General features: G+C 42.2%; 91 protein-coding genes and 1 pseudogene (2 of these 92 only partly in view). 43 read left to right on the forward strand and 49 right to left on the reverse strand.

What is annotated here, in order from left to right; genetic code table 11:
* A protein-coding gene (locus AC2VOY_RS15165; protein WP_491833415.1) for a GTPase family protein crosses the window boundary here: on the forward strand, positions 1–234 show its final stretch. Its footprint begins 1,305 nt before the window's first position; only the last 234 of its 1,539 coding nucleotides appear in the window; its start codon lies beyond the left edge, outside the window; it ends in the stop codon at positions 232–234.
* Between the two features lie 310 nt (positions 235–544).
* Here AC2VOY_RS15165 and clcA read toward each other — a convergent pair.
* The 12 genes and pseudogenes from clcA to napF all read right to left on the reverse strand — a co-directional run.
* Positions 545–2,074: pseudogene (gene clcA / locus AC2VOY_RS15170) on the reverse strand (H(+)/Cl(-) exchange transporter ClcA); the annotation flags it as partial.
* Between the two features lie 837 nt (positions 2,075–2,911).
* A complete protein-coding gene (locus AC2VOY_RS15175) occupies positions 2,912–4,057 on the reverse strand; it encodes a S1 family peptidase (protein WP_491833417.1) in 1,146 nt (381 codons plus the stop codon).
* Positions 4,058–4,149: 92 nt separating this feature from the next.
* Positions 4,150–4,905 carry a uroporphyrinogen-III C-methyltransferase gene (cobA, locus tag AC2VOY_RS15180; RefSeq protein ID WP_491833418.1) on the reverse strand — a complete coding sequence of 252 codons (756 nt, stop codon included), beginning with the start codon at positions 4,903–4,905 and terminating at the stop codon, positions 4,150–4,152.
* A gap of 162 nt (positions 4,906–5,067) precedes the next feature.
* Positions 5,068–5,874, reverse strand: coding sequence for a nitrite transporter NirC (gene nirC / locus AC2VOY_RS15185; RefSeq protein WP_491833420.1), 807 nt, complete (start codon positions 5,872–5,874; stop codon positions 5,068–5,070).
* A 262-nt stretch (positions 5,875–6,136) separates the two neighbouring features.
* Positions 6,137–6,463: a nitrite reductase small subunit NirD gene (gene nirD, locus AC2VOY_RS15190; RefSeq protein WP_491833422.1), complete on the reverse strand. Its 327-nt coding sequence runs from the start codon at positions 6,461–6,463 to the stop codon at positions 6,137–6,139.
* Positions 6,463–9,036 (reverse strand): nitrite reductase large subunit NirB, encoded by a 2,574-nt coding sequence (nirB, locus tag AC2VOY_RS15195; protein ID WP_491834156.1) that lies wholly within the window; start codon positions 9,034–9,036, stop codon positions 6,463–6,465. Before nirB (AC2VOY_RS15195) ends, nirD (AC2VOY_RS15190) begins: the two co-directional genes overlap by 1 nt.
* Positions 9,037–9,483: 447 nt before the next feature.
* Positions 9,484–9,615, reverse strand: a complete 132-nt coding sequence (locus AC2VOY_RS15200) for a TIGR02808 family protein (RefSeq protein ID WP_491833424.1) — start codon at positions 9,613–9,615, stop codon at positions 9,484–9,486.
* Positions 9,616–9,641: 26 nt separating this feature from the next.
* Positions 9,642–10,217: a NapC/NirT family cytochrome c gene (locus tag AC2VOY_RS15205; RefSeq protein WP_491833426.1), complete on the reverse strand. Its 576-nt coding sequence runs from the start codon at positions 10,215–10,217 to the stop codon at positions 9,642–9,644.
* A gap of 58 nt (positions 10,218–10,275) precedes the next feature.
* Positions 10,276–10,791: a nitrate reductase cytochrome c-type subunit gene (locus AC2VOY_RS15210; RefSeq protein WP_491834157.1), complete on the reverse strand. Its 516-nt coding sequence runs from the start codon at positions 10,789–10,791 to the stop codon at positions 10,276–10,278.
* Between the two features lie 61 nt (positions 10,792–10,852).
* Entirely contained in the window at positions 10,853–13,342 is a 2,490-nt protein-coding gene (gene napA, locus AC2VOY_RS15215) for a periplasmic nitrate reductase subunit alpha (RefSeq protein ID WP_491833428.1), read from the reverse strand.
* 72 nt (positions 13,343–13,414) lie between these two features.
* On the reverse strand, positions 13,415–13,672 hold the full coding sequence (locus AC2VOY_RS15220) for a chaperone NapD (protein WP_491833430.1): 258 nt from the start codon (positions 13,670–13,672) through the stop codon (positions 13,415–13,417).
* A 39-nt stretch (positions 13,673–13,711) separates the two neighbouring features.
* Positions 13,712–14,317: a ferredoxin-type protein NapF gene (gene napF, locus AC2VOY_RS15225; RefSeq protein WP_491833433.1), complete on the reverse strand. Its 606-nt coding sequence runs from the start codon at positions 14,315–14,317 to the stop codon at positions 13,712–13,714.
* Positions 14,318–14,639: 322 nt separating this feature from the next.
* On the opposite strand from napF, the gene narQ reads away from it, so the two are divergent.
* The 4 genes from narQ (at position 14,640) to AC2VOY_RS15245 (ending at position 21,453) form a co-directional block, all read left to right on the forward strand.
* Positions 14,640–16,367, forward strand: coding sequence for a nitrate/nitrite two-component system sensor histidine kinase NarQ (narQ, locus tag AC2VOY_RS15230; protein ID WP_491833435.1), 1,728 nt, complete (start codon positions 14,640–14,642; stop codon positions 16,365–16,367).
* Entirely contained in the window at positions 16,358–16,984 is a 627-nt protein-coding gene (locus tag AC2VOY_RS15235) for a response regulator (RefSeq protein WP_491833437.1), read from the forward strand. The genes narQ and AC2VOY_RS15235 overlap by 10 nt, the downstream gene beginning before the upstream one ends.
* 297 nt (positions 16,985–17,281) lie before the next feature.
* Positions 17,282–19,306: a GGDEF domain-containing protein gene (locus tag AC2VOY_RS15240; protein WP_491833439.1), complete on the forward strand. Its 2,025-nt coding sequence runs from the start codon at positions 17,282–17,284 to the stop codon at positions 19,304–19,306.
* Positions 19,307–19,476: 170 nt separating this feature from the next.
* Positions 19,477–21,453: a GGDEF domain-containing protein gene (locus tag AC2VOY_RS15245; protein ID WP_491833441.1), complete on the forward strand. Its 1,977-nt coding sequence runs from the start codon at positions 19,477–19,479 to the stop codon at positions 21,451–21,453.
* 94 nt (positions 21,454–21,547) lie between these two features.
* Here the strand turns inward: AC2VOY_RS15245 and AC2VOY_RS15250 are convergent, their stop codons facing one another.
* The 3 genes from AC2VOY_RS15250 to aceB all read right to left on the reverse strand — a co-directional run bounded on the left by AC2VOY_RS15250 (position 21,548) and on the right by aceB (position 24,387).
* Positions 21,548–21,874 (reverse strand): hypothetical protein, encoded by a 327-nt coding sequence (locus tag AC2VOY_RS15250; RefSeq protein WP_491833443.1) that lies wholly within the window; start codon positions 21,872–21,874, stop codon positions 21,548–21,550.
* Positions 21,875–21,975: 101 nt separating this feature from the next.
* Positions 21,976–22,680: a GntR family transcriptional regulator gene (locus AC2VOY_RS15255; RefSeq protein WP_491833445.1), complete on the reverse strand. Its 705-nt coding sequence runs from the start codon at positions 22,678–22,680 to the stop codon at positions 21,976–21,978.
* 108 nt (positions 22,681–22,788) lie between these two features.
* Positions 22,789–24,387, reverse strand: a complete 1,599-nt coding sequence (aceB, locus tag AC2VOY_RS15260) for a malate synthase A (RefSeq protein WP_491833447.1) — start codon at positions 24,385–24,387, stop codon at positions 22,789–22,791.
* A 165-nt stretch (positions 24,388–24,552) separates the two neighbouring features.
* Here aceB and xdhA point away from each other — a divergent pair, with 165 nt between their 5' ends.
* From xdhA to guaD, 3 genes are read left to right on the forward strand one after another with little or no spacing between them, the layout of a single operon-like run.
* On the forward strand, positions 24,553–26,022 hold the full coding sequence (gene xdhA / locus AC2VOY_RS15265; protein ID WP_491833449.1) for a xanthine dehydrogenase small subunit: 1,470 nt from the start codon (positions 24,553–24,555) through the stop codon (positions 26,020–26,022).
* Positions 26,015–28,414 carry a xanthine dehydrogenase molybdopterin binding subunit gene (xdhB, locus tag AC2VOY_RS15270; RefSeq protein ID WP_491833451.1) on the forward strand — a complete coding sequence of 800 codons (2,400 nt, stop codon included), beginning with the start codon at positions 26,015–26,017 and terminating at the stop codon, positions 28,412–28,414. Before xdhA ends, xdhB begins: the two co-directional genes overlap by 8 nt.
* A gap of 13 nt (positions 28,415–28,427) precedes the next feature.
* Positions 28,428–29,732: a guanine deaminase gene (gene guaD, locus AC2VOY_RS15275; RefSeq protein WP_491833453.1), complete on the forward strand. Its 1,305-nt coding sequence runs from the start codon at positions 28,428–28,430 to the stop codon at positions 29,730–29,732.
* Positions 29,733–29,799: 67 nt separating this feature from the next.
* Here the strand turns inward: guaD and AC2VOY_RS15280 are convergent, their stop codons facing one another.
* The 3 genes from AC2VOY_RS15280 to msrP form a co-directional block, all read right to left on the reverse strand.
* Positions 29,800–31,680 (reverse strand): choice-of-anchor I family protein, encoded by a 1,881-nt coding sequence (locus AC2VOY_RS15280; protein ID WP_491833455.1) that lies wholly within the window; start codon positions 31,678–31,680, stop codon positions 29,800–29,802.
* 216 nt (positions 31,681–31,896) lie between these two features.
* Positions 31,897–32,595: a protein-methionine-sulfoxide reductase heme-binding subunit MsrQ gene (gene msrQ / locus AC2VOY_RS15285; protein WP_491833457.1), complete on the reverse strand. Its 699-nt coding sequence runs from the start codon at positions 32,593–32,595 to the stop codon at positions 31,897–31,899.
* Positions 32,595–33,614: a protein-methionine-sulfoxide reductase catalytic subunit MsrP gene (gene msrP / locus AC2VOY_RS15290; RefSeq protein ID WP_491833459.1), complete on the reverse strand. Its 1,020-nt coding sequence runs from the start codon at positions 33,612–33,614 to the stop codon at positions 32,595–32,597. Before msrP ends, msrQ begins: the two co-directional genes overlap by 1 nt.
* 409 nt (positions 33,615–34,023) lie before the next feature.
* Between msrP and AC2VOY_RS15295 the strand changes: the two genes are divergently transcribed.
* Positions 34,024–34,569, forward strand: a complete 546-nt coding sequence (locus tag AC2VOY_RS15295; RefSeq protein WP_491833461.1) for a cytochrome b — start codon at positions 34,024–34,026, stop codon at positions 34,567–34,569.
* Entirely contained in the window at positions 34,566–35,135 is a 570-nt protein-coding gene (locus AC2VOY_RS15300) for a YceI family protein (protein ID WP_491833463.1), read from the forward strand. The genes AC2VOY_RS15295 and AC2VOY_RS15300 overlap by 4 nt, the downstream gene beginning before the upstream one ends.
* Positions 35,136–35,266: 131 nt before the next feature.
* Here the strand turns inward: AC2VOY_RS15300 and nadE are convergent, their stop codons facing one another.
* Positions 35,267–36,100 (reverse strand): NAD(+) synthase, encoded by an 834-nt coding sequence (gene nadE, locus AC2VOY_RS15305; protein WP_491834158.1) that lies wholly within the window; start codon positions 36,098–36,100, stop codon positions 35,267–35,269.
* Between the two features lie 122 nt (positions 36,101–36,222).
* Here nadE and AC2VOY_RS15310 point away from each other — a divergent pair, with 122 nt between their 5' ends.
* Positions 36,223–36,780, forward strand: a complete 558-nt coding sequence (locus AC2VOY_RS15310; RefSeq protein ID WP_491833465.1) for a nicotinate-nicotinamide nucleotide adenylyltransferase — start codon at positions 36,223–36,225, stop codon at positions 36,778–36,780.
* Between the two features lie 14 nt (positions 36,781–36,794).
* Here AC2VOY_RS15310 and AC2VOY_RS15315 read toward each other — a convergent pair whose 3' ends face one another.
* Positions 36,795–37,406, reverse strand: coding sequence for a hypothetical protein (locus AC2VOY_RS15315; protein ID WP_491833467.1), 612 nt, complete (start codon positions 37,404–37,406; stop codon positions 36,795–36,797).
* Positions 37,407–37,772: 366 nt separating this feature from the next.
* Here AC2VOY_RS15315 and AC2VOY_RS15320 point away from each other — a divergent pair, with 366 nt between their 5' ends.
* Entirely contained in the window at positions 37,773–38,894 is a 1,122-nt protein-coding gene (locus tag AC2VOY_RS15320) for a 1-acyl-sn-glycerol-3-phosphate acyltransferase (RefSeq protein ID WP_491833469.1), read from the forward strand.
* Between the two features lie 76 nt (positions 38,895–38,970).
* Here AC2VOY_RS15320 and AC2VOY_RS15325 read toward each other — a convergent pair whose 3' ends face one another.
* The 4 genes from AC2VOY_RS15325 to nirB (AC2VOY_RS15340) all read right to left on the reverse strand — a co-directional run bounded on the left by AC2VOY_RS15325 (position 38,971) and on the right by nirB (AC2VOY_RS15340) (position 45,317).
* Positions 38,971–40,710, reverse strand: coding sequence for a bifunctional protein-serine/threonine kinase/phosphatase (locus AC2VOY_RS15325; protein WP_491833471.1), 1,740 nt, complete (start codon positions 40,708–40,710; stop codon positions 38,971–38,973).
* A gap of 164 nt (positions 40,711–40,874) precedes the next feature.
* Positions 40,875–42,347, reverse strand: coding sequence for a NarK family nitrate/nitrite MFS transporter (locus AC2VOY_RS15330; protein WP_491833473.1), 1,473 nt, complete (start codon positions 42,345–42,347; stop codon positions 40,875–40,877).
* A gap of 4 nt (positions 42,348–42,351) precedes the next feature.
* Positions 42,352–42,762 (reverse strand): nitrite reductase small subunit NirD, encoded by a 411-nt coding sequence (gene nirD, locus AC2VOY_RS15335; protein WP_491833475.1) that lies wholly within the window; start codon positions 42,760–42,762, stop codon positions 42,352–42,354.
* Positions 42,762–45,317, reverse strand: a complete 2,556-nt coding sequence (nirB, locus tag AC2VOY_RS15340) for a nitrite reductase large subunit NirB (protein WP_491833477.1) — start codon at positions 45,315–45,317, stop codon at positions 42,762–42,764. The genes nirD (AC2VOY_RS15335) and nirB (AC2VOY_RS15340) overlap by 1 nt, the downstream gene beginning before the upstream one ends.
* Positions 45,318–45,713: 396 nt before the next feature.
* Between nirB (AC2VOY_RS15340) and AC2VOY_RS15345 the strand changes: the two genes are divergently transcribed.
* From AC2VOY_RS15345 to AC2VOY_RS15370, 6 genes are all read left to right on the forward strand, one after another.
* Positions 45,714–48,242 (forward strand): molybdopterin oxidoreductase family protein, encoded by a 2,529-nt coding sequence (locus AC2VOY_RS15345; RefSeq protein WP_491833479.1) that lies wholly within the window; start codon positions 45,714–45,716, stop codon positions 48,240–48,242.
* 229 nt (positions 48,243–48,471) lie between these two features.
* Positions 48,472–49,293, forward strand: a complete 822-nt coding sequence (locus tag AC2VOY_RS15350) for a MaoC family dehydratase (protein ID WP_491833481.1) — start codon at positions 48,472–48,474, stop codon at positions 49,291–49,293.
* Positions 49,294–49,569: 276 nt separating this feature from the next.
* Entirely contained in the window at positions 49,570–50,538 is a 969-nt protein-coding gene (locus AC2VOY_RS15355; protein ID WP_491833483.1) for a TAXI family TRAP transporter solute-binding subunit, read from the forward strand.
* A gap of 155 nt (positions 50,539–50,693) precedes the next feature.
* Positions 50,694–53,339: a TRAP transporter permease gene (locus AC2VOY_RS15360; RefSeq protein ID WP_491833485.1), complete on the forward strand. Its 2,646-nt coding sequence runs from the start codon at positions 50,694–50,696 to the stop codon at positions 53,337–53,339.
* A 165-nt stretch (positions 53,340–53,504) separates the two neighbouring features.
* Positions 53,505–53,783, forward strand: coding sequence for a peptidylprolyl isomerase PpiC (ppiC, locus tag AC2VOY_RS15365; protein ID WP_491833487.1), 279 nt, complete (start codon positions 53,505–53,507; stop codon positions 53,781–53,783).
* A 230-nt stretch (positions 53,784–54,013) separates the two neighbouring features.
* A complete protein-coding gene (locus AC2VOY_RS15370) occupies positions 54,014–58,774 on the forward strand; it encodes a DUF3320 domain-containing protein (RefSeq protein ID WP_491833489.1) in 4,761 nt (1,586 codons plus the stop codon).
* A 68-nt stretch (positions 58,775–58,842) separates the two neighbouring features.
* Here the strand turns inward: AC2VOY_RS15370 and AC2VOY_RS15375 are convergent, their stop codons facing one another.
* Positions 58,843–60,855: an alkyl/aryl-sulfatase gene (locus AC2VOY_RS15375; RefSeq protein ID WP_491833491.1), complete on the reverse strand. Its 2,013-nt coding sequence runs from the start codon at positions 60,853–60,855 to the stop codon at positions 58,843–58,845.
* 163 nt (positions 60,856–61,018) lie between these two features.
* On the opposite strand from AC2VOY_RS15375, the gene AC2VOY_RS15380 reads away from it, so the two are divergent.
* Positions 61,019–61,927: a LysR family transcriptional regulator gene (locus AC2VOY_RS15380; protein ID WP_491833493.1), complete on the forward strand. Its 909-nt coding sequence runs from the start codon at positions 61,019–61,021 to the stop codon at positions 61,925–61,927.
* Here the strand turns inward: AC2VOY_RS15380 and AC2VOY_RS15385 are convergent.
* Positions 61,902–62,243, reverse strand: a complete 342-nt coding sequence (locus AC2VOY_RS15385; protein WP_491833494.1) for a hypothetical protein — start codon at positions 62,241–62,243, stop codon at positions 61,902–61,904. The two genes, AC2VOY_RS15380 and AC2VOY_RS15385, sit on opposite strands and share 26 nt — an antisense overlap.
* Positions 62,244–62,455: 212 nt before the next feature.
* Between AC2VOY_RS15385 and AC2VOY_RS15390 the strand changes: the two genes are divergently transcribed.
* Together AC2VOY_RS15390 and AC2VOY_RS15395 are read left to right on the forward strand one after the other, a co-directional pair.
* Positions 62,456–64,417 carry a bifunctional 2',3'-cyclic-nucleotide 2'-phosphodiesterase/3'-nucleotidase gene (locus AC2VOY_RS15390; protein WP_491833495.1) on the forward strand — a complete coding sequence of 654 codons (1,962 nt, stop codon included), beginning with the start codon at positions 62,456–62,458 and terminating at the stop codon, positions 64,415–64,417.
* A 77-nt stretch (positions 64,418–64,494) separates the two neighbouring features.
* Complete coding sequence (locus tag AC2VOY_RS15395) at positions 64,495–65,043, forward strand: sugar O-acetyltransferase (protein WP_491833496.1); 549 nt, start codon at positions 64,495–64,497, stop codon at positions 65,041–65,043.
* A gap of 136 nt (positions 65,044–65,179) precedes the next feature.
* Here the strand turns inward: AC2VOY_RS15395 and AC2VOY_RS15400 are convergent, their stop codons facing one another.
* A complete protein-coding gene (locus AC2VOY_RS15400) occupies positions 65,180–65,473 on the reverse strand; it encodes a DUF406 family protein (RefSeq protein ID WP_491833497.1) in 294 nt (97 codons plus the stop codon).
* Positions 65,474–65,623: 150 nt separating this feature from the next.
* Positions 65,624–66,406 carry a M48 family metallopeptidase gene (locus AC2VOY_RS15405; protein WP_491834159.1) on the reverse strand — a complete coding sequence of 261 codons (783 nt, stop codon included), beginning with the start codon at positions 66,404–66,406 and terminating at the stop codon, positions 65,624–65,626.
* Between the two features lie 280 nt (positions 66,407–66,686).
* Here AC2VOY_RS15405 and AC2VOY_RS15410 point away from each other — a divergent pair, with 280 nt between their 5' ends.
* The 4 genes from AC2VOY_RS15410 (at position 66,687) to AC2VOY_RS15425 (ending at position 69,334) form a co-directional block, all read left to right on the forward strand.
* Positions 66,687–67,136, forward strand: a complete 450-nt coding sequence (locus AC2VOY_RS15410) for a hotdog fold thioesterase (protein WP_491833498.1) — start codon at positions 66,687–66,689, stop codon at positions 67,134–67,136.
* Between the two features lie 121 nt (positions 67,137–67,257).
* Positions 67,258–68,382, forward strand: coding sequence for a ketoacyl-ACP synthase III (locus AC2VOY_RS15415; RefSeq protein WP_491833499.1), 1,125 nt, complete (start codon positions 67,258–67,260; stop codon positions 68,380–68,382).
* Between the two features lie 69 nt (positions 68,383–68,451).
* Positions 68,452–68,892, forward strand: a complete 441-nt coding sequence (locus AC2VOY_RS15420; protein ID WP_491833501.1) for a YeeE/YedE family protein — start codon at positions 68,452–68,454, stop codon at positions 68,890–68,892.
* A 1-nt stretch (position 68,893) separates the two neighbouring features.
* Positions 68,894–69,334 (forward strand): DUF6691 family protein, encoded by a 441-nt coding sequence (locus AC2VOY_RS15425; RefSeq protein WP_491833502.1) that lies wholly within the window; start codon positions 68,894–68,896, stop codon positions 69,332–69,334.
* On the opposite strand, the gene pxpA is transcribed toward AC2VOY_RS15425, so the two are convergent.
* Positions 69,331–70,080 carry a 5-oxoprolinase subunit PxpA gene (gene pxpA / locus AC2VOY_RS15430; protein ID WP_491833504.1) on the reverse strand — a complete coding sequence of 250 codons (750 nt, stop codon included), beginning with the start codon at positions 70,078–70,080 and terminating at the stop codon, positions 69,331–69,333. The two genes, AC2VOY_RS15425 and pxpA, sit on opposite strands and share 4 nt — an antisense overlap.
* 317 nt (positions 70,081–70,397) lie before the next feature.
* Here pxpA and galE point away from each other — a divergent pair, with 317 nt between their 5' ends.
* Positions 70,398–71,414, forward strand: a complete 1,017-nt coding sequence (gene galE, locus AC2VOY_RS15435) for a UDP-glucose 4-epimerase GalE (RefSeq protein ID WP_491833506.1) — start codon at positions 70,398–70,400, stop codon at positions 71,412–71,414.
* A gap of 561 nt (positions 71,415–71,975) precedes the next feature.
* Complete coding sequence (locus tag AC2VOY_RS15440; protein ID WP_491833508.1) at positions 71,976–72,878, forward strand: LysR family transcriptional regulator; 903 nt, start codon at positions 71,976–71,978, stop codon at positions 72,876–72,878.
* On the opposite strand, the gene AC2VOY_RS15445 is transcribed toward AC2VOY_RS15440, so the two are convergent.
* A complete protein-coding gene (locus tag AC2VOY_RS15445; protein ID WP_491833510.1) occupies positions 72,875–75,382 on the reverse strand; it encodes a bifunctional acetate--CoA ligase family protein/GNAT family N-acetyltransferase in 2,508 nt (835 codons plus the stop codon). The two genes, AC2VOY_RS15440 and AC2VOY_RS15445, sit on opposite strands and share 4 nt — an antisense overlap.
* A gap of 98 nt (positions 75,383–75,480) precedes the next feature.
* Between AC2VOY_RS15445 and AC2VOY_RS15450 the strand changes: the two genes are divergently transcribed.
* Together AC2VOY_RS15450 and AC2VOY_RS15455 are read left to right on the forward strand one after the other, a co-directional pair.
* A complete protein-coding gene (locus AC2VOY_RS15450) occupies positions 75,481–75,996 on the forward strand; it encodes an SPOR domain-containing protein (protein WP_491833512.1) in 516 nt (171 codons plus the stop codon).
* 14 nt (positions 75,997–76,010) lie between these two features.
* On the forward strand, positions 76,011–77,012 hold the full coding sequence (locus tag AC2VOY_RS15455; protein ID WP_491833514.1) for a D-alanine--D-alanine ligase: 1,002 nt from the start codon (positions 76,011–76,013) through the stop codon (positions 77,010–77,012).
* A gap of 28 nt (positions 77,013–77,040) precedes the next feature.
* Here the strand turns inward: AC2VOY_RS15455 and AC2VOY_RS15460 are convergent, their stop codons facing one another.
* Positions 77,041–78,003, reverse strand: coding sequence for a tyrosine-type recombinase/integrase (locus tag AC2VOY_RS15460; RefSeq protein ID WP_491833515.1), 963 nt, complete (start codon positions 78,001–78,003; stop codon positions 77,041–77,043).
* A 255-nt stretch (positions 78,004–78,258) separates the two neighbouring features.
* Here AC2VOY_RS15460 and yciH point away from each other — a divergent pair, with 255 nt between their 5' ends.
* Positions 78,259–78,570 (forward strand): stress response translation initiation inhibitor YciH, encoded by a 312-nt coding sequence (gene yciH / locus AC2VOY_RS15465; protein ID WP_491833517.1) that lies wholly within the window; start codon positions 78,259–78,261, stop codon positions 78,568–78,570.
* A gap of 28 nt (positions 78,571–78,598) precedes the next feature.
* Positions 78,599–79,624, forward strand: coding sequence for a CobW family GTP-binding protein (locus AC2VOY_RS15470; protein ID WP_491834160.1), 1,026 nt, complete (start codon positions 78,599–78,601; stop codon positions 79,622–79,624).
* Between the two features lie 60 nt (positions 79,625–79,684).
* Here AC2VOY_RS15470 and AC2VOY_RS15475 read toward each other — a convergent pair whose 3' ends face one another.
* Positions 79,685–80,737 (reverse strand): tyrosine-type recombinase/integrase, encoded by a 1,053-nt coding sequence (locus AC2VOY_RS15475; protein WP_491833519.1) that lies wholly within the window; start codon positions 80,735–80,737, stop codon positions 79,685–79,687.
* Between the two features lie 398 nt (positions 80,738–81,135).
* Here AC2VOY_RS15475 and AC2VOY_RS15480 point away from each other — a divergent pair, with 398 nt between their 5' ends.
* Positions 81,136–81,879 (forward strand): DsbA family protein, encoded by a 744-nt coding sequence (locus tag AC2VOY_RS15480; RefSeq protein ID WP_491833521.1) that lies wholly within the window; start codon positions 81,136–81,138, stop codon positions 81,877–81,879.
* Positions 81,880–81,978: 99 nt separating this feature from the next.
* Here AC2VOY_RS15480 and AC2VOY_RS15485 read toward each other — a convergent pair whose 3' ends face one another.
* Positions 81,979–82,332, reverse strand: a complete 354-nt coding sequence (locus AC2VOY_RS15485; protein ID WP_491833523.1) for a MaoP family protein — start codon at positions 82,330–82,332, stop codon at positions 81,979–81,981.
* 289 nt (positions 82,333–82,621) lie between these two features.
* Here AC2VOY_RS15485 and hdfR point away from each other — a divergent pair, with 289 nt between their 5' ends.
* Positions 82,622–83,482 carry an HTH-type transcriptional regulator HdfR gene (gene hdfR, locus AC2VOY_RS15490; RefSeq protein ID WP_491833525.1) on the forward strand — a complete coding sequence of 287 codons (861 nt, stop codon included), beginning with the start codon at positions 82,622–82,624 and terminating at the stop codon, positions 83,480–83,482.
* 211 nt (positions 83,483–83,693) lie between these two features.
* Entirely contained in the window at positions 83,694–83,870 is a 177-nt protein-coding gene (locus AC2VOY_RS15495; RefSeq protein ID WP_491833527.1) for a hypothetical protein, read from the forward strand.
* A 125-nt stretch (positions 83,871–83,995) separates the two neighbouring features.
* Here the strand turns inward: AC2VOY_RS15495 and AC2VOY_RS15500 are convergent, their stop codons facing one another.
* The 6 genes from AC2VOY_RS15500 to AC2VOY_RS15525 all read right to left on the reverse strand — a co-directional run bounded on the left by AC2VOY_RS15500 (position 83,996) and on the right by AC2VOY_RS15525 (position 90,950).
* The gene (locus AC2VOY_RS15500; protein WP_491833529.1) at positions 83,996–85,093 is read right to left on the reverse strand and encodes a YoaH family protein; all 1,098 of its coding nucleotides are present in this window, start codon (positions 85,091–85,093) and stop codon (positions 83,996–83,998) included.
* A 26-nt stretch (positions 85,094–85,119) separates the two neighbouring features.
* On the reverse strand, positions 85,120–85,773 hold the full coding sequence (gene vxrB, locus AC2VOY_RS15505) for a response regulator transcription factor VxrB (RefSeq protein ID WP_491833531.1): 654 nt from the start codon (positions 85,771–85,773) through the stop codon (positions 85,120–85,122).
* Entirely contained in the window at positions 85,748–87,157 is a 1,410-nt protein-coding gene (locus AC2VOY_RS15510) for an ATP-binding protein (RefSeq protein ID WP_491834161.1), read from the reverse strand. The genes vxrB and AC2VOY_RS15510 overlap by 26 nt, the downstream gene beginning before the upstream one ends.
* A gap of 370 nt (positions 87,158–87,527) precedes the next feature.
* The gene (pntB, locus tag AC2VOY_RS15515; RefSeq protein ID WP_491833533.1) at positions 87,528–88,901 is read right to left on the reverse strand and encodes a Re/Si-specific NAD(P)(+) transhydrogenase subunit beta; all 1,374 of its coding nucleotides are present in this window, start codon (positions 88,899–88,901) and stop codon (positions 87,528–87,530) included.
* Between the two features lie 10 nt (positions 88,902–88,911).
* Positions 88,912–90,444, reverse strand: a complete 1,533-nt coding sequence (pntA, locus tag AC2VOY_RS15520) for a Re/Si-specific NAD(P)(+) transhydrogenase subunit alpha (protein WP_491833535.1) — start codon at positions 90,442–90,444, stop codon at positions 88,912–88,914.
* A gap of 215 nt (positions 90,445–90,659) precedes the next feature.
* Positions 90,660–90,950: an HlyU family transcriptional regulator gene (locus AC2VOY_RS15525; RefSeq protein WP_491833537.1), complete on the reverse strand. Its 291-nt coding sequence runs from the start codon at positions 90,948–90,950 to the stop codon at positions 90,660–90,662.
* 134 nt (positions 90,951–91,084) lie between these two features.
* Between AC2VOY_RS15525 and AC2VOY_RS15530 the strand changes: the two genes are divergently transcribed.
* Positions 91,085–91,537, forward strand: a complete 453-nt coding sequence (locus AC2VOY_RS15530) for a DUF3069 domain-containing protein (protein ID WP_491833539.1) — start codon at positions 91,085–91,087, stop codon at positions 91,535–91,537.
* Between the two features lie 247 nt (positions 91,538–91,784).
* Here the strand turns inward: AC2VOY_RS15530 and modC are convergent, their stop codons facing one another.
* The 9 genes from modC to AC2VOY_RS15575 form a co-directional block, all read right to left on the reverse strand.
* Positions 91,785–92,888 carry a molybdenum ABC transporter ATP-binding protein ModC gene (gene modC, locus AC2VOY_RS15535; RefSeq protein WP_491833541.1) on the reverse strand — a complete coding sequence of 368 codons (1,104 nt, stop codon included), beginning with the start codon at positions 92,886–92,888 and terminating at the stop codon, positions 91,785–91,787.
* Entirely contained in the window at positions 92,885–93,586 is a 702-nt protein-coding gene (gene modB / locus AC2VOY_RS15540; protein WP_491834162.1) for a molybdate ABC transporter permease subunit, read from the reverse strand. Before modB ends, modC begins: the two co-directional genes overlap by 4 nt.
* Before the next feature lie 71 nt (positions 93,587–93,657).
* Positions 93,658–94,446 carry a molybdate ABC transporter substrate-binding protein gene (gene modA, locus AC2VOY_RS15545; RefSeq protein ID WP_491833543.1) on the reverse strand — a complete coding sequence of 263 codons (789 nt, stop codon included), beginning with the start codon at positions 94,444–94,446 and terminating at the stop codon, positions 93,658–93,660.
* 107 nt (positions 94,447–94,553) lie between these two features.
* Positions 94,554–95,270 carry an ATP-dependent zinc protease family protein gene (locus AC2VOY_RS15550; RefSeq protein ID WP_491833545.1) on the reverse strand — a complete coding sequence of 239 codons (717 nt, stop codon included), beginning with the start codon at positions 95,268–95,270 and terminating at the stop codon, positions 94,554–94,556.
* A 160-nt stretch (positions 95,271–95,430) separates the two neighbouring features.
* On the reverse strand, positions 95,431–96,615 hold the full coding sequence (locus tag AC2VOY_RS15555) for an amino acid aminotransferase (protein ID WP_491833546.1): 1,185 nt from the start codon (positions 96,613–96,615) through the stop codon (positions 95,431–95,433).
* A 110-nt stretch (positions 96,616–96,725) separates the two neighbouring features.
* Positions 96,726–97,223 (reverse strand): anaerobic ribonucleoside-triphosphate reductase-activating protein, encoded by a 498-nt coding sequence (gene nrdG / locus AC2VOY_RS15560; RefSeq protein WP_491833548.1) that lies wholly within the window; start codon positions 97,221–97,223, stop codon positions 96,726–96,728.
* Positions 97,224–97,268: 45 nt separating this feature from the next.
* Positions 97,269–99,416: an anaerobic ribonucleoside-triphosphate reductase gene (gene nrdD / locus AC2VOY_RS15565; RefSeq protein WP_491833550.1), complete on the reverse strand. Its 2,148-nt coding sequence runs from the start codon at positions 99,414–99,416 to the stop codon at positions 97,269–97,271.
* 388 nt (positions 99,417–99,804) lie between these two features.
* Positions 99,805–102,240: an ABC transporter permease gene (locus AC2VOY_RS15570; RefSeq protein WP_491833552.1), complete on the reverse strand. Its 2,436-nt coding sequence runs from the start codon at positions 102,238–102,240 to the stop codon at positions 99,805–99,807.
* 10 nt (positions 102,241–102,250) lie between these two features.
* The gene (locus tag AC2VOY_RS15575) at positions 102,251–103,039 is read right to left on the reverse strand and encodes an ABC transporter ATP-binding protein (protein ID WP_491833554.1); all 789 of its coding nucleotides are present in this window, start codon (positions 103,037–103,039) and stop codon (positions 102,251–102,253) included.
* Here AC2VOY_RS15575 and AC2VOY_RS15580 point away from each other — a divergent pair.
* The 7 genes from AC2VOY_RS15580 to AC2VOY_RS15610 all read left to right on the forward strand — a co-directional run bounded on the left by AC2VOY_RS15580 (position 103,038) and on the right by AC2VOY_RS15610 (position 113,792).
* Positions 103,038–103,736 carry an arylesterase gene (locus tag AC2VOY_RS15580; RefSeq protein WP_491833556.1) on the forward strand — a complete coding sequence of 233 codons (699 nt, stop codon included), beginning with the start codon at positions 103,038–103,040 and terminating at the stop codon, positions 103,734–103,736. The genes AC2VOY_RS15575 and AC2VOY_RS15580 overlap by 2 nt on opposite strands.
* A gap of 247 nt (positions 103,737–103,983) precedes the next feature.
* The gene (gene fabV / locus AC2VOY_RS15585; RefSeq protein ID WP_491833558.1) at positions 103,984–105,204 is read left to right on the forward strand and encodes an enoyl-ACP reductase FabV; all 1,221 of its coding nucleotides are present in this window, start codon (positions 103,984–103,986) and stop codon (positions 105,202–105,204) included.
* Positions 105,205–105,481: 277 nt separating this feature from the next.
* Positions 105,482–106,876 carry an HlyD family type I secretion periplasmic adaptor subunit gene (locus tag AC2VOY_RS15590; protein ID WP_491833559.1) on the forward strand — a complete coding sequence of 465 codons (1,395 nt, stop codon included), beginning with the start codon at positions 105,482–105,484 and terminating at the stop codon, positions 106,874–106,876.
* Between the two features lie 6 nt (positions 106,877–106,882).
* Positions 106,883–107,590, forward strand: coding sequence for a transglutaminase-like cysteine peptidase (locus tag AC2VOY_RS15595; protein ID WP_491833560.1), 708 nt, complete (start codon positions 106,883–106,885; stop codon positions 107,588–107,590).
* A 4-nt stretch (positions 107,591–107,594) separates the two neighbouring features.
* Positions 107,595–109,541, forward strand: coding sequence for a bifunctional diguanylate cyclase/phosphodiesterase (locus AC2VOY_RS15600; protein WP_491833561.1), 1,947 nt, complete (start codon positions 107,595–107,597; stop codon positions 109,539–109,541).
* Positions 109,538–111,820: a type I secretion system permease/ATPase gene (locus tag AC2VOY_RS15605; RefSeq protein ID WP_491833562.1), complete on the forward strand. Its 2,283-nt coding sequence runs from the start codon at positions 109,538–109,540 to the stop codon at positions 111,818–111,820. Before AC2VOY_RS15600 ends, AC2VOY_RS15605 begins: the two co-directional genes overlap by 4 nt.
* Positions 111,821–112,154: 334 nt before the next feature.
* On the forward strand, positions 112,155–113,792 hold the full coding sequence (locus AC2VOY_RS15610) for a BCCT family transporter (protein WP_491833564.1): 1,638 nt from the start codon (positions 112,155–112,157) through the stop codon (positions 113,790–113,792).
* A 150-nt stretch (positions 113,793–113,942) separates the two neighbouring features.
* Here the strand turns inward: AC2VOY_RS15610 and cscK are convergent, their stop codons facing one another.
* Positions 113,943–114,872 carry a fructokinase gene (cscK, locus tag AC2VOY_RS15615; protein WP_491833566.1) on the reverse strand — a complete coding sequence of 310 codons (930 nt, stop codon included), beginning with the start codon at positions 114,870–114,872 and terminating at the stop codon, positions 113,943–113,945.
* 250 nt (positions 114,873–115,122) lie between these two features.
* Here cscK and AC2VOY_RS15620 point away from each other — a divergent pair, with 250 nt between their 5' ends.
* Positions 115,123–115,343 carry the 5' end (the start) of an MFS transporter gene (locus tag AC2VOY_RS15620; RefSeq protein WP_491833568.1) on the forward strand. It continues 1,081 nt past the right edge of the window, so the window shows 221 of its 1,302 coding nt (coding positions 1–221); its start codon is at positions 115,123–115,125; its stop codon lies off the right edge, out of view.

Genomic DNA, 115,343 nt, shown 5'->3' on the forward strand with positions numbered 1-115,343 from the left:
TTGCTTGGTATTGATGTGATTATCTCAATGTCGTTAACCGAAAAAGATAAAGTTGATTTAGACAAGCTAGAAAGTCTGATTGGTAAGCATTTAGATGCGGCGAAACAAGTCCAATTAAACCGCCAACAGTACCAAGCTTATCAAAACCAAAAAAGTCTTTCTGGGCAAGCTGTACGCTTATTTAAAAGCGGTAAGGTGATTTTTAAACATGCCTTGGATACCCGAGCGAAATAAGCATAAGCTGATTTTTACGCCCACCTAATGCAAACAGCGCATCAATAAAAGATAATGATGCGCTGTTTTTGGTTGCTTAATTTTTGCCACTGTCAGCAGGTGGTGTATGGGGCGTTGGGCCATCAGTGGTAGGTGTCACTGGGTCCAAATTATCTGCTGTTAGATTTGCCTGCGCATTGTCTTGCGCTAGGTGTGAGTTTTCTTGCGCGGCAGTTTGCATTGTGTCTACTTTTTCTTCTTTTGTGTCTAACTCTTCATCGAGATGTTGTGGGCTAGTGCGATAAGAAATAGGTGGGTTTGCCGGATCAAGTGGCACATCGGTTTGCTGTAATTTGTCTTTTTTCAGCGTACGGTGCAAAAGCTGCGTATAAATAGGTTGTCCGCCAAGCATTTGCGCTGTAATCGTTGCGCCTAAGCTTGTGATAATCAAAGGTAAAATTAAGTAATAGTTATTGGTCATTTCAATAACCAGTAAAATGCCGGTAATCGGTGCGCGTACGGTCGCAGCAAATAAAGCGCCCATGCCTGCAATCGCAAACATCCCAGGATCTATATTAAGGCTTGGATCTATCCACATGGCAAAGTGGCCAAAGAAGGTGCCAAATAAAGTGCCAAGCGCAAGCATAGGTGCAAAAATGCCGCCCGGCGCGCCAGAGCCAAAGCAAAGCAAGGTGGTGACGATACGTGCAACAAATAAAAACAGTAGCATATTCATGCTAAAGTCACCGGTTGTAGCATGTGGAATGATCTCAATCCCGCCGCCAGTTAATTCAGGGATATAAAGCAACAATAAGCCAAACATGCCCCCAATTGAAGTACCAAGAATAAGGTAACGTTTGCGATCATTTTTATGAATGGCGACGAATAAATCTTGGGTTAAGGTAATGAGTTTATTAAATAAAACGCCAAAACAGCCAAAGAGTAAACCGAGCACAAGAAACAACCACAAGACATGCAGTTCAGGCGGCTGATATTGCGGCATGGTAATCACCGCGCTTTGCCCTTGCAAGCTACGAAAAACGATATTAGCCGTAATCGCGGAGATAATCACAGCTTTAATCGAAATCAAGTTATAGCGAAAGTGTGGACGCATTTCCTCGACCACAAACATAATCCCTGCAAGTGGCGCATTAAAGGCCGCAGCAAGACCGCCAGCTGCGCCAGAGGCAAGTAAAGAATGGCGACCGTCTCCATCCTTGAGTTTGAAAATATCACTCACCATGCGGCCAATATTACCACCCATTTGAACCGTTGGTCCTTCGCGACCAAGTACCATCCCTGAACCGAGTGCGCCAAGTCCACCAAAGAACTTAACTGGCAATACGCGCCACCAACGAACAGGGCGGACATCATCCATCGCGCCTTCAATTTCAGGAATACCTGAGCCTGCAGCTTCGGGTGCGAAGCGATGCACAAGGTAATACCCAATAAAAGCAAGGCCGGCGCTGACGACAACAGCCGCTAACCAAAGTGGTAATGTCGAGGATAGTTTTTCACGTAGCCATTCGGTGCGGATTTCAGTGACCCAGTGTACGCCAATTTCAAAAAAGGTGCCGATAAAGCCTGCGCCAAGCCCGACTAAAACAGATAGTAATAAAACTGAGTAAGGGGTTTTGTCACGTGAAACAAGTAGGCCACGTAACGGAATTTTTCGTTTAGATTTAAGAGGTTCTGACTGTTTTGAGGCTTCACTTTCAGGATCTGAGGTGTCAGCATTGGGCGCTGTAGATGGCTCTTTTGATGCTTCTGTTGGTACGCTATTTGCGGTTGTGTTTTGTGTCGATTGGTTTTCAAATTGTTTGGAAGAAGGTGTTGCGGATGGCTCAGAGCTTGACTGCATGATGATAACCTTAGAGAAACAAAAACGAAAAAAATTCAATGATGAAGAGTCTTTATTTATATTACACGAACTTCGACGCAAAAATAGGCGCATGAGATCAAAAAATTTCATAAAAATTAAATGAAATTCACATCCTTGTTTAAATATTACACAAACCCCTTGCAAGTGCGTGATGCTGCGCTAGAATTAAAGACAAGTAAAGAGTCATGAGTAGAAAAGAAAAGGAGGTATATGCTTTATTTCGTAAACAGTGCAAACGTTTTTTGTACACATTATGCAAGCATCAAAGTAGCTATCTCTGATAACCTTGCAAATTTTTAAGGTTTGAACACGAAAAGCTTTTAAGTTTGAACACGAATGTTTTTGAACATCCCCGAAAGGGAGCCAGCGAAGTCTAAGTGAACCTATCAGTGCAGATCGTTAGACTTCATTTTATCAGGGCAATAATCCTTTGATAAGCTATGTATCCTCGTTAAACCATGGATATGTATATGTCGCGAAAGCACCTTGTTGAAGATTATTGGGATCAAATGGCCGTTAACTTCAAAAGATAAGCAACTGTTCCATATACGAAGTTGACATACATACAATTTGGAAGTTAAACCTTGGCGTAAGGTGCAAGCCTTAGTCAAAAAGAATCAAATACCTCATTTTGTGATTGAGAACCTAGCTTGATTAAGCACTATCTCAATACGTATGCCACGAAAAGGCTGAGGGCGAAGGGCGCACATAAATTATGGTGCGCCTTTTGTGTGTCTATCAGCTCTTATTTTCTAAACCTGCCTCAATAAAAAAAGCCACAACCAATATTGGATGCAGCTTTCCTTATCTATATCCCTATTTGTTAAAGCGTCTGCGGATGCAAGCAAACCCCAGTACAAGTATGCTGGCAATACCAAAACTACCACCGCCACCACCGGATGAAGTGCTGCTTGGCGTAGCTTCGGTACTTGTTACTTCTTGAGGATCATCGATGGACTCTGTATCTTCAGTCGTATCATCAATTTGATCTGCGCCTGCCGACACTCCAATAAGATCTTCCCTTTGCTCTGGGCTAATAAATTGGACTAAGGAATCTTGTGCGACGCTGCTTTGTTGCATGACGCCTGCAATCCAGTCACTAAAGTCGGCGACTTCTGTATAAACGCTTTGATAGAGAGCATCGGGATCGCCACATAGCTCTGGACCAAAACTTACAACACCAATTTGCACAGCGCCATGACTAAGATCAGCGATTAAAGGGCCACCCGAGTCTCCAGAACAAGGGCCAGATCGTAAACCATTCACTGGCGAGGCGGTCGTACAAATCTGACTGTCGCTTAAATCAATCCCGCTATTTTGTCGACATTTTTCTTGATCCATATAGTCCATACGCGCAAAACGAAGGGCATCACTGGTCTGATTTGGGTTATTTTGTTGTAGGCCATATCCAAGCACTTGAAAAACAGAATCTTCTTTGCGGTAATTTGACTCATCTGAAATGTCTGCTAAACCGATAAATTCAGATACATTTAATGCCGGCTCAGCTAATTTTAAGATTGCAATATCATTATCAAATGGATTCTTTTCTTGATAATTTGTAGGAATATAAATCGCTTCAACATAATGGCGCAAACTGGTTCGGAAAATATCGCGTTCAATTGAATTGACGTTATTGATGACCATGAGGCGAATATTGGTTTGGATATCAGTTTGGCTTTGCGGGTATATACAATGCGCGGCAGTGAGCACATAAGTTTCATTTAAAAAACTTGCGCTACAGATAATTTGCACATTTGAGGGAACTTCATCGTTAAAGTCGAGCGCAACTAATCCCATATAAGGTGCTTGGCTTGCGCTAAGTACTTGTCCGTTGACGATTCGTTCTTGCGCTGATAAAGGATTTGTTTGAGCGCTGGGCTGTACATCACTTGCGAAAGTTGTCAGGCTTAAACTCGTTAAGATTAAACCTGATAAATATGTTAAAGCTAAAAGAGGTTTCATTCGATGTCCTTATCTCAATCAAAACTCTCCTAAGTATAGGAAAACTTTATTATTACACAATGAGTGCAAGGTTAAGTTTTGTCAAACATTGATCAAGGTGTAAACCAGTTCAACTCTTTATGTAATTGAGTCACACTGCCGACAACGATTAATGCAGGGCTAATCGCTTTTTGCGCCATTTCAGCTAACTGACTTAGCTCACCTGTATAGACCTTTTGCTCTTTGGTTGTGCCTTTTTCAATAATTGCGCAAGGCGTTTTGGGGTCGAGATTATTATCGAGCAGGTTTTGCATGATAACGGGTGATTGTTTAAGACCCATGTAAAAGACGAGAGTATGATTATCATGCGCAAGACTTTTCCAGTTAATATCTTTGCCATGGGCTTTCAGATGACCAGTAATAAACTGAACACTTTGGGAGTGATCTCTGTGAGTGAGTGGAATGCCTGCATATGCAGTTGCACCCGAGGCTGCCGTGATCCCCGGAATGACTTCAAAGGAAACCCCTGCGCGTGCTAATTCTTGTACTTCTTCACCACCACGCCCATAAATAAAAGGATCGCCACCTTTGATGCGTACAACACTAGCACCAGATGCAGCTTCATCAATTAAGATTTGGTTGATTTCTTCTTGCGGAACAAAGTGATGGTCGAGCTTTTTGCCGACATAAATAAGTTTCGCACTTGGGCTAACAAGCGCCATAATTTCTTTAGAGACTAAGCGATCATACACCACCACATCGGCAGATTGGATAAGGCGTAATCCTTTAACCGTTAAAAGCTCAGGATCGCCAGGGCCTGCGCCGACAAGGTAGACTTTATTTTCTAGTTTTTTTAAATCTGTGCTCATTGCTCATTATCCTTTATTTTTTCTTTTTAGATAATATGTTTTAAATATCAGCGCTGCAATAAAGAAGGGCATTTTAAGATATATTTTTTGGTTATAGGATAATCATAAAAAAAGCATAAACAATCAGTGATCATTTATGCTTTTATATGCTCTGCTGAGTAATTAAGCAGTTTTTTGTGCTAACTCTTGCGTTTGTGCTTCAGGACGTTGCTCTTTTGGGGTTGCAAACCAGTAGCCGTAACCCATGAAGACTGCGCCAGATACAAAGTTACCAAGCGATACCCAAAGGAGGTTGTGACCGATGCCGCTTAGGGTAAACTCACTTGAATGCGCACCAAAGTAAGACAGAGCAAAGATGGTCATGTTTGCAATCGAGTGCTCATAACCTGCGCCGATAAAGGCAAGTAAACACCACCAGATAGCGATAAATTTGCTTGAACCTTCCACACGTTGGCACATCCAAATTGCAAGACAAACTAACCAGTTACACAAAATGCCTTTAAAGAATAGGCTGCTTGCCGATGCAGTGGTTTTACCTAGCGCCGCTGCGTGTAAGAAGCTATCAGCTTTTGGTAGCAATGCGCCGCCACCTGCAAGGTAGAATAAGTAAGCAACAAAGATAGAGCCTAGTAGGTTACCTAACCAAGTTTGTGGCAAGACAACAAAGTTTTGACCCCAAGTGGTTTTCTTGGTTAATGCGCCAAAGGCTAAAAACATGGTGTGACCGGTGAAAAGCTCAGAGCCTGCGATGATCACTAAGGTTAAGGCGATACCAAAGGTTGCGCCCATCACAAGTGGACGAACGCTTGGATCAACAAGGTTACCTAGAGTGAAGATTAAGATAATGCCAAGGCCAACATACGCGCCAGCCATTGCTGAGCCGATCCAAAACCCAAGCGGGTTATTGGCTGCGAGGTTAACAATACGCTTGGCATTATTAGCACATTTTTCAATGGTTTCTGTATACATAATAGTATCCTAAAAGTTAAAGTTAAAAATGGATACTGATAAGCAGGTGGCATGCGTTGCTAGACAGCTGCTTATGGATATCAATTTTTCAAACTTTCTCTAGGCCTTAGTAAAATTAACTCGGTCTAGAATAAAACTAGGTGTGGTCATTTGTGGATAAAAGTTTAAAACCACAGGGATGTGGTTTTCAAAGCGCCCAAGGATGGCTTGAGCGTCTTTTCGTAGCAAAGACCATGCCTAGTTATTTAGTGTTTAAATCAACTTACGCTTGCACTTCCACTTGGTTTGCTTTCACGCGTACCGGGTAAGCGTTAATGGACATGGCTTCATCTTCCATACACACGCCGGTTTCAAGATGAAAGCGCTGCTTTTTCAGCGGGCTTGCAATCCAAAGTGCGTCATCATATTCACAGACTAAGCCGCGCGACAGGACGTTTGCTTTTGCAAATGGGTCCATGTTGTCTAGCGCAAAAACCTTGTCATCATTGCTTGGACGAAATAGTGCAACTTGCTTACCAGCAACCAAAGCGCACACACCAGTACGTGGCGTAATATCGTCGAGTTTACAAACTTTTGTCCAACTAGCCATTATGCCATCTCCTCTGTAGTGTTGAGATCAGTGTGGAAAATATCGCCTTTTAGCTCAGGGTGCTTTTCTACCCAAGTCGCAGGGCGTAGTTGTGCACGCTCAGCTACAAATTGAACGTTTTCATCACGTTCATCTGAGTTGATGAAGTGGCTAAAGCGTTTCAGCTGCGCTTTATCATCAAGCGTTGCTTGCCATTCACATGAATAGTCTTCGATGAGTTTCGCTACGTCTGCTTCAAGTTGATCATTGATGCCTAAGGTATCCTCAACAATCACTTTACGTAGATAATCAATGCCGCCTTCTAGGTTTTCAAGCCAAACTGAAGTACGTTGCAATTTATCGGCCGTGCGGATGTAGAACATCATGTAGCGGTCGATATATTTGATGAGGGTTTGGGTATCTAAATCAGAAGCAAGTAAATCAGCATGACGCGGGTTCATCCCACCGTTACCACATACATACATGTTCCAACCTGCATCTGTCGCAATGATGCCTAAGTCTTTACCTTGTGCTTCGGCGCACTCACGGGTACAACCTGATACACCAAACTTCATTTTATGCGGGGTACGAATACCTTTGTAGCGGTTTTCAAGTTGCACGCCAAGACCAACACTGTCTTGTACGCCAAAACGACACCAAGTGCTGCCGACACAAGTTTTCGCCATACGCAGTGCTTTGGCATAGGCTTGACCCGTCTCAAAACCAGCTGCAATAAGTTTTTCCCAAATCACAGGTAAGTCATCTTTTTGCGCGCCAAATAGGCCGATACGTTGTGCGCCGGTGATTTTCGTATAAAGGTTAAACTCTTCTGCAACTTGTGCTACCGCAGCCAGACCTTGTGGCGTGACTTCACCACCAGCCATACGTGGGATCACAGAATAAGTGCCATCTTTTTGCATGTTGCCAAGGAAGTTATCATTGGTATCTTGCAGGCCAACCAGTTCAGGTTTAAGGATATGATCACCCCAGCAAGACGCTAAGATAGAACCAACCGTTGGTTTACAGACTTCACAGCCATGACCTTGACCATGTTTTTCCAAGAGTTCATCAAAGCTTTTGATTTCTTCGATGCGGCATAGGTGGAAGAGTTCTTGACGCGAGTAGTCAAAGTGCGCGCACAAATGGTTGTTAACTTCAATCCCAGCTTTTGCAAGCTCAGCATTAAGTACTTGACCTATCATAGGCAAGCAGCCGCCGCAGCCCGTACCCGCTTTAGTAAGCGATTTGATTTCACCAACAGTGGTTGCGCCTTCGCTCACTGCTTGTGCAATGCTGCCTTTGGTCACATCAAAGCATGAACAAATTACCGCTGAATCAGGTAGGGCATCTGCGCCCATAGCTGGTTTTTCAGCGCCGGCGTGTGCAGGTAAAATAAGTGTGTCTGGATGCTCAGGCAAATCCATATCATTGAGATGAAGTTGCAATAGGTTGCCATAATCAGAAGTATCTCCGACTAACACTGCGCCAAGTAGTTTTTTACCATCTTTTGAAACGATTAGGCGCTTATACACATCATCGCTGTCATTTTGATACACATAGCTTTTGCTCTCAGGCGTGCGGCCATTGGCATCTCCAATACTTCCCACTTTTACGCCAAGAAGTTTTAGTTTTGCGCTCATGTCTGCGCCTTCAAATGTCATGTCGTTACCTAAAAGGTGCGCGACAGCTACTTGCGCCATTTTATAACCTGGGGCAACTAGACCAAAGAAGGTTTGATTCCAAGATGCACATTCACCAATCGCGTAGACATCTGGATCGCTGGTTTGACAGTTGTCATTGATAGCGATACCGCCACGTGGGGCAATCTCAAGATTGGCAGCTTTAGCTAGTTTGTCTTGCGGGCGAATGCCTGCTGAGAACACGATAAAGTCGGTTTCAAGCTCAGTGCCATCTGCAAACACCATTTTGTTGCGTGCCGTTTCGCCTTCTGCTTTGATTTCAAGCGTATTTTTGCTGGTGTGAACTTGTACACCCATACGCTCGATTTTGTTACGCAGTTTTAAGCCGCCTTGACCGTCTAATTGCTCTGCCATTAGAACCGGTGCAAATTCAACCACATGGGTTTCAACGCCAAGTGCTTTCAATGCGCCAGCCGCTTCGAGGCCAAGTAGACCGCCACCGACAACCACGCCGCTTTTGCTATTTTTCGCGCAGGCTTCAATAGCTTTTAGATCTTCAATCGTGCGGTAAACAAAGCAATCTTTGCTATCGTTGCCTTTGATTGGTGGGACAAATGGGTAAGAGCCAGTTGCCATGATGAGTTTGTCGTAATGAAGTTCACGACCTGAACTTGAATAAACAATTTTCTTCTCACGATCGATAGTGATCGCACGCTCGCCAACAAATACGTTCACGCCGTGTTTGGCATAAAAACCTTCTTTCACAAGAGAAAGTTCTTCAGCGGTATGGTGAGAGAAGTATGAAGAAAGGTGAACCCTGTCATATGCGACTCGTGGTTCTTCGCACAGGGCGCTAATTTCAAATTGTTCAAGTTGCGCTTTTTCGACTAGATCTTCAATAAAGCGATGGCCGACCATGCCATTGCCTATGATCAATATTTTAGATTTGCTCATCATGCTGCACTCTTATAATAATAAAACTGCCTACATAATGGCGAAGATTTAACATTCAAAACTGATCCAGATCAACTTCGATCGACAACTACACTTTAGGGTTAACTCCAAATGGGTAAAAATAGCGTTTTTTAAATATTTTTTTACATTTACTATTATTTAATTGTGAATCTTTCTCACAAACTGGATTTAATTTATTTGCAAAAATATTAATCGTCTATTTGTATGATTTATTTAAGAAGGTGAAATAAATATAACTGCTCATTTAGGGTTAGATGTATACACATCGTAACAGTTTAGCGGTGCTTTCAAAGACGATCGAAGCAATTTATCTAAGATGCTTGTTTGGGATCTGTTTATCAAACCCAAAACGAAAAAAAGCCCCATACGAGATGAGGCTTGTTTGCATTCTTTCATTGATAAATGATAAGAGCTTATTTAAATGACTTAGTTTTTATCTTTCGTTAGACCTAAAAGGCCCATAGAAATAAGCGCAACCGCTGCAAAACCAGATAAGATAATGACTGGCATCGCGATATAGCCTAAAACATGCCAAATGACGTATTCAACTGTTCCCATTGTATTCTCCTTTGGTTTGAGCAGGCTTATTGCCAACCTTCAACGCCACTCATGTCAGGTAGTTTGTGTGCAATACCTTTATGGCAATCAACACAAGTTTTGTCACCTGTTGCAAGGGCTGTTGAGTGTTGTTTCGCACTACGTGGGCCTTGTTCTGAGAAGTCCATATAATCAAATTGGTGACAGTTACGACACTCTTGAGAATCATTGTCTTTCATTCGCTTCCATTCACGTGAAGCAAGGTGCGCACGACGTGCTTGAAACTTCTCTTCCGTATCAATGGTGCCCATAGCAAAAGCAAATAGCTCTTTTGACGCTTGTACTTTACGTACGATTTTATCTGTCCAGTTATGCGGCACGTGACAATCAGAGCAGATTGCACGCACACCAGAACGGTTCGAGTAGTGAATCGTTTCGCGAATTTCTTTCACGATAGGGGCGTGACAGCCAGAGCAAAACTCTTCAGTGTTGGTTGCTTCCATCCCGGTATTGAATGCACCCCAAAACAATAGGCCACCCATAAATCCAAGGAAGAGCACAAGCCCAACAGCAGCTTTACTTGGCGATGAAAAACGCGTCCATAATGCTTTTAAAAATTTCATATTTATCTCTCTTAGGTGACCCAAACTTGGATCACCTCTTGATTAAACAGCCAACCACTTATTTTTGAAGTGATTTCACGCTCTCAAAATCATTTTCCACCAGCGGTTTTGCATCAGCTTGTGGCACGTGACATTGTAAACAGAAGTAGCGACGTGGTGACACATCAGAAAGTACTTCATCTTCACGGTTCATATAGTGGGTCACACTAATTTTAGTTGCGCCCATATCTTTTGCATTTTTCCAGCTGTGGCAAGATAAACATTTGTTTGCGTTTAATGATACTTCATAACCACGAATGTTATGCGGGATCAAAGGTGGCTGATAAACATAGCTTGAGTCCAGTTTATGATCGCGTGGGAAACGCTTCATTTCATCTGCTGGACGTGTGGTTTCAAGCTCTGTCGCGCCACGTAGTGATTCTACACCACCGATGCCGCCAGGGTTATTGATTTCTGGTTGTGTACTTGCAGGCAAAGTCGCCTGCGTTTGTTGTGTCGCTTCTTCGGTTGCGTGCGCCGCACCTAGGCCAACGACAAGACTTGCTGCAACAAGTGCAATCAGCTTTTTCATAATTATCTCCGATATATCAGGCAGCGCAAATTTCGGCTGCCTTGGTCGATTGAGTCAAGGTGCTTTAAGCCACTTTCGTAATACGAACAGGACATTTTTTGAAGTCCGTTTGTTTTGAAAGTGGATCGGTTGCATCTAAAATCAGCTTGTTCACCAAAATACGTGCGTCAAAGAATGGTACAAACACCAAACCTTGCGGTGGACGGTTACGACCACGTGTTTCAACACGAGCACGAACTTCACCACGCGGTGACTGAATTAGAACCTCTTGACCACGGCGTAGATCGCGTTTTTCAGCATCATCTGGGTGCATAAAGCAAAGTGCATCTGGCACAGCTTTATACAGCTCAGGAACGCGACGCGTCATCGTACCTGTATGCCAGTGCTCCAGCACACGACCAGTACATAGCCACATATCAAAGTCTTCATTTGGCACTTCAGGTGGCGCTTCATATGGCGCAGAGATAATTAACGCTTTGCCATCCGGCTTACCGTAGAAATCAAAACCTTCACGTTTCGCATATGGGTCATACTCAGGGTTGAAACGCCATAGGGTTTCTTTGCCATCAACAACCGGCCAACGTAGGCCGCGTACAGTGTGGTACACATCATAAGGGGCTAAGTCGTGACCGTGGCCGCGACCAAAGGCTGCGTATTCTTCAAACAGACCTTTTTGTACGTAGAAGCCAGCTGCTTGTGCATCATCGTTAAGCTCTTGCGCCTGCGATAATGGGTACTTATCAACCGTACCGTTTTTAAATAGCACGTCATACATAGTTTTGTCTGCCATTTCTGGTGCTTTTTCTAGCAGTTCAGCAGGCCATACATCACTCATTTTGAAGCGTTTAGAGAACTCCATGATCTGCCAAAGGTCAGATTTAGCTTCGCCATTGGCTTTTACTTGTTGATACCAAGCTTGGGTACGGCGCTCAGCGTTACCATAAGCACCTTCTTTTTCGACCCACATTGCTGTTGGTAGGATAAGATCAGACGCTTGCGCGGTTGCAGTTGGGTAAGGGTCTGAACAAACAATGAAGTTTTCAGGGTTACGATAACCTGGCAGACGCTCAGTGTTAATGTTTGGACCGGCTTGCATGTTGTTGTTACACATTACCCAGTATGCGTTTAATACGCCATCGTGGAGCATGCGATCTTGTTGAACCGCGTGGAAACCCGGTTTTGGTGGCACAGTGCCTTCAGGTAGTTTCCAGATAGATTCTGCAATTTTACGGTGCTCAGGGTTAGCAACCACCATATCTGCAGGCAGACGGTGTGCAAAGGTGCCGACTTCACGCGCCGTACCACAAGCTGACGGTTGACCCGTTAGCGAGAATGGGCTGTTACCTGGGCTTGAGATTTTACCTGTTAATAGGTGCAGGTTATACACTAGGCTTTGCATCCACACGCCACGCGTATGTTGGTTCATACCCATGGTCCAAAGTGACATCACTTTACGCTCAGGATCGGCATATTGTTTTGCTAGATCAAGCAGTGCGTCTTGTGATACACCCGACATTTCTGATGCTTTTTCAAGCGTATATGGCGCAACAGAGGCTTTATATGCTTCAAAGTCAATCGCTGCAAGATCGCCACTATTCGGGTTTTTCGCTTTGACTTGGAGTGGATCGTCATCACGCAAGCCGTAACCAATGTCAGTAGCCGCTTGTTTGAAGTGGGTGTGCTTGTTCACAAAATCCCAATTTACGGCATCGTTTTGGATGATGTAGTTGGCGATATAGTTAGCAATAACAAGGTCAGTTTGAGGGTGGAAGATCATGCCACTATCAGCCAGTTCAAATGAACGGTGTGTATACGTCGATAGTACGTTCACTTTCACTGTGTCTGGATTACTTAGACGGCGATCGGTAATACGCGTCCAAAGTACAGGGTGCATTTCTGCCATGTTTGAACCCCAAAGTACGAAAGAATCCGCATTTTCGAAGTCATCATAACAACCCATTGGCTCATCAATACCAAAGGTACGCATAAAGCCGACTACCGCAGATGCCATACAGTGGCGTGCATTCGGGTCGATGTTGTTTGAACGAAAACCTGCTTTCATTAATTTAACGGCAGCATAGCCTTCCATCACAGTCCATTGACCAGAACCAAACATACCCACGCTGGTTGGGCCTTTTTTCTTGATTGCTTCTTTGAATTTCTCAGCCATCACATCGAAAGCTTGATCCCAAGAAACTGGTGTAAATTCACCATCTTTGGCAAATTTACCATCTTTCATACGTAGAAGCGGGGTTTGTAGGCGGTCTTGACCGTACATGATTTTAGAAAGGAAGTAACCTTTAATACAGTTCAAACCTTTGTTTACAGGTGCTTGTGGGTCACCTTGAGTTGCCACAACTTTACCACCTTGGGTACCGACTAACACAGAGCAGCCTGTCCCACAAAAACGACAAGGAGCTTTATCCCACTTGATTTTTGTTTCATCAGAGCTTGCGATAAGGTTTGTCGCACCTGCAGGGAGGCTTATCCCTGCCACTGCCGCCGCCGAGGCAGCTGCGTTCGCTTTCACAAACGCGCGTCTTGACATTTTCATAATTTAATTCCAGTGTTTTATTAAATTTATTGAATCAATGAATTTAGTTGTTGTTATAGTGTGTTTTTCGTCTTAATCTTCAAGATTTGGCTCAATCTGATGATAGATAAGCGCAGCACTTAATACGTGCTCCAGTTGATTGATCTTATCTATACTATCTGTCATGTAGCCTTGATTTTCAGTTTCCATGACGACAACAATTTTGCCTTCAGGGCTATCGGCATACACTTCTGCGCCTTCAACTTGCGCAATTTGGGCTTTGACAGCTTCAAGGTGCTCAGGCACAACATGAACCACTAAACTTGATATATGCACTTCATTTAGTGCCATTGGGTTTTCCTTTTCATAATAAACATCAACCGGACAGGATTAATGTTTGGTTTGCATTTCAATCGCATCACTCGGGCAAGGGGACACACAAGCGCCACATGCGGTGCAATTGTCTAAAATACTTGGCGTCGCAGCCTGACCGATTTGGAGTGTGAAGCGAATCGCCATCTCAGGGCATGAATCTTGACAGGCGCGACATTCAACCCCATTAAAAGCAAGGCAATTCTCTTTGATCTTAGCCTGAATTGTCCAAGGTTTTTCGGACTTAGGTCTGAAAATAACACTTTGTGATGAGTTGTCTGCAATTGCGCAAGCGCTCGCGCACTCATAGCAAAATTCACATTCGCCTAAGTGGAAATCAACTTGTGGAAAGCCGCCTTCGCCTTGGATAATAATTTGAGTGGGGCAAGCTAAGACGCATGCTTGGCAGCGCGTACAGTCATGCAGGAAATTTTCATTTGCCCAAGGCAGATTTGGAATTTGAGTATCAGTATGGCGCGTAAATAGACGACGTCGAGAGAGATCTGGTTGCTTGTTTGCGAGTGGCTTACTTGGCGAGGTATGGATAGCAATGTTTTCAGCTTTGGAAGCGGCGTCCAAATCTGTTTTATGGTTTGAAAATAATTTTTTAGCCAATTGCTTCATTTATTTTGCCTTACATCCACAAGCGTGAGCTGCTCTTCCTGAGTCATTCAAAGGGCGATTATCATACAAATTTAAACAAACGTAACGGTGACAAATACTTTGTAAAAATGTGTGCTTTTTCAATGTGTAATTTTAGTTGACCAATGTGCGCATGAAATACCCACTAGGGGGTAAATAGGGGGGTGTATTGCGCTAGATCAAATAAAAACCTATAGTTTTATAGCACCTTACGCAATATTAAGAATTTTTGTTCACCTGACATATTTTTTTAGACTTTAAATTAAGTATGTTAAACTGCCATCTATTTAAGAGCCTTATAGTTTTGAATCACACAACTCGCCCACTCAAACCACTCGCCCATGTTATCGGGGTGAAAATGCTGTTTATTGTGACCCTGTCACTGTTTGCTGTTTGTGTTTCATTTGTCACCTTAGTATATAGCCTGCGTGATGCGGAAGTGGTGAATATTTCAGGCTCAATGCGGATGCAAAGCTATCGTTTAGCAACGGATTTGTTAGTTCAACCAGAAGCCTTACCTGAACATATTCAAAATTATCAAGACTCCTTAAATGCGGATGTCATGCTTGCCTTAAATTCGCCTTTTGTCCCCAAAGATATTCGAACCCAATATTCAGATATTTCAAAACGTTGGCAAGAGTTATCACAGCAGCTCCAATCCGAAGATAGAATGGCTTATTTGCAAGAAGTGCAAAGCCTTGTCGCGCAAATTGATCGCTTTGTATATAGCTTACAAGAGTTTTCAGAATTCAAATTAAAATTGCTGACAATCGTCGGTGGTGTGTGCGTCTTATTTATTCTATTTTGCGCCATCTTTATCATGCGCTTTGTACGCCGTGAAGTCGTGCATCCACTCGAATCATTAGTCAAAGCTTCTAAACAAGTACAAGCTAAAAATTTCGATGTTAAACTGGAAACCAACAGTCTGACTGAGCTTGGTATTCTAGGCTCTACTTTTGAACAAATGGCGGCAGATCTTAAACACTTATACACAGGTCTCGAAGCTTTAGTTGACCAAAAGACGCAAGCGTTGCAAAAAGCTAACCAATCATTGAATTTGTTGTACCATAGCTCAGAATCGATTTCGGCAGCACGTCTGACGACGAGTCATTTTCAGCAAATATTAGAATACATGCTGCAGATTCAAGGCGTCGCTGCGGTAAGCTTAAAAATTGAACAATATGGGGATAACAATATCTGTTTAGAAGCAGGAATGCCAAATAATCAGATGTGGCACACTTATCCTTTGACACAAGGTCAATTAAATTTAGGTATACTTAAGTGGCAGGCGACGGGTGATGAGGTCGATCGTGACTTAATTGAAAGCATGGCGCGGATGATGGCGCGTGGAATTTATTTTGAACAAGGGCAAAAGCGCGCCGAGCAAGTTATTTTAATGGAAGAGCGTGCGACCATTGCGCGTGAATTGCATGATTCATTGGCGCAATCCTTGTCTTATTTGAAAATCCAAGTTGTGCTATTAAAACGGTCGATGACACAAAGCCAATGTCGAAAAGTATGCGCACCAGCAGAAGATATTTTATTAGAAATTGAAGATGTATTGTCTAATGCTTATATTCAATTAAGAGAATTGCTCAATACATTTAGGTTATCAGTCGAAGAAGCTGATTTTGGCGTGGCGCTGAGCCAAATTTTAGAGCCATTAAAAACCCAAACTAAGGCGGAGTTTCATTTAAATAATGAATTGTCATCAATTGAAATTTCAGCAGCGAAGCAAGTTCATTTATTACAATTTATTCGTGAGGCGTGCATTAATGCGATTAAACATGCGAATGCGAGCCAAATTAATGTGAACTGTATTCAAACCAAAGATCAAATCCAGATCCAGATTAAAGATAACGGCATAGGCTTTGATCCTAGCCATGAAAAACCGAACCATTATGGTTTAAATATTATGCAAGAGCGCGCGAGTCGCTTACAAGCAAAGTGTCAGATTTTATCTAAACCTGATGAAGGTTGCGAAGTGAATTTGACCATGAGTTTATTAAACGAGGAAAACGAATGTCTATAACAAAAGTGATGCTAGTTGATGATCACCCTTTAATGCGTCGCGGTTTAGTTCAATTACTTGCACTTGAAGAAAGTTTTGAAGTCGTAGGGGAAGCTAATAATGGCACTGAGGCGATTGCGCTCGCTAACTCTGAGCAGCCAGACTTAATCTTACTTGATTTAAATATGAAAGGCATGTCAGGTCTAGATACATTAAAAGCGCTGCGCAAAGAAGAAGTCGATGCACGCATTATTATCCTCACCGTTTCGGATAATCCACTTGATATTGATACACTTGTACGCGCTGGGGCGGATGGTTATCTATTAAAAGATATGGAGCCAGACGCGCTGATCCAGGCCCTTCTGCAAGCGAGCCAAGGTGAAAATGTCTACAGTGAGTTAGTCCAAGAATACCTTGAACAAAAAGGTGACAAAGGGGACATCTTTGAGCGTTTAACGGATCGAGAATTTCAGATTCTACAAGAAGTGGCGAAAGGGCATCGTAACCGTCAGATCGCTGAAACCTTGTTTATTTCAGAGTCTACCGTTAAAGTTCATATGAAAAGTTTATTGAAAAAACTTGAAGTGCCGTCTCGCACTGCGGCAACGGTTTTATACCTTGAGCGCTTTCAAGGCTAAAACATTTATTATTTCCACTAATTCTAAAATAAACGGATTGGTTTTAGAATTAGCGGAATAAAATTATTCAACACTTTCTTATTCTTTCCCAATTTCATTTCTAAAAATAATTACGCTTGTAATTTTATCAAATATAAAATCTTATGTTACCTAAATGTAAGATACATTGTTCAGTTATTTTGTTGACATTTAATTAATAAATTTTTTATTTACTTCTAGTGTGATGCATGTCTCATTTATCTCTGTGAGTTATGAGGCTTTACAGATAATTTATGTAGAATCAAGCACGTAACATACTTGCTCTTTTATTTAACAATATTAACAATGCAAACAGGATGTTGGCTGGCTAGAGAAATGAACGGAAATTTTTTCGCGCGACAAACTAAAATTATTGCTCTATCACTCACTCTGATTTGCTCAATTGTTATTGGTGTTCAAGAAGTGAGTAAATTTAACATTAAGATGCAATCTGTGTTACTTCCTTCCGTGCGTTTATTTCTTGAGCGCCTGGCAATGGAGTCGCGTGACCAACTTCAATTTTTGAAATTTAATTCTGAGCAAAATACTCAAGCAGCGTCGTTAAAAAATGCTAAGAATATCTCTAACTGTTTATCTAACGTTGAATATCAATCCGAAACGAATCAATTTACCTTATTAAATCAAACCGCTACGACCAAAGGTGGTGGTAATTTATATGGAAATGATAATTTTCCTTCTTATAGCTTCCAAGAGCGTAAAAACTTATGTCATGTCATTTTATCGAGCCGTGCCAATCTTGAATTTATTCGTTTAAATCAAAAAGAGCATGTTCAAGCCGCGAGCTATAGCTTTATTTCAAGATTTAATCATTATACTTTTATCTATAAGGCAGATCAAAAGGCCACTTTGAGTGATTATTTTTCTGAGGCAAAATTTGTTCGTGACAGTTATCGCTCATTTGCTCAACAAAGCGATCCATTCTGGGTGTTACGTGCACCAAGTTTAAGTGATGAAACCGATGGTAAACTCATCTTTATACAGAATGTAGAGAATCAATTCGGCAATACCATTGGTTTTTTTGCAAGAAGTTTTAACTTAAGTGATTTAAGACAGTACTCCCGTGAGAAAATTTGGAATGATACAACAACGAGAAATTTATTAACGTTTGGCCAGCTAGTGATCAACAGCCAAGAGCAAGAGATATATCGCTCTGGAAGCACAGATTTTAATTCTCCATTGATCAAACCATATGTTTTTCAAGCAGATAATTCTAGTTTTAGCGATCCTGAGTTTAAGCAATTTACCATTCACTATGAAATTCCTTATGCAAATTTAGTCATTGCTATCTTTGACTGTAACAAGCTGCTTTTATTTATTCCATTTATTGTATTTTTTGGTTTCTTTTATCTGTGCCGTCATTTACTTTTAAGCTTAAAGGAAAATGATAAGCAAAACTATGATGCCATGACCAAGGTGTTAAACCGTCAAGGCTTAATTAATAAAGTGAAACCTAAAGTTCAAAAGAAACTAGCAAATAACCAACGCATCCATATTCTAGCGCTCGATGCGAATGAATTTAAACTAATCAATGATAAATATGGCCATGATATCGGCGATAAGGCAATTAATGTCATTGCACGTAGCGCAGAATATAGCACGAGAGAAGATGATGATGTGATTCGCTTGGGCGGGGATGAGTTTTTAGTTTTACTTTATACAAGTATGACGGCTGATTTCTGTGCGCAGAAATTTATTAGAGATTTAAATCGACGTATTGGTTTTGCTTGCAAGAAACAAAATATCCCACGCTTTAATGTTTCTTATGGGTATTTTTGCTTTGATATTGACTCACATATTTCTTTTGAAAATGCGATGCGTGAGGCTGATCATTTGCTCGTTCAACGTAAGCGTCAAGAAAAATTAAATAGTATTGATGATGGGATCCAGCCTTATGAAATTGGCTTGACGAAAGCTGAGCAATTATTAAAGCAAAATATGCACAAGAAATTAGACTTTGTGGCGGCTGAATTTGAGTTACAGCAGAGCCTGAATTTGAAAACATTAAAAACGTATCGTTTTAGTTTAAGTTATGTGATGAGCAGTTATTTCGAATTAGTGTTTATGCCAACATCAGCTCACCAAGATTTGTCTAACTTCAGGATGAATATTGTCGATTCTCATCATCGTAGTGAGGTTTCAACCGCGGTATTCTTTTATCTTTTTACAAACTTTTGTAAGGCATTACTTGAAACATCTCATCTTAGTGATGAAGAAAGGGTCGTATTTGAAAAAATTCGCTCTTACGAAGCTTATTATATATCCAGCTTGAAGCTTCGCTCATAATGAAAGTATAGATAATTGAAATGCAAGCCAATAATGTATAAAAAAGGTTTATCAATTGACAGTATGATAACCTAAACATGACAATAGGTGGCATTTACTCACGAACTTTATAGGGTTTAATGACGTGATTCGTGTATAATGACGCGTCATTTTTACTATCTCTAAGCGCTATGAAATTCCAACTGTCCCAAGCCCACACTAAGTTTATCGCCATCCTTTTAACTCTTTTAAGTTTTGTCGCTTTAGCTGTAAATGATTATAGCTTACTCAAAAGCAAGTTTGAAAAAGAGTTGTTACCTAACATTAGTAAAATGCTTAATCAATTGGCTGAGGCGACGCAAGATCAGCTTGAATTTATTCAGTTTAATACTGTCAAATCTTACTCTCCCTATGTAAACAGTGAGAGTTTTGATTTAGATGCCTGCCTTTATAATATTAAATATAATATAAAAACCAATTCATTTGGTGCCACGCCCTTGGGAGATTCTGCACATATCTCATCTAAAGACGGTGTTTTAATTGGGCGTGGTGATTTTCAGCAGTTCTCTACCAAAGAGAAGAATCGACTTTGTTATATTGTGACCTCTGCCAACTCAAACTCTGAGCTCATCCGCTTAGCTAAAAATGATGCGACATTAAATTCGGAATATTATTTTATTTCGCGTTTCAGTGATTATACTTTTTTGTATGATTCGTATTATTCAACAAATATTATCAATACATTTCAGCCTAGTTTTATTCGTGATGATTTTAAACGTGCGAATGAAAGAAACGCTCAGTTTTGGGTCTCTCTCACCCATAAGAGTGCGTACAAAGATAAAAATATTATCTCTTTTGTAAAAAATATCACCAATGAATACAACAATGTAGTTGGCTTCTTAGTTCGTTCTTTTTCGATTAAAGATCTTAATGATCTTGCATATAAATCAATCTGGCAATCAAGTATCGAACAGTCGCTTTTAAGTCGTGGCCAGCTTTTTGTAAAAAATAAAGATGTTATCTATCAGGGGGATAAGTCAGATTTAAATACAAGTCAATACGATGATCTTATCTTTGAACAAGCACAAAGCTCGAATACTTTTGTCTCATCTGCTTTTGGCGGGTTTGACACCTCTTTTCGTATTCCTCTGGTAAACCTTCCGTTTATATTGATTTCACAAAATAAAGATCTGCTTTATGTGCCGTTTATTTTGTTCTTTGTCTTTTATTATTTGATTCGTCAGTTGGTAAATAGCTTGCATGAATCGGATAGACAGCATTATGACGGCATGACCAAAGTATATAATCGCAAAGGCTTTCAAAAAAAGGTTAAGTTAAAAATTAAAAAGCAAGTTGGCCTGAATAAAACAGCGCATATAATGGCCTTGGATGCGAATCAGTTTAAAATGATCAATGATAAGTATGGCCATGAAATGGGCGATCAGGCGATTAAAGTGATTGCCCAGAGTGCACTTGCGATTTCACGAGAAGAAGACGACGTCATACGCCTTGGAGGGGATGAGTTTTTATTGGTCGTGTATGTGCCAACTAATATCGAGTTCAGCCCGGATGAATTTTTATATTCACTCAATCGCAAAATTTCTTATGAGTGTAAGGCCAAATCTGTTCCTTTATTTACAGTAACGATAGGCCATGTGGCTTATACGCTCGAAACCTCAATGACTCTAGATAGTGTACTTAAGCAAGCCGATAAAATCTTATTAGAAAAAAAGTGGCTCGAAAAGGTGGAGCGCATACATCAAGGCAGTGATCCATATCAAATTAAACTGACGCAAGCTGAGTTGGCGATTAAAGGAAAAATCGCCTTGCAAATGAACTATATTCAATCTGAGGAGGGCTTACAAAAAGTTCTCAATGATAGTATTTTGTCAGCATATCGCACCAAGCTTAATTATATGATGAGCAATTATTTTCGTTTGATTTTCTCAACGCGCGTGTGTGATGAAGCTGAACTACATAACTTTAGAATGAACTTAGTCGAGACGCATCACTTACATGATGTTTCGATGTCGGTATTTTATCTCTTGTTTATCAAATATATGAATCTAATGACAGCTGAGATATTCCTGACAGAGGAAGAGGAGTGCGTGTTAAATCGAATCGTTGCACATGAGATGTATTATATTTCAAGTTTACGACTACGTTAGTGACATTCATCTACAAGCCGATTTGTTTTAAGTAAAAAAAGCAGCATCACCAAACTTTAGTGTGCTGCTTTTCTATTTGTATTGACGTTATTGATTAGTTTACTAGCGACTTCACTGGTGCTTCTTTTAAATCATTAACATTATCTTTTGCGTTGGATACAGAGTCACCAAGGTTATCTGTCGCTTTATCAACTTTCTTGGTTGTTTTTTTGACTGCTTTTTTCGCATCTTTAGTTGCATCATCCACTGCGCGATCAGCAGTTTTTGCTGGTGTACAACGACCAGAAACACCTGTTGTTGCTTTAACCGCAGCATTGGTTGCTACTTTTGATGCATCGCAATCAGGGTTGACCACACCTGCATGAGCAAGGCTTGCGCCAAGAGTAAGAAGTGTTGCAGCAAAGAGTTTGCTCAATTTCATGATCATTTATCCTTTTTTTAAGTGTGTGCTCATTTTATACCAGAAAAGTTACATTTTTTGCAAATCTTTTCAAAGTTTGTGTCATGTCTTAGTTACATTATCTATTTGATTGCTTGCAGGTTAGCAAACACATGATGTAAGTCTTGATGCTTTTGGCTATCGTTAAGATCTAAATTTGCTCGGATGTGGCTTAAGTGATGACGCATTTTGGAAATTGCGCTATGTGTATCTTTTGCTTCAATTGCATCGAGTAATGCTGTGTGTTCATCCTCTGAGCAGTTACTATTATTACTGCCTTCATATTGAGCGATTAATAATGAGGTTTGAGAAACTAAACTGCGCATAAACTGCAATAAAGGTTGGTTGTTTGCCATTTTGGCGAGCACAATATGAAACTCACCGGAAAGACGAATGCCTTTGCCCACATCACCGTTTTGATAAGCGGTTTGTTCGGCTTGCACTAACTCACGCATTTTTTGCATGAGCTTTGGCGTGTGATGTTGCACCGCTAATTCTACTATCGCCAATTCAGCAATTTCACGCGCAATTAAGATTTGCTTCGCTTCTTCTATACTCGGACTTGCAACGCTAGCGCCTTTATTTGGCCTGATGGTCACAACTTGTTCCATCGACAGACGCAGCAAGGCGCGACGGATAATCGTACGGCTGACGCCGAAAATATCACTTAAAGACTCTTCATTAAGCTTGGTTTTGGGAGACAGGCGCTGCTCTAAAATCGCATCAAAAATATGGCAATAGACAATATCATCTTGCGTTTGCTTGACTTCAGTTTTAGCTTGTTTCATTGACGGATTAACCTTTAGGCTATGATCGATAATATTCATCCCAATTATACCCAAGTGATTAAAAAATCATAACTTTAATCACTTGGGGAAGGTTTGTTTTGCGCTTTGTTAGTCTAAGTAACTATAACTTGGTAGGGTCAAGAAGGTTGCAAACTCATCTTGAGTGGATAACTTATCAAAAAGCTCGGCTGTTTCTTCGAACTTACCTTGATTGTAACGTGCGTCACCGACTTCATTGCGAATGGTAACGAGCTCTTCTTGTAAGGTTTGTCTAAATAATTCAGCGGTAACGACTTGCCCATCATCCAGCGCCACTTGGTGCTTAATCCATTGCCAAATGCCAGCACGTGAAATCTCTGCGGTCGCTGCATCTTCCATTAGACCATAAATTGGCACACAGCCGACCCCTTGGATCCAAGCTTCGATATAATATAAGGCAATGCGGATATTTTTACGCAGGCCATCAAGGTTACGTGGTCCATCACAAGGTAGAAGCAGATCTTCAGCGCTGACACTTACTTCAGGCATGGTTTTAAGTTGATTTGGTTTACCTTGCAGAACTTCATCAAAAATACTTTGCGCCGTTTCAACTAAAGCAGGGTGTGCGACCCAAGTCCCGTCATGCCCATTATTGGCTTCACGATATTTATCTTCTTTAACTTTCTCAAGAACTTGCGCCATCACTTGTGGATCTTTATTTGGAATGAAGGCTGACATCCCACCCATAGCTAAGGCGCCACGGTGGTGACAGGTTTGGATTAAGAGTTTGCTGTATGAGTCTAAGAATGGTTTATCCATGCCGACGCTATGACGGTCGGGTAATATTCTATCTTTATGATTTTTCAGCGTTTTGATATAACTGAAAATATAATCCCAGCGGCCGCAGTTCATGGCAACGATGTGTTCACGCATCACGTATAAGATTTCATGCATTTGGAAGACTGCGGGTAGGGTTTCAATCAGCACTGTGGCGCGTATCGTGCCGCGCTCAACATTAAAGTATTCTTCTGTAAAGGAAAAAACATCATCCCACCATTTTGCTTCTTCCATACTCTCTAATTTAGGAATATAGTAATAAACACCGAGGTTTTTTTCTGCACGTGATTGATAATTATGGAAGAAATACAAAGCAAAGTCCATTAAGCAGCCCGCAATCGGTTGGCCTTGATACTGGATATGCTTTTCAGGAAGGTGCAGACCACGTGGACGCGCAATTAATAGCGCAGGATCTTGCGCGAGTTGATAATCTTTGCCTTTGCTTTCATCATGGTATGAAATGGTGCCAAGATTGGCATCACGCAGGTTAACTTGCCCATCGAGCATATTTGCCCACGTCGGTGCGCTGGCGTCTTCAAAACAGCACATAAAGACTTTGGCGCCGGAGTTCAGCGCATTGATCACCATTTTACGATCAACAGGGCCTGTAATTTCTACGCGGCGATCTTGCAGGGCGCTTGGGATTGGGGCGACTTTCCAAGTGGCATCTTCACGGATCTTTTGGGTATCGGCGCGAAAACTTGGCAGTTGGCCTTTGTCATAGTCAGCTTGACGACTGGCACGCAGCGCAAGAACTTCTTGCAAAGGCGCAGAAAACTTTTCAACCACAGCTTGCAAGAAGGCAACTGCTTCATTATTTAAAATTTCTTGATGCTCAGAAGTGGCGACAGGTCCAGTTATTGAAAATCCACTTTGTTTGTCCGTATTCATTTTTCGCTCCTTGCGCTATATTTTAAATTACGTTGTATTTTTTATTGTATACAATATGTTGATTTTAGCAATGATAGGGTGAGTAAACAACCGACAAACTTAACTTATGGTACTTATACCCAAATACGCTAAGTATAAATAATAACAATCAAGCAAGGAGGCGCTGTGATTGAATTTCTATTAGGGATGAAGAAAGTTCAACTTTTCGATGTAGATCCCAATTTAACCTTATTACATTACCTTCGCTCACAACACTTTGTGGGGACCAAAGAAGGTTGTGCCAGTGGTGACTGTGGTGCATGCACCGTGGTAGTAGCAAGTCTTGAGGGTGATAGACTGGTGTATGAAAGCGTAAACAGTTGTTTGCTTTTAATTGCCAATGTGCACGCTAAACAAGTGATCACTGTTGAGATGCTTAAGCAAGGCCAGAGTCTTCATCCGGTGCAACAAGCTTTGGTGACTCATCATGCTTCACAATGCGGTTATTGCACACCGGGCTTTGTGATGTCGATGTTTGCGCTCAATAAAAACCATCCGCAGGCAAGTAAAGAGCAGATTCTTGAAGGCTTAGCTGGCAATTTATGCCGCTGCACTGGGTATCGTCCGATTGTCGATGCAGCTTTGTCGTTATCTGATACTCAAGTGACGGATTCGTTTATTGAACAGACTGCCACTACAATTGCAGAGCTTAAAGCGATGGCGCAAAATACTCAGCTTGGTCAAAAAATTAATCAAGGTCAGCTTGAGGCTTGGTTGCCGACTACTACGCAAGAATTATTAGAATTATTAGCCGAGCATCCTGATGCGCAACTCATTGCGGGTGGCACAGATCTTAGCCTTGAAGTGACGCAAAAGCATCAAGTATTGCCAAAACTGATTCATCTTCACCTCATTGAAGAGATGAAAAAGCTTGAAGAGCACCCAGATCATCTCGTTATTGGCGCAAATGTTAGCTTAACTCAGGTGTCTACCTTACTCGAAAAACATTTCCCAAGTTTTAAAGCTTTATTAGAGCGTTTTGCGTCGCTGCAAATCCGTAACCAAGGCACGCTTGGTGGCAATATTGCCAATGCCTCACCCATTGGTGATAGCCCACCATGTTTAATTGCTTTAGGTGCGAGTCTGCAACTGGCTTCTTTGCAAGGCAGGCGTGAAATGTTGCTGGAAGATTTTTTCTTAGATTATAAAAAAACTGCGCTGCAAAGCGGCGAATGTATCGAAGCCATTATCATTCCCAAACTCCATCAAGATGATTCAGTTCGCGATATATATGAAATTTATAAAGTTTCCAAGCGGATGGAAGATGATATTTCAGCCGTTTGTGGCGCATTTCATATTCAAGTAAAAGGCAAGCAAGTTGTCACTGCGCGGATTGCTTACGGTGGTATGGCAGCCATTCCGAAGCGTGCGATAGCGTTAGAGCAAGCCTTAGTCGGTCAAACTTGGCAGCTTGAAAGCATTGAAAAGGCAATGTCTACTTTGTCTCAAGATTTTACGCCTTTATCGGATATGCGTGCATCGAAAGAATATCGAATGCAAGTTGCGCAAAATTTACTAATGCGTGTGTACTTAGAAGATAAGAACCGTAATGAGCCAGCCTTTCATCAAGACTTGCAGGTAAGCTATTATGAATAAACAAGAAACAAGAAGCCAAGACGAGCTTCAAGCCCGCTTTGAAAGTGACTATTTAGACGGTATTGGTCAGTCGATGGCGCATGAAAGCGCGGTCAAGCAAGTGACTGGGCAGGCGCAATATATAGATGATAAAAATGCATATGTTGGTGAATTATCTGTTTATGTTCGCTTAAGTGATGTGGCGCATGGCAAGATTTTAAATATTGATACCTCTGCGTGTTATCAGGTTGACGGCGTGAAACAAGTGATAAGCAGTAAAGATATTCCTGGCGAACTGGATATTGGCGCCGTGTTTGCTGGTGATCCTCTACTTGCAGATGAGTGTGTTGAGTATATTGGTCAACCTATTATTGCTGTCGCGGCAACAAGCCTTGACGTTGCGCGAATGGCTGCGCAAAAGGCTGTGATTGAGATAGAACCTCTTGAAGCTGTGCTTGATGTGAAAGAGGCGCTTGCTAAGCAATTTTTTGTTCAAGAAAGCCATGTGCAGCAACGTGGGGATTGGCAACATGCACTTCAAAGCGCGCCATGTCAGATTGAAGGGGAGCTTGAAGTCGGTGGGCAAGAGCATTTTTATTTAGAAACCCAAGCCGCGCAAGTGGTGCCAATGGAAGATGGTGGCGTACAAGTTTTCTGCTCGAGTCAAAACCCGACTGAAATTCAAAAAGTTGTCGCCAAAGTGCTTGATCTATCAATGCACAAAGTTGTGGTGGATATGCGCCGCATGGGAGGCGGTTTTGGTGGTAAAGAAACCCAAGCGAATGCGGTGACTTGTATTGCCGCTGTGATGGCGAGATTGACGGGGCAAGCGTGTCGATTACGCCTTGAGCGTCAAATTGATATGCAAATGACAGGTAAACGTCATCCGTTTTATCATCAATACAAAGTAGGTTTTGATGAAACAGGGCGCTTACATGGGGTCTATTTTGAAATGGCTGCTGATTGCGGATATTCGATTGATTTATCACATTCAATTGTCGATCGCGCCATGTTCCATGCCGACAATGCTTATTATTTAGGGGATGCTTATGTTATTGGGCATCGCTGTAAAACCCACAAAGCCTCGAATACAGCTTTTCGCGGCTTCGGCGGGCCACAAGGTATGGTTTTAATTGAGCATGTGATGGATGAAATTGCCCAATATTTAGGGGTAGATCCATTAGTCGTGCGCCAGAAAAATTACTATCAAGCGGATCCTAAGCTTGCACGTAATCTGACCCATTATTACCAAGAAGTCGAAGACAACTGTTTGGAGGCGTTAACTGCAGAATTAACTCAAAGCGCTGAGTACCACCAACGTCGAGCACAAGTCATTGAATTTAATAAAACTAATACCATATTGAAAAAAGGTATTGCACTCACGCCAGTGAAGTTTGGAATTTCCTTTACGGCAAGCTTTTTAAACCAAGCGGGCGCTTTAATTCATATTTATACAGATGGCAGTATTCATCTTAATCATGGAGGCACAGAGATGGGCCAAGGTTTGCATACTAAAGTCGTGCAAATTGTCGCGGAAGTTTTTCGTCTTGCGCCATCACATATCCAAATCACAGCAACCAATACAGATAAAGTTCCAAATACCTCCCCAACTGCCGCCTCCTCTGGCACAGATTTAAACGGCAAAGCGGCGCAACATGCTGCGCTTATTTTAAAGCAGCGTTTAATAGAGTTTGCTGCAAATCATTATCAAATCACGCCTGAAGAGGTCGAGTTTAATAGTGGTGTGATCAAGTTGCGTGACACATATCTAAGCTTTGAGGCGTTAGTTCAAGAGGCTTATTTTCATCAAATTTCACTCTCTACCACAGGCTTTTATCGTACACCTAAGATTTATTATGATCGCGATAAGGCGCGTGGGCGTCCGTTTTATTATTTTGCCTATGGCGTATCTTGCTCTGAAGTCGTGATCGATACTTTAACCGGTGAATATAAGCTATTGCGCAATGATATCTTGCATGATGTGGGCGCATCCTTAAACCCAGCGATTGATATTGGCCAAATTGAAGGGGGCTTTATTCAGGGTATGGGTTGGCTGACATGTGAAGAGCTGGCGTGGGAGAAAGGGCGTTTAACCACTTCTGGCCCTGCAAGTTATAAAATTCCTGCGATTGGGGATATGCCAAATGTGATGAACACGGCTATCGTTCAAAATCGTAAAAATCCTGAAGATACGGTTTATCACTCAAAAGCTGTGGGTGAGCCACCTTTTATGCTTGCGATGTCGGTATGGAGTGCGCTGCGTGATGCGATTTATCATCATCATTGCGCTGTGCAAGTTTCTCAAGCGGCAACACAAAAATTTGTGGTGCGTCTGAATACACCGGTAACGCCAGAACGTGTACTTAAAGCATTGCAGTCAAGTGCGCGCGTAACCCCATGTCAGGATTTATAAGAAAGGTTGTTATATGTTAAATCGAAAAGGATTTCGTGCCAGTGTCTGCCACCTGTTGGCTGATCCCAATCGCACTGAAGATATCAACCAGAGCTATGAATACATCGACGATGCACTGCTAGTGGTCGAAGATGGGCATATCTCAGCTTTGGGCGACTATCAGGTGTTAATCAGTCAGTACCCAGACTTAGATGTGCAAGATTTTAGTGGCAAATTAATAAGTTCGGGCTTTATTGATACCCATATTCATTATCCGCAAATGGGGATGATAGGCTCTTATGGTGAGCAGTTACTCGATTGGCTCAATCAATATACTTTTCCTGAAGAGCTAAAATTTGCCGATAAAGACTATGCGCAAAAAATGGCGCAAAAGTTCATTAAAGAATTGCTCGCCCAAGGCACCACCACAGCGCTTGTTTTTGCCACGGTTCATCCTGAATCTGTGGATGCATTTTTTGAGCAAGCCCAAGCTAAAAACTTACGCATGATTGCCGGTAAAGTGATGATGGATAGGCATGCGCCTGATGAACTGTGCGATACCCCTGAGTCAAGCTATCAAGAGTCAAAAGCCTTGATTGAAAAATGGCATGGCAAAGATCGCCTCTTGTATGCGGTGACGCCACGCTTTGCGCCAACCAGCAGTAGCGCGCAACTTGCCAAAGCGGGGCAGCTTTTAGATGAGTATCCTGATGTCTACTTGCATACCCATTTAAGTGAAAACAAACAAGAAATTGAATGGGTAAAAGACTTATTTCCTGAACATTCTGGTTATTTGGATGTGTATGCGAAACATGGCTTAGTGCGCGAGCGCAGCGTATTTGCTCACGGCGTGCATTTAACCGATGACGAATGTCAGTGTTTGGGGGAATCTGGCAGTGCGGTTGCCTTTTGCCCGACATCTAACTTGTTTTTAGGCTCAGGGCTTTTGGATTTAGAGCGGCTCGAAGCGCAAGCGGTGAAGGTTGGTCTTGGCACGGATGTGGGGGCTGGCACAAGTTTTTCTATGCTTCAAACTATGGGTGAGGCATATAAAGTCTTGCAGTTACAAGATCAAAAGTTTCATCCACTAAAAGCCTTATATCAAGCCACCCTAGGCGGCGCGAAAGCTTTATATCTGGATGATAAAATTGGTAATTTAGCTGTTGGCAAAGAGGCGGATTTTATTGTCTTAGATTTTGAAGCCACGGCTTTGATGCGTCAGCGAAATCGCTTTGCCAAAGATATTATGGAGCAGTTATTTTTACTGATGATAATGGGCGATGATAGATCGATTGCCGCGACCTTTATTCAAGGTGAGTGTGCGTATATCAAAAGCTAAACGTAAACGGTTAATCTATAAAAAGAATCACAGCAGCCTAATTTTGACTGCTGTGATTTTTTAAGGCTTACATATCAAACTGATAGACACTTGTTGTGCCGCTTACTTCATTGCCAATAATGAGCCAAGGTTTGCCGTTTAGTGATTTTTCAGCAGGTACAAATTTAAAGCCTTCAGGGCCTAAATCGCCAACATTTGCAATATCACCTTCGGCTTCGCCGGTGTCGGTATCGACTTCAAACTCAGTTTCAAAGTCACGGTTAACGAGGTAATCCACAAACTTAGGCGCGACTGGATCGCTTATATCATAAATCATGATCCCAGATTGACGCTCAAGACCAATAAATGCATATGGCGTGCCATTGATTTCACCCACGGCAAGCGCTTCCGGTTCTACTCCTTTGTCATCACTGCGATTATCGCCATTGTTTTCTTCATTGTTGTTATTAAAATTATCCCCAAGTAGCGCAGCGCTGATGCGTTCAAACTCATTGGCTGAATCAAATACAAGCGCACCGTCCTCACTCCAAATCGAGAATGAACGTCCACCGTAAGCATATAATTCGTCAAAGTCACCATCCATATCTGTATCACCAAAGCTTGTGGTCACATTTAAACGTCCAAGCATGGCTTCATCTTGCGTCGCGGCATAGCTGGCAAAATTTGAGTCTATCGTGAGATCTTCGATACGCGACTCTTCTGAGAAACCATCGTAATCACGCGCATCACCTTCATTTGCTGACAAAATATAAGTTTGCCCGTCGACTTGATAGCTTGCGATTGTATCTGGTTGATACATAGCAAAGAGACCTGGGTAGCTTTGCAAATGAACCCCATCATCTTTGTTGCTTGCATCTAAGGCATTTTCTTCAAGACCAAGATCTTTAAAACCAAGTGGGTAAATATTGGTTACGCTGGCGCTTGCGATATCAATTTTAGCGATGGCATTGTTTTCTTGAAGACTCACCCAAGCAGTTGTTGAATCTGTGCTAACGGTTAAATATTCAGGTTCAAGATCTTGCGCCACACTTGCCTGTGGACCATTGATTTTGATTTCTGAGGTGATTTGCGAGGCCAATGCGCCACCTTGATTAAAGGCTGTGAAATCTGCAATCTGGGCGTTCGCTTCTGGCTGTCCGTCATTGATTTTGATAATCGCGACACTGCCTTCTGGGTCATTGTCATATGCTGCGTTAGGCTCGCCTTCATTTGCAACAAGCAAGTAATTGCCATCAGGACTAAAGCTGACATTATCAGGTAGGGCGCCAACTTCAACAGCTTGAATAAATGTTGGACCTGCGTCAGATAAGCGATAAAAGGCAACAAATCCATTGGCTTGGGTTGGGGAGTCATCGTCGACCCCACGTTCAATGGCAACTGCTAGTAAGTCATCTTTAATTGCTAATGAGTTGACGCCACCAAGATTTTCCAGTTTAAGATCGGCTGCGACATCTAAACTGGCGCTGTGAGTTAAATTATTTAAACTTAGATCAGCTTGCGCATCACTTGGGGTGTCTGTGATGGATTGAAGCGGGCTGGCATCAATGATATCAACTTGGCCACTGACGGCGTTAACAACATATATTTGCTTGCGCGTAGCATCAAAATCAACAATTTCGGCAGCGCTTAAGCCATAGACACCACTTGCATAACGACCAATTAAGCGTGCGCCACTTTGCTCACCACTTTGATAGCAAGCCTGTGACTCATCTGTGATTTCATCATCATCTAAGGTTTGATTGTTATTTTGATCTATGCCAGTGCGGGTGATAAGACCACCGAGCGCACAGTCTTGGGTGGCAGTAGGAATGACCTGTGTTTGGGTCAAGCTTTGATTAAGCGTAGTGGTATTGTCATTATCATTGTCGTCATCACAAGCGGTTAAAAAAAGAGGGAGGGTAAGTGTGGCAACAATGGTCGCAATTTTTGTATATTTTGTCGAAAACATCTGCTTTCCTTGCATGAATAAATAAATGAAACACTTAAACTAATGATAAAAGATGACATTTTTATGTGTTTTTATTGAAGCTTTATTTAGGGAAATGCAAGAGGGGGTATTGATGTGATGAAAGTATTATTTCTAGCTTTTGACAGTAATGGCAACAAAAAACGCGCTGAAAATATAAATATCTTCAGCGCGTTTTTGTATTCGTTGATAATGAGTTTAGGAATGTTGCTCAAACATGTGCTGCTTGACTTTTTTTACGCCAGTATCACCTGCTTTCGAGCGTTTTTTAGGTTGCCATTCTTTTTTCGGTAAGATCCCTTGCTTGAGCCAACGCTTGATTTTATCTTTGCGTAGCCACAATAAAAGCGCAACGCCGGCCAAATAAAGTACAGGCTCAATGGTTAAGGACTTAACTGACCAGATATAATGCACAGCGCCAGCAATGACGGCTAAATAAACCCAGTTATGCAGAACTTGCCAGTTTCGGCCCATTTTCTTTTGCATGCTTTGTAAAGACGTTAGGGTCAAAGCGGCTAAAATCAGCCATGCAAAGGCGCCAACGACTAGGTATGGGCGCGAGATAATCTCACTGGCTAGCAGTTTCCATTCTAATGCCAAATCAAACCATGCGTAACTGGCAAGGTGTAAAGCCGCCCAGACAAAGGTATAGACACCTAAAAGGCGACGTGTTTTGCATAAAAGCCCAAGTTTAAACCACTGTGCAACCGGGCTAACCAATAAGGTAATGATGAGTGTATGAATCGTCGCTTTCCCCGTGAAGTGAATAATTTGCTGCACAGGATCAGCGCCCCAATATTGATTCACCACGGCAAAATAAAGCCAGACGAGGCTAAAAATTTGCGCGATGTGAATCAAAGTTTTCACTATGATGACATGAGTTTGCGACAGCTTCATTAGAAATTCCTTACTAAATCAAGATCTTTATACAGGGATGCGACTTCGTCTTGGTAGCCATTGAACATTAAAGTGTCTTGGCGACGCGCACTTAAAACACTGCCTTCACCAATAAAACGTTCAGAGGCTTGGCTCCAACGTGGATGATCAACCTGTGGGTTAACATTCGCATAAAAGCCATATTCATTCGGTGCCAGTTGGTTCCAAGTCGTTGGCGGCTCTTTATCGGTTAAAGTAATTTTGACAATCGACTTAATGCTCTTAAAGCCATATTTCCACGGCACAACCAAGCGCACTGGCGCTCCATTTTGTGGGGCAAGCGTTTTGCCATATAGGCCAACTGACATTAATGTGAGTGGATTCATCGCCTCTTCTATGGTTAAACCTTCGACATATGGATAATCCACACCACCGCCAACTAAGCTAGATTTCTGTCCTGGCATTCTTTTTGGATCATACAAGGTTTCAAAGGCGACGTATTTGGCGCTTGAAAGGGGCTGCACCTGTTTTAATAGCTCAGCTAAGGTAAATCCAAGCCAAGGAATATTCATCGACCAAGCTTCCACGCAGCGAAAGCGATAAATTCGCTCCTCAACCGTCATCTTTTTAAATAAGTCATCAAAATCAAGCGTCATTGGCTTTTCGACCAAGCCGCCGATTTCTACTTCCCAAGGATTGGTTTTAAACCCGCGTGCACGTACTGCCGGTTGATCTTTGCTGGTGCCAAATTCATAGAAGTTATTGTAGGTAATGACTTTTTGCTCAGGTGTCAGGGTAAGCTTTGGATCTGAATAAGAGGACGTTTGGCCGGATAATGCAGTGCGTACATCTGCTGCGACATCATCGTCACTTTTTGAGGAAAAAACATCAAAGATATTGGCGTGGGCTGCGCTCGCAAAAGGGGAAACCGCAGTTAAAATGCCTAGTTTTTTGACAATATCACGACGCTGTTTATAGATTGATTCAGGCGTCGCATCATTTTCTGAAATTGCCCACTTTGGTTTTTTTGAGATATGCATAATCAGTCCTTGGTAATGTTTTCAACTAATCTAACTTATATAAAGCAAGTCATTCTGATAAGGAGGTAACAAAAAAGTTAAAATTTATAAACCTATGTCACTAAAGGAAACATTCAACAGTGCAAAACTTTCAGAAAGTAGCTACCGAAGTGCAAAGAATTGTAAAGAGGTGGTTATCTTTGTTGGCTAAATGCTACTTTTGTGATGAATTAATGTATATGCTTTATAAGAGGTCTATTGATTTTAATAGCACCACTTAAAGTGAAGCTCAACTAGCATGCTACTCTTGTTCGAAAAAATTGAACGACTTAAACAAGTCTAACGCCTTGGGGTTTAATGGTTTTTTATTACTATAAGGCAGGATTAAGCCCCAGTTATTGATGATCTAGGTTCAACAAAAGAGAAGATTATGAAGCAAGATACAGTAAAAGCCTATCATCCTATATCTAAATTATTCCATTGGCTAAGTGCATTGGCTGTGTTTGGTTTATTTGGTTTAGGTTATTGGATGGTAGATTTAGATTATTACAGCGCTTGGTATCAAGATGCACCGAATATTCACCGCTCGGTAGGTATTTTGTTGGCAATTGTGACCATTTTGCGCCTAATTTGGAACCTTAAAGTTCGCAAGCCTGCGATTGAAGGCTCAGCATTTGAACGTAAAGCCGCGGTGAGTGCGCATCATCTGATTTATTTATTATTATTTGGACTCTTTATCACAGGCTATTTGATTTCGACCGAGAAAGGCCAAGGCATAGAAGTCTTTAATTGGTTCACTGTGCCTGCGTTAGGTCAATTATTTGAAGGTCAAGCTGACCTTAGCGGCACGTTGCACTATTATTTTGCTTATACTTTAGTAGGGCTTGCTGTAATTCATGGCCTTGCTGCTTTGAAACATCACTTTATTAACAAAGACAATACCTTAAAGAAAATGACAACAGGAGTAACAAAATGAAGAAATGGATCGCAACGACCGCACTTGCTGCATCAATGGCTTTATCTTTTGCAGCCAATGCTGCGGATTATCAGATCGATACTAAAGGTCAGCATGCTTCGGTTAACTTTCGCGTCAGCCACCTAGGTTACAGTTTTACCCAAGGCCGTTTCAATCAATTTGAAGGCACATTTTCTTATGATCCGGCGAATATTGAAGCCTCAAAAGTGAATGTTACCATTGATATGGCAAGTCTGGATTCGAACCATGCAGAGCGTGATAAGCATATTCGCAGTGATGACTTTTTGGATGCAGATAAATATCCTAAAGCAACTTTTGTGAGTGAAAAAGTCACAGATAAAGGCGACGGTAAATTTGATATTGAAGGCAAGCTTACCATGTTAGATAAAAGCGTGCCGCTTACTATCAACGCTGAGTTGATTGGCGCAGGCGAAGATCCATGGGGCGGCGAACGTGCTGGCTTTAAAGGCACGGCGCGTATTAACTTTGCAGATTTTGGAATTAAAGAGTCAGCAGGCGCAAGTTTTGCCGATTTAGACTTGTATGTTGAAGGCGTGAAGCAGTAATAAATAGAAACTGCGCTAGGATTTCAATTATTCTAGCGCAGCTTTTTTTGTTTCTATTAGAGCTTAGCGATTGATTCAATTAAAAATAATCACTTTCGACTTAAGCTAAAAGCAAAAGCCGGCTGCAAATATTAATCATAAATCGTTGGGATAGCTTCACGCTTATGCTGAGTGCGCAAATAAATCGCAATGACTTTATCTTCTACTTCTTTTGAAACCGCTTTGCCTTCCAAAAAGTCATCAATTTCATCATAGCTTAGCCCAAGTGCATCTTCATCCGCTTTTTGTGGGTCAAGCTCTTCCAGATCCGCTGTTGGCACTTTATGCACCAAAGTTTGCGGCGCACCTAAAGAGTCAGCCACTTGGCGTACTTGGCGTTTGCTTAGACCAAATAAAGGCGCTAAATCGCACGCACCATCACCAAACTTGGTATAAAAACCTGTGATGTTTTCTGCGCTATGATCCGTGCCAAGCACTAAGCCGCCGACAAAACCAGCCACTTCATATTGCGCCGCCATACGTGCACGTGCTTTGAGGTTACCTTTCACAAAGTCAAGCTTAGCTGTATCTGTTGGCACTAGGCCTGTGCCTGCTAAACCATCGATACTTGCTTGGTGCAGGCCATCTACGCCTGCTTTAATATTAATTGCGATAGATTGTGAAGGCTTGATGAAAGAAAGGGCAAGTTGTGCTTCGTCTTCATCTTTTTGCTCGCCATAAGGCAGGCGCACAGCGATAAATTGATAATCTTGAGAATTGCTTTCTTGGTTGAGTGCTTCAACCGCGAGTTGCGCCAAGCGGCCACAGGTAGTGGAATCCACACCGCCACTGATCCCAAGTACGAGCGCTTTACAACCTGAATCTGTTAAGCGCTTTTTGATAAAGCTAACGCGGCGAGAAACTTCAAATTCAGGGTCAATTTGTGGCAGCACTTGCATTTCTGCAAGAATCGATAATTTTTCAATTTTTGATGACATAATGGCTTCCTTTATACGGCATAAAATTTTACTCTATGAATAATATACTTAAATTTCTATGAGATGCTAGCGCTTGTTAGGATTTCATATCGATAGGGAAAGGAAAATCAGTGACCCAAGAGAAAATTGCTGTTTTTGGTAGCGCATTTAACCCGCCAAGTTTAGGTCACGCAAGTGTGATCGCGCGACTCGATCATTTTGACAGCATTTTGCTGGTGCCAAGTTATGCCCATGCTTGGGGCAAACAAATGCTTGATTTTAATATGCGTTGCGATTTGATTGAGCGTTTTATTGCGGATTTAGAACAACAAGATCCGGCCTGTACAGGCAAAGTGCAGTTGTGCCGCTTAGAAGAAGACATTTACACTCAAAATAATGGTGACAGTGTCACAACTTATGCACTGCTACAAGCACTTAGTACAAGCCAGCCACAGGCTGAATTCACCTTTGTGCTAGGTCCTGATAACTTACTCGCGTTTAACAAGTTTGCCCATGCAAAAGAGATTTTAGAAAATTGGTCGATACTGGCTTGCCCACAAACTTTAGATGTGCGCAGTACGTATATACGTGATTTGTTCAGTCAAGCGAAGCGCCCAGATATCAAAGCCTTGCATGCCTTGACAACCAAAGGCGTTGCACAAGCACTGTTAGACTCAGATTTGTATTAATCAAGGCAATCCATCTAGTCTAGCGTTGGCTGGTTTAGGTACACAAGGCAAGCGCGAGTCAGGGCGTTGGCATCCCCTTGATAGATATCTTGGATAATTTTCGGCATTTTTTGCCCCGATTTTTGCGCGATCAAGGCTTGGCGCAACTGTACTTGTGCGTCAATATTAGGATCATCAAGGCTGTTAAGCGTCGGCAGTTGGCTAAGACTTGGCGCGAGGTGGATCATTTCATCTTGGATCACGGCATATAGATGCTGCAGTTCTACTGAGTCTGGATTAAATTCAAGCGTGCGCAATTTTTCAAGACAAGCTTGCAGCAAAGGGCTTGGCGTGACTTTCCCCGCATTGGGTGGCAGATTTAAATCTAAGCGTGTGGAAATTTCAAGCATTAGATGTTGATGCTGTGAATCTTGAACCGAAGCAGGCAGTAAAAAGGTTAAGCCTGTGAGCGCATGCGCTGGCACAAAGCACACCTCTTGCGGGTTTAAAAGATACTCTTCTTTGCCTAAACGCAGGAGCGCTTGCCCTTGGTCTATCATCACAAGTCGATGCTTTATCGCAGGCTTTCTTGGGTAAAAAGTTAGGCTTGCAAAATCTTGAATAAGGTGGGCAATCGCGTAATTCATATCAGAGCTTCTATCTTTAGTCATTTATATTTAGTGCGGTTTTATCCGCTGCGTTGCATAGCCTAGCTTTTTTGATTGATAAAGCAACTTTTTTCAAGGTTTTTTGATTCAACTAAAAAACTTTTCCATTAAGTTATGCGAACTTATGTTTCAGTGATGTGCTTTGCTAGTTTTACGCTTAGATATTCCCAAATGCACAATTTTAAGGTAAGTTTAGGCGCTTGTTTCTCAATCTGTTTCTCTTTAAGGACTAAAGAAAATAGTTTTGAATATTAAAAATATCAATTAAATTAAAGAGTTACTCTTAAGTGATGTTTGTTTTTTAAAAAACGCCACTATTTTTTGAGTCAAAAATAAAGAAGAATTATGACAACCACAACTCCTTTGGATCCGTATAAAGAGATCCGACCATATCATAATGATGAAGTTCAAGGTGCGATTGAACGCATGCTGGATGATAAGGCTTTTATTAAAGCTGTCGTCAAAGCGCGCTTTTCTCATGATGAGACTTGGTTCTTACGTTTAGTCTCACCTTTAGTGCGATGCTATTTAAAAAGAAAATGGTCAAAATTAGACAATATCGACGATATTCAGCAAGAAGTTGCCAAGTATTTAGATATTGTTTTACAAAAAACTGCCGATGAAATCAGCTTCTCTGGCATTGAAAAGCTTGATCCGAAACAAAGCTATCTGTTTATCTCAAACCACAGAGATATTGCAATGGATCCGGCTTTGGTCAACTGGGGCATTTTTGCGCACGATCACCCAACAGTGCGTATCGCAATTGGCGATAACCTTTTAACTATGCCGTGTGCCAGCGAGCTGATGAAGCTTAACAAAAGCTTTATTGTTAAACGCAGCAGCAAAGGCCCACGTGAAATGATGAAAAACCTTTCATTATTATCTAGTTATATTCGAGATTCACTTGCCGAAGGTCAATCGATTTGGATTGCGCAAAAAGAAGGCCGCGCCAAAGATGGTTTGGATAAAACCGATCCAGCGATCTTGAAAATGTTCCATGTGGCAGGGCGCAAAGATAAAATTGATTTTGCTGAGTATATGAAAAGCCTGAAAATTGTGCCGGTGTCGATTTCTTATGAGAATGACCCGTGTGATGTGGCAAAAGCGCGTGAATTGGCAGCGCTTGAGTCGAAAGGTGAATATACCAAGCAAGAAAATGAAGACATTCAAAGCATTATTCAAGGCATCATGGGTTACAAAGGGCGTATTCATTTGCACTTTGGCGATGTGATTGAAGAAAGCTTTGAGACGCCAGAGGAACTTGCACTAGAAATTGATCGCCAAATCTACCAAGGTTATAAGTTCTATCCATATAACTATATAGCTGCAAATCTCGAATCAGATGATATCACGCCACAAATCCAAGCTAAGTTTGATCAAAAACTACAAGGCTTGAGTGAGCTTGAGCAGCAAAAACTGATTGCTATGTATGCAAACCCAGTGCGCAATCAAAAACAGCAGTCATAAGATAAGCCTGTTGATTTAAACCTTCGCCACAAATGCTGATAAGACGCGTTTGTGGCGTTTTTATTTGTGGCTGCGATTACTGCTTGAGTAACAATAAAAACTCCCCAAGCGCAATCACAAAACTGACCCAAGCAAAGCCTTTCCAAAATAAAACGGGATCACGTTTAAGCAGGGGTTGCTGCATCCGCTCACGCAAGGCGCTTGGATTGGGCGTTTGCAACTCAGTTAAAAACTCTCCCCATGCCTGATGACGCTTGTGCGACGTAAAACTTAGGGCTTTTTCAAGGCAGGCATCAACCCACTCTGGTAAATCGGGACGGGCTTGATATAAAGGCTTGTATTGCCACTGCACGTGACGTGATTTTTTCACATTTTGAATCGATTGGCGCTTAAATGGCAACTCGCCGGTAAGCATTTCATAGGTGATCACTGCTGCTGAAAATAAATCCGCGCGCCAAGTAATGTCCCCATCTTGCAAGTATTCAGGCGCGAGATAATCTAAATCCCCCATTGGCAATGAATCCTCATCTTTGCCCTTGACGCGGTTGGTATCTTTAAGCGCAGTCGCCGCGCCAAAATCAATTAATTTCAGATGCTTGTCGCGTGTGAGCATAATGTTTTCAGGTTTAAGATCGGCATGCACCACATCGGAGCGTTGTAATTTTCGCATTGCAGGAATGAGCTGAGCTAAAATCTCACGCACTTGGGACAATTCAGGTTTCGGGTGATCAAGCATCCATTGGCGTAGGCTATTACCTTCAATATATTCAAGTACTTGATATATGTATGGGCTGTTTTTTGGCAGTGGGTAAGCATCAAGAATATTCGGGTGCTGCAACTCACGCGCGAGCCAAGACTCATTTTGAAAGTGCGCTAAGTATTGGCTATCCTCACTCATGTTTAAGGACGGCACTTTTAGACAGTATTTTTGCCCAGTTTGGTCTTGCGCAAGGTATAAATGGCTGCGACTGCTCGCATGTAAGGATTTTATAATCTCATATTTATCAATTTTTTGCGCTGGCTTTAAGGCTGCTGGAATACGTTTTTGAGCCAGCCCATTCTTGGTAAGATTTGTTTCAAGCGCTTGGATATGAAACATAAAACAGCTGGTGTTATCAAGACTGCCATGCTCCATGGCATTTTGGCACAAGCTTTGGCATATATCTGCAATATCATCTTGGGCTAAATCCCCTTTGATGCTTTTATTAAGCTGCTGCTCAAAGACTTTGAGTGGAAAGTGATCATGCATCCCATCTGTGGTCAGAATAAAGGTATCGTGCGGCTCAAGCGCTAATTTTTGATAATCGATTTCAATATGTGAGTCTAGACCAATGGCGCGTGTGAGCTGTTTGGTATTGGTAAAGGTATAAGAAATATGATCGCGCGTCAGTTGGCGCAACTGACCTTGGCGCAGCAGATAGATACGCGAGTCCCCGACATGGAAGATCGAAGCATTGTTTTCTTTTAAAATCACCGCACTAAAAGTGCTAACCATGCTGGTGTGGCTAATTAAACTGGTGTGACTGGAGCTGCTGGCATGTTGAAATAACCAAGTGTTGAGCGCAGTTAAGCTTTGCTGCACAGATTTTTTAATGCTCCACGTATTTGGCGTCGCATAATAGTCTTCGACAAAGCTTGTGGCAAGGGTGTGGCTGGCTTGTTGCCCATATTGACTGGCACTTGCACCATCGGCAATGCAGGCAACCGCGCCTTTGAGGCGTAAATCCTCGTTATCTGTGGGCACGCGCGCCAAAATAGCATCTTGGTTGTGATCTTTGTGTCCGGCGCTAGAGTAGCCGGCGTAGATGAGTTTCATATGCTTCCTTAAGACTCACGACGAAAGCTGTCACGCAAGGGCGGCTGTGATAACAACCTAAGCTCGCTGCGACAGCTTTGTATATCGTTTACGTCTATGACGACTATAAATGCGTGCTCGCTCGCCTCTCTATCCGTAGAAAAGGGTCTTAGCGAGCACTTTTATCAATGGGAAACATCAATAAAGCTGATACTCCCATCTGGGTTTACTTCTGTAATTTGTCCGCTTGGCTCTTCCATAAATAACAAGGTCACAAAGCCAATTGCAGCAGTTGCGGCGATAACAAGGAAGAAGGTTTGGTAGCTGACAAAAGATAATATGGTTAAATATACCACAGCTCCAACATTCCCATAAGCCCCTGTCATGCCTGCAATTTGTCCTGTCATGCGGCGTTTAATAAGTGGCACTGTCGCAAACACTGCGCCTTCACCCGCTTGCACAAAGAAAGAGCATGCCATCGCAGCCACCACAGCTAGCCAAACGGGCCACTGGCTATCGACTTGGCCCATTACAAAGTAGCCTAGTGCAAGCCCTGCGGTTAAAATTAATAAGCTAGGTTTGCGGCCAAACTTATCTGAGATCATGCCGCCACCTGGGCGAGACATCAGGTTCATAAAGGCGTAAGCTGAGGCAAGCATGCCTGCCACCACAGCAGAAAGCTCAAAGGTTTCGGCAAAAAAGAGTGGCAACATAGACACCACCGCAAGCTCAGAGCCAAAGGTCGCAAAATAAAGGATATTTAACACGGCCACTTGTTTAAATTTATACTGATGGATCTCTTCAACTGGCGTATGGAAAATCGCCTTATTGACCAGCCAAACTTGGCGACACTCAAATAAATAGATAGCGACTAAACCAATATAAATCCCATTGACGACTGTGTCACTCAACATTCCAATCCCAGCATCAGAAAGTTTCCATGCCAACAGCGCAAGCGCGGCGTACATAGGAATTTTCATAAATAACAAGAAGTAAAAATCTGACTTTGACGTCACTTCCATCGCTGAGACATGCTTAGCGCGAAAATATGTCGAGCCTTTTGGCGTATCCGTGACTTGGCTATAAAAGATAAAAGCAAAAATGAGGCAGAGCAAACCACTTAGACCGGTTGCGTAACGCCAGCCGTCATCACCGCCAAAAAAGAGTGCCAAGGTCGGCAAGGTGAACGCTGCTGCAGCCGAGCCAAAGTTACCCCAACCGCCGTAAATGCCTTCGGCGGTGCCAAGCTGATGATGTGGGAACCACTCAGAAACCAGACGGATCCCGACCACAAAGCCTGCGCCAATAAAGCCAAGCAAGAAACGCGCAATGGCGGCTTGGATAAAGGAGTCAGATAGGGCAAACATAAAACATGGGATAGACCCAATCGCCAGCAGCGCTGAGTAGACGATACGTGGGCCATATTTATCTGTCAGCATGCCGATTACCACACGCGCTGGGATGGTCAAGGCAACGTTTAGAATTAATAAGGTTTTAATCTCTTCAGTGGAAAGGCCCAAGCTTTCTTTGACCATTTGCAATAAGGGCGCAAAGTTAAACCAGACCACAAAAGTTAAGAAGAAAGCAATCCAACTGAGGTGAAGGATCTTCATTTTACCTTGGAAACTAAAGAGTGAAAATTTATCTGAATCTGTCATGGCATCATTCCTTGATCGAGTGAGTGTTTTCATCATTTGGGATTAAAATTTGCACTAAATCCTTGTCTGTGCGCAGGGTAAAAGTGCGAACTTGAATAGTCTTATCTTCCAAGCAAGCACCTGTTTTTAAATGAAAGTGTTGTTTATATAAAGGCGAGGCCACATACGGCTGACCATCGATTGAACCTATGATCCCGCGCGAGAGCACATAAGCATCGGCAATCGGATCTTTATTGCATAAAGCGTATAAATTGTTGCTGCGCCGGCAATAAAAGATCGCCACTTGTGCATGGCCGACTTTGGCGCAAATCCCAGCATTCGGGGATAAATCCTCTAGTCTGCACAAGGTTTGCCAGTGTGCTTGGTCTGATCTTGATGGCGCTGTCAGTGTGGGGTCGAGAACTTGATCTTGCATTATGCTTCCTCGCTCATTTGAACCGCGACTTGGATTTGCTGCGTCGCTAAGTGTTTGCTATTGATAGGGAATTTTTGCTCGCGATACTCGACAAACGGTTGTTCATCCGGCGTATCTTGGTTGATGAATGGACGGAAACGTTTGAGTTTCTCTGGGCTTTCAAGGGTGGTTTTCCATTCACATTGATATTTATTGATATTTTTCGCCATTGAGGCTTCTAAACTTGCGCCAAGCTGGAGTTTGTCATCGATGATCACTGAGCGTAGATACTCAATGCCGCCGTCTAAGTTTTCAAGCCAAACGGACGTGCGTTGCAGGCGATCGGCGGTGCGGATATAAAACATTAATAAGCGGTCGATATAGCGCACTAGGGTGACTTCATCTAGATCGCTAGCAAATAGATCGGCGTGGCGAGGACGCATTCCACCATTGCCGCAAATAAATAAATTCCAGCCTTTGTCGGTGGCGATGACGCCAATGTCTTTGGATTGGGCTTCCGCGCATTCACGGGTACAACCCGAAACGCCAAACTTCAATTTGTGTGGTGAGCGCAGCCCCTTGTAGCGATTTTCCAAAAAGATCGCAAAGCCAACACTGTCTTGCACCCCATAACGACACCAAGTGCTGCCAACACATGACTTCACTGTGCGCAGGGATTTGCCGTAAGCATGCCCAGTTTCAAATCCAGCATCGATAAGGCGTTTCCAAATCTCTGGTAATTCATGCAGTTGAGCGCCAAATAAATCAATCCGTTGCCCGCCAGTGACCTTGGTATAAAGTTTAAAATCCCGCGCGACCTCGCCAATGGTGATGAGTTTTTCTGGTGTGATTTCACCGGCAGGAATACGTGGCACAACTGAATAGGTACCATCTTTTTGCATATTCCCTAAAAAGAGATCATTGGTATCTTGCAGCTCTAAATGCTCATCTTTTAAGATATAATCATTCCAATATGAGGCTAAAATGGAGCCAACTGTTGGCTTACAAATTTCACAGCCTAAGCCATGCCCATGTTTTTCAAGCACTTCATCAAAAGTTTTTAGCTCTTCAACTAAAATCATATCGCTGAGCTCTTGACGACTATATTCAAAATGCTCACACAAGTGGTTGTTAACACTCACGCCAAGCTTTTCAAGCTCAGAATCCAACACTTGCTTCGCCAGCGCGCTACAGCCGCCACAACCAGTGGATGCATTGGTGCAAGATTTCAAGTCATCCATGCAGCGCGAACCGGCAGACACAGCTTGAATAATATCGCCTTTGGTGACATCAAAGCATGAGCATATCACTGCTGTTTCTGGCAGGGCGTCTAAGCCCATTGCAGCGTTATCATCTTGCGCGAGATCAGATAAAATCAGCACCGCAGGTTGCTCTGGAAGTGGCATATCATTTTGTTTGATCTGCAATAAGTTGCCATAAGCGCTGACATCTCCGACAAGCACTGCGCCAAGGATCTTTTGACGATCTTTACTGACGATCAAGCGTTTATAAACTTGCTCTATTTCATCACAATAGGTGTATGACAAAGCATCTGGGCCGGTTTGATGGACCTCACCGATACTTGCAACATCGACGCCAAGAAGTTTGAGTTTGGTGCTCATGTCTGCGCCAGCAAAGGATTGCGCCGTTGCAGGCTCTAAAATATGTTGCGCGGCAATTTTTGCCATCTGATAACCCGGCGCAACCAAGCCAAAGATCTTTTGCTGCCACAAGGCGCATTCACCAATGGCATAAATATCTGGAGAACTGGTTTGGCAATAATCATTAATCACAATCCCGCCACGTTCACCGATTCGCAGATCGCACTGACGTGCTAATGCATCTTGCGGACGTATCCCAGCAGAAAACACCAACATATCTGTTTCAAGCTCAGTGCCGTCGGCAAATTTCATGCAATAACGATAGTCATTGCCAGTGGTTAATGCCGTGGTCGCTTTTTGCGTATGCACATGCACCCCAAGGGCTTCAATCTTGTTTTTGAGTAGATCGCCACCGTCTTGATCAAGTTGGACAGCCATTAGTCTTGGCGCGAATTCAACCACATGGGTTTCAAGCCCAAGGTTTTGCAAGGCATTGGCTGCTTCAAGGCCAAGCAAGCCGCCGCCGATGACCACGCCACGTTTACTGCTTTGGCTAGATGCTTGAATCGCATCTAAGTCTTCTAAGGTGCGATAAACATGACAATGTTCTTGATCCGCGCCTTCAATCGGCGGCACAAATGGGTAAGAGCCTGTTGCAAGAACAAGTTTGTCATAAGGGTAGACATCACCATCTTGGGTCGTGACTTGCTTTGCCGTCGTGTCGATGCTTTCAATACCTTGATTAAGGTGATAATGAATCTGGTTTGCTTGATAGTAAGCATCATCTGTCAGCGCCAAGTTGGCTTCAGCACCTTGCGTTAGATAAGAGGTTAAGTGCACGCGATCATAAGCAAGGTGGGGCTCCTTACCAAAGGTGGTGATCTCAATATCTTGTCTTTGTGCTTGGATCATATTTTCAATAAATTTATGACCCACCATGCCATTGCCAACAACAATAATTTTTTGCTTTGTCATTGCTTCATCCTTTTTTATGTTTGTCACTTGCGGTATGCCAAAGATGAAGCAATAAGGATGCCAAATGCTTTTCTAATTCTTATAAAGAAAATATATAGCTTAAAAATCAAGGCATTAACTTTAAATAGAAAAGGCAAAAGGGCCTTATATTATTAAGCCCTACATGTAATAAGTGTTAATTTTTGGTGTTAACTGGTGCAAATTTATCCAAATTGGTGCAAAAATAAGTTATTTTGCATGATATACCCCTAAATTGGTATATACTACTTTAGGGGTATGTAAATTAAGTTGTTGTTTTAAATGACTAATATTTAGTAAGTTGGCTTTTTAGGTCTTTGGCTTGAATTTTGCTTGAGTGATCTATATTTCGTATTTATAAAAGCAAGAGAGGGTTGCATGACTCAAGTCGATCAAGGATGGATTAAAACAACTTGTGCGTATTGTGGGGTGGGCTGCGGCGTTGAGGCGCGTGCATGCACATCAGGTAAAATTGAGGTGAGAGGTGATAAGTCGCATCCAGCAAATTTTGGCAAACTTTGCACCAAAGGCATTGCACTTGGCGAAACCTTAATTGATGACGGACGTTTACTGCAGCCACAAAAAAGAGTAAGTCGCAGTGAAAATACTCGTCAAGACATCAGTTGGGAGCAGGCAACAGATGAGGTCGCGCAAACTTTTTTAGAGGTGATCAATACCCACGGCCCAGATGCTGTGGCTTTTTATGTCTCAGGTCAGCTATTAACGGAAGATTATTATTTAGCCAATAAATTAATGAAAGGCTTTATCGGCAGCGGCAATATCGACAGTAATTCGCGTCTGTGCATGGCATCTTCTGTGGTTGGGCATAAACGCGCCTTTGGGCAGGATACAGTGCCGATTTGTTATCAAGATATAGAAGAGGCCGAGCTGGTGCTACTTATTGGCTCTAACCTTGCTTGGTGTCACCCTGTGTTATTTCAACGTCTGCGCCTTTCGAAACAAACTAATCCAGATCTTAAAGTTGTGGTGATTGACCCAAGACGTACGGCAAGTTGTGAAATTGCTGACAGTCATTTAAGCCTAAAATCAGGCACAGATATCGCGCTATTTAATGGCTTATTGGCTTATTTAGCGATTCATGATGGACTGGATCAGGACTTTATGACGGCGCATACACAAGATAGTCAAGCCTGTGTGGACGCTGCAAAACTTGAAATGGGCACAACCGAGGCGGATATCTTATCTAAGGTGAGCCAAGTTTGTGAACTGGACGCCGCCCAAGTGTTGGCGTTTTATCAAAGCTTTCTTGCGAGGCAAAAAGTATTAAGCATTTATTCGCAAGGGGTGAATCAATCCGCGCAAGGCAGTGACAAGGTCAACAGTATTTTAAATTGTCATTTGGCGACGGGAAAGATTGGTCAAACAGGCAGCGGGCCATTTTCTGTGACAGGTCAGCCCAATGCGATGGGCGGGCGTGAAGTTGGCGCCTTGGCAAATACCTTAGCGGCGCATTTTGAGTTTGATAATAGGGCGCATCACCAAGCTGTGGCTGATTTTTGGCAGGCACCGCAATTAGCCGCTACACCGGGTTTAAAAGCCGTCGATATGTTTGATGCCATGTTAGAAGGCAAGATTAAAGCGGTTTGGATCATGGCTACCAACCCTGTGGTGAGCCTGCCAGATAGCGCAAAAGTTAAAGCTGCGCTTGAAACCTGTCCTTTTGTGGTCGTTTCTGATTGTATTCAAGACACGGCAACCAGTCAATTTGCTGACATTCGTTTGCCTGCGCAAGCGTGGGCGGAAAAATCCGGCACTGTGACCAACTCTGAGCGACGCATTTCACGCCAGCGTAAAATTGTTGCAAGCCCAGGGGTTGCCAAACCAGATTGGTGGATAATCTCACAAGTGGCAAAGAAAATGGGCTTTGAGAAGGCGTTTAATTATCTGCATCAAGGGCAGATCTTTCGTGAATATGCCGCCATGACAAGCATTGAGATTGAAGGTGAGCGTCGCGATCTGAATTTAAAAGGGCTGGCAGATATTTCAGATAAAACTTATCAAGAAATGACGCCACAGCAATGGCCAGTGATGGCTTATCAAGATGAGATCGTCCATCAGCGCTTTTTTGCCAAGGGCGGGTTTTATACCCCAAACCAAAAGGCGCGTTTTGTGCCTGTGCAGCAACAAGCCATTGCAAGCGCCGAGCAAGCAGGGGAGACAAACAAGGCGCTTTGCTTAAATACAGGACGAAGCCGCGATCATTGGCACACCATGACGCGCACCGGTCTTGCGCCAAATTTGAGTTTTTATCAAGCCGAGCCTTATGTTTTGATCCACCCACAAACGGCGCAAGCACGTAATATAGCCGATGGCGATTTGGTGAAAGTCACACACCAAAGCCTTGCGCAGAAAGATGTTTTCTCAAAGTTAGATGAATCACTTATGGATGAAGCGCATTGCGTTGCGCGGGTTATTTATGATGAGGGGATGCAAGAAAAGCAAATTTATATGCCGATTCATTGGAACGCGCAAAGTGCATCCAAAGCCGAGGTGTGTGCCTTGATAGATCAAACCCGTGATCCCCATTCTGGTCAGCCTGAGTTTAAGAATTCGTGGGTTGATATCTTACCTGTGAAGCTTCAATGTACGGCGTTTATTTTGGCGCAAACCAGTCAAGTGGCTCAGCTTCAAGCCATGCAGATAGCTTATTGGAGTGGTCAAAAGCTCACTCATGGGTATCAATACATAGTGCAAGCGGATATGGATAAAGCAGCACTGATGGCTCAATTAAAAAACAAAATTGAGGATGATTGTATTCTGATAATGCAAGATTTAGACCAAGATTTAGGCTTAGAGAGGTTTAAACTATTTGATTTTAGCAGCGATGAGACTGAGAACTTATTTCAAATGTGTACAAAAAAAGGTCATTTGGTTACGCAAATTTAACTTTTAATTTACATTAATTTCATTTATATTCGAAGGTTGCTAGCGAAATAGTAAAAAACAATCAATTTAAAGAACAATGTTTTATTGTCTATCTTTATGATTTTTATAAGGAATGTGTTTTTATCAGTACAAGTGTTCGCTCGAAAGTATTTGCGCTTTAATAAAAATTCATTCAAAATTAGTACCTAGTTGAACTGGTAAGAGTTCTTATTTCATCACAAGGTAATATATGAAAGTCGTTGATTTACTAAAACACAAAAAAGATTCTATCGCAAAGCCACAACTCGAATTAAAAGAGTTGGTGTCGCCTGTGATCAAAGAATATTGGAGTGATTTGGTGACAAAGGCGAATGCTCAAATTTTGCCATGGACAAGTCAAACCAAGTCGAGTGCAGAGCAAGGTCAGCAAGTTGCTGATAACGCACAGGCACACCTATCGATTCGTGAGCAGAAAGCTCAGGCCCATTCGGCGGAAAATGCTTTTGCAAATGTCACGCCATTGCGTGAAGAAAATCGACCACAGATTGAAGAAGCACCTTCTACTCTTTCTGAGAAAGAAGCAGCAGTTTTGGCTGGCTTGCCGCAAACAGCGCAAGATTTATATCATGAACTGACGGCGACACTTGGTGAAGAAATTCATGTGGGTGATTGGAGCCATATTGGCCAAGATCGTATCAATGAGTTTGCAAAAGTAACTGAAGATATGCAATGGATCCATACAGATCCTGAGCGTGCTGAGCAAGAATCACCATTTAAAACGACAGTTGCACATGGTTTTTTAACCTTAGCTATGTTGTCTCGCTTGACCGATAGCGTGGATGAAAAAAATCCACCTTTCCCAAGTGCAAAAATGACAGTAAATGTCGGCCTAAACAAGGTACGTTTCCCTTACCCTGTGAAAGCGGGCAATAACATTCGTGCGCGCAGCTCAATTGTAAGCGTGACGCCGGTTAGTCGTGGCCTTGAAATTGAACGCGAAATCAAAGTTGAAATCGAAGGTATCCGTCGCCCAGGTTGTGTGGCAGTGTCTGTGATTCGTCTATATTTCTAAGTCGAATCTAACACCCAAAGAATAATAAACGGTTGTTTGCGTGATGCAAGCAGCCGTTTTTTTATGCTTATAATTTTCACAATACATTCCCTATACGCGGTATGTTTATGACGCTTTGCTAAATCATACATCCCAAAAATGGTAAAATTGTAAGTATTTTTTCACACTGAGTTAACATAACTGTTTATATTTGCTACACTTTCATCATTGGTGGAAATGATTTCCCCAAGAAAAGACAAAAATGAATACATGAGCTCAATCAATAAGGAAGATGAAATGAAGTTTAGCAAACTGATCAAACTCAGCGCACTTTCGGCAGGTATTTGCATGGCAGGCGCAGCGAGTGCGCAAGAATTTGTCACTATCGGGACAGGTTCTGTGACAGGTGTTTACTATCCAACCGGCGGTGCAATTTGTAAGTTGGTGAATAAAGACAAAGATACTCACAATGTCCGCTGCTCAGTTGAGTCCACTGGTGGTTCAATCTACAACGTTAATGCGATGCGCTCTGGTGAGCTAGACTTTGGTGTAGTGCAATCTGATTGGCAATACCATGGTTATAATGGCACCAGCGAGTTTAAAGAGCAGGGCCCATTTAAAGAGATGCGTGCGGTATTCTCTTTGCATACCGAACCTTTCAATGTGATCGCACGTACCGACTCTGGCATCAAAAACATTGCTGATCTTAAAGGTAAGCGCGTCAATGTGGGCAATCCAGGCTCTGGTGATCGCGCAACGCTAGAAGTTGTGATGGATGCAATGGGTTGGAAAATGGATGACTTTAAACTTGCATCAGAGCTTAAAGGTAGCGAACGTTCACAAGCACTTTGTGATAACAAAATCGACGCCTTTGTGTATGTGGTTGGCCATCCAAATGGATCAATCAAAGAAGCAACAACAGCGTGTGATGCAAGCCTTATCAATGTAACAGGTGAGCAAATTGATAAAATCGTTGCCGACAACCCATATTATGCTTACAGCACAGTGCCTGCTGGTATGTATAAAGGCAATGATGAAGATGTGAAAAGCTTTGGTGTGGCTGCAACCTTGGTGTCATCAACCAACGTATCGGATGATGCTGTCTATGCACTGACAAAAGCTGTGTTTGAAAACTTTGATGATTTTAAACGCCTACACCCAGCATTTGCGAACTTGAAAAAAGAAGACATGGTGAAATCAGGTCTATCTGTGCCGCTTCACCCTGGCGCGCTAAAATATTACAAAGAAGCTGGCTTAGTTAAATAACTAACCGCGTACTTAAAATAATAACAAGAATAAACTGCCCAGCGCCGTGATTAATCCGTGTTGGGCAGTCTTTTTTGGACACCTGTCTATACCCTTTCATTGTTTGGGTATATCCCTTTTTTAGGGTAAACAAGATGATTGCTTAAGGACGAATGATGAGCAAAATAATCAAGGATGGATCCGTTGATCCAACTGATCGCATTGATCAGGCACCAGATATACAAGAAGCCCAAGAGATTGCCAAGCAAGCGGACACAGGGGGGCGCTATCCCACAGGGCTGAGTAAACAAATTTTATGGTTTGTTCCATTATGTTGGGCACTGTTTCAACTTTGGTATGCATCACCATTACCGTTTTTATTTGACTTTGGTATTTTTAATGATACCCAAGCTAGGGCGATCCACTTAAGTTTTGCCACCTTTTTAGCCTTTACGGCTTACCCTGCATTCAAGTCTTCACCGAAAGATCGCGTGCCGATGCATGATTGGATATTGGCTTTGATTGCAAGTTTTTGCGCAGCTTATATTTATCTTTTCTATGATGAGCTTTCTTCACGCTCTGGCGCGCCGACTCAAACCGATATTGTTGTGGCGGTCATTGGGATGTTGCTTTTGCTCGAAGCCGCGCGTCGTAGCCTTGGGCCACCGTTAATGATCGTTGCCTTAGTCTTTTTAGTCTATACCTTTGCAGGGCCTTATATGCCAGATGTGATTGCGCATAAAGGCTCGAGCATGCAACGTGCGATGTCACATCTATGGTTAACCACGGAAGGGGTGTTTGGGGTTGCGCTTGGGGTATCTTCCTCATTTGTGTTCTTGTTTGTGCTGTTTGGCGCCTTGCTTGAACGCGCTGGCGCGGGGGCATACTTTATCCATGTCGCTTTCTCACTCCTTGGGCACATGCGTGGCGGCCCAGCAAAAGCTGCTGTGGTTGCATCAGGCTTATCTGGCCTTGTGTCAGGCTCTTCTATTGCTAACGTGGTGACAACAGGTACTTTTACGATTCCACTCATGAAGCGTGTTGGCTTCCCTGCTGAAAAAGCTGGCGCAGTCGAAGTAGCAGCCTCAACCAATGGACAGCTCACGCCGCCGATTATGGGCGCTGCAGCATTCTTAATGGTTGAATATGTAGGAATTTCTTATATTGAGGTGATTAAAGCTGCTATTTTACCTGCTTTAATTTCTTATATTGCATTAATCTATATTGTGCATTTAGAAGCCTGTAAAGCCAATATGCAAGGCTTGCCACGTCGCAACCCGAGTAACTTTACGCGCAGCATGCTTTCGTTTATCGGGACCCTTTTAGGGCTTGGGATCTTAAGCTTAGCTGTGTATTACGGTGTGGGTTGGACCAAAGATGTGTTTGGTGAAAGCGCCACTTGGATTGTGCTCACTGCGTTAGTGCTAGTGTATATCCTTCTCGTTAAACGCTCGGCACGCTTTATGGCTGAGTCTGATTTAGACTTGGAGAAAGAGTTGACCGAAGTGCCTGATCCAAAAACAACGATTCAATCGGGTCTGCATTATCTGTTGCCGATTGTGGTGCTAGTCTGGTGTTTGACGGTTGAGCGCTTTTCACCGGGTCTATCTGCGTTTTGGGCAACCAGTTTTATGATTTTTGTGCTCTTAACGCAGCGTCCATTGATTTCGCTCTTTACGCCTGCACAGCTAAAAGATAAGGTTGCGCAAAATGCGACATTTGCAAGCTTAACCAAAGATGGATTTGTTGATTTAGTTGAAAGCTTGGTGTCAGGTTCGCGTAATATGATTGGCATAGGTGTGGCAACGGCAACCGCAGGCATAGTGGTCGGCGTCGTGACGCTGACAGGTATTGGCCTTGTGATGACAGACTTTGTCGAGTTCATCTCAGGCGGCAACATGATGCTAATGCTGATTTTCACTGCGATCATCAGCCTTATTTTAGGCATGGGCTTGCCAACTACGGCAAACTATATCGTGGTGTCAACCTTGATGGCACCTGTGATTGTGACCCTTGGCGCGCAACATGGTTTGATTATTCCACTGATTGCGGTGCACTTATTTGTGTTCTATTTTGGCATTTTAGCCGATGATACGCCGCCTGTGGGTTTAGCTGCCTTTGCCGCTGCCGCAATCGCAAAATCCGATCCAATCAAAACAGGTATTCAAGGCTTTACCTATGATATTCGGACTGCGATTTTACCATTTATGTTCATCTTCAATAATCAGCTCTTGTTGATTGGTGTGGATACATGGTGGCACTTGATCTTGGTGGTGCTTTCGTCGATTATTGCGATGCTCTTGTTCTCTGCCGCAACCCAAGGTTTTTGGTTTACTAAGAACAAGTGGTGGGAAACCATTATCCTCTTGCTACTGACTTTCTCTTTCTTCCGCCCTGGTTTTTGGTGGGATCAAATCTTCCCAGCTTACATTGATGAGCCGGCAAATAAGATTGAGCAAGTGGTCGGTGAGATGCGCAATGGGCAAGATCTACGCTTGAAAGTTTCTGGCACCAATATTGAAGGGGATTATGTCTCTAAAGTGGTGAACTTACCATTTGATGAAAACGCAGAAACTGCCGCTGAGCGTTTAGATTCGATGGGACTTAGCCTTAAAATGGAAGATAAAGTTATTGTCGATATGGTTGGCTTTGCAAGCCCAGCAGAAGCCGCGGGCATTGAGTTTGACTGGACCATAGATGCCATCATCATTGACTCGAATCGTCCGCTTAAAGAATGGCTGTTTATCCCATGCTTGTTTGTTTTAGGCTTTGTGGCTTGGAATCAAAGACGACGGATAAAAACTGAGAAAGCTTTGAGTTAAATAAAATCTTTTTGACTTAAACGATAAAATCCCAAGTTTGATTGCATCTTGTAATTGGCTTGGGATTTTTTGATCTAGTTTTTCCTTGACCCTTGTTTTTTCAAACCTATACTGCCTAGATAATGAATAAGGCTCACTTCAAGTGAGAAGATAATTGAGGTTTTTATGGCACGTACAGCGCATGCTTTGCATATTTTAGTTAAACACAAAGAACAAGCGGAAGATATTATTAAGCAGCTCAAAAAGGGCGCGAAATTTCAAACCCTTGCAAAAAAATATTCCAACTGCCCATCGGGTAAAAAGGGTGGCGATTTAGGCGAATTTCAAAAAGGCCAAATGGTGCCAGCCTTTGATAAAGTTTGCTTTAGTGGTGAAACCTTAGTCCCACATTTGGTTAAAACAAAATTTGGCTGGCATGTGGTCAAAGTCTTGTACCGCACTTAATCAAAATCTGAAAGCCATCCTGCGGGGTGGTTTTTTGTTCTTTATTTTTGGTTTAAGCCTAATCTTTAATGCTATGGCTAAAAAATAAGTTTTAAACTTTAGTGACTAAAAGCGAAAGATAAAATCTGATTCTTGGAGGTGGGTCGATTTTGTCTTTCGCTTGTTTATTATCTTGGTTAAATTAGGATAAGATAAAGTGGCAAAAATGGAATTTTAACTTAGGTAAGACTATGGATAGTAAAATAAAACAAAATTTTGAGCTAAGTCGCCAAGAATTACTGGATATGGGGCTGCGCGGTAATACCTTATTAAGTTTAGGTAGGGGATCGAAAGTCCTTGAGATTGTCGATGAAAAAAGTATCCAAATCTTTGATAGTTTGGTTGAACAAGCTAAAACTATGCATTTTCTGCCCGCGCCCAATGCACTTGCCAAAGATGATGAAAAATCCATTCCTATCCCTGAGTTAACCCAATACTTAGCTGAGCAGAAAGGGGATAAAAGACATCAAGATATCGGTTTGCAAACCCAACTGTTGCAAAAACCTCTCGAAACTCGCTTACTCAAATTAAATGCTGAATCCGTCACCTTTGTTCAAGAAAAGGGGGTGGATTTACTTTATTTAGCGACAGGTTTTTTAGAGTGGCAAGAAGACACTTCAGATAAACCAAGGTATGCGCCACTTATCTTGATCCCGGTTGAAATCTATCGTGAAAACGCTGCGCACGCTTATAAAATTCGTTATACCGAGGCAGAACTTGGCACTAATTTAACCTTAGCAGCCAAGCTTAAAATGGAATATGGGATCAGTTTGCCAAGCTTTGAGGAAACAGAGCAAGGTTATGATTTACCTGCTTATTTCAAAGCGGTTGAAGCAGCCATTCAGGCCAAACCCAATTGGCGAGTGGTGGCAGATAAAATTGCATTAAGCTTTTTCTCTTTTGGTAAGTTTCAGATGTATCAAGACTTATCTGATGAGGTTTGGCCGGATGACAAAAAGCCGTCTTCTCATCCACTTATCCAGAAAATTTTCGAGCAAGGCTTTGAGCAAGATGCGAGCTTAATTGAGCCAGCTAGTGATGCGGTCAACCAAGCGGAAGCTTTGCAGCTGGTACTTGACTCTGATTCAAGCCAAACTGAGGCTGTGCTGGCTGCAAAATCTGGCGCCAGTTTGGTGATCCAAGGTCCGCCTGGCACGGGTAAATCTCAAACTATCACCAATATTATCTCGCAAGCCTTAGCGGATAATAAAAAAATTCTATTTGTTGCCGAAAAAATGGCCGCCCTTGAAGTGGTGAAACGCAGGTTAGATAATTGTCATATTGGCGATGCGGTGCTTGAGTTGCACTCACATAAGGCGAATAAAAAAGCAGTTCTTGCTTCCCTTGAACGCACCTTATTGCAAGATGAACCTGTCACTCCAGAGCGCCTTGATGAAATAGAAGGCTTAGTTGCAACCCGTGATAAACTCGATGCCTACTGCCAAGTGGTAAGCGCGCCAATTGGGCAAACCGATTATAACTATCACGATGCGTTGGGCTATCTGCTACAGCTTAAAAAACAATTTGATGATGCGCCCAATATGCTTGAAGATTTGCCAAAATCGCAATCTGACTTGAGCCTTTGGACGCAAGCCTTTTATCAAAGCGGCTTGGCAAAAATAACTGAATGTGCGGATCATCTTTCTGAGCATCAAGCTCCATGCTTAAACCTTTATTCTTCCAGCCAATTACAAGATTACTCACCAGAAATCGAAAGCAAAGCCAAAGGCATTCTTGCTGACTATTCACAAAACCTAGCGCACGGTACACAAGTGCTGAATCAATTAATTCAAGCGCTTGCAATCAAAATGAATGTGGCTGATCCCCAGTCAAGTGCTGAGACAGAAAAGGTTTATATCGATACCCAAGGCGATGCCTTGTATGCCAGTGAAATCTTACACCATATAACCAATCGTCCAGATTTAAGCGGCATCAATACTGACCTTGCGCTTTGGCAATCCAAAGGTAATGGACTGCTTGAGGTGGCAAAGCAAGGGCTGAACTTGCAACGTCAACAAGCTAAACTCTCCAGTCAATTTTTAGATCAAGCCTTTGATTATGACTGGATTGGGATGCGCAGTGTATTGCTTGCGAGCGGCAAAAAATGGTGGCGTTTTTTCTCAGGCGACTACCGCAAGGCAAAAAATACCTATGCTGGCCTGTGTAAAGATGGCTTAAAAGGCAGTGTGGATGAGTGGATTGCAAGCATTGATACTTTGCTTAGATTTAACTCGGACAAGCAAGATTTTGCCCAAGCGGCAGCGCCTTATTTTGAGATATTAGATGTGAACCAATCAAATTGGCAAAAGGTACTGCCAACGCTTGATTGGATAAATCAAATGTGCAGTTTCCTCACCCAAAGGCAATTTGAACAGAGTAGCGTATCCCCGTTACCCATCTTTGAAGCCGCGCTTGATCCAAACCAAGCCATTGAGCTTGATAGTGAAGCACTCGAACAAGCCAAACAAACACTCGACAGTGCTTCACAACACCTTGATGACTTGTGCGCTTTGCTTCATTTAGATAGCGAAAGCTTTTGCCAAGCTGTGAGCAAACTTTCCACACAAGCGCGCTTAAAGCTTGATGCGGATATAGAAAAAATGTACGCCTTGACGCGTTTTAATCGCTTACAGCAAAGCATGGATTCACTTGGCTTAAATGACTGGTCTCAATGCGCCTTTGCGTGGCAACACGCACCGCAAAATTTGGTTGAAGGTTTTAAATATCGCTTTTTTGAAATGCTCGTCAATGCGTCGTATCAAAACCAAGAGCTGATCCGTTATTTTGATCGCGTGGCACATGAAAAACTAATTGAAGCATTTAAAGCCAGTGACGCCAATTTATTTAGCTTTGCCCAAGAGCATTTGGTCAAAAAGCTTTATCAAAATTTGCCAAATCCATCTGCGCGTGGGGAAGTGGAAACCTTGCGCCGCGAGTTTAATAAAAAACGTCGCCATATGCCGATTCGCCGCTTGCTTAATAAGGCAGGCCGCGTGATTCAGCAAATTAAACCCGTGCTTATGATGAGCCCAATGTCGATTGCGACTTATCTTGAGCCGGGTGAAGTTGAGTTTGATTTGGTTATCTATGATGAGGCCTCTCAGGTCAAAGTCGCCGATGCATTGGGCGCGATGCTGCGTGGCAAACAGGTGATTGTGGTGGGCGATACCAAGCAAATGCCGCCCACGAATTTCTTTGGCAAACAATTTATTGCTGATGACGAAGACGCGCAAGAGAGCATCACTGCAGATATGGAAAGCATTTTAGGTTTGTTTTTGGCCTCTGGCGCGCCAGAATCTATGCTCAGATGGCACTATCGGAGCCGACATGAGTCCTTAATTGCGGTTTCAAACCAAGAGTTTTACGACAATAATCTGATGATCTTCCCATCATCAGGAATTAACCCCGAAGCGCAAGGCTTAAGCCTGACTCATTTACCAGACACGACTTATGATCGCGGCGGCTCGCGCACTAACCAAGGGGAAGCACAAGCACTGGCGCAAGCTGTGATGGCGCATGCCGAGTTACATCCAAATCAAACCTTAGGCGTAGTGGCCTTTAGTACGGCGCAGCGCGATGCGATTTTATTTGAGGTTGAAAAGTTAAGAAAAGAAAACCCAGACTTAGAAGACTTTTTTGCCGGGCACCCAGAAGGCGAAGACTTCTTTGTTAAAAACCTTGAAAACGTGCAAGGGGATGAGCGTGACACCATATATATTAGTATTGGGTATGGCCGCACCCCTGAAGGGCGATTGCCATCAAGCTTTGGCCCAGTAAACCATGATGGTGGTGAGCGCCGTTTAAATGTCTTGATCTCGCGTGCACGGATGAATATGCGCGTCTTTAGTAATTTTAAAGCGGATGAAATGTCGGTGAATGATGCATCGCCATTTGGCGTTCGCGCATTAAAGAACTTCCTGCATTACGCCGAAAAACGCGAACTTATCCGCCATCAAGAAACAGGCAAAGGGCCAGACTCACCTTTTGAAGAAGAAGTGATTTCAGCCATTCGTTCGCTTGGCTATCAAGTGGAGCCGCAAGTCGGCGCAGCCGGTTTTTATATTGATATTGCGGTGAAAGATCCGCAAAAACCTGGGCGTTATATTTTGGCGGTAGAGTGTGATGGTGCAAGTTATCATAGCGCGAAAACCGCGCGCGATAGGGATCGCATTCGTCAAAGCGTATTAGAAGGATTGGGCTGGCGTTTTCATCGTATTTGGAGTACAGATTGGTTTAGAAATGCGCATCAAGAAACGGCGCGGTTAAAAGAAGCAATTGAGGCCGCACTTGCGTTTTATCAAGACTATGATTCAAAGCAAAGCGTGCTCCAAACACCAGCTAAAAAATCCAAATCGAAACTTAAACCCCAGATTGCGCGTGTTGAGGTGGAACATAAAAGCTCTGCGGTGGAATATCAATTGTGCGATCTGAGTGAGCTTGGTTTATCTTCTGGAATGGCGATCCCTGATGTGCCAGCGCAAAGCCTTGCGCAAAGTATTCAACGTATTTTAAAAGTAGAATCCCCGATTCATAGCAAGTTGTTAACTTCGCGTTTGCTCCATGCTGTGGGCGCCTCACGTTCAGGGGCGCGGATCAATCGGGCCATCGACGCGGCTTTGACTTACTTGCAAAACCTTGGACAAATTAAGCGCGACGGGGAGTTTGTATTATTAGGTGAAAAGCAAAAAATGCCGATTCGAAACCGCAGCGACTTAGCGTCTAATGAACGCAAGTTTGATTATGTCTATGATGGGGAGATAGAACAAGCGGCGATCGTGACGGTGCGTGATACTTTCTCGATTTCACGCGATGATTTAGTCAAATCAGTGACTGAGATCCTTGGTTTTTCAGTGACAAGTAAAGCCATGCGTGAGCGGGTGGAAGGGGTGTTAGATAGGCTTGAAGCCAGCCAAACATTGCAGCGCACTGGGACAACCTATCAAGCCGAATAAACCAAAGCGTTAAAGATAAAAAAGGGGACAAACTTGTCCCCCTTATTATGCTCCGGATAATCGAATGCTTATTTATTTAAACGCGGCTGAATCAGGTTAAATGATTTTGGAATTTGATCATCCATTAAGGATAATAAGTCCGTAAAGATCTTATCATTGCCTGTCACTGTGAGTTTGCCATCTTTTTGCGCATCAGCTGGTGTCGTTTCACCGCCCAAGATAGAGAACAATGTCAGGTTATCCGTTTTCACTGTGCCGATTGAATCTTTTGGTGTGTAATCTTTTGCAGCGTTAAGCACGCCATTTTCCACTTCAACGCCAAATTTTTCACCATTAAGATCAAAGACGAATGCTAAGCGGCCATAATCGACTGATTTTTGTGGCACCAAACGAGTCGCAAACACATCCATCACCAAAGATGATGGCAAGGCTTTGAGCACATCTGGCCCTGCGCTGTTGACAGGTTGCGGCAAGATTTCATCGTTACGCAGCTCTTGCGCAGCAGTTAAATACCAGTTACGCAGCAATGAAGACTCTTCTTGATAGCCCAATTGCTCAAATGCATCCGCCATCAAGTAATTGGCTTTTTTATTGTCTTTGTTGTATGACTCAATGTTATTTAAAAGCTGCACAGTAAAGGCATAATCACCCTTGTTATAGTACTCAAGTGCTTTATCAACGACCACATCTTCGCCGCCAAATGATTCAACATAACGACGACCCGTATCGGCATAGGTGTGTTTTGCAATGCTTACAGGGTTCGCATCAAACCAGCCTAAGTTATTCACATAAGTGGCCATCACATTGTTTTTGAAATTGCCATAGTAGTCACGGTTATCCCATTGATTCATGATTTGATCTGGGATCTCAATTTTCTCTGCGATTTCATCAGGGCGATAGCCGTAGTTTGCAAGGCGTGTGGTTTGATCATTAATCGCTTTATACAGATCGCGTTGAGCTTTCATATAATGAATGACGTTTTGGTTGCCCCAAGTTGGCCAAGTGTGCGGACCAAAAATAACTTTGGCATCATCTTGCCAGCGCACAATTGCTTGGTTGATGTATTTCGCCCATTTGCCTGCATCACGTGTGGTTGTGCCACGCATTGAATAAATGTTGTGTTGCAAGTGGTTCACATCTTCAGCCATAGACACAGCGCCCCATTGCGGGATCATAAATACCATTTCAGATGGCGCTTCACTGCCTGGAACAAGGTAGAAGTCAAAATCAATGCCATCAATGTTAACAACTTGATTATCATGGGTGATTTCTTTGACTGCTTTTGGCAGTCCATTGTCACCATTGGCAACAAGTGGGCCTAAAGCTGCGGTTACAAAGCCTTTTTCGTCTTTTGGTAGGGCGTAGCCATATTGATAAATTGCGCGGCGACTCATGATGTTGCCATAAAGCACCATTTCACCAACAGAGTGTTCGGTAAAGCCTTCTGGGACATAAATTGGCACTTTGCCCGATGCAAAATCTTCTTCAGAAGCAAGGCCAAGATCGATCACGCCTTGAATGCCACCATAGTGATCTGTGTGTGAGTGCGAGATCACGATTGCTTTTAATGGGCGTTTACCACGATGCTGCTCATAAAGTTTATACGCAGCTTTTAAGGTTTCAGGTGAGTATTCTAAATCATAGAGCACGATGCCATTATCCGTTTCAATAATGGTTAAGTTTGCCACATCATTGCCACGCACTTGATAGATTTTATCAGGCAAGACTTCATATAAACCGCCTCGATTAACCAGTTGCGCATGACGCCAAAGACTTGGGTTGACTGTATCTGGGGCTTTTTTGCCTTGCATAAATTGCATCGCAGGGACATCCGCAAAGCCTTTAATAAAACCATCATCTGGCAGTGGCGCAATAAAGCCTTTATCTGCCTCTTCGAAAGATGTTTTATTATCAAAATCAAGTTCTTGATATACAGAATCATTCATCTTTTTGGTATAAGGCGTTGCGTCTTTACTGTCTGGGGTAAATTGGTATTGAGAGTTATTTGCCCATACAGAGGTGGAGACTAAGATGCTTAAAGAGGAAAGAATCAAGCTTCGTTTGATTGTCGACTTTTTCATGTGGATACCCTTTATGGATTAGAATAATGTGCTATTCATCATATAAATACTTGCATAATCAGCAAGGTATAACCTTTTTCCGTAAAATGAAAAAAGGGGCATGCTATAGATGCAAGGGATTGGCATGTCAAAGATGACAAATTAATGATTTTTGCGAGGCAGTATGGATTATTCGTATCAGTTTTTACCTCTACTAGTGGCGATTATTGAAGAAAAACATCTAGGGCGGGCTGCTGCGCGTTTAGGTTTATCTCAACCTGCGGTCAGCCGGGCCTTAGCCAAGCTTCGTGAGCAATATCAAGATCCTTTGGTCACACGCACGGCTACTGGCGTGACGCCGACTTTGTTTGCCCAGCAAATCTATCCAGTGCTTCTGCGCAGCTTAAGTGAGATAGATTTAACCTTTGCCTCCAACGCCACATTTAATCCCCATGCCCGTGCGTATCGTTTTGCGATTGCGTGTACCTCTTTGGTCAACTATTCATTTATTCCAAATATCATTGAAGCCTTTAGTCAGCATTATCCCAACATTCATATTGATATTTTTCAATTAGGCCAAGGAGATACACTTGCCCAGCTTCGTAGCAAAGCATGTGATTTTTTGATTGATATTGACACCGACTATACCCAAGCGTTGCGAAAGCGAGTGCTATACCGAGATAGCTTGGTGCTCAGTTGCCGCAAAGCGCATCCAAGAATTAACCAAGTTAAAGTGAGCTTAGAGGAATTTTTGGCAGAGCAGCATGTCACGGTTTCAAACTGGAAATCCCGCGGCTATGTGTTTAATAATGAGCATTTTTCGGGTATCGAATCACGCAAGGTGGCGGCAACGACAGTCGGCACAATCGAGTCGCTGCGCTTAGTTAGTAAAACCGATTATGTGTGTTTGGCCGATGCGAGTAACGTGAAGATTTTTAGTGATTTTTTTGGGATTAAAGCGGTTGCATTGCCATTTGAAAATATTGAATATGATGTTTGCCTATATTGGCACCCAAGTCGCGAGCAAGATCAGGCTTTAATTTGGTTTAGACAAGAGATTCTTAGGCTTATAAAATCGTCGCAGGTAATGTGACTGCGTCACTTGTGCCATCATTATCGAGATCAAGCGATAGCATCCAATCCACAAAGCTACTGGTATAATATTCATTGAGTTCTTGATCACACCAAGTTTTAGACAGGCCACGACGGTTAAACTCAGTTGCAACCGATGCTTGGGTTTGTGTGGTGGCGCGATCAAGATAAAGAACTTGGCATAATTCAGAGTTACTCATATTCTGAGCATATTGGGTCAAGGTGCTGGTGTTTAATCCAAGTGAATTGCTTTGTGAGGTGGTGCAAGCAGATAAAACCCCTGAAATCAATAAAATAGCTAGCGTATTCTTCATCATGATGCTGGTTTCTTCGATATGCCAAAATAAAAAACAGATTCTAGCAAATTAAGTGTGGCTTTTCTATCTTGTCGCAAAAGACAAAAATGCGATCGGCTTCACTAAAATGAGCTTGCTTTATCTGTGGATGCTAGACTGATGATTTTCTCTATCAATAGCAATCAAACTTTCGTGCTAGAATTTTGCCAAGTTATTCTAGTATTGAGGTTTTTATGAACTTTTCGCGTCATCCTTTGACTCTTTCCCTTGTGGCTGCAAGCCTAATTTCGACGCCAGTGATGGCTGAAAAACTAAATTTACGTATTATCGAAACGACAGATATTCATGCCAATGCCATGGCGTATGATTATTATAAAGATAAGTCAACAGAGCAGTTTGGCTTAGCGCGCGCAGCAAGTCTTGTAAAACAAGCTGAAAGTGAAGTCACCAACTCAGTGCTAGTGGATAATGGGGACTTGATTCAAGGCAGTCCAATGGGTGATTACATGGCATCCAAAGGGCTCAAAGCTGGCGAGGTTCATCCTGTCTATAAAGCGATGAACACCTTGGATTACCAAGTCGGTAACATTGGTAACCACGAATTTAACTATGGTTTAGACTATCTTGCTGAAGCCACCAATGACGCTAAATTCCCATATGTGAATGCCAACGTATATGATGCCAAAACTGGTGAAAACTTCTTTACCCCGTATTTAATCAAAACCTATAACTTTAAAGATGAAACTGGCGCAGAGCAAAGTATCAAAGTTGGTTACATCGGTTTTGTGCCGCCACAAATCAGCGTTTGGGATAAGAAAAATCTAGAAGGCAAAGTGGTTGCTAAAGATATTAAAGAAACCGCTGAGAAATTTGTCCCGCAGATGAAAAAAGAAGGCGCGGATGTGATCATCGCGATCCCACACTCTGGCCTATCGTCTGATCCATATAAAGCAGGCGCTGAAAATTCAGTGGCTTATCTTGCCGAGGTGAAAGGCATTGATGCGATTGCTTTTGGTCACGCACACGCTGTCTTCCCAAGTGATGAGTTTAAATCCATCGCCGGCGCTGATATTGAAAAAGGCACCTTAAATGGCGTTGCGGCTGTGATGCCAGGACGTTGGGGCAGCCACGTTGGGGTGATGGACTTAACTCTTGATAATGCATCAGGCAATTGGAAAGTGGTTTCAGCGCAGACGCAGGCTCGTCCAATCTTTGATAAAGCGAATAATAAATCTCTTGCTGCGGAAGATAAAACCATTCGCGCGGCGCTCGATGGGGATCACAAAGGCACACGTGAGTTTGTCAATCAACCGATTGGTAAAGCCAATGATGTGATGTATAGCTTCCTTGCGCTGGTGCAAGATGATCCAACGGTTCAAATCGTTAACCTTGCGCAAAAAGATTATACCGAGCGCTTTATCCAGGGCGATCCAGATTTAGATGGTATCCCTGTACTGTCAGCGGCCGCGCCATTTAAAGTTGGCGGACGTAAAAATGACCCAGAAAACTTTACTCAAGTTGAATCAGGCGAACTGACTTTCCGTAATGCGGCTGACTTGTACTTGTATCCAAACACCTTAGTTGCGCTGAAAATGACGGGCAAAGAAGTCAAAGAGTGGCTAGAGTGTTCGGCTGGACAATTTAATCAAATCGACCCGACATCAACTAAGACTCAAAGCTTGATCAACTGGGATGGCTTTAGAACTTATAACTTTGATGTGATTGATGGCGTGAATTATCAAATTGATGTCACCAAAGCTGCTAAATATGATGGCGATTGCAAACCAGTTAACCCAGATAGCAGCCGTATTGTGAATTTGACCTTCCAAGGCAAGCCAATCGATATGGATCAAACCTTTATTGTTGCTGCGAATAACTACCGCGCTTATGGCGAGAAGTTTGCAGGCACAGGCGCTGACTTTGTTGCCTTTGATTCACCCGATGAGAACCGCAGCATTGTGGCTGATTACATCACCCGCGTGAGCAAAGAAAAAGGCCAAGTGGAGCCAAGCGCTGATAATAATTGGTCTTTCGCACCGATTAAAACGGATACCAAGCTTGATATTCAGTTTGAAACCTCACCAAGTGAGACGGCAGCGAAATTTATCAAGGACAAAGGCGTCGCGCCTATGACTTATGTGGGCAAAGATAAGGCTGGCTTTGCGCTTTATCAAATAGATTTAACCGCAAAATAAAATATAGAATTGAAGGGATGCCAAGGGTGTCCCTTTTTTATGTCGTTTCATGGTGTTACATCTATGGAGAATTTATTATGAGCGCTTTTGATAACATGCGCCACAATCTACCTTTTGATGGCATGGATCCAGAACTTGAAGCAATACGCGCAAAGGCGTGGCAACTGCTTCGCAGCCTAAATCAAACCTATCCGCTCGCCGAGCGCCAGCGTTTATGTTCTCAGCTTTTTGCCAGCTTTGGCTATAGTATGCTGCAATCCCCATTTCATTGTGAATTTGGCAAAACGATACATATTGGTGAAAAGGTGTTTATTAATATGAATGTAGTCATGCTTGATAATGCTGATATTTATATTGAAGATGAAGTCTTTATTGGTCCAAGTTGCCAGTTTTATACTGCGTCACATTCGCTTGACTATAAAGCTCGTCAAAGATGGGAGACGATAGCTAAGCCGATTCGAGTGAAAAAAAATGCTTGGATAGGGGGAAACAGTGTAATTAATCAAGGCGTGACGATTGGCGAACGGGCTGTGATAGGCGCAGGATCGGTCGTTAACTCAGATGTGCCGGATGATTGTGTGTTTGCAGGCGCGCCAGCGCGCTTTATTAAGCGGGTGTATGATTGATGCTTCACCAACGAATACTTTCAAAATACGAAAAAAACCGCTCCGTGATAATCAAAATGAGATCTGACATCACAACAAGCGGTTTGGTAGTTTAAAACTAAAAAGCTCGATTTAACAAAATCTTAGCTTAAAAGTATTAGTTTAAGCTGCGGCTTTTTAGTTCAAAAATTAGTTTTTCAGCGCTGCATTCAAATTGCAGACGACCTTCAAGCTCAGAGCCTTCTTCATTGACTTGATGGACAACCTTAGGGTTCACTTCTTTTGCCAGTGCAAGGTAGTCATTGAAACGCGACTGACGAACATTTGCATCATCAGCTTTTACGAATACAGTTGCGACATCATCACCTTCTTTGATGATAAAACCCATTTCTGCGCTGCAACCGCATGCATCACAAGGTTGGTTTGCGGGTGTTTGATCTGTTGTCGTCATCTTCTTTTCCTTACTTAAAATAATGCTTTAAGTTTAAACCTCTCGCCGTGACTTGGCTAGTGTTTCTTACCCTATTAGTATTATTTATACGCTCATAAGCTAAAACATCAAGACGAAAAGGTTGTAAAAACGATTATTTTTGACCACTGTTTAGGCTTTGCAATTAGGATGTTTGGCCGTTGATGGTGGCAGCTTTTGGATATATGACTGCAAGGAATGGATCCGAGTACTATCCGATGGGTGAGTGGATAGTAACTCTGGCGGCTTATTGCCGGAAGCTTTAGACATATTCTGCCAAAGTTTGACACTTTCATTGGGATCAAAGCCTGCTTGCGACATCAGCTCTAAGCCTAATAAATCCGCTTCGGATTCTTGCGCGCGGCCAAAGGGCAACAAAATACCATATTGCACGCCAACACTTAGGGCATCCATCGCAGCGCCTTGATAAGAGGTTCCAGAGAGCAGTACACTGGTTACGCCCATGCCTGCGCTTGCCATTTGATTCCGTGACACTTGCTCATTACTATGGTTTGCAAGCACATGTGAGATTTCATGACCAATAACAGTTGCGAGTTGATCTTGATTTTCGGCGACTTTTAAAAGCCCAGTATAGACACCAATCTTACCGCCAGGTAGCGCAAAAGCATTGACTTGATCGCTATCAAAAACCACAACCTCCCATGAGGTAAAGCCTTCTTGTTTTGGGACTTGCTTTGTGATGGCATTGGCGACACATTGCACATACTTATTGGTGCGTGCATTGGTGCTTACTTTTTCTTGTTTTTTGAGCGCTTCAAAAGATTGGCTACCCATTTGCGCCATTTCTTGGCTAGAAAACAAAAGCATTTGGTTGCGTCCCATCGGCGAGGAAGAACAGCCAAGTAGTAAAGCGCTGGTAAGACTGGTAATAAAAAGGGGCGTCCAACGTTTCACAAGCTGCTTTGGTGAGGGTGTTTTGATTCTTGTTGCTAGTGGTGTTGTGCAGTCCATTGTCATAAATTTCCTTAGGTAAAACCATTTTCCTGCTTGAATAAAAAACTAAAGCTGCATCTTTAGTCTAAATCTAATTGCGCTTAGCTTGATCCCAACTATGCTCATTTAGAGTGCACATTGGGATAAGGATAGGATCATCTTTAAAAGTATAGCTTATTGAAAATATAGCAAATATCAATCAATATGACGTAAATTAATAATAATTAATGAGGGCAATAGAATGATTTGGAAACGCGATTTTAATTTACAGCTGCTAAATGAGACATCAAAAGGCACTTTAGTCGAACATTTAGGGATTGAATACACTGGCTTTGATGAAAAAAGTTTAACCGCTAGCATGCCGGTAGATCACCGCACGCATCAACCTATGGGGCTTTTACACGGCGGTGCATCGGTGGCATTGGCTGAAACTTTAGGATCGCTTGCTGCCAATATGTGTGTCGAGGAAGGGGCATACTGTGTGGGGCTTGATATTAATGCAAACCATTTAAAAGCAAAGCATAAAGGCCATGTAGTCGCGACTGCAACGCCGCTGCATTTAGGTCAAACGACTCAAGTGTGGCAGATCCAAATCGAAGATGAAGTTGGTCAGCTTATTTGCGTCAGTCGTCTCACTATGGCGGTCAAAAAGCTAAAACCCAATCAAGCGATGAAATTAAAAAATGCTTAACGAATAGGGTAAAAAAATAGTGTTTCCTCTCAAAAGTTAACTTTTGTTAAATGATACATATACGCATGAATGAGACTCATGGTAATACTAATGTATTGTTAATGAAATAAAGGGATAAGCTATGTCTTCTATCACAGGTGAACAGTACTGGGCAGAGATCACAGGTTGGGGCAAGGCATTGCCGCCAGCGGTGTTAACAAACCAAGATTTAAGCAGTTTTTTAGAGACATCGGATGAATGGATCACGAGCCGTACAGGGATCCAAGCGCGTCGTATTAGCCATGTCCAAACTTCAGATCTTGCCACTGCTGCGGCGCAAAACGCCCTCGATTGCGCGGGAATTGAAGCGGATCAAATTGACTGCGTGATTGTTGCCACTTGCTCACCGGATACACTTATTCCTAATATTGCATCCAAAGTTCAAGCCAATCTTGGGATTCAAGGTGCGGCAGCGTTTGATTTAAATGCAGCGTGCACAGGTTTCGTATATGGCCTTGAAACCGCGACACGCCTATTGCAAGCTGGCAGTTATCGTCATGCTTTAGTGATTGGCGCGGAGCGTTTGTCTTTTTATCTTGATTGGACCAAACGTGATACTGCTGTGCTTTTTGGTGATGGCGCAGGCGCAGTGGTACTTAGTCGTCAAAGCGGTGATGCGGTAGGTTTAATTGAAGCGCAAATAGGTTGTGATGCGGCTGGACGTGATATTTTATCGATTCCAAGTTTTGGCACAGCCATGGATAGATTTTCGCCTCAAGCGCCATATTGGCAATTTAGCTTTGAAGGGCGAGATATTTTTAAACGAGCAGTCAAAGGCATGAGCGCTGCGATAAATACTGTATTAACGCGCGCTGAGCTGGAAAAAGAGCAAATTGATTATGTGATCCCACATCAAGCCAATATTCGGATCATCCAAACCTTGTGTGATTATCTAAACTTGCCAGCAGACAAAGCCTTTATAAATATCGAGCGTTATGGCAATACGTCTGCGGCAACGGTGCCAATTGCCTTATGTGAGGCATTAGAGCAAGGTAAGATTGCGCCGCATTCAAATATATTACTCGCAGCCTTTGGCGCTGGACTCACTTGGGGCGCTGCAAGATTAAGGTGGGGCGCTCGCACCTCGCCAATTCATGCGCCGAGTGCGCAACTTGCATCTTGTAAGCAAAGCGCGCTTGAGATCTTAGATGCGGCAATAACCAAGTGCCAACAAAACCCATATCAAGATCAACCAGATAAAGAATAATTTTAAGTCAATTTAAAACTTAGCTGTGTATAATTGCCCATTATTAAATCTTAATTGATGGGCTTTTTTATGTTTGAATCTATCTTTGCGGCGCTGCTTGGCGGGCTCTTAGTCGGACTTGCTGCGGTGATCATGTTACTTGTAGCCGGCCAAATTACTGGCGTCAGTGGGATTTTCTCCCAAGCGTTGAGCGCCCAAACCCCGTGGCGGATATTTTTTATTCTTGGCCTTGTGATCGGCGGGCTTATCACGAATCATTTTTTTGCTGATAATCCATTTTTAACCCAAGAGCTTGGGTTGGTGATTGCAAAACTGCCCAACACATGGGACACCTCTTGGATTCAAGTTGCGATTGCAGGCTTGTTGGTTGGCTTTGGCTCCCAATTTGGCAGTGGCTGCACCAGTGGACATGGGATTTGTGGGATTGGGCGTCTTTCTAAGCGCTCGATTGTTGCGACGATGACGTTTATGCTAAGCGCTGCTGTGTGCGTCTATGTAGTGGGGGTATAACATGAAGATAATAAATAAGCTTTCTTTTGTCAGTCTTTGTTGCGGCATTTTATTTGGTATTGGGATGCAAGTTTCTGGGATGGTATTACCTGAAAAGGTTTTGGGTTTTTTAGATGTCACTGGGGAGTGGGATATCAGCCTTGCGTTTGTGATGGGCGGCGCTTTGGCGGTATTTCTGCCTTGCTATCAGTTTATCATTAAAGGGCGCAGTCATAGTTTGATTCAAGAGCCGATGAATCTACCGACGAAAAGCCAAATCGACCCACCGCTTATTATTGGCGCAATTTGCTTTGGCATTGGCTGGGGACTTGCTGGCATTTGCCCGGCACCTGCATTAACCTCATTAGCGGCGCCACATCTTAAGCTGATTCTATTCATTGTTATGCTAGCGCTAGGGCAGTTTATTGCACGCCAAGTGAAGACAAAATACCTAAATCCTTAGGCTTGTTTAAGCGTCTTGACGATTTTTAGTGCTTGTTGGTAATGCTTAGTTGAATCAATCTTCATTGATAAGCTATCTGCCGCAAGCGCTAAGGTTTGGCCTTTGTCAGTGGTGACAGTGCCAAAGTTTGCCAGTTGCATAGCTTGATAGAAAATATCATCTAGTTTTTCATGGCTTGAATGTTTATGGGTGCGCGAAACCAGTTTGCCGTCATATTTGTAAATGCGATCGCAATAGGCTTCGAGTAGCAATGGCACGTTATATTCATCTGCGATATCAAGATAGGGGCTGTTATCATGACGCGCCAAGATAACCAAAGGCAAGTCGGTATATGAAACAGCTTGCACCACGGTCTCAAAGATATCGAGATCATTCATCATGTCACGAAACAGGGCGCCATGTGCTTTGATGTAGCTGAGTTCAACATCTTGGCATTGACACATATGAATTAAAGCGCCAATTTGATAGTTTAAGGCTTGTAATAATTCATTTGCCGTATGTGGAATGGAGCGCTCGCCTGCACCATATAAATCATGATAAGACACTAAACAACCGATACCGACCTGATGCTGCTTGGCTAAACTCACGCCTTGGGCAATGCTCACAGGATTACCCGTGTGAAAACCCGCGCTGAGATTAATAAAATCGAGATAATCTAAAAGCTGCTCATCACTCGCTAACAACTGATCAATTATGACTGGGCTTAAATCACAATTAAAACTGAGTGTTTGGGGAGTTTGGGTCATAAATTATCCTATTAAAATCAGACTTATACTATTGTCTTGATTATACCCAAGTCCTTTCAATATGCTAGGTTGATTATATTCTAAATCAAATGTAAACGTTTACATAGTGTGATCTGTGGCGCTTTTTTTATCGCTTCAAACTTTTATACTAAGATTCAAAAGATTGTCAGGCACTGATTATCTGACAAACTATCAAATTTTAGTTACAATTCGCGCTATGAAAGTGAGTATTAGCTTCAATACCTTATCTATTTAATAAGAGAAGGGGCAGACTCAAGGAAATCACACTTGCACTAATCTTGCACTAAGGGGCAAATATGAACGTTCTCGTCACAGGTGGTATGGGATATATCGGTAGCCATACATGCATTCAAATGATTCAAGCTGGCATGACGCCAATTATTTTCGATAATCTTTATAATTCAAAAGCTAGCGTACTCGATCGAATTGAGAAGGTCGCAGGTGTACGCCCTATATTTATTCAAGGGGATGTCTGTGATAAAGCAGCGCTTGATGCTGTATTTGCTGGGCATCAAATTGACGCTGTGATTCATTTTGCTGGCTTAAAAGCTGTCGGTGAGTCGGTCGCTATCCCACTTAAATATTATGAAAATAATGTCTATGGCAGCTTAGTGCTGACTCAAGCCATGCAAGATGCCGGCGTGAAAAGCCTTATTTTTAGTTCATCTGCGACAGTTTATGGCGATCCTGCAACCGTGCCAATTTTAGAAGACTTTCCAACTTCTGCGACCAACCCATATGGACGCAGCAAGCTCATGGTCGAAGAATGTTTAACTGACTTTCAAAAAGCTAATCCAGACTGGAGCATTACCTTACTGCGTTACTTTAACCCAGTCGGGGCACACGAATCGGGCGAGCTAGGCGAAGATCCACAAGGGATCCCAAATAACTTAATGCCATTCGTCTCACAAGTGGCAGTTGGACGTCGTGAGTATTTATCTGTTTTTGGAAGTGATTACCCAACTCATGATGGTACAGGGGTTCGTGATTACATCCATGTCGTTGATTTAGCCGATGGGCATTTGGCAGCATTAAACCATGTGGGACAAAAACAAGGTCTGCATATTTATAACTTAGGCACAGGGCAAGGTTATAGTGTGCTCGATATGGTTAAAGCGTTTGAAAAAGCATCGGACAAAACCATACCTTATAAATTAGTAGAGCGTCGCCCTGGGGACATTGCGACCTGTTTTGCTGATCCTGCTAAAGCGAAATCGGAACTACAATGGGAAGCGAAACGTAACCTTGAATCCATGACGCAAGATACTTGGCGTTGGCAATCTCAAAACCCACAAGGTTTTCCTGAAAGCTAATATCATAAAATAAGACAATTACCTCTTTGGGGTAGTGTTATATACTGTAAATAAAGCTCGCAATAAATTTGTGGGCTTTTTTTGTTTAATTTGATGGGGTTTTATTTTAAATCCGCACTTAATTTCAGCTTTTTAGACTAATTTAATGCAAGCTATTGCTTAATTTTACGAGCTTTATCGCGAATTTGAATATATGCTAAGTTTTTAATCAACAATCCCCCTTGTTTTTGTTAGAATCTTTTTTAAGGAATTGTTAACTTTTCTGTTATCAGTTAAAGAGTTAAAACGAGATTTTTTTTACAAATAGGGGAATACACATGTCTTTATTTTTAGTCATTTCTTTTATTGCAGCAGCAGCTTTTATGGTGCGTAAAGAAATTAAAGCAGCAAAATAATTACATTTAAATCATTAGCTTAGTGCAGACCATTTTTACCCAACTTTTTATGAGTTAATGTTTTATAAATTATTTAATATATCCTTAAATCTTTTTAAGGTATAAAATCAAACCAATGTCTTCGGATGTTGGTTTTTTTGTATTTGTAAAAAGGATGTTAATCGTTATGCCGCACCCCGTCATCACCTTAGAAGCGCTTTATGTGTTAGATGCTATCGCAAGACGCGGCAGTTTTGCCGCAGCGGCGCAAGAGTTATCCAGAGCGCCATCTTCCCTTAGTTATCAGGTACAAAAGCTTGAACAAGAGCTAGATTTAGTGATTTTTGACCGCAGCGGTCATAAAGCGAAATTTACCCAAGCTGGTGAATTATTGCTCGAGCGTGGCAGACACCTAATTGATGCAACCCAAAGCATGGTAGAAGATGCTGCTGTGCTTGCACATGGTTGGGAGCTTAACCTGACCCTTGCGTATGATGATCTGATTGCTATTGAGCATTTCTTTCCTTTAATCGAGACGTTAAATAAGCGTGCATCCACTCAAATTAAGCTACAACAAGAGGTGCTCACTGGGGGTTGGGAGGCTTTAACCTTTGGTAAAGCGGATGTCTTAGTTTCTGCTAAAGTACATCAGATCCCTGCAGATATGAAAGTTGAAACACTAGGCTATTTTAACAGTATCTGGGTCGCTAGCCCGAAACATCATGTGCATCAGCGCAGTGCCTCTGGTTTTGATGGTGCGATACAAAAAAAATATCAAGTGGTAGCGATTGCAGATAGTGCGCGTCAAATGCCGCCGAAAAGCTTTAATGTATTGCAAGGACAAAAGCGTTTAACGGTTACTAGCCTAGATGCAAAAATCAAAGCACTTCGTGCAGGTCTTGGGATCGGGACCATTCCAGAATATATCGCTCAGGTTTATTTTGCTTCTGGTGAGTTACAACCTATTCACAATGCGCCGCCTATGCCGATAGAGCTGGTGCTTGCATGGCGGCGTAATAAAATGGGTAAAGCCAAGTCTTTTTGTATCCAAACGATTAAAAAGAAAGGCTTCTTCTCATTTTTAGATTAGCTTTCATTGTATTGCTGCATTTTATCTAAAGCTAATTCAAGGTAAGCCACTTCATCTTCAAAATCTAAACTAACTTTAAATCCAAGATGTTTTGCAAGACCGATCATCGCCTGGTTACTTGGCATCGTAATGCCTTTTAAGCTGTGCACGCCACGCTGGCGAGCATATTCGATTAGCTCAAATAAAAGCGCCTTGCCAATGCCTTGTCCTTTGCACTGTGAATCAAGCAAAATTGAAAACTCAGCATGGTCCGTTTGGGTTTCTTTAATTATTCTGCTCACGCCAAGCATTTTTGGGTTGTCTTTTTGAGCTTCAAAAGCGACCAAAGCCATCTCTCTGTCGTAATCAATTTGCGTTAGCTTAGCCAAGGCGTCATGATCAAACCTTTGTTTACTTGAGAAAAAGCGTTTATACCTGTCTTCATCATCAACGCCTTGGATAAAGGCATCTATTTGCAGCTCATCTTCTGGGCAAATCGGGCGTATGAAGATCTGGCCTTGTTTGAGCTGAAGTGTTTTTTCAAGCTCTGCAGGATAAGGTTTAATCGCAAACTTAGTCCGCACACTGGTTGGCGCCATACACTGGATTTGTAAATCCAAAATATTTAACCCTGTGTGTGGCGTGAGCATAAGATCAAGATCTAACGCTTGTATTTTGGCATGATCGAGCATGATATGAGAAAGACGCACAATCAAAGTAGAAGCTTGGGTTAGCAGGGTGTCGGCAAAATCTGAAGGTGGAATAGGGTTTTGCAACTTGTTTGCCGCTTCTAATAAAAGATTGGTTGCCAGCGCCATATTTAATGGTAAAAGCGCTACAGCAAGATAGTGTGGCTTTTGCTTTGAAGCATTTAAATCTAACTTTTCTTGTTTAAGCAGGTAGAGCACAGGTCCAAAAATAGGATCGACGCGAACTTGGATATTAAATAAAAGTGCCAAATAACCAGTTGTGGCGAGCTTTTCTTCACGTTGACGAGGACTCAGGACTTTAATTTGATAAGCATTTAAAAAATCGACTAATTCATTATGATTAAAGTCACGCTTACCTTCTAAAATCTGGGCATTCAACCAATCTTTTACGTGTGAAATATGAGATTCATCGGCTGATAAGAGCGAGGTTGGCATTTGCTTGAGTTTAATTTGATTATCACGATATTTAATTAAATGCATATAAGCACAGACAGCGCCCTCAGGGGTGCGATATGTCGGAATTTGGAGCTTATTTGCTTGCTGTCTGGCTGAATGAGCTGAATACTCACCTGCAAAGTGAGTTAATATTTTTGCTTTGCTTAACCGCGCAGCTTTTGGCAAGGTATTTTGCGCATTATTGAGCGCAGCTAACACATCAATGCTTGCACATTCTAAGCTTGGACTATGTAACACTAAAATTGCATGCACATTTTTTTGCTGGTGCAAATAACTAACGATCGATTCAATTGTCTTGGCTGTAACGTGATTTTTTAAACTAATCACACCGCTATGTGCGCTGGATTCAATCAGGTCAGGATAATCATTGACCAACTGCTGGGTATCTAGTTGGGCCAATTGATGAAAAGGATTTAACTGTGTATCGGAATGCGACAGGGCCGCTAGCGCCATATTGGTTAAGGCTTGGGTGTTGGATAAAAGGACTAAGCCCTGGGCATTTTTTAATGATTGCGTATGATTCAACGTCCCTAGCGCAGCAAAAAGTTCATGTGTGGTATGCACTTGAAGCATCCCAGCACGTGCAATCGCACTTTGATGGACCAAATATTGAGACCTTGGTAAGGCATGTTCATGATGCGGTGACATCACTAAAATTTTCTTCAAACTTGCCGCACTTCGCGCAGCGGACATAAACCTGCGCGCTTCTTTTATTTTATCAAAATAGAGCACAATCGCATTGGTTTTAGGGTCAAGACTCAAAGTATCCAGCCACAAGGCTAAATCTTTTTCTTGATGAGGGTTTAAGCAAATACACGCGCTTAAACCTGTTTGCTTTGCATAAGCCCAATCGAGCACTTGTTGGCACATGCTTTGTGATTGTGAAATAAATGCAACCGATCCGGGTTGAACGTGTAAGGGGGATAATGATGCATGCAAATGATGCCAAGGAAAAATAAACCCAAATTCATTCGGGCCAAAGACTAATATGTCGTGTCGGTCACAAATTTGTTTGACTGCAAGCCATTGTTTTTCTTGTCCAGTTTCGGCAAAATGGGAACCTAGAAATAAAATTGCTTGGCATCCGATATCGGCTAAATGTTGAACTTCTTGGATGCAGTTTTGCTTAGGATCGCAAAAGATAGCAAGTTGCGGAGTAGCAGGGAGCGCAGCAATATCAGTATATGCATAAATACCTTTCACCTGTTTTGCCTTTTTGGTGACAGGTAAAATCATCCCTTCATATTGCGCAGTTTGTAATTGAGTGATCACAGCTGAGCCTATTTCTGACTCAAGTTTTGAGGCATGAATACAGGCAATACTCTGGCTGTAGAGCAGGGCATTTGTGGCTAAGCGCATAGGTTACCTCACACTAAACTTACGTTCGCACCTTGCTATTGTCGCTTTTGCAAGGCATCATTAACTAAGTAAAAAATATCACTTTATTTGAGTTTATTATGAAAAAATTATTAACGTTAAGCAGCATTTTAGTACTCAGTGCTTGTTCTTCAACAAGTGATGTGCAAGTGAGCACAGATACATACAAAGAAGATTATAACACGACCCAAACATCGGGTGTTGAGAGCAATACCAGTTTTAATGAGACAGATCTTTCAAATACGTCAACAAGTTCAACTCCAAGCAATACAACGCCAACATCTACCCAGACAAGCACGCCAACATCATCAAGTTCGTCGTCTTCTTCTATCCAAGCTGGCACGTATACACTGCAAGTAGTTGCCGGTGAATCGACAGACGTGCTAAGCAAAGCCGTCGGTAAATTAGATATTGGTCAACCAACGTGGCAGTACACCAAGGTACTCAACGGCATTCGCATTTATACACTGCTTTATGGTCAATATGCGACACGTGAAGCAGCACTTGCAGCCATTTCAACATTACCAGCGGAAATTCGGGCAAATAAACCTTTCCCAGTGGCAATGAGCAGTCTAGAATCAACTCAACTTAACTAAATCGTATTGCGCAGATGAAAAATATATTACTTTTATGTGGCGGCGGCTCTCAAGAGCATGAAGTGTCACTCGTTTCAGCAAATTTCCTTCAAGCACAACTTGAGCTTAATCCAGAATTTAACGTATTACGTGTTGAAATTGATAAGCAAGGTGCTTGGGTATATCAAACTAATGATGCAGCGCGACGAGTTGAACTCGATGTTTTTCATCAAAGCATTAAAGAAGAAAGCTTAGGTGAGATTAAGATTGATTACGCTATTCCTTGTATTCACGGTTTTCCTGGTGAAACCGGTGATATCCAATCTTTATTTGAACTGGCTAAAATCCCGTATATGGGCTGTTCGCCGCAAGCAAGCGTCTTATCTTTTAATAAGATTAGCTCTAAGCTTTGGTATGATGCGTTAAATATTCCCAATACGCCGTATCTTTTCTTATCCGATCAAAGTGATTCTGCATTCCAAGCTGCGCAACAAGCATTTGCAACGTGGGGCAAAGTATTTGTCAAAGCAGCAAGCCAAGGCTCCTCTGTCGGGTGTTATTGTATTGAAAAAGAAGAAGATTTAACCACAAGTATTAAGCAAGCGTTTGAATTTTCAGACCAAGTTTTAATTGAAAAAGCACTCAAACCGCGTGAGCTTGAGTTGGCTGCATTTGAATATCAAGGCAAGTTGTATATCACACCACCAGGTGAAGTTCGTGCACCTGAAGGTGCTTTTTATTCATATGAAGAAAAGTACAGTGCGGATAGCCACTCGACAACGTTTTTAGATGTGCCGGATATTAGTGATACACAGAAGCAACAGCTTATGGACTACGCTGCACTTGCGTTTAAGCAAATGAAACTCAAAGATTTATCGCGTATCGACTTTTTTATGACGCCAGACGGTGAAATCTATCTAAATGAAATCAATACCTTCCCTGGTATGACACCGATTTCCATGTTCCCTAAATTGATGGAAAATCATGGGGTTAAATTTGCTGATTATTTAGCAGATAGAGTTAATACTAGTCTCTAAACGAAGTCAAAATGAACCAATGAAATGCTCAAGTTAATGGCTTAAATGTCTTGAACTTGAGCATTTCTTTTTTCGCGAGGCCCAATTGGCCGACATATTGCGCCGGCATAGCTGGGCTTAACCAGCGGCCCATATGCTGCACATCTCGCACCTTCATCCCTTCTTGATATAATGCTTGAGCGCGACCAACACGGGTGGATTGCCCTGAAAATTGGACACGCAAACCCAATAAGTCACTTGCACGGCGTAAAATTCGATAGATTGAAGAGTCATCTAAAGGGTTTTGATTTAAATTTTGATGTCGGTCCATGCCACAAAATAGAAATTCATCGTGTTTGCTACGATGCATGAGCCAAGCGTTCAATGCATTCGTTGCATCTTGCGAGAGTGGATAGATATGGTCTTCAAAGCTTAATTTGAGAAAAGGATAGTGCATATCTTCAATAATATCTTGCACCTGCAAACGTTTTAAATGGCTTCGTTTCAGTAAAGCCTCGTACATCAAATAATAAATAGCCAAGTCTCGAATATCTTTTAATGCCTTGGATGGTTTTAAAAGTCGATTGAGTGCGTCTAAATGGGCTTGCGTCAGTGCGGTCGCTTGTTTGGCATCCCCGTGCTTGGTGAGCTGAAGCTGAGATAGGGTATGTAATACTTGTCTATCAGATGTCGGATCTGGGAACTGATGTGCCTTGTGGATAAGCGCTATGGTTAAAACGCAGCGACGTACGCTGGCAAATTTTCGATCTTGTGCTTCTTTTTCAATGAACTGACGTAAAATATCGTGCTCACAAGGTAGGCTACTGCTTTGTTTAAGTTGGCAAAATCTTACAAATCGGTTCCAATCATTTTTCATCGATAAAACGGAATTTTTTGCATATTGCATGCCCGTTAAGGCGTCGATTTGTTCCACATCGATTTCATGGTTAAATAAACCCGCGCTCACTAGTTTGGATTGTTCATCAGTAAACTCTGGTAAAATTTTACGCATTAACGCTCCTTATTGATGTCATTTTTAATCCTTTATTTGTTTGCCACAATGGATTATAAATTGACTTGGATATCAAGTTCGCTATGTTCTTTCTCTATATCATTAGCATAACATAATCAAACATTAACGCACTATAACTAAATATATGTAGAATAAAATAACAGCCAAACAACAAATATCGCATTCCACTTGATTTCACAGGCCAAAACCATACACTAAAGTCATTATGAATACAGCTTTTATAAAGGATTTTTTATGTCGCTTGTCTACTCCACTGAAACTGGCCGAATTAAACAAGAAAAACCACAAGTTACTCGTGAAAAGGGTGATGGCATCGTGCGCATTTCTCGCCAAACCAAAGGGCGTAAGGGGAAAGGCGTTTGTCTTATCACTGGTATTGATGGCACCGATGCAGAACTAAAGCTAATTGCTGCTGAACTTAAAAAAGTATGTGGTTGTGGTGGCGCATTAAAAGATGGCGTGATCGAAATTCAAGGCGATAACCGAGAAAAGATTAAAGCGCACCTTGAGAAGAAAAACTACACAGTTAAACTGGCAGGTGGTTAAAATGGCAGAGCATAGCCAAGATAAAGCGATTCACCAACCTGTCCCAACCAACATTATCACAGGTTTTTTAGGTACAGGTAAAACCACAGCTATTTTACATCTGCTTAAAAACAAGCCCGAAAATGAAAACTGGGCGGTGCTAGTGAACGAGTTTGGTGAAATTGGCATCGATGGGGCGATCATGTCAGAACATGGCGCAATGATCAAAGAAATCTCTGGCGGCTGTATGTGCTGCACAGCAGGCGTACCTATGTCTGTTGGGATCAATGCCTTGCTACGCACATCTCCTGATCGCCTGTTAATCGAGCCTACTGGTTTAGGGCATCCGCAAGAAATTATTGCAAAATTACAAGCGCCACAGTTTTCTAAGTATATTGATTTAAAAGCAAGTATTGCATTAATCGACCCTAAACATGTGCAAGACCCAAAATATACCGAGCATCCGATATTTAAAGGTCAAATTGAGTCGAGCCAGATTATCATTGCGAATAAGCTTGATGGCGCTGATATGCAAGATTTAGTTGAGCTTGCGATTTGGTTTGAAGATATGAAAGCTGACTATGAGACAACAGCTAAGCTCAATCAATTGCCTGTACATCAAAAGCTCTTGTATCAGGTTGATCAAGGCAAGCTTGAACTTGAGTGGCTTGATATTGAGCGTGAAGATAAAGCTAGTGCGCAAGATGATGAGCATGGCCACCATCATGAACATGCTGCGCTTGAGCCTCAATTTGGTTTAGAACCCGGTCAAACCTATGTGCGTAAGGAAAATAAAGGCCAGGGCTTTTATAGCTGTGGTTGGATCTTTGGCGCCGAGTTTAGCTTTGATTTTGAAAAGCTTTTTTCCATGCTTTCAGCCTTAACCGCTGAGCGTGTTAAAGCTGTGGTGAATACAACCCAAGGCTGTTATGCCTTTAATGTCAATCAAGGGGTTGTGTCTGTCAATCAAATGACGCTTGAAGGCTTTGAATCCCGCTTTGAGGTAATTGATAGTCAACTTATGCCTTGGGATCAACTTGAAGAGATTTTGCTTGAGCTAGGTGGACTGAAGTAATTAAGATAAGGCTGTATAGCGATAGTTTATACAGCTATATTTTTCATTTTAACTCATTTATTAATACATAATATCATCAACTATATCCCCATTAAGCTCATACCCATGCCCATAGCGATGCGCCGTTTCGATATTGGACCAACGACCAATCTTTAAAATATCCTGCACTGAAAAGCCATTTTCCCAATAATATTGACAGGCGCCAACACGCGGCGAGTGCGTGGTAAAGCAAGGATCAAAAGGGTGGTTATGCTTGCAAATATCAAACATAGCTTTATATATATTCAGTCCAGAATTGTACGAAAGCGCTCGGTTTCCTTTCATTAACTTATTGTACTTAGTACCAGGTTTAAATAGGTAAGTATCTGCTTGATGGATATTCATTCCTGCTAATTGCATATAGGATTGGATCTTTTCTATGACTGAATTATTTAATGGTGCGAACTCGGGCTTACCTGATTTATTCGTTTTACTCGACGGAATTTTCAAGCGCTTACGGCGAAAATCTATATGCTCAACTTTCACTTTATGCATTTCAGAAAAGCGTAATAAACAGCAATATGTGAGGTTCACTATTGCCACATTTCTTGCCTCAATCACGCTTTGGGTCGCTTTAAAGTGCTGATTAATCTCTCTTAAGTCTTGCAGTGTTAGCGGCGTCGCTTGCTTAATTTCAATTCCATTTTCAACCTCCTCTAATGCATGCTTTTTTAACAGGGCGCTGATGCTTATATCTGCGCAGGGTTTTGGGTAACCGGCATGAAAATGGATGAAGTTAATCGCCCAGACATCACCTTTCATTGAGTTTCGATGCAGACACCCGCCGCGGAACTTTAAAAAACCTAAGACGGTTTCAAAGTCAGTAGGCAAATATTCTAAATTGTTTTCAGTGCAGTACTTAACAAAGATAAACCAACGGTTTGTCAACTTACGCCATGAGGAGTCTGATAGACCACCTCGAGTTTCTTCGAGTTCAGCTAAAAACTTTTTTGATAATTGCTGCGCAATTTCACTATCCGTATCTGAAAGTGGCAACTTGGTCAGTTCACGCAATTGATGAGGACGCAATTGATTGATTTTAGTGTGCTGTGTATTGATTAAGTTTTTATCCATAATGTGCTTGATATTTTTACTTCATTAAAGTGTTACAGGGTCACTAGGTTGCAGTTGCAAGTAAGATCTTGATTTGGATCGATGAAAGATCAAAGTATAACATAGGATCTTCAATTGTATGGAATGATAATTCTCTACAGTTGAGAATAGATTTCAATAGATAATTCTATTTTAAGATTTAATTATAGATTTAATAAAGTGAAGGTCGGTTGATGCTCTGCTACTACTCAATGCTAATTTAACATAATATACATAATGCGAAGTGGTATATTGGCAGGTTTATATTCATTCGGCTAAGAATTAGCTTATAAAAGAAATAACATCTAGGAGCTATAGATTCAGTACTAATTCTTTTATAATGACATATTCAATCGTGATATACACCCTTAAGGATTAGCATGTTAAAAAAATTACTGCCACTTGCGCTTGGCGCAACCCTTGCTATGCCAGCCATGGCACAAGATTACACTAAAGAAGAAATCGGCCAGATTGCCGCGCAATATTTAATGGATAACCCAGAGATTTTGGTCCAGGTCAGTGAAAAGCTGCAAGAAAAGCAGATGCAAGAGCAAGCCAGTGCGCAAATTAACGCTGTGATTGAAAATAAAGATGCTTTATTAAATGATCCTAAAACACCTTATGTAGGCAACAAAGATGCAAAAATCAATGTCATTGAATTCTTTGATTATCAATGTATCTATTGCTACAAGATCTCACAAACGATTGAAAAAATACAAGCAGAAAACTCAGATATTCGATTTATCTTTAAAGAGACGCCAATTTTTGGTACGCGCTGGGAGCCGTCTAAATATGCAGCGCAAATGGGGCTTTGGGTCTTTGATCAAGGTGGTTCTGAGGCCTATGAAACTTATCACAACGGCGTGTATGCGACAGGTAAAAATGAAGGTAAGCTGACAACGCAAGATGTTGATGCGATTGTAATGAAAGCTAACTTAAATCCGAAAGATTTTAAAGCCGATGAGACGTATATGCAAAACTTACAACTTTTTGCTGGCTTAGGGTTTCGTGGCACGCCAGGCTTAATCGTGATGCCTTCAACTGGCGCAGATGCAAGCAACACCTTTGTGATTAATGGCGCAGATGAAGCTGCCCTTTTAGATGCAATTAACAAGCTAAAATAATTAAAGTTTAAATATAATGTACAGCGTCACCTTAAAGTTGCAATAACTTAAATGTGACGCTGTCACTATTTATATTTAAACTAAGCCATAAAACAAAGCTTAATCGTCAATTGACAAGGCATCACTATCGATGTCGATGCTGTCATCATCTTCATCATAACTGGATGATGACTTATTGGTTCCACACAAGGTATATGAACGTCTTGGCTGCGTTTTTTTCATATACTTGCGCCAACAGTTGGCATAAACACTCGACTTGTCATCCTCATTCGCTAATGCTTGTAAGAAAAGTTTTTCTTCTTCATCTTCTGGCGAAATAGTCTGCTCCATCAAGCCTTGCATGGTTCGACCATAAGCTTCTAGAATCTGTGCTTCTTTGATTGTGAACTCTCCACTGCGGCTAAATCCACGTGGAAAATGCTTATTATCAAAATACTTACCTAGGTTTCTCATATTCACTCTACTGACGTATATGGATCATATTGAGGAAAATAGAAATATTTTCTTTATCTGTAAAACAAAAATTTTTAGGATTTACGATAAAAATATTTTATCATAGGCATATCATGTTGATGTTTGCTTGCTTTCTTAAATTTAGCAATCAATCGATTCATTTTTGGAAACAAGAAATTGTGAGTCTAATAACCTTAGCACCCACAAATTAGCCTTTATTAAATAAACTTATAAATAATAAACAAAGTCTTAAAGGCTTGATACAAGGTATATAAAAAGAGAGGATGCTTTGGATACCGAGTTACTGAAAACTTTTTTAGAAGTAAGCAAAACCCGTCATTTTGGCCGCGCCGCAGAAAGTCTATATCTGACTCAATCCGCAGTGAGTTTTCGTATTCGTCAACTGGAGGCAAGTTTAGGCACGGGGCTTTTTTCTCGTCAGCGTGGCAATATTCACCTGACCACTGCCGGTGAACGTTTAGTCCCTTATGCTGAGTCGATTTTACAAACGTTAGGCCGTGCAAAGCAAGATGTCATTTTGTCTGATCAGTCTGTCGAGCAAGTCTCTATGGGCGCCTCACCGAGTGTCTGGGAGCTTGGTGGCGTATCACGTTGGATGAATCAACTTTATACATCCTTCCCCTATCTAGCACTGCGTTTAGAGAACATTTCACGTACAGATTTAGTTCGTCATCTGCTAGAGCGTAACATAGATATGGCAATTTTAGGTGAGCCGCCAAAAGTTGAAGGATTGAAGATAAAAGCTTTAGATCACTTTTCATTTCAATTGGTTTCGCGCTGTCCTGACTTGGCCGTGGACAATTTAGATAATATGTCTATGGCGTATTTAGACTGGGGAATGCGTTACTCGATAGAACATGCTCGTGTTGCCAACTTTCAGGTTTCACCTTGCTTGCATGCGCAATCGAGTCGCTTGATTTTAGAGTATTTATTAGAAAATGACAGCGTGGCATATTTGCCTGAGCCGGTCATTTCAAAACATCTTGATAATAACGAGTTATTTTTAGTCAAAGACGCACCTATGATGGAGCAATCGTTATATTTGTGTTGGCTAGAAGATAATGAAAAGCAAAGCCATATCCAAGATATTCTGGAAACAGACTTTGTCCTCAGAACGGCAAGCTTATGATGAATAACTTTCATCAAAGTGTCAAAAATGATTCATTGTACAAAAGATAATATATTGCATATTCTGAATTTGTGGTTGCAATCAAGTCTTTTCATTACTCTTTAGACTAAACTCAGTCTAAGCCATCAACGTAAGTCGAGGCTAAAAGGTAAAGATTTGATGCAGTAGCACAAACTTCTTATGTATTATTTTTATCATTTGGATAAGAAAGATGAGTCAGTGGGATAAGTGGCTAGATAGCCCAACACAGAAACAAAACACACGTAAAGCACGTCACCATTTTGATGACAATGAGGAAATTGTTGAACGCCGTAAACCTAAGCGTAAACAGCATCGACCAAGACATCAAAAGGAGTTTGATTATTATAGCGAAGAATATAACGACTAATTTTCAAACTTTATATCCTGCTGATCAGCGTTTGCTTATCAAGACAGTTTAGAACGTCCTAAATATTTAAAGCGCAGCACGTTAATTTAACTGCTGCGCTTTTTGATTCACCCTTTCAAGCAAATTTATTTGTTTTGCGCGTCTTGCTCTGCTTGCTTTTTGATTTCGTCTGCAACTTGCTTAATTGCATCCGCACTACCAATGCCTTGCGCCATTAAAGCCTGAATTTTCTCAACGGCTTTTTGTTGCTCTTCATGGGTTAGATTTGGCATATTGTCATCAAACATTTTTTGAATCTCACTTTTTTTGACTGGATTGATCACGTAATTCTTAATGACTTTTTGTGTCTGGTCAAGCCTTATTCCACCTTGATAACGTGTATTGACCAAAGAGAGCTCTAACCAATAGTGCCCGGCAGGTAATTTAGTATCCGGAACTTGATTCGGATAATTATTGACGTATTCTTTTCCCCACACCGGTGGCTCCGTTCGCTTTTCGTCTGCAAAGACACGAATATTCAGTGTTGGGCTTGGACAAAGGTCTTTTTTCAAGGCTAAATGTTGGATTTGCCAGGTTTCATTCGGCAACCAAACTAAACTGCGGCTAAAACGATAACTACCAATTAAAATATCTGTGTTCCAACTCCCACCATGTTTGAACGAAAGTGAAAGTTGATATAATCCAGGTTCCGGCGGCGCTTTGATATTCGTTTCTAAGCGATATTGATAAAGGTGTTCATCTTCTTCTTGATGATGACGAATATCTCTTAACTTAGGTGTTTTAGAAGAGATGATTGTATCATCGGGCCACTCGACAAGCTTAAAATTTCGAATTTCATCTTTACTTTCAACTTCAACAACCAAGCCCAAGTTTAAGCGCCCAAAAGTGTATGTCCTTTGGGTACTTAAGCGTAAAAAGCGAATTGTATCGGGCAATGCTTTTTGTTGAAAGCTCTGACCACAATCGATATCAATGACCTGGCTTAAAATATCATCTAAGCTCTCTCTTTGATCATCGCTTGGCATATTTTGCGCCACTTCCACCATGTTTCCAAAAGCATCCTGAAGTCTATTTTCAAGTAATGCTTGGTGGGCATGGGTAAGTGGCGTTTGCTCTGTGAACCATTTGATCGCAGGTTTCCCTTGCTCACTAGCAAAGAGATTTGAAGATGTAAGCAAACAAATGCTTAATAGAATGGATTTATTCGTTTGAGTTAACTTCATAGTTCGCGTATCAAATAGCTCTTCACTTAGGCTTTCATTTTATAACCGACACCGCGTAGCGTTTCGATATTAACTTGTGGTAATTTTTGACGCAGTTGCAAAATATGCGTATCGACTGTACGTGTTGTTGGGAAATGATTGTAGCCCCAAACATGGTCTAAAAGCTCGTCGCGGGTGAAAACACGACCTAAATTTGTCGCTAAGAAAATTAACAAGTCAAACTCAGTACGAGTTAAGGTAACGCTTTCTTCGCCCATAAATACTTCACGTGTTTGTTTATTAATGCGAATATTGCCCACACAAACTTCATCTTGTGCTTGTGCATCAGGTTGACGTAACTGAGTGCGAATGCGGGCTAAAAGTTCAGCTTCGGCAAATGGTTTGGTTAAATAATCTGCCGCGCCAGCGTCTAAACCTGTCACCTTGTCTTTCACTGTCACAAGCGCTGTAAGCAAAATGATTGGCACATTTTTTATGCCACGCCAGCGTGAAATATGACCTACAGAGTCACCATCTGGCAATTGACGATCCAATATAACCAAATCAGCTTTGTGCCATAACGTATCGGTTTGAGCGATAGTTTCAGCATGTAAACATTGGTAACCCGCTTGCTCTAAGCTAACTAGTAAGCCATCGGCTAAATTTTTATCATCTTCAACGAGTAGTAATGTCGGTTTCACAAGGTATCTCCAATTTAAAAGTTGTTGGTGGCCCAAATAGTTTTATTTTTCCTCCCATTCGAACGACCATAGATTCAACAATTGTTAAGCCTAGTCCTAAGCCACTTTGGGTGACAAAGGCTTTGCGTATATGTGACCAGTCTTTTGCTGTGAGTTTTCCTTGATCGATCACTTCAAAATTGATTTGTGCTTCTAATACTTCAACCTTTAAAAGCACGGGTGGAACGCCATATTTACATGCGTTTTTAATCAGATTTTCGATACATGCACTGAGCCAATAGGTATTCACCTTGATTTGCGCATCAGTGTTAAGTTCAATTTGGATCTGATCTTGGTACTCTTCAAATCTAAACTCAAGCCATTCTGCAACCGAAGGCAACCAATCTGTGGTAATGGTTTGGTGATCGGATTGCAAATAATCTTTACTTGCATCGGCAAGCATGCGCAAACGCCTTGAATCTTCGCATAATCGTCTAAACTCGTCATAAACGGATTCAGGTAAGTGCTCAAATTCGCGGCGAAACCCCTCCACTGTTAATGATAAACTGGCAATCGGGGTACGCAATTCATGGGTAAGGATCTGCAACACTAACATACGTTGGGCTAAATCCTCACGACGATTCTTCCAGCGTGAATATGCCCAAAGAAATAATATAACAATATTAAATACAATTAGCGCAATTAAACTATAGAACAAGCCATTTGAGTTTGGCTTTTGTGCCCAACAAATATTGCCTGTTTGCATATAGCAATGATCTTCCTTTAACGCAACATGCATGGTTAAATTGCTATCTTCTAAATGCATGCGCCATAAATCTTGGGTAAAAATTAAATACTCATCACCCTTTTTTATCCAAAGCTCAGTGCCACTCAATATAGCTAAGTCATTATCAATCACAGCTTTAATTGCACTTTGTGGCATGCGCTGCAAACGGCCAAGTAAAGTTTCTGGACCGGATACTGGTCGCTCATGGATATTCATAAACGGCAGCATAGTTTCATACTCTTCTGGATAATGCTGCGCATAACGTAGCGCATAGCTCCCCCCACCTGGGTGTATCAAGGTGGAATTGACAAACCATTTCAAAGGAAGCTTTCGCTTTTCACACAATGCCCGAGTAAATGATAAAGGTTCAGTTAAAAGTGGATTTAAGGGCAATTTGTGTTGGCAACTTTGGCTGTAGCGATACAGGATTTGCAGTTCTTTTATCGGGTACTTACCTGTTTGCGGCAGCAAGGTTCGGCTATATAAGAGATTCGGTGGATATGTTGTTTCAATTTCATCTATCGTATAACGTGCGATAGCATTCTCGATCTCAAATGAGCTTTGAAATGCTTGAATGGCTTCAGGCAAGCCAGCAGCACGTGCATGGAAGCTAGTCATACAAAATAAGATAAAAAATAATATGTGATGCTTCACTTCGGTCTCTTGCCTGAATGGATGTCATTATATATTAACATCACATTACAAATTTGAATAACAGGTGCAGCTAAATTGGCATCAAGATCAAACGCAGTATAGCTGAATACTTTAATTTAACAGTTAAACGACAAAAAAACTATAAAGCTTAAGATAAATGACATAGATCTGACTTATCAGTTTTGGGAATGTAATTTCCTGTTACATGAATAATTGTAATTGAAAATCATAGTCTTGTTTAATAAATGAGCATAAAAAAACCGCCCTCTTAGATAAGAAGACGGTTCTACTTTTAGAGAAACCTAAGAAAAATATATTTATTTAGATTTCAATATTATAGCGCTTTTGAAATCGCATCAACGCTTGCTTTTGCATCACCAAATAGCATTTGTGTGTTTTCTTTGAAGAATAATGGGTTTTGCACGCCGGCATAACCTGTATTCATCGAACGTTTGAATACGATAACATTTTTCGCGTTCCACACTTCAAGCACTGGCATGCCAGCGATTGGGCTCTTCGGATCTTCTTGCGCGGCTGGGTTCACTGTATCGTTCGCGCCAATTACAAGCACTGTGTCAGTTTCAGCAAAGTCATCATTGATTTCATCCATTTCCAGAACGATATCATAAGGTACTTTTGCTTCTGCTAATAATACATTCATGTGACCCGGTAGACGACCCGCAACTGGGTGGATACCAAAGCGAACATCAATGCCTTGCGCGCGAAGTTTCTCAGTGATTTCATAGACTGGATACTGAGCTTGCGCCACAGCCATACCATACCCTGGAGTGATAATCACAGACTTAGAGTCTTTTAGCATCTCAGCTACTTCTTCCGCTTGGATTTCACGGTGCTCACCTTCAACTGCGTCAGTACTGATTTCAACTTCAGTACCGAAACCGCCAGCGATAACACTGATAAATGAACGGTTCATCGCCTTACACATGATGTAAGAAAGAATCGCACCTGAAGAACCAACCAATGCGCCGGTTACAATCAGAAGATCGTTTGCAAGCATGAAACCTGCTGCTGCAGCTGCCCAACCTGAATATGAGTTCAGCATCGACACAACCACTGGCATATCTGCGCCACCGATTGAAGCCACTAAGTGATAACCGAAGATAAGTGCAATCACAGTCATCGCTAATAGTGCAAATGTACTGCCTTGACCACCTAGGAAAATACCAAGTAACAAGAAGCTCATAATAAGCGCAGTTAAGTTCCAACCGTGTTTGCCTGGGATATTTAGCGGGCTAGATGAAATCAGACCACGTAGTTTTGCAAAGGCAACGATAGAACCTGTGAAAGTTACCGCACCAATGAATACACCTAGGAAAACTTCCACTTGGTGAATGGTTAGCAATGCACCTGTTAGTTCACCATGCTCAAGATAGCTGTTATAACCAACTAACACGGCAGCAAGACCAACAAAGCTATGCAAAATCGCAACAAGCTCTGGCATTTGGGTCATTTCTACACGTTTTGCATAGTAAATACCAATTGAACCACCAATTGCCATCGCAAGGATAATCCAAGTCAGAGCATTGGTTTCTGGGCCAAAGATAGTTGCCAATAAGGCAATCGTCATCCCGATGATGCCGTAGATATTGCCTGAGCGTGCAGATTCTTGCTTAGATAACCCAGCAAGGCTCATGATAAATAAAATTGCAGCAACAATATATGCTGCCTGTACTAATCCTGCAGACATCTGCTACCCCTTATTTCTTACGGAACATTTCAAGCATACGTTTGGTTACGGTAAAGCCACCAAATATATTAATGCTTGCAATGAGGACTGCGATAAATGACAGCACTGAGACCAAGGTATTGCCTTGACCTATTTGCAGAACTGCGCCGACAACAATGATACCTGAGATAGCATTGGTCACAGACATAAGTGGTGTATGCAGTGAATGTGACACATTCCATACCACGTAGTAACCGACCACACATGCAAGTGCAAACACAGTGAAGTGTGATAAGAACTCAGCTGGCGCAACGGATGATAACCATCCAAAGAGTGCTACACCGATTGCTAAACCAACATATTTTTTGGTTTTAGATTTTGGCGCTTCGACCACAGGCTCAGGTTTGGCTTCAACTTCAGGCGCTTTCGCTTGAGGTTGGGCTGAAACTTGAATCGGTGGCGCAGGCCAAGTCACTTCACCTTCTTTGACAACTGTTACGCCGCGAAGCACAACGTCGTCAAAATCAATGTTGATGTTGCCATCTTTTTCTTTGGCAAGCAGCTTCATTAGGTTCACAAGGTTTGTGCCATAAAGCTGTGAAGATTGTGTTGGCAGACGACCAACCATGTCCGTGTAACCGACAATTTTCACGCCGTTTTCAGTGGTGATCACCTTGTCAGCGACTGTGTATTCACAGTTACCGCCATTGGCAGCAGCAAGATCCACAATCACACTACCAGACTTCATGCTATCAACCATTTCTTTGGTGATAAGCTTCGGCGCTGGGCGTCCTGGGATCAGAGCAGTTGTGATGATGATATCAACATCTTTGGCTTGCGCAGCATAAAGCTCTTCTGCCTTTTTGTTGAACTCTTCAGACATTTCTTTCGCATAGCCATCGCTTGACGCTTCAGTTTTAAAATCAACTTCTAAAAACTCTGCGCCCATTGATTGGACTTGCTCTTTTACTTCAGGGCGAACGTCAAACGCACGCACGATAGCGCCAAGGCTACCTGCTGCGCCGATTGCAGCAAGACCTGCAACACCGGCACCTGCAACCAGAACTTTCGCTGGCGGCACTTTACCGGCTGCAGTAATTTGGCCAGTGAAAAAACGACCGAATTCATGCGCCGCTTCAACCACTGCGCGATAACCGGCAATGTTTGCCATTGAACTTAAAGCATCCAAAGACTGCGCGCGAGAGATACGTGGAACACTATCCATTGCTAGAACATTAATGTTCTTCGCTGATAGTTTTTCAAGTAGCTCTGGATTTTGCGCAGGCCAAATGAAGCTAATTAAGGTTGCACCTTCTTGCAGCTTTTCGATCTCTGCATCGTTTGGCGCATTTACCTTAAAGATAATTGGTGATTGCCAAACTTTTGCTTTGGTGGTGATACTTGCGCCAGCGGCTTCATAAGCAGCATCATCAAAGCTTGCTAAGGCCCCTGCACTCTTTTCAACTGAAACTTCAAATCCAAGTTTCAGCAACTGCTCAACCGTTTTCGGCGTGGCAGCAACTCGCGTTTCTCCGACGAGCTCTTTAGGAATACCAATCTGCATTATTTTTCCTTATACATGTTGGCTGTGATAAAAAACTTTATGTGACCATTGATACTAGAGCGGCTAGCACTAAGATTCAAGTACTTATCTTGTTTTGTAGTAAATTTACTTAAACAATTTATGTTTTAAAAATTGAGATTTTGAATCGATCCCAAAATTACAATTTTTTATCATAAGATAAAACCAAGTGAGATAAGGATCACAGCACTTTGGGGTTAATCTTGAAACAAGCCATCGCCTTGTTGATCAATACACATTTTTGACTTGGTAATCATCAACTCGTTCGCGCTGTCCAAGCTTGCGAGCAGATCACTACGGATGAACCGATGGGTTTTTAAATCATTATCTACCTCTTTACAAATCCGACCAGCAATACGATATTGTCCTTGCTCTGAAATGCTTTCGGGATAAATCAAATACCCTTTATATTCAAGTGGTTCAACTTCTGGCGCTGAAGACGTTTGATTATCTTCTTTCTTTCCAAATAAACGACTTAAAAAGCCCATACACAACTCCTATTTTTGTGAACATTATGAGGCACATCATACCCTTAATTTTAAATAAAATCTTACCCTTGCTCTATTGAAATAAGTTCGTCATAATCAGTTTTTATTTATACTCATGCCATAGGTAGGCTTTTATGACAACAGAGCAATCCCCACAACCTGAAGAAATTACACTTCCTGAAGTGAATTTAGATCAAATCTCACCTGAACTAAAGCAAGTGATTGAATTTGAAGAGGTGGTAGACGAAGCCCTTCCTATGTTGGTTTCCATTCACGAAGCTGCTGAAGAAAGCATTCGTGAAATTTTTGACGAAATGCCAGCAAGTGCTCAAAACGTATTAGACAACTTTGAGCAGTTCCATGCCTTAGTATCTGTCGGTCAAACCTTTGCTGCGATTGACTTTATGCAGACTTTTGACAAACTTGATGGCGTACAAAATATGTCAGATGAACAACGTGACGCATATCGTAATGAGTTGCTAGACAAGATTTTATACACAAGTGTGAAAGATATGGTCAAGCAATTGAAAAAAGCACGTCGTGACCCTATCTTGAAAAAAGATTTTCGCCAAGTATTTCAAAAGTAATCAAAATAAGCTTTCTATAAGACATCATTTTGATGTTTATTAGTTACTTATCCATAGCTTAGTAAGGCACAGTGTTTCTATTGGCACTGTGCTTTTTTTATGTTTATTTTATACACAAAGAAATTTAGTTATAGTGCGTTATGGTGTTACTTTATACAATGAGGATATAAAAAAGGTAAAACTGGGGACAACAAAGATAAAGTTATATCATTGTTTTTTAATTATTGCGTGCGCAATCAAGGATAAACTAAGCCGTATCGTCATTCGTTAAGGTCACACTCTTTATCTGAGCATAAACAGCTTTACCTACGGTCAAATCAAGATCATCAAATGCCCAACGCGTAATTTGTGCTGTCAATAACACCTTGGGGACATTCGTTGCTGCGAGATTTAAACAGACACAGACCTGCCCTTGCGGATTATCAGGATGTATATCAAAACGCTCAACAGTTGCCGGTAAAATATTACGAATAGACGTATCGGATGCATGTGAAAGACTAATCGACACATCACTGGCAAACACACGTAAACGAACCTGCTTATGCAGCGGCTGAGCAAGTTTGGACATCCAAATATGTATATCTGGCGTTAACGCTAACCGCGATAGAGCATACTGAGGGTGATGTTGGGTAAGCTCAGCCACAAATAAGCTGCTTTTCTCAGCACTACTTTGCCACGCCGAGAGTTGCCCACTTTGCCAAATATTCTCTAATGTATCAAGGGCTTGAACCTTACCTTGCTCAATCAGTAACAGGTTATCAGCGAGGTGCATAATTTCATCTAAGCTATGGCTGACATAAAGAATTGGGCATTTAATACGACGCGCGAGGGTTTCTAGGTATGGCATAATCTCTTGTTTGCGCGGTAAATCAAGTGATGCTAACGGCTCGTCCATCAATAGCATTTTAGGTTCAGACAACAGCGCTCTGGCAATAGCGCAGCGCTGCTTTTCGCCACCGGATAACTCAAGTGGCATACGTTTAAGTAAATGATCTAAATCCAATAAGCGGACAATTTCTAAAAATGTGTCACTGTTTGCGCTGAGTTGACTGCCATAAAGTAAGTTGGCCTCTACTTTATAATGCGGAAAAAGGCGTGCTTCTTGAAAAACATAGCCAATTTGGCGTTTATCAATTGCAAGGTTGCGCTTTGCTTTTGCATCAAAAAGGACTAAATCATCGATAGCAATTCGCCCAATATCTGGGGTTAAAATCCCACTCACAGCATTGATCAAGCTTGTTTTACCTGCGCCTGAACGACCAAATATAGCCGTGATCCCATGGCTTGGTAAATTGGCTTGAATGTCGAGTACAAAGTCAGCAAATTGTTTTTGGATATCTATATGAATCATTGGTTTGCTTCTCTTTCCAAGCCTAGTTTTTGAGTGCTATAACGAGTCAATCGCTCTGAGATATATAAAGAGCAAAGCGCTATCACTATTGATAAAATACATAAACGCGCAGCTGCCATTTCACTGCCAGGGGTTTGAATGAAACTATACATCGCAAGCGGAATTGTTTGCGTTTGGCCAGGGATATTCGAAACAAAGCTCATGGTGGCGCCAAACTCTCCCAAACTTCGCGCAAATGCAAGTAAACTGCCAGTAATAATGCCGGGCAAAGTTAAAGGCAAGGTAATGGTATAAAACACACGCCAACTCGATGCGCCAAGGGTGCGCGCTGCGTATTCAAGTTTAGGGTCCACTGCGCTAAAGCTTAAGCGGATGGCTCGCACCATCAGTGGCAGTGCCACCACAGCAGATGCAAGCGCTGCACCTTTCCAACTAAAACTAAAACTTATGCCAAATTGGGCTAAAAATTTCCCTATCACCCCCTGTTTACCCATGCTGACTAGTAATAAATATCCGATAACAACCGGGGGTAAAACCATAGGCAGATGAATCAAGCTATCTAACACGCCCTTGCCATAAAAGTCTTTTTTGACCAAGACCCAAGCTAAAAAAGTAGCCAAAGGGATCAAAAAAATCACCGCGACACTCGCAACTTTAAGGCTAAGCATTAGCGCTTGGATTTCAAAATCTGAAAGAATAAACTCTTGTAGCATGGGTTCAGCCTGTTTGTTTAAAATTGGCGTTGGTAATGAAAAGCTGTAAGCAATATTTAGTTATTTGGCGTAAAACCATATTCTCGATAAATCTTGATCGCTTCATCCGATAAAAGATACTGATAAAAAGCTTGTGTCGACGCCGTATCGTTTATGCGGGCAAAAGGATAAATAATAGGATCGTGGCTATCATCAGGAAAACTTGCTGCAACGTTGACTTTTTTGCTCATCATCGCATCGGTGCGATACACCACGCCATATGGTGATTCGCCGCGCTCGACAAAAGCAAGGGTGGTACGAACATTGGCACTTGGCGCAAGTTTATCAGCAAGCGCATCCCAAAGGTTTAATGTTTCAAAGGCTTGCTTGGCATAAATGCCAGCCGGCACACTATCTGTCATCGCCACCGCGAGACGGTCTGTATCTAAGTTTGCCGCCATGTGTTTAATTTTATCTAAATCCGTTGCGCCGCTTAATGCTTGCTCTGTAGCGATATTTTCAACTAAAACCAAATCATTACGCAGCACATTTTGAACCGCATCCGGTTTAATAATTGCTTTATTTTGCAGGTACTGCGCCCATTTTACGTTTGCCGAAATAAAAATATCCGCCGGTGCTCCTTGTTCGATTTGACGCGCAAGAGTTGACGAACCGCCATATACTGGCACCACATCAACATCATGTTTTGCTTCATAATCCGCAGCTAAGGTATCAATCACATTGGTCATTGAAGATGCCGCATAAATATGTACTGTTTGCTCCGCAAAACTTAGTGTAGAAAAGCTAAAAGTTGCCACAGCAGCGCTAATTAATACGCTAATTTTTTTTATATTATTTTGTTTCATCGTTATTTCCAAATTAGACGTTGACCAAGGTGGGGAGTTTTCTTTTACGATCAAAAAAACCGATAGCAGGTACAAGTATACTTACTATCGGTCCTTATTTTTATTATTTATTTAGCTGTGCTAGATGTAACTTTAGGTTGAACAAATTTACGACTCACATCAACAATTGCAACATCTCTAAAGAAAGTACGACCAAGCAATACGGCAAAGTCCATATGCGTGCGATCCGTTAAGGTAAATGGTGTCTTCACTTTCAGGTCACCAACTTGAATCCAACCTTCAACAGAGTAACGCGTCACCAGCTCTTCCGTATTTGATTGACGGATACGTTTCTTACTCGTCACAGGCAATGAGATCTCTTTTGATGTGCCTTGATCATGCGAAAGCTTAAACTTCACCCAATCTTTACCATCACGCTCAAAGTTCACCACATCGATTGCACTAATCGAAGATGTGGTCGCGCCGGTATCAATACGTGCTACGCTATTCACATCTAAATCAGATAAATACACCCACTCTTGTGAGCCTAAGATTAGCTTGCCTTCAGGTGTTTTGGTCGCAGGTTTTGGCTTTGGTGCTGGCGCAGGTTTTGCCACCGGCTTTGGCGCAGGTTTTGTTTCTGTCGCTTTAGGCGGCTCAACTTTTGCTGGCTCTGAAGGTGTCACAACTGGCGTTTCAGGCACTGTTGGCGTTGGCGTCACAGGTTCAGTCGGTTGTGTACTAGTATCAGTTGGCGCTGGGCTAGTTTGCTCACCTGTCAAGGTGGTACATCCAGATAAAACTGAAAGCATCAGCGCAGGAATAAGAAGTGAACGAGGTTTCATGAATCACCTTTGAAAAAATGGATTGAGCATTCAAATAAATATTGACTTAAGTGTATCAAAAATCGATGAAAATTTGTGATAAAAATACAAAAATCAGTTTAAATGAATGCTTTTTATTCAAGATAAAATGCAATTAACTTATATATCAATAAGATAAATTTTAAACATGCTCTATTTTGGCAATTGCATTGGCCACATATTCAATATCTTTGGCTTGAAGCCCGGCTAAATTAATGCGTCCATCTTCCACTGCATAAATTGCATATTCACTACGCAGCAAACGCATTTGCGCAGGGGTAAATTTTAATAAGCTAAACATCCCTTTGTGGGTTTGAATATAATCAAAGTTATTGGTTTGCTTCGCATTTAGCGCTTGACATAAATCCAGACGAGTTTGCATTAAACGTTGCTGCATATGCGACAGTTCTGCTTGCCAGTCTTGGGTTAAAGCTTTGTCTTGTAAAATCCGTGCAACCAAATCTGCGCCGTGATCAGGCGGCATGGTATAGGTTGCGCGTCCTAGGTGAAGCAGTTTCTGACGCGCTTTTTGGCTTTGCTCAAGCGTTTTACCAATCACAATCGCAGCGCCAGTACGCTCACGATACAAGCCAAAGTTTTTCGAGCATGATTGTGCAATCAACATTTCTTCTAGGTTTTCAGCCATATATCTAAGGCCAAGTGCATCTTCAGCTAAGCCTTCACCAAAGCCTTGATAAGCAATGTCAACAAATGGGATGAAACCCACTTTTTGCGCCAATGCTGTGACTTCTTGCCACAGTTCAAATGACATGTCTGCGCCAGTTGGGTTATGACAACAGCCATGGAGCAAGACAATATCGCCTGCTTTAGCTTTGGCAAGATCAGCAAGCATTGCTGCGCCATCCACTTGATATGTTTCGCGATTAAAGTAGTGGTAAAAACCTACATCAAGACCTGCGGCGCGCATCACAGGTTCATGATTAATATAACTTGGGTTACTCAGCCAGACTTTTGCATTTGGCGTTGCGTGTTTAATTAAATCCCCCAGCATGCGCAATGCACCACTAGCGCCTGGCGTTTGTACTGCGCTCACGCGAGAATGCGCTGAAGTATCTTGTAGCAGTAAATCGACAATAGATTGATTAAAAACTTCATTCCCAGCAAGACCAACATAAGCTTTGGTTTGCTGCTCAGTGAGTTGCAATTGATGGGCTTTTTTCACTGCGGACATAATCGGCGTTTGACCGTTTTCATCCTTGTAAACGCCAATCCCAAGATCAACTTTTTCAGCGCGATTATCTTCGCGAAAAGCAGCAGAGAGGGATAAAATTGGATCGATTGGTGGGGATTGAATATCTGAAAGCATGTTCACAACCTTGTGATAATTATAAGTATCTTTCGAATATATAACTATCACAATTGAAGTGCAAGAATAGAAATGAGGAAAGCGTAAGTCAGTTAAAAACAGTGTTTATTTCAGAGTTTGTTGGCTTGCAGATACGCCGCCAGCATTTGCTTGTCATACACCACTTGGTTGCTGCTGCCGCGCCAACGCAAACTTGGGTCCGCCTTATCTTCTTCAAATGGACCATCAATAAGAGTATCGATATAGGTTAGGACTTCGCGCTGCGCAGGGGTTAGATTTTGCAAAACATACCCCGTCCACAGCCAAATGTCTTTATCTGGGCATTCTGTTTTAACTCGCTTCACCAACTCAAGCACTGTGTGAACATTACTAGGATGCAAAGGATCGCCGCCAGAGAGTGACAGGCCACGGCGAAAAATACGCGTATCTTTGAGATCACGAATAATTTGATCGCTTAACGCTTGGGTAAACGCATGCCCTGAGTTTGGATTTAAGGTCGACTTGTTGTAACAACCTCGACAATTGTGCTCGCATCCTGAAACAAACAAGGTGCAGCGTGTGCCCTGACCATTGATCACATCAAGTGGGATATATTTATGGTAGTTCATCACACTGCCTTTTCTTGTTGTAACTCTTTTCTAATTTTGGACGCATTACATATGTTTGACGCGGCGGATCACTTCTTCTTGTTTACCTGCGTTAAACGGACGTGCATCAGGACTGCCTAAATAACCACATACGCGACGGGTCACAGAGACACGACTTGGTTCATGGTTGCCACATTTCGGACACACAAAACCTTTACTAGTACATTCAAACTCGCCTTGATAACCGCAATCATAGCACTCATCAATTGGCGTATTAGTGCCATAATACGGCACGCGTGAATAGCTATAATCCCAAACGTTTTCAAGCGCTTCGATATTGTGTTGCATATTCGGGAATTCGCCATAACAAATAAAGCCGCCACTTGAAAGCTCTGGATATGGCATTTCAAAATCAATTTTATCATATGGCGTCACTTGCTTTTGAACGTCCAAATGGAAACTATTGGTGTAATACCCTTTATCTGTCACGCCTTTGACTACGCCAAAGGTTTTGTTATCTAGGTTGCAAAAGCGATTACATAAGTTTTCACTTGGCGTTGCATACAAGCTAAATGCATAACCAGTTTCTTTACTCCAACGTTCGGTAGCCTCTTTAAGGTAGCTCACAATCATTTGCATTTTGCGTTGTAAATCTGGCGAGTCAAATAAATCAATTTCTTCGCCATTACCAAATAACGCATTCGCTGTTTCATGCAGTCCGATATAACCAAGCGAAATAGATGCGCGGCCATTTTTAAACACTTCTGAAATAGGATCATCGGCTTTTAGACGCACGCCACAAGCCCCTTCCATGTATAAAATTGGCGCGACGCGAGCTTTCACATTTTCAAGACGGGCAATACGTGTTTCTAATGCGCGACGTGAAAGTTTAAGCTTTTCATCAAGCAGGCAATAAAATGTATCCAGATCGCCACCAGCATGTAACGCAATACGTGGCAAGTTCAAGCTCACAACGCCTAAGTTGTTGCGACCATCATGAATTTGTTTACCATCTTCTTCATATGGCGCGAGGAAACTGCGACAACCCATAGGTGTTTTAAATGAGCCCGTGACTTCAACAACTTTATCGTAGTTCAAAATATCTGGGTACATGCGCTCAGAAGCACATTTTAGAGCTAGCTGCTTAATGTCGTAATTTGGATCGCTTGGCTTATGGTTGTGACCATTTTTGATTGCAAACACAAGTTTTGGGAAAACAGCGGTTTTGCGATTTTTACCCAGACCAGCAATACGGTTTTTCAAAATCGATTCTTGGATCAGTCGTGATGCCCAAGATGTGCCTAAGCCAAAGCCAAAGGTCACAAAAGGCGTTTGACCATTTGCCGTGTGCAGCGTGTTGACTTCATATTCAAGCGATTGAAAAGCGTCATAACACTCTTTTTCTGTGCGAGATTTCGCAAATGCTTGGGGATCATATATTTCCCACTCTTTAGCAAGGCTTAAGTTCTTCTCAAAACTTGCGAGAACGTACGGTTCTAAAATTTCATCAATACGGTTAATCGTGGTGCCGCCATAAATATGGCTCGCGACTTGGGCAATGATTTGCGCTGTGACTGCTGTTGCGGTGGCAATCGATTTTGGCGTATCAATCTCAGCGTTACCCATTTTAAAGCCGCGCGTCAACATGCCGCCAAGGTCAATCAGCATGCAGTTAAACATAGGAAAAAACGGAGCATAATCAAGATCGTGATAATGAATATCACCTTCTTCATGGGCTTTTACAATATCACGCGGGAGTAAATGCTGTTTGGCATAATGCTTGGCAACAATCCCAGCGAGTAAATCACGTTGCGTTGGGATAACCTTGCCATCTTTGTTGGCGTTTTCATTGATCACATCTAGGTTACTTTGATCAATCAAGCCTTGGATTTCTTGGTTTAGTGCGCTGTTTTTCTCACGTGCAATGTCACGGTCGTGACGGTATTCGATATATGCGCGCGCTAGGCCATGATACGGGCCTTCCATCAACTCATCTTCAACTAAGGTTTGAATGGTATTGATCTCAACTTCTTGCAACGCTTGAGTGCGCAGCGTCGTTTCAACTTTATTCGCTACCGCTTGTGAATAATCCACGAATTCGTCGTAGTTAGGATCGTTTTGGGTTAAATTTTGTGCACCTTGAATTGCCAGAACAATACGTTGACGATCAAATTTGACGCGTGATCCATCACGCTTAATCACAAGCATAGCCATAATTTATATACCTAGAATTGAAGAAAGAAGAGTGCAAACCCACTATATGTGGTGATTTATACGACAGCAGCACTATATATTGTGCTTATTATCTAGATCCTTACGCCTGAGGTCTTGATCTGGATCAAATAAAGATGGAGTGAATTAAAGGTTTAAAAAGTCAAGTGTAGGGATGAAAATTTGATCAAAAAGTCTGCTTGACAAGGATATAGTGAATAAGTCAATTTTCGTATGTTAATGACTACTCACTTGATGTAATCGAGAATATCTTGATTGTGATGTTGCGCAAAAAAAATTGCCGAGTTATCCAAATTTTTATCCACCGAATTTGTGGATAACTCGGCTGTTTTTTATGAAAAGCAAGGTCACAAAAACATAAAATTGTGTCCTAAACCCCTATTCTTCCTTGCGAAAGTGGTGCGAGCAACTTAGGTTGCAAAATGCGTACAACTAGTGCCAACATCAACAGCGCCAAAGATGGCAGAGTGATCCACAGTCCAAGGTGTAATCTTGGATCTAACTCAAATCCAAAATGCATCAAGGCTGCGACACATGCCTCGGCGCCTAAGCAAGCCACCAAACCCGCAATCAAAGCCATGACGCCATATTCAAACCACAAGGTTTTGGTCACACTCTTTTTACTTGCGCCCAGTGTGCGATAAAGCTGAATTTCTTGCTGACGCTCGGCAAGGCTTAACCTTAATAGTGTAAAGATAAGCAAAACACCAGCCAGCGCAGCAAGTGAGGCGAGTAAACTAATCGCACTCACTACTTGGACTAAGAGTTGCTGCACTTTTGCCGTCATACTGCGCAAATCAATCACACTCACGGTTGGGTAAGTGCGTGATAAGTCCCCTAAGTATTGCGCCTCATCATCGACACGAAAACTCATCAAGTAAGTGCTTGGCAGATTTTCGAGTACATCCGGGCTAAAAATAAAGAAGAAATTAGGCTTTAAATCACGCCACTCCACTTCACGAATCGACGTCACTGTCGCTTGTAACGTTTGCGAGTTAATCACAAAACTAATCTTATCGCCAAGCTCAATATTCATCTCGCTAGCAATTTCAGACTCGACGGAAACACTCTTAGGTGCGCCCCATGAGCCATCAAGCTGTTTATTATGCTCTGGCAAGGTATCCGTAAAAGTGAAGTTAATTTCACGACGCAGCGCGCCGACTTCTTCTGGATTATCTGCATGCGCTTTGGCATCCTCACCATTAATTTGGGTTAAACGGCCACGAATAATCGGATAAGCTTCACTGCGCGACAGGTTTTGCTTATCGAGTTCAGCCAAGTAGCCATCCAACTCATTTGGCGCAATATTCATTGCAAAGACATTCGGCGCATCTTCAGGAATAGTTTGTTGCCAATCCACCAATAAGTCCGAACGCACGAGCCAAATGGTTGCAAGCAGCATAAGAGACAAGCCTAATACGCCAAACTGCAAGCCACTGGCAAACGGCGTACGCAAGATGCGGCTTAAAGCAAGTTTTAACGCAGCGCCTTGGCTTACTTTTTTCACTAATTTTAAAATCACCAGCGAGACTAAACCAAGTAGCGCAATAGCAAAGATAAGCCCTGCAAAAATTAGCCATACAAAGACATTTAAGCCAAAGCTCAGCAGCATCAGTCCAAGCGGGAAAACCAGTAGCCAGGCATATTGTTTATATTGAGCGGCGCTCTCTTGGCCGACAACGCGACTTGCTGGCGTGTTTAAAAGATTAAACAAAGGCACGCCAAGCGCAGGAATGGCTATCGCGATACAGGTGATAACACCGGCAAAAAATGGCATCAAACCATAACTTGGCAATGGATCAGGCAAGAGATCTTTTAAAGGAAAGCGTAAGCCGTATTCAATCAGCATGCCAATCGCGCTACCTAGCACCACGCTTATACCAAATAACAAACCGACTTGCGTAAACTGCCAATTGCGCAGCCATGTTTTACTCGCGCCTAAGCTTTTGAGCATGGCAACTGTGCTTTTACGACTTTGGACATAATGCTGACAGGTTAAGACTAAGGTAAATGCAGCCATTAAAATCACAATCGCAACCGTGAGTGACAAGTATTGCTCAGTGCGCTCAAAGATTCTGGCGCTGCGACTTTGCCCATCACGCTCAACCCAGCGATCACTTGGTGAAAGCTCTATCTTATCTTTTAAGGCTTGCGCGGTGTCATCCTCAGCGTTTAGATATAAGGAGTAGCGAACGCGACTACCCTGCATTAATGCGCCAGTTTTTTCCAAATCACTGGCATGAATATAAGCACGCGGCACTTGATTAAATGGGTTAAAGCTAAGCCCAGGCTCAGACTCTATCACTCCAGAGACGACAAAATCAGCATCGCCAACACTGACCGTATCACCAATCTTGACGTTTAAATCTGTCATTAAGCGCGGTTCAATCCAAAGCTGATTCGGCGCAACATGAGATTGGCTGCCAGAGTTTCCTTTTAGGACTAAGTCCCCTTGAAGCGGATACTTATCATCGACTGCGCGCACTTGAATAAGCTTCATTTGTTTATCACTAAATGCCATGCTCGAAAAATTCACCATCTGACTTGAAGGCAGATCTTTCGTATTCTCAAGCAACATATCCGTTGGTGGGTTAGCACTGCGGAAAATTAAATCCGCGGTTAAGCTATTACGACTTTGCGCCTCAATCACATCATCCATGCGATCGCCCAACGCGCTAAGACCAAACACACACGCAATAATTAAAGTCAGCGCCATCACCACCGGCCAAAGCTGACCTTGAATGATTTCGCGCATGCTCCAGCGCAATAAAGCGAATTGATGGCTTAAGCCTTTTTGAGTCGGCATAAGTTCAACCTCAGAGTGTAGACTCATCCATGACCTCCGCTTGTTCAGCCTTATCTGGCACAGGTTGGCTCGTCTCTTGCGCGAGTTTCCCTGCCTGCATGCGATAGACACGTTGGCAACGACGTGCCAGTTTCATATCGTGAGTCACCAATACCAAGGTCGTGCCATGTTCTTGGTTCATTTGGAATAATTCTTGGATCACGCGCTCTGCGGTTTTTTCATCTAAGTTACCGGTTGGCTCATCAGCAAATAGAATTTTTGGACGCGTCATAAATGCACGCGCGAGCGCAACTCGTTGCTGCTCACCGCCAGATAATTGCGCTGGCGTATGGGTTAAACGTTTCTCAAGTCCGACTTGACTAAGGAGGTGCGTCGCACGCGCAACATCTTCATCTTTGCCCTGTAATAAGCAAGGTAAAGTGACATTTTCAAGCGCAGTCAGGGTTGGAATAAGCAAGAAGCTTTGAAAGACAAACCCTATATCTTTACTGCGAATGGCGGCTCTTTGTTCATCATCAAGTTTGGTTATATCTTGTCCAAGCAAAGAAATTGATCCAGACGTTGGGGTTTCAAGGCCGGCCAATAAGGTCATTAATGTGGATTTACCTGCGCCAGAGGTGCCCACGATCGCAATGCTTTCGCCAGCTTTTATACATAAGTTTACATCTTCAAGTATTGTTAATTCTTCAAGATTAGTGAAAACTGTATGTTTTACGGATGAAGCTTGAATCACGTGATTCAATTGAGCTGCACTGTTCGATTCCGATGAGTCTGATTCTATATGAGGTGTAATAGGCATGATAAAACGAATTCCCTTACTGATTTTCTCGCTATTAATGAGTATTAGCTTAGCACATGCAAGTGCCTCTAATGCACAAATATCAGATACAAAAGTGCAACAAAATGAAAGACTTTCTGAGCAAGACAGTCAAAAAATACTCATTTTAGGCGATAGCCTTAGCGCCGGCTATCAAATGGCAGTTGAAGACAGTTGGGCGTTTCTTCTCAAGCAAAAGTTTGAACAAGTTGGCGATGAGAGCCAAGCTATTGAAGTGATTAATGCGAGCATTTCAGGTGACACCAGTGGGAATGGCGCCGCACGTCTTGAAAACTTGTTGAAATTACATCAGCCAGATTACCTTTTAATTGAGCTTGGTGCGAACGATGGACTGCGCGGCTTTTCACCGAATGAAATCGAAACCAACCTCACGCAAATGATTCAATTAGCCAAATCCAAAGGCGTCACCCCTATCTTAATGCAGATTAGAATGCCGCCAAACTATGGTAAACGTTATACCGATGCATTCGCTGCGGTGTATCCAAAGGTTGCCAATGCGCAAGATGTGCCATTAATCCCCTTCTTTTTAGAGCAAGTGATCATTAAGCCTGAATGGATGAAGCAAGATGGCCTACATCCAAACGAAGAAGCCCAACCTTGGATCCGAGATTTTATGTTTGAAGCGTTGAATCCATTGATTACAGTGAACAAAAAGTAAAATTAATTTGTGATATCAATCGCTAATTAGAAAATGAAAAATTAAGTTTCAATTATATTTAACACAAATCTGACAAAATTAGAGCACAAATCTATGTTTTACCCTGTTTAGCGCAAAGTTTTTCTAAATATTTCAGGTAAAGTAGGTATCTCTATGTAATAACTCACTGATGGTTAATAGATAACTTATATCTCAGTCATTCAAACTGGTTAACTATTTTCCTTTGTACAAACTAATGGGATCGACAATGATCATTGAACCTATTATTCAAGGCGTGGTTGCTCGCTCAGCGCATCCACAAGGCTGTCTTGCCGCGATAGACGAGCAAATTGAATTCGTAAAACATGAAGCACCAATCCAAAACGCACCCAAACGCGTCCTTATATTAGGTGCATCCTCAGGCTTTGGCCTTGCCTCTCGCATTGCCCTCACGTTTGGTGGCGCTCAAGCCGATACTATTGGTGTTTCGTTTGAAAAAGGCCCTAGTGAAGAGAAGACAGCCACTGCTGGCTGGTATAATAATCATCACTTTGCAAAACGTGCACACGAAGCTGGCCGCGTTGCTGTGAATATCACAGGCGATGCCTTTAGCACGCAAACCAAAGAGCAAGTCATTGAAGCCATTGAAACTTACTTTGAAGGTGAAGTTGATCTCATCATTTATAGTATTGCTGCCGGCATGCGTCCAAAACCAGAAGCACAACGCACAGACGCAAATGATAAATTTTACCGCTCAAGTATTAAACCTATCGGTCAAAATTTAACGGGTGCTTCGATTGACCTTGAAACAGACACATGGCATGACATCAAACTGAATGCTGCGACCGATCAAGAAATAAAAGACACCATTCACGTCATGGGTGGTTCAGATTGGGAAGCATGGGTAGATACTTTAATCAATGTGGAATCCGTTGCACCTGGTTGTCGCACCCTTGCCTTTTCTTATATTGGCTCAGAGTTAACGCATCCGATTTATCGTGACGGCACTTTAGGCTGGGCAAAAGTAGACTTACACCAAGCCAGTCACTCATTGAACTTAAAACTAGCTAACTTTGGTGGCGCAGCGTACGCATGTGTGTGTAAAGCATTGGTGACCAAAGCAAGTGTTTTTATTCCAAACTTTACGCCTTACATGTTGGCATTAATTAAAGTGATGAAAGAGCATGGACTGCATGAAGAAGCCATTCATCAGATGCAACGCTTGTTCCGTGATAAATTTTTTGCGCAAGATAAAGTACCGGTTGATAGTGAACGTTTGATTCGTATGGATGACTGGGAAATGAAACCAGAGATCCAAGCGCAAGTGAAAGCACTAGTTGCTCAAATGAATGCTGACAACTTTAAAAATATTACGAATTATCAAGATTTTAAAGACGTTTTCTTGAAACTTAATGGCTTTGGTTTAGATGGTATTGATTATCAACAAGATTTAAGCATTGATGAAATAATGCTTACTAATGATAATTAATAGAAAGTTAATCTAGTCAAGCACAAGTAAAATCACGTTTGAAGCTCGAATCAAATACAAGATTCGAGCTTTTTTTTGATTAAATATAATGAAATAAAAGGGTTATTCAGCGAATTCAAAAAATTAACTTCATGATCACTTCGTTTTTACCTATAAAAAGCGTGTGGTTTCGGCTATTATATTAAGTAATATAAATAAGATAATCTTCCGTTATATTTATATACAATTCATTCAACAAGCCAATATCAACGATATAACGCTCTTCTTAGGTAGATAAATGAGTAAACACAAAAAAATTTCCTCTGAGCAGCTTGATTTTGTCGATGACAAATCTTCCGCATTAATGCTCAATACAGCGCGATCAACTCGCTCTATGATGTGGTTGATTGTCCTTTTCTTTGTGATTGCGATAGTTTGGGCATCCTTTGCCAAATTAGATAAGGTCACTAGCGGTTCAGGCAAAGTCATTCCATCTTCACAAATGCAAGTTGTACAAAACCTTGAAGGCGGTATCGTCAAAGAGGTCATGGTACGTGAAGGTCAATCGGTTAAAAAAGGTCAAACCTTACTTTTAATTGACGATACCCAAGCACAATCAGACTTTAAAGGCCGAGCACAAGATATTGCAAGCCTACAAGCTGATCAAACTCGTCTGCGCGCGCTACTAGATGCCGTCACGGTCAAACGCAGCAAGGATACCAAAGACTGGCAAAACCAAGTTTTGATTAATGAATCCTTGGTTCCTGAATTTGATCCTGAATTTACAGCGAAGCACGAAAAACTTGTCGAGCGTCAAATCAATGACTTTCAAAGCAAGATATCCAACCTTGAAAACCAACTTTCTGTGGCACGCTCTCAGATCAATCAAAAGCAACGTGAGCTAAGTGAAAATCGAAGCCGTTATAGTAACTTACAAAGTAGCTATAGCATTGCGAATCAAGAGTATAAAATCACAGAGCCGCTGGCAAAAGAAGGTGTTGTGCCGGAAATTGAGCTTTTAAAACTTCGTCGCCAGCTAACAGATACGCGTCGTGACCTTACCTCGACCAAATTGCAAATCCCAGTTGCTGAATCTGCGCTTAATGAAGCGATTTATAAGTATATTGATATTGCATTGAAGTTTCGTAGTGACAACCAAACTGAAATGAACAAAATCAGTGCGCAATTAGCGAGCCAAAGCGAGTCACAACTTGGTCTGCAAGATCGAGTCGCGCGTACGACGGTTGTTTCCCCTGTCACAGGTACGATTCAAAAAATCTATATCAATACGATTGGCGGCGTCATTCAACCAGGTATGGATTTAATCGAGATTGTTCCAACCGAGGATACCTTACTGATCGAGGCAAAAATTGCGCCACAAGATATCGGCTTCTTGCACCCTGGCCTGCCTGCACTTATCAAGTTCACAGCTTACGATTTTTCAAGCTATGGCGGCCTAGAAGGCACACTTGAAACCATTAGTGCGGATACGATTCAAGATGAAGAAGGCAATAGTTATTACCAAGTACGTATTCGTACCGGTGATAATCAACTTAAAGGTGTAGATGGAGAACCTTTACCTATCATTCCAGGGATGACAGCGAGCGCAGATATTATTACAGGTAAACGCAGTGTACTTGAGTACTTGTTTAAACCTGTATTACGCGCGACGCAAAATGCCTTGCGTGAATAAGTTTAGATGCCTTGTAATTTTATACGTTTATATTCAAGCATCACCAAGCCTTGGTACTTAGTCTGTTTGGCTTGCGTCGCCTTACTTTACCCAATATTAAGCTACGCAGCCAAACACCCAATGCTTGCCACATCAGCGATTCAAAGCTTTTATGGTGGGCAGTCGGGGAAACGTGCTAAGGCGCTCAATGAATTAGTTGCTGGCCTTTATTATGCAACTGAGCAAGAAAAATTAAAAAAGGTCAATGACTTTTATAACATGATGCGTTTTGTCGACGATATCGACCTTTGGGGTAAAAAGGATTATTGGGCAACGCCTAATGAATTTGTCGGCGCAGGCGCAGGTGACTGTGAAGATTTCACTATTGCCAAATATTTAACTTTACGTAAATTAGGGGTTGCAGACAGCAAATTACGCTTAATCTATGTTAAAGCCTTGTCGCTCAATCAGTTTCACATGGTTTTAGCTTATTATGCGACCCCTTCTGCAGTCCCTGTACTGCTCGATAACCTAGATAGTGAGATTAAACCTGCGAGTCAACGCTCGGATTTACTCCCTATCTATAGTTTTAACGGGAAGAACTTATGGCTGATGAAGCAATCTAACGGCGCGAAAGTTGCTGGCAGTGCCTCACGCCTTAGTTCATGGAATGAATTAAGAAACCGGACGCGCAATACTAATTTTAAACGTCCAAAAATCAATTATAACGAGTGATTCTATGACACTATATAGACAATTATTACTTCGCTTACTCGTGGTCTTTTTCGCCATGGCAAGTATCTTGTTTACATTGCAATTTAATAATGCACGCAGCTTTTTGGTTGAACAACAATCTGTAGAAGTGAACAATGTGGTACAAGCTGTTGGTTTGGCCTTGTCCCCATATCTACAAGAAAAAGACATGGTTTCTTCCGAGTCTTTAATCAATGCCATGTTTGATAGTAGCTTATATCAAAACGTGCACCTGAAAATGCTAGAAAGTGACGTCTCCATTGATCGTGAATATGACACCAATCTCGATGGTGTGCCAAACTGGTTTGTAAACTTGATTTCGATTGAGCCTTACACGCAAAAATCACGCCTTAGCTCTGGCTGGATGCAACTGGCTGACTTTGAAGTGACAGCTAGTACTGCGGGCATTTATCAGCAGCTGTGGATCACGACGAAACAAATGGTGCTAAGTTTCCTACTTGCAAGTATTTTGTTTGCGGTAAGTTTAGTCTTCTTAATTCAGCGTATCTTAAAACCGTTAAAAGAAATTCAAATTAATGCGAAAGAAGTGTCAAATAACCACTTCACTCAGCCGCTAGAAGAGCCTAAAACACAAGAGCTTGCGGATGTGGTACGTGCGTTTAACCAAATGAGCGCGCAACTTCGCACTCACTTTGACCAACAAGCAGAAGAAGCCGACAAACTGCGTATCCGCGCTTACCAAGATCCTGTGTCAGGTCTTGCAAATCGCAGCTACCTAATGACTCAGCTAAACTCATGGCTTGAAGGCAATCAAGATGGTGGTGTGGCCCTGCTGCATGTTGATTTAATTGAAGATGTTTATGAAAAGCAAGGGTATAGCCAAGGTGATAGCCTGACTCAAATGCTTGCCACTCATCTTGAGAAAATCAGTGATGAACATTATACGATTGCACGTTTAAACCAAGCTGAGTTTATGCTGATTGCGCCGGGCATTACAAGCAAGGAACTGACCACTCTTGGCCGTTCTATGCTAAACATGACCGCTGCGCTGCAAAGCGACCCTCTTGATGTGGCGCCGCTGCAAGCAGCAGTTGCACTGGTGATGCGTCACCCTGAAGACACCACCTCAAGCATTTTATCGCAAGCTGATAACACCTTAGTTAAGGCGCGTCAAAATGTTGATGAGCCAATGGCTATTTTCCAAGGTGCGCCAAGTACGCAAGCATCCTTTGGTAAGCAGCAGTGGAAAGCATTGGTGGATGAAGCCATTGGTAATAAACGCTTTACCTTTAGCATGCAAAAAGCGATTGATGTTAACCACAACATCATGCACCAAGAAGTGTTTGCCTCAATTGAAAAGGATGGCGTACGTTATTCTGCCGGCCAGTTCTTATTTGCCATTGAGCAACTTGGTGAAGGCATTTCGTTTGATATGCATATTATCGACAGCCTATTCAAGCAATCAAAAGAAACACGTCCAAGCACGCCAATTGCAATCAACATAACCCAAAACAGTGTCACTGATACGGGCTTTATGCGTTGGTTAGGCAACAAAATGGCGGCTTACCCTGAGCTAAAAGGCTTCATTTACTTTGAGTTACCTGAGATCTGCTTTATCAAAAATGCCGATGATGTGAGCTTATTATGTAACATCATCACAGATCATGGCTTCCAGTTTGGTATTGATAATTTTGGTCATAACTTTGGCTCAATCGGTTATCTTAACACCTATCGCCCTGCTTACGTGAAACTAGATTTTGCCTATACTGCGCAAATTGATGATCAAGCCAAAGCCGATGTGCTTTCATCTATTACACGTACAGCAAATAACCTTTCTGTGGCAACGATTGCTTCACGCGTTGAAACCTTAGCCCAAAAAGAGAAGCTTGCTGAACTCAACGTCGGTGGTTTCCAAGGTTTTGTGACCGCAGAAATCGCAACTTCAGAAACACAAGAGGATCCTAGTTTATGAGTAGTAGCCGCAAAGATCCTTTGCTAAAAGCATTGACTTACATTAGCCGTTATTACGGGCAATCAAACTCGCCTGACGCTTTGACCGCGGGTTTACCACTGCAAGATGGTCTATTAACGACTTATCTTTTCCCGCGTGCAGCAGAAACAGCAGGCTTAAATGCGAAACTGGTAGAAGAAAGTCTTGAAGATATTCAACCGCTTGTTTTCCCTGTTGTGGCGCTTTTGAAAAATGATGATGCGGTAGTTATTTTATCTATCGATCATGAAAAGAAAGAAGCCGAAGTGATCCTGTCACAAAGTGATGGTCAGCAAGAATGGGTTGATCTTGACGAGCTTAAAAGCCAATACCTTGGCTGCATGTTCATGATCAAAAAGCGTTTTCGTTATGATGAACGCTCACCTGACCTGTTAAAAAGCCGCGAAGGACACTGGTTTTGGAGCACGCTTTGGGAATCACGTAGCATTTATCGCGACGTCTTTATTGCTTCGATCTTAATCAATATTTTTGCGATTAGTGCGCCGCTTTTCTCTCGTTTGGTCTATGACAAAATCGTTCCAAACCTTGCGTATGATTCACTCTGGGTACTTACTGCTGGTGTGTTCTTAATCTTTGGATTTGATTTTGCATTAAAAATGATGCGCAGCTACTTCATTGATGTGGCAGGTAAAAAATCCGATGTATTGATTTCATCGAAAATCTTTAGCCATGTGATGGGGATTCGCCTAGAAGCGCGCCCTGCTTCTGTTGGCGCGTTTGCAAAACATATGCAGGAGTTTGAATCCATTCGTGATTTCTTTACCTCTGCAAGTATCACAGCGCTAATTGATCTGCCATTCGCATTTCTTTTCTTGTTTGTGATTTTCATGATTGCCGGCCCACTTGCATTAGTACCGCTTGTAGGCGTCATCTTCTTAATCATTTATAGCTTTATTGTACAGCGTCCACTAAAACGCAGTATTGAAGAAGGCTCTCGCTTAGCGTCACAAAAAAATGCCAACTTAGTCGAAAGCTTAGTCGGCCTTGAAACGCTTAAAATGTTTGGCGCGCAAAGCACTTACCAATATCGTTGGGAAGAAGCTGTGGCGCATATGTCAAACTGGAGCCTCAAATCTCGCCGCTTAACGGACTCATTGCAAAATGCCGCAGGTTTTGTGCAGCAGTTTTTAAACGTTGCGATGATCGTTGCCGGTGTTTATTTAATTGGCGCAGGCGATCTCACTATGGGTGGTTTGATTGCATCAACAATGCTAAGTGGCCGCGCTGTCGGTCCTATGATCCAAGTTGCGATGCTTTCTACTCGTTATAACCAAGCTAAATCTTCGATGCAAATCATTGATCAGTTGATGCAAATGCCAAGTGAGCAAGAAGAAGGCAAACGCTATATTCACCGCCCACTAATCAAAGGTAAAATTCAGTTTGATAATGTAAGCTTTGCATACCCAAATGCTGAAACCCCGTCACTTAAAGATATTAATCTGACCATTGAACCGGGTGAAAAAGTTGCGATTATTGGCCGAATTGGCTCTGGTAAAACCACACTGGAGCGCCTCATTATGGGTCTTTATCGCCCAACATCAGGCAGTATCTTGATTGATGATACGGATATTAATCAGCTTCATCACGTTGATATTCGTCGTAACTTTGGCTGTGTACCGCAGGATATCCATTTATTCTTTGGCTCTATCCGTGACAACATCGCACTGGGCCGCCCACTTGCAACGGATCAAGAAATCATGATTGCCGCGCAACGTGCTGGCGTGACAAACTTCACCCAGCAAGACAGCGCAGGGCTTGAAAAGCAAGTCGCTGAAGGTGGCGCAGCCCTTTCTGGTGGTCAACGTCAGTCTGTGGCGATTGCGCGTGCTTTCTTAGGTAATCCATCTGTATTAATTATGGATGAACCAACCAGTAGCATGGATAACCGCTCTGAAATGTACATCAAGCGTCAATTAAAAGCCCTTGATGAAAACGAGAGCCTGATCTTAATTACGCATAAAATGGGAATGCTAGATTTAGTCGATCGTTTAATCGTGATGGAGCAAGGTCGCATTATTGCTGATGGCCCACGTGATGAAATCTTACGTACATTACGTTCAGGTCAAACGCCAGCTAAAGCCACCGCGCGACCAAAAACAAATGTGCCAGCCAATGCACCGGCTGCAAATAGCGCAGATACAACGGCTGCCAACCAAGCGCAAGCAACGACTGCAAAATCTGCGCCGAGCGCACAAGATGTATTAAAAATGGCAAAAGAGAAACTGACTCAGCCAAAATAATTCATCCGTAACATAACTGAAAGCCAAGTCCGCTACACTTCTTGATAAAAGAAATGTAAGGCTTGGCTTTTTTATTGCGCAAATGAAGCTTCCCTTGATATTTCTCACACAAACGTTGCAAGTATTCTTTCGTATACATTACAAATACACTGACAATATCTAAGTAATTCAAGTTAAATCTTGACATAACTCTCAAAAACTAGACAAATACCCGCCTATTTGTTAATGTAATGTTGAATTCAATACTTCGACATCAAAGCATTTATTAGCAAGGACTGCTATATAGATACTTTCTCGGTATTGGCTCTTATATTGGAAACCTCAAGTAGGACTTATGGATAAAGAAAAAAATAACCAAACTGTGCATTCGGTAGGAACCGATGATTACAGTATAAACACGACCGATTATCAAATTGGTCAAGACAATATTCAAAAATGGGGCTTTGATATTCATAACCCAGTTTTCGGAACTAGCGCATTTTTGATTTTTGCCTTCCTCGCCGCTGTACTAATCGTTGATCCAGCCACAGCAAAACAAAGTTTAGATTTAGTAAAAAACTCCATCTTTGAAACCTTCGACAGCCTCTTTATGTGGTCTGTGAACTTCTTTTTAATTTTCTCACTTATTTTAATCATCTCACCACTGGGTAAAATTCGCCTAGGTGGTAAAGATGCAACCCCTGACTTTTCAATCCCTTCTTGGCTTGCAATGCTATTTGCTGCCGGTATGGGGATCGGTCTACTTTTCTGGGGCGTTGCTGAGCCTGCTGCGTATTATACCGATTGGTATGGCACGCCATTTAATGTAGAGCCAAACACACCAGAAGCTCGTTCACTTGCGCTTGGCGCAACAGCTTTCCACTGGGGTATCCACGGTTGGTCAATTTATGCTTTGGTTGCCTTGTCATTGGCATTTTTTACCTATAATAAAGGTTTGCCACTGTCAATGCGTTCAATCTTCTACCCAATTTTAGGCGATAGAGCTTGGGGTTGGTTTGGTCATGTGATTGATATCATGGCAGTGCTTGCAACCCTATTTGGTCTAGCTACCTCACTTGGGCTTGGCGCGCAGCAAGCAACCAGCGGGATTAACCATGTGTTTGGCACAGATGGTGGCATTGGCATGCAGCTTGGCGTTATTGCATTTGTGACCGGTCTTGCGATTATGTCGGTTGTCCGTGGTCTTGATGGTGGTGTAAAACTATTAAGTAACATCAACATGGCCTTTGCATTTGCGCTGCTTTTATTCATTTTATATGTTGGTTTTGATGTCGCAACCTCAGCAGTTCCTGAAATGTTCAAAGCTTACGCTGAAAATATCATTGCCTTTAGTAACCCACATGGCCGTGAAGATAGCACTTGGATGCATGCTTGGACTGTATTCTATTGGGCGTGGTGGATTTCATGGTGTCCATTCGTCGGTATGTTTATCGCACGCGTTTCTAAGGGCCGTACAGTACGTCAGTTCTTAGGCTGTGTTATTTTCCTTCCAACACTTTTAACTATGATTTGGATGGGTACCTTTGGCGGCATCGCGATTGATCAAATCGCAAATAATGTCGGTGAACTTGGTGCCAAGGGTCTAACTGATATTTCATTAACTTTGTTTAATGTTTATGATGCGATTCCATTTAGTAGCGTGTTATCTATTCTGTCGATTGTCTTGGTGATGATCTTCTTTGTGACCTCATCAGATTCAGGTTCATTGGTTATCGATAGTATTACCGCGGGTGGTAAGATGGATGCACCTGTACCACAACGTATTTTCTGGGCAAGTATTGGCGGCGCTATTGCGGGTGCGATGCTTTATGTTGGTGGCTCTGAAGCCCTGCAAGCCCTTCAATCTGGCGTTGTAACAACAGGTCTACCCTTTACGTTTGTGTTACTTATCATGTGTGTGAGCTTAGTTCTTGGACTAAATTCAGAACGTCCTTTGTATGCGAAAGTGCCAAAAGATGTGACTGCAAAATAAATAAATCACTCACATAACGAGCAGCGATATAAGCTCGATAAAAAATCCCCACAAGGCTTCATGCTCAGCATGAAATCAAATGGGGATTTTTTATTTCAGTCGTTTAAGCCACATAAACAGCTAACTTGACGAAAGTCTTGAATAGAGCATTCAAGCTAATGCTAGATCAGCAAGACGCGGCAACGCAGTCATAGCACCTTTTGCTGTCGTCGCAAGGCCGCCACAACGATTTGCTTGCTTCACAGCTTGCATTACATTTTGTTTATCTTGCCAGTTATCATAACGAGATAAAGCTGCCAATAATCCACCAACAAAGGCATCACCAGCGCCAGTTGTATCCACAACATTCACTTTATCTGTTGGCACTTGAAAGGCGTCACCTTTTAAGATAACCAAGGCTCCAGCCGCGCCTTGTGTGATCAGCACTAAATCTAAAGCAAAGCTCTTATTTAACCAGTGAATGCCAGTCTCCAAAGTATCTTTGCCGCTTAGAAAACAAAGCTCCTCTTCTGAAAATTTCACTACATTGGCAAGCTTAATCGCCTCACATACAACAGGAATAATCTCACTTTGATCGGCCCACACTTCTTCACGTAAGTTTGGATCAAAAGAAACAAAACCTTGTGCATCTCGCATAGCTTGCATCGCATTTAAACTCGCCTCACGTGAAGGTTGATTGGCAAGTGCTATTGAACATAAATGTAACCACTGCCCTTTTTCAAAGACAGGCACGTCTGTCACTTGCATAAACTGATCTGCACTTGGCTTAACCATAAACGTAAAGCTACGTTCACCAGTGTCATCCAAATCAACTAATACGGTTGAAGTACGATGCTCAGGATCAAGATATAGATGCGCGCAATCAACGCCTTCCTCTCTAAGAACTTGCTGCATGAATTTGCCAAGTGGGTCAAGCCCAACACGCCCAAAAAAGCTAACATCACCACCGAGTCGTGAAATGCCAACAGCAACATTCGCTGGAGCGCCACCCGGACACTTTAGATAGTGCGCTCCACCATCTGGGATTAAATCTACCACTGCATCACCAGTGAGCCATACCTTTGCTTGATTGGACTGCATAATACTTCCTATGATTATTTTATGTTTACGTTAACATTCTAATTTATTTCAGTTAGAATTAATCTAATTTTTCCATTATATATTCTAAAAATTCAGATCAAGATCTCAAAAAGAACGATATCCAATTTAAATTAATCAAAAACGCTAGGCATACACACTTTTTTTGCTTAAATTTAGACAACCCTACAAATATAACGTTAACATTTTACAATTCAATTTGTTAACGTTAACAATAAAAAGAGCATTAAACATGAAAAAATTTCAACGTAACTATGTCCTACTTAGTGGTGCTTTATTCTTCTTCTTTGTGACTTGGTCATTTTGGTTTTCTTTGTTTCCGATTTGGTTAAAACAGCACTTAGGCCTAAACGGCACTGAAACCGGGATCATTTTTTCAGTCAATGCCATCGGTGCACTATGCTTTCAACCCTTTTACGGTTATATCCAAGATAAACTGGGACTCAAAAAGCA

The organism is Vibrio sp. KMM 9700 (assembly GCF_058545285.1).

Bases quoted from the DNA above. Each gene is read 5' to 3' on its own strand.
- AC2VOY_RS15175 (WP_491833417.1), bottom strand. From the start codon at position 4,057: ATGAAACCTCTTTTAGCTTTAACATATTTATCAGGTTTAATCTTAACG.
- cobA (WP_491833418.1), bottom strand. From the start codon at position 4,905: ATGAGCACAGATTTAAAAAAACTAGAAAATAAAGTCTACCTTGTCGGC.
- nirC (WP_491833420.1), bottom strand. From the start codon at position 5,874: ATGTATACAGAAACCATTGAAAAATGTGCTAATAATGCCAAGCGTATT.
- nirD (WP_491833422.1), bottom strand. From the start codon at position 6,463: ATGGCTAGTTGGACAAAAGTTTGTAAACTCGACGATATTACGCCACGT.
- nirB (WP_491834156.1), bottom strand. From the start codon at position 9,036: ATGAGCAAATCTAAAATATTGATCATAGGCAATGGCATGGTCGGCCAT.
- AC2VOY_RS15200 (WP_491833424.1), bottom strand. From the start codon at position 9,615: ATGGGAACAGTTGAATACGTCATTTGGCATGTTTTAGGCTATATCGCG.
- AC2VOY_RS15205 (WP_491833426.1), bottom strand. From the start codon at position 10,217: ATGAAATTTTTAAAAGCATTATGGACGCGTTTTTCATCGCCAAGTAAA.
- napA (WP_491833428.1), bottom strand. From the start codon at position 13,342: ATGAAAATGTCAAGACGCGCGTTTGTGAAAGCGAACGCAGCTGCCTCG.
- AC2VOY_RS15220 (WP_491833430.1), bottom strand. From the start codon at position 13,672: ATGGCACTAAATGAAGTGCATATATCAAGTTTAGTGGTTCATGTTGTG.
- napF (WP_491833433.1), bottom strand. From the start codon at position 14,317: ATGAAGCAATTGGCTAAAAAATTATTTTCAAACCATAAAACAGATTTG.
- AC2VOY_RS15235 (WP_491833437.1), top strand. From the start codon at position 16,358: ATGTCTATAACAAAAGTGATGCTAGTTGATGATCACCCTTTAATGCGT.
- AC2VOY_RS15245 (WP_491833441.1), top strand. From the start codon at position 19,477: ATGAAATTCCAACTGTCCCAAGCCCACACTAAGTTTATCGCCATCCTT.
- AC2VOY_RS15250 (WP_491833443.1), bottom strand. From the start codon at position 21,874: ATGAAATTGAGCAAACTCTTTGCTGCAACACTTCTTACTCTTGGCGCA.
- AC2VOY_RS15255 (WP_491833445.1), bottom strand. From the start codon at position 22,680: ATGAAACAAGCTAAAACTGAAGTCAAGCAAACGCAAGATGATATTGTC.
- aceB (WP_491833447.1), bottom strand. From the start codon at position 24,387: ATGAATACGGACAAACAAAGTGGATTTTCAATAACTGGACCTGTCGCC.
- xdhB (WP_491833451.1), top strand. From the start codon at position 26,015: ATGAATAAACAAGAAACAAGAAGCCAAGACGAGCTTCAAGCCCGCTTT.
- guaD (WP_491833453.1), top strand. From the start codon at position 28,428: ATGTTAAATCGAAAAGGATTTCGTGCCAGTGTCTGCCACCTGTTGGCT.
- AC2VOY_RS15280 (WP_491833455.1), bottom strand. From the start codon at position 31,680: ATGTTTTCGACAAAATATACAAAAATTGCGACCATTGTTGCCACACTT.
- msrQ (WP_491833457.1), bottom strand. From the start codon at position 32,595: ATGAAGCTGTCGCAAACTCATGTCATCATAGTGAAAACTTTGATTCAC.
- msrP (WP_491833459.1), bottom strand. From the start codon at position 33,614: ATGCATATCTCAAAAAAACCAAAGTGGGCAATTTCAGAAAATGATGCG.
- AC2VOY_RS15295 (WP_491833461.1), top strand. From the start codon at position 34,024: ATGAAGCAAGATACAGTAAAAGCCTATCATCCTATATCTAAATTATTC.
- AC2VOY_RS15300 (WP_491833463.1), top strand. From the start codon at position 34,566: ATGAAGAAATGGATCGCAACGACCGCACTTGCTGCATCAATGGCTTTA.
- AC2VOY_RS15315 (WP_491833467.1), bottom strand. From the start codon at position 37,406: ATGAATTACGCGATTGCCCACCTTATTCAAGATTTTGCAAGCCTAACT.
- AC2VOY_RS15320 (WP_491833469.1), top strand. From the start codon at position 37,773: ATGACAACCACAACTCCTTTGGATCCGTATAAAGAGATCCGACCATAT.
- AC2VOY_RS15325 (WP_491833471.1), bottom strand. From the start codon at position 40,710: ATGAAACTCATCTACGCCGGCTACTCTAGCGCCGGACACAAAGATCAC.
- AC2VOY_RS15330 (WP_491833473.1), bottom strand. From the start codon at position 42,347: ATGACAGATTCAGATAAATTTTCACTCTTTAGTTTCCAAGGTAAAATG.
- nirD (WP_491833475.1), bottom strand. From the start codon at position 42,762: ATGCAAGATCAAGTTCTCGACCCCACACTGACAGCGCCATCAAGATCA.
- nirB (WP_491833477.1), bottom strand. From the start codon at position 45,317: ATGACAAAGCAAAAAATTATTGTTGTTGGCAATGGCATGGTGGGTCAT.
- AC2VOY_RS15345 (WP_491833479.1), top strand. From the start codon at position 45,714: ATGACTCAAGTCGATCAAGGATGGATTAAAACAACTTGTGCGTATTGT.
- AC2VOY_RS15350 (WP_491833481.1), top strand. From the start codon at position 48,472: ATGAAAGTCGTTGATTTACTAAAACACAAAAAAGATTCTATCGCAAAG.
- AC2VOY_RS15355 (WP_491833483.1), top strand. From the start codon at position 49,570: ATGAAGTTTAGCAAACTGATCAAACTCAGCGCACTTTCGGCAGGTATT.
- AC2VOY_RS15360 (WP_491833485.1), top strand. From the start codon at position 50,694: ATGAGCAAAATAATCAAGGATGGATCCGTTGATCCAACTGATCGCATT.
- ppiC (WP_491833487.1), top strand. From the start codon at position 53,505: ATGGCACGTACAGCGCATGCTTTGCATATTTTAGTTAAACACAAAGAA.
- AC2VOY_RS15370 (WP_491833489.1), top strand. From the start codon at position 54,014: ATGGATAGTAAAATAAAACAAAATTTTGAGCTAAGTCGCCAAGAATTA.
- AC2VOY_RS15375 (WP_491833491.1), bottom strand. From the start codon at position 60,855: ATGAAAAAGTCGACAATCAAACGAAGCTTGATTCTTTCCTCTTTAAGC.
- AC2VOY_RS15380 (WP_491833493.1), top strand. From the start codon at position 61,019: ATGGATTATTCGTATCAGTTTTTACCTCTACTAGTGGCGATTATTGAA.
- AC2VOY_RS15385 (WP_491833494.1), bottom strand. From the start codon at position 62,243: ATGATGAAGAATACGCTAGCTATTTTATTGATTTCAGGGGTTTTATCT.
- AC2VOY_RS15390 (WP_491833495.1), top strand. From the start codon at position 62,456: ATGAACTTTTCGCGTCATCCTTTGACTCTTTCCCTTGTGGCTGCAAGC.
- AC2VOY_RS15395 (WP_491833496.1), top strand. From the start codon at position 64,495: ATGAGCGCTTTTGATAACATGCGCCACAATCTACCTTTTGATGGCATG.
- AC2VOY_RS15400 (WP_491833497.1), bottom strand. From the start codon at position 65,473: ATGACGACAACAGATCAAACACCCGCAAACCAACCTTGTGATGCATGC.
- AC2VOY_RS15410 (WP_491833498.1), top strand. From the start codon at position 66,687: ATGATTTGGAAACGCGATTTTAATTTACAGCTGCTAAATGAGACATCA.
- AC2VOY_RS15415 (WP_491833499.1), top strand. From the start codon at position 67,258: ATGTCTTCTATCACAGGTGAACAGTACTGGGCAGAGATCACAGGTTGG.
- AC2VOY_RS15420 (WP_491833501.1), top strand. From the start codon at position 68,452: ATGTTTGAATCTATCTTTGCGGCGCTGCTTGGCGGGCTCTTAGTCGGA.
- AC2VOY_RS15425 (WP_491833502.1), top strand. From the start codon at position 68,894: ATGAAGATAATAAATAAGCTTTCTTTTGTCAGTCTTTGTTGCGGCATT.
- pxpA (WP_491833504.1), bottom strand. From the start codon at position 70,080: ATGACCCAAACTCCCCAAACACTCAGTTTTAATTGTGATTTAAGCCCA.
- galE (WP_491833506.1), top strand. From the start codon at position 70,398: ATGAACGTTCTCGTCACAGGTGGTATGGGATATATCGGTAGCCATACA.
- AC2VOY_RS15440 (WP_491833508.1), top strand. From the start codon at position 71,976: ATGCCGCACCCCGTCATCACCTTAGAAGCGCTTTATGTGTTAGATGCT.
- AC2VOY_RS15445 (WP_491833510.1), bottom strand. From the start codon at position 75,382: ATGCGCTTAGCCACAAATGCCCTGCTCTACAGCCAGAGTATTGCCTGT.
- AC2VOY_RS15450 (WP_491833512.1), top strand. From the start codon at position 75,481: ATGAAAAAATTATTAACGTTAAGCAGCATTTTAGTACTCAGTGCTTGT.
- AC2VOY_RS15455 (WP_491833514.1), top strand. From the start codon at position 76,011: ATGAAAAATATATTACTTTTATGTGGCGGCGGCTCTCAAGAGCATGAA.
- AC2VOY_RS15460 (WP_491833515.1), bottom strand. From the start codon at position 78,003: ATGCGTAAAATTTTACCAGAGTTTACTGATGAACAATCCAAACTAGTG.
- yciH (WP_491833517.1), top strand. From the start codon at position 78,259: ATGTCGCTTGTCTACTCCACTGAAACTGGCCGAATTAAACAAGAAAAA.
- AC2VOY_RS15475 (WP_491833519.1), bottom strand. From the start codon at position 80,737: ATGGATAAAAACTTAATCAATACACAGCACACTAAAATCAATCAATTG.
- AC2VOY_RS15480 (WP_491833521.1), top strand. From the start codon at position 81,136: ATGTTAAAAAAATTACTGCCACTTGCGCTTGGCGCAACCCTTGCTATG.
- AC2VOY_RS15485 (WP_491833523.1), bottom strand. From the start codon at position 82,332: ATGAGAAACCTAGGTAAGTATTTTGATAATAAGCATTTTCCACGTGGA.
- AC2VOY_RS15495 (WP_491833527.1), top strand. From the start codon at position 83,694: ATGAGTCAGTGGGATAAGTGGCTAGATAGCCCAACACAGAAACAAAAC.
- AC2VOY_RS15500 (WP_491833529.1), bottom strand. From the start codon at position 85,093: ATGAAGTTAACTCAAACGAATAAATCCATTCTATTAAGCATTTGTTTG.
- AC2VOY_RS15510 (WP_491834161.1), bottom strand. From the start codon at position 87,157: ATGACTAGCTTCCATGCACGTGCTGCTGGCTTGCCTGAAGCCATTCAA.
- pntB (WP_491833533.1), bottom strand. From the start codon at position 88,901: ATGTCTGCAGGATTAGTACAGGCAGCATATATTGTTGCTGCAATTTTA.
- pntA (WP_491833535.1), bottom strand. From the start codon at position 90,444: ATGCAGATTGGTATTCCTAAAGAGCTCGTCGGAGAAACGCGAGTTGCT.
- AC2VOY_RS15525 (WP_491833537.1), bottom strand. From the start codon at position 90,950: ATGGGCTTTTTAAGTCGTTTATTTGGAAAGAAAGAAGATAATCAAACG.
- AC2VOY_RS15530 (WP_491833539.1), top strand. From the start codon at position 91,085: ATGACAACAGAGCAATCCCCACAACCTGAAGAAATTACACTTCCTGAA.
- modC (WP_491833541.1), bottom strand. From the start codon at position 92,888: ATGATTCATATAGATATCCAAAAACAATTTGCTGACTTTGTACTCGAC.
- modA (WP_491833543.1), bottom strand. From the start codon at position 94,446: ATGAAACAAAATAATATAAAAAAAATTAGCGTATTAATTAGCGCTGCT.
- AC2VOY_RS15550 (WP_491833545.1), bottom strand. From the start codon at position 95,270: ATGAAACCTCGTTCACTTCTTATTCCTGCGCTGATGCTTTCAGTTTTA.
- AC2VOY_RS15555 (WP_491833546.1), bottom strand. From the start codon at position 96,615: ATGCTTTCAGATATTCAATCCCCACCAATCGATCCAATTTTATCCCTC.
- nrdG (WP_491833548.1), bottom strand. From the start codon at position 97,223: ATGAACTACCATAAATATATCCCACTTGATGTGATCAATGGTCAGGGC.
- nrdD (WP_491833550.1), bottom strand. From the start codon at position 99,416: ATGGCTATGCTTGTGATTAAGCGTGATGGATCACGCGTCAAATTTGAT.
- AC2VOY_RS15570 (WP_491833552.1), bottom strand. From the start codon at position 102,240: ATGCCGACTCAAAAAGGCTTAAGCCATCAATTCGCTTTATTGCGCTGG.
- AC2VOY_RS15580 (WP_491833556.1), top strand. From the start codon at position 103,038: ATGATAAAACGAATTCCCTTACTGATTTTCTCGCTATTAATGAGTATT.
- AC2VOY_RS15575 (WP_491833554.1), bottom strand. From the start codon at position 103,039: ATGCCTATTACACCTCATATAGAATCAGACTCATCGGAATCGAACAGT.
- fabV (WP_491833558.1), top strand. From the start codon at position 103,984: ATGATCATTGAACCTATTATTCAAGGCGTGGTTGCTCGCTCAGCGCAT.
- AC2VOY_RS15590 (WP_491833559.1), top strand. From the start codon at position 105,482: ATGAGTAAACACAAAAAAATTTCCTCTGAGCAGCTTGATTTTGTCGAT.
- AC2VOY_RS15595 (WP_491833560.1), top strand. From the start codon at position 106,883: ATGCCTTGTAATTTTATACGTTTATATTCAAGCATCACCAAGCCTTGG.
- AC2VOY_RS15600 (WP_491833561.1), top strand. From the start codon at position 107,595: ATGACACTATATAGACAATTATTACTTCGCTTACTCGTGGTCTTTTTC.
- AC2VOY_RS15605 (WP_491833562.1), top strand. From the start codon at position 109,538: ATGAGTAGTAGCCGCAAAGATCCTTTGCTAAAAGCATTGACTTACATT.
- AC2VOY_RS15610 (WP_491833564.1), top strand. From the start codon at position 112,155: ATGGATAAAGAAAAAAATAACCAAACTGTGCATTCGGTAGGAACCGAT.
- cscK (WP_491833566.1), bottom strand. From the start codon at position 114,872: ATGCAGTCCAATCAAGCAAAGGTATGGCTCACTGGTGATGCAGTGGTA.